This window comes from Streptomyces sp. NPDC058198, assembly GCF_042882605.1.
Taxonomy (GTDB): domain Bacteria; phylum Actinomycetota; class Actinomycetes; order Streptomycetales; family Streptomycetaceae; genus Streptomyces.
In genome coordinates this window covers 1-112943 of sequence record NZ_JBHVVP010000017.1, presented here as the reverse complement: position 1 = coordinate 112943, position 112943 = coordinate 1, and the positions used below count along the sequence as shown (strand labels likewise).

The window sequence follows — 112943 nt, the reverse complement described above, 5'->3', positions numbered from 1 at the left end:
TGAACTTCGACATGATCGGCTCCCCGAACGCCGGTTACTTCGTCTACGACGACGACCCGACGATCGAGCAGACCTTCAAGGACTACTACGCCGGCCTCGGTATCTCGACGGAGATCGAGACCGAGGGCGACGGCCGCTCCGACCACGCCCCGTTCAAGAACGTCGGCATCCCGGTCGGCGGGCTGTTCAGCGGCGCCGACTACATCAAGACCGCGGCGCAGGCCCAGAAGTGGGGCGGCACCTCGGGGCAGGCCTTCGACCGCTGCTACCACTCCTCCTGCGACTCCCTGACGAACATCAACGACACGGCGCTCGACCGCAACAGTGACGCCGTCGCCTACGCGGTCTGGACGCTCTCGGCCGGCTCCACCATCCCCTCGGGTGAGGTCTTCGAGACGCTCACGGATGTCTCCATCCCGGACAACGGCGCCGCCGTCACGTCGTCGCTCACCGTCTCGGGCCGTACGGGCAACGCCCCCACCGCGCTCAAGGTGGGCGTGGACATCAAGCACACCTGGCGCGGTGACCTGGTCGTCGACCTGGTCGCCCCGGACGGGACGGCCTACCGGCTGAAGAACTCGAGCAGCGGCGACTCCGCGGACAATGTGATCGCCACCTACACGGTGAACGCGTCGAGCGAGGTCGCGAACGGCGCCTGGAAGCTGCGGGTCCAGGACGTCGGTGCCCAGGACACGGGCTACATCGACAGCTGGCGGCTCACCTTCTGAGACCGACCCGCTCAGGCCGGTGGCCCGGATCCCCGGATCCCCGGGCCGCCGGTCACCCGGTGGCCGCCGGCCGACCGGCGGCCACCCCGGCTCAGGCCGTGATGTCCTTCGCCGTGAAGCGCGCCCAGGCCGCCGAGCCGAACACCGCGGCGTACAGCGCCTGCAGCCCCAGGTTCTTGACCACGTCGTCCCAGTAGACCGGCTCGCGCAGCAGATCGGCGAACGACATCCAGTAGTGCGTGAAGAGGTACGGCTGGATCGCGTGCAGCTGCGGGATCGTGTCCAGGATCTGCACCGTGATCAGCAGCCCGACCGTCGCCGCCATCGCCGCGATGCCGCTGTTGGTCAGGGTGGAGATGAACAGGCCGAGCGCCGCGAGCCCGATCAGCGAGGCGGCGACGACCAGCGCGATCAGCACGGCCCGCACCAGCCCCTCCCCGAAGGAGATCCGGGTGCCGGAGATCGTGGTGACCTCACCCAGCGGGAAGAGCAGCGCGCCGACGGCGAGCGCCGAGGCCGCCACGGCCAGCGTCGCGGCCAGGCAGAAGGCCAGCGTGGAGGCGTACTTGGCGAGCAGCAGCCGGGTTCGCCCGGCGGGGGCCACCAGCAGATAGCGCAGCGTCCCGCCGCCCGCCTCGCCGGCCACCGAGTCCCCCGCGATGACCCCGACGGCCATCGGGAGGAAGACGGGGAGCGTGGCGGCGAGCGCGGCGAAGACCAGGAACAGTCCGTTGTTGGTGATCTGGGTGAGGAAGGCGGGGCCACCGCCGCCCGGGCGGCCGACCCCACCGCCGTCGCTCGTCTCGATCTTCACGGCGATCCCGATGAGGACGGGTACGGCGGCGAGCACACCCAGCAGGGCCAGCGTGCGCCCGCGCCGGAAGGTGATCGTCAGCTCGGAGCGGAACAGTCCGAGCGTCCACCACAGGCGCGTCTCCCGCGCCCCGGGCCGCTCCGGCGGCGTCCCTGTCGCGTCCAGTACCTCAGCCTGCGACATCGAAGCCCTCCCCGGTCAGCGCGACGAAGGCGTCCTCCAGCGAGGCACGCTCGATGCCGAAGGACCGTACCCGCACGCCTGCCTGTACGAGCGCGGCGTTGAGGTCCGCGAGCTCCACCTCGCCGGCGGGCGGCTCACCGCTCACCCGGTCCTCGGCGACGGTCACCTCGGTGACGCCCAGTTTCTTCAGTACCCGCGCGGCCTCGCCCGGGTCGGGAGTCGTGACCGCCAGTCTCCCCCGGGCTCCGGCCGCCAGATCGGCGACCGATCCCTGGGTGATCAGCCGTCCCTGGGCCATCACGGCGGCATGCGTGCACACCTGCTCGATCTCGTCGAGGAGATGGGAGGAGAGAAAGACGGTCGTGCCGTCCGCCGCCAGCTCCCGCACCAGGGTCCTGATCTCGCGCATGCCCTGCGGGTCGAGACCGTTCGTCGGCTCGTCCAGCACCAGCAGCCGGCGCGGCTGGAGCAGCGCGGCCGCGAGTCCGAGCCGCTGCTTCATCCCGAGCGAGTACGCCTTCGCCCGCTTGCCCCCGGCGGCGGTCAGCCCGACCCGGTCCAGCGCCTCCGCCACCCGGGTGCGGCGGGTGCGGGGATCGGCCGTCGGGTCGGCGGAGTCGTACCGTACGAGATTGTCCCGGCCGGTCAAGTACCCGTACAGCGCGGGACCTTCGATCAGGGTGCCCACCTCCGGGAGCACGGCACGGGCCGCGCGCGGCATGGGCCGTCCGAGGAGGGTGGCCGAGCCTGCGGTCGGGTCGATCAGGCCCATCAGCATCCGGATGGTGGTGGTCTTGCCCGACCCGTTGGGTCCGAGGAAGCCGAACACGCTGCCTTCGGGTACGGCCAGGTCGAGGCGGTCGACGGCGAGCTGTCCGCCGCGGAAGCGCTTGGTGAGCCCGCGTGTCTCGATGACGGCTGTCATCTCGCTCCTCCCTTCGCTCGTGGGCGGTATGCGGTCCTGCGGTCCTGCTGGCTTGCGGTCCTGCTGCCTTGCGGTCGGCGGTGCCCGGCAGGAAGCCGACCGGCCCCGGTCAGCATTCCGCCCCGCCGTACGGAGCGTACGACGGGGCGGGCGTTGCTGCCTTACTTGGCCTGGTTGGCGGCCTTGACCAGAGCGTCCTTCGTCACGGCGCCGACATAGACCCTGCCGTCGTCCGTCATCAGGGCGTTGACCAGGCGGGTCTGGAAGACCGTGCCCGAGCCGAACTTCCCGGTGACCTTGTCGCCCAGCGCGTCCATGAACTTCTGGGCGTCCTGCGGCATCTCGTCCGACGTCGACGGCGCGGACGCGCCGTCCGAGGATCCCAGCACATAGACCGCGTTCCAGCCCTCGCCGATGACCTTCGGCTGGTTGAGTTCGTTGCGGTCCTTGAGCTCCTTCAGGTCCTTGAGGTCCTTGGCGCCCTCGCCGCCCTTGGCGGACTCCCGCGCCGTGTCCTCGTCGGCCTGCGTCACCTTCGCGCCCTTGGGCGGCGTGAAGTCGAACGTCGACGCGGCCGGCCTGGCGAAGTCGACCTTGGTGAAGCCCACGTCGACCACGGCCTTGCCGCCACTGGTCGGCATGAGCGTGAACTTGAGCGGGGTACCGGTCTTCGCGTCGACCGCGACGGTGATCGAGCCGACCGTGGAGCCTGCGGCCTGCTTGGGCTTGATGAGCAGCTGGTACGCGTCGCGCCCGGCGATCCGCGCCGTGCCGTCGACGCTCACCGAGGTCGTGTCGCCCGCGGCCTTCAGTGCCTGCTCGGCGAACTCCTTGGGCGTGGCGGGGACGCCCTTCCCGGCCGGCCGCTCCTTGCCCTGGTGCGAGCCGTCCGCGCCCTTCGGAGAGGCGGCGTGGTAGGCCTCGTTGGAGGCGCTGTCGTACGCCCAGACCTCGCCGGCGTTGTGGATCAGGCTGTACTCGGCAGCGTCGTTCATGATCGACACGCGCTGCTTGTCGGGGCCGTCCGCCGCGACCCGCAGCGTGTGGGTGCCGGCGCCGAGCTCCATCAGCTTCGTGGTCGGGTCCGCCGTGGAACCTCCCTTGCCGTCCTCGGCGCCCTGCGGGGCGAGCGAGCTGCCCATCGCGCCGGTGAGGCCGCCCAGCGACGGGATGCCCAGGTCCGTGGTGATCTTCACCGAGCCCGAGAGCCGCTCGGTGTCCGACGCGGCGATCTTCTCGATGAGCTGCTGCGCGCTGATCTTCGGCAGATCGGGATCACCCGACGCGGCGAGTGCCGGGACGAGTCCGATGGTCGCCGCAGCCACCCCCGCCACCGCGACCGGGACCGCGTAACGCGTGACGCGACGACGCCCCGCGCGGGCCTCCCCGTCCTCCTCGGTGATCTGTGCGCTGTCGTTCGGTGCCATGTGTGCCCTACCTCCGTGGTCGGCGGCCTTCCGTCCGTTGCACTCGTCCACCCCTCGCCGCCATTCTCACCCGAATTGGTCAGGAGTGGTGTTGTCCATCTGACCAAATCGAACTGGCGTAAGCGTCAGACCGCGGAAGCAACTTCCCGTACTGCTCTGGGATGACATACGGACGAGATGCCTCCCCCATCCAGTAGGGGACGCGTGGGGGACCGTCAGCCGGCGCGGTGGACCACCGCGTCGCACAGCTCGACCAGCGCGGACTTCGCGTAGCACTCGGGCAGCGGCGTCAGCGTGGCCCGCGCCGCCTCCGCGTAGTGCACGGTGTCGCGCCGCGCCTGCTCCAGGGCCGGGTGCGCGCGCAGCAGACGCAGCGCCCGCGCGTGCCGGGCGTCGTCCGTCAGATCGCCGTCCAGCAGCTCGACCAGCTCCAGGTCGTCCTGCCTGCCGTGCGCCTCGGCCTGCGCGCGCAGCAGCAGCACCGGCAGCGTCGGGATGCCCTCGCGCAGATCCGTGCCGGGGGTCTTGCCCGACTCGTGGGAGTCGCTGGCGATGTCGAGGACGTCGTCGGCGAGCTGGAAGGCGACGCCGAGCCGCTCTCCGTACTGGGTGAGGATGTCGACGACGGAGTCGTCCGCGCCCGACATCATCGCGCCGAAGCGTCCGGAGACGGCGATCAGCGAGCCCGTCTTGCCGCCGATGACATCGAGGTAGTGGTCGACCGGGTCGCGTCCGTCGCGCGGTCCCGCCGTCTCCAGGATCTGGCCCGTGACCAGCCGTTCGAAGGCTTCCGCCTGGACACGGACGGCCTCGGGGCCCAGGTCGGCCAGGATGTGCGAGGCGCGGGCGAAGAGGAAGTCACCGGTGAGGACGGCGACCGAGTTGCCCCAGCGGGCGTTGGCGCTGTCCACCCCGCGGCGGACCTCCGCCACGTCCATCACGTCGTCGTGGTACAGCGTCGCCAGATGCGTCAGCTCGACGACCACGGCCGACGGGACGACACCGGGCGCGTACGGATCACCGAACTGCGACGCGAGCATCACCAGCAGCGGCCTGAACCGCTTGCCGCCGGCCCGCACCAGATGCTGAGCGGCCTCCGTGATGAAGGGGACCTCGCTCTTGGTGGCGTCGAGCAGACCCGCCTCGACAGCCGCCAACCCGGTCTGGACATCGGCCTCAAGAGCCTGGTCCCGCACGCTCAGCCCGAACGGCCCGACGACGGTCACGAGAGGTACTCCTGTCTGCTGACGCTCACACGCATTGTCGATGTGTCGCTGCCCTCACTCAAGTCAGCGTATCCGGTCGCGTTTCGATCACCATGGGCGCCTTCCCGGCACCGCCGGTATGTTCGGGGTCGCACATACGGCCAAGAGTGGAACTTCTGTCCGAAACAGCGGCCGACGCGGACCCGAACGCAGGGCGTACGGCCGCCAAGGAGTCCATGGGTGCCGAGGGCGGGTCCGGCGCGGCGCGACGCGGGGGCTGGTGGGGCTACCGCCGGTACGATTCCCGAACTCCCCGGCACACCCAGCCCTTTTCGGTCGAAGCGGGCTTTTCACCACTGACGCGGCTGGGCAACAGCGACGTAACGTGTCCTGCATCGATCCGGAAAGCGAGGCAGCACCAATGTCCGAGCAGAGCCCGCTCGAACCGGCCGAGGGCGATCCCTTCGGTCCGCACAACCTGCCGTACGGAGTCTTCTCCACCGCCGACGAGCCGGACCGTCGCCGGCTCGGGGTCCGTATCGGCGATCAGGTGCTCGACGCGGGAGCGGCGGCGCACGCCCTGGGCTCCCCGTACGCGGCGCTGCTGGACCGGCCGAGCCTCAACCCCCTGATGGCGGCGGGTCGCACGGCCTGGCGCGATGTACGCCGCGCCCTCACCGCATGGGTCACCGTCCCCGCGCACCGCGCCGAGATCGAGCCGCTCCTCCACCCGCTGCGCTCGGTCACGCTGCATCTTCCGTACGAGGTCGCGGACTATGTCGACTTCTACGCGAGCGAGCACCACGCCACCAATGTGGGCCGGATCTTCCGCCCGGACGGGGACGCGCTGACCCCCAACTGGAAGCACCTGCCGATCGGTTACCACGGCAGGGCCGGCACGATCGTCGTCTCCGGTACGGACGTGACGCGCCCCTCGGGCCAGCGCAAGGCCCCGTCCGACCCGGCGCCGGTCTTCGGGCCCTCGGTGAAGCTCGACATCGAGGCGGAGGTCGCCTTCGTCGTCGGTACGCCGTCCCGGCAGGGCGCTCCGGTGGAGCTGGCCTCCTTCCGCGACCATGTCTTCGGGCTCTCCCTGCTCAACGACTGGTCGGCGCGTGACATCCAGGCCTGGGAGTACGTGCCGCTCGGCCCGTTCCTCGGGAAGTCCTTCGCCACCTCCGTCTCCGCGTGGGTGACCCCGCTGGAGGCCCTGGACGCGGCCCGGGTGACGCCGCCGGCCCGTACCGCCGAGTTGCTCCCCTATCTGGACGACGCGGACGACGAGGAGCCGGGCGGCTTCGATCTGCGGATCTCCGTCTCCCTCAACGGCCAGGTGATCTCCGAGCCGCCCTTCTCCACCATGTACTGGACGGCGGCCCAGCAGCTGACCCATATGACGGTCAACGGCGCCTCGCTCCGTACGGGAGACCTCTTCGCCTCCGGCACGGTCAGCGGCGCCACCCGCGAGGAGCGCGGCTCCCTCCTCGAACTCACCTGGAACGGCACCGAGCCCATCGAACTCCCCGACGGCAAGCGGACGTTCCTGGAGGACGGCGACGAGGTCACCCTGACGGCCTGGGCCCCGGGCCCCGACGGCACCCGGGTCGGTCTGGGTGAGGTGACGGGCCGGATCGCGCCCCGATGAACCGCCGCCGGGGCGCCGCCCTCCTCATACTCGTCCCGCTCCTCACTCTCGGCGCCTGCGCCGAGAGTGAGGAGCGGAGCCCGGCCGAAATCTACGAGGACGGCTACCTCTTCGGCCGGGACGAGGGCCCGGCCAAACACCTCAGCGGCACCGACATCGACCGCGGCGTCGCAGAGTCCGAGTGTGGCGAGCACGCGGAAACAGACGGCGTGAAGACCAGCCCGATCTGGATGGACGGCTGCACCGACGCCGCCCGCGACCTGGCCGCCAGCCCCCCGGCGCCACCCCCGAAGTAACCCGTCCCGTCAACGTCCCGCCACGCCTTCACACGTCCGCAGGACCTTGATCCCCCATCCGGCGGTGACCGGCCGCTCGTGTCGGGCGGGCGGGCGGGCGGGGGAATGGCAGAGGCCCGGCACCTGGAACGGTGTCGGGCCTCTGGCGGGTGGAACGGGTGGCTAGCGGACGAAGACGCCCGCCTGGTTCGCCAGGTCCAGGAAGTACTGCGGGGCCACGCCCAGGACCAGGGTGACCACGACGCCCACGCCGATCGCCGTCATCGTCAGCGGTGACGGCACCGCGACCGTCGGGCCGTCTGCCTTCGGCTCGCTGAAGAACATCAGCACGATGACCCGGATGTAGAAGAACGCCGCGATGGCCGAGGCGATCACACCGACCACGACCAGCGCTCCCGCGCCGCCCTCCGCCGCCGCCTTGAAGACCGCGAACTTTCCGGAGAAGCCGGAGGTCAGCGGGATACCGGCGAAAGCGAGCAGGAAGACCGCGAAGACCGCGGCCACCAGCGGCGAACGCCGGCCGAGCCCCGCCCACTTGGACAGATGCGTCGCCTCGCCGCCCGCGTCGCGCACCAGCGTGACGACCGCGAACGCGCCGATCGTGACGAAGGAGTACGCCGCCAGGTAGAAGAGGACGGACGAGACACCGTCGGGCGTCGCGGCGATCACACCGGCCAGGATGAAGCCCGCGTGCGCGATCGACGAGTACGCCAGGAGGCGCTTTATGTCCGTCTGGGTGATGGCGACGATCGCGCCGCCCAGCATGGTGATGATGGCGATGGCCCACATCACCGGCCGCCAGTCCCAGCGCAGGCCCGGCAGGACGACGTACAGCAGCCGCAGCAGCGCGCCGAAGGCGGCCACCTTGGTCGCCGCGGCCATGAAGCCGGTGACCGGGGTGGGAGCGCCCTGGTAGACGTCCGGCGTCCACATGTGGAACGGCACGGCGCCGACCTTGAAGAGCAGCCCCATCAGGATCATCGCGCCGCCGATCAGCAGCAGCGCGTCGTTCCCCATGGTGTCGGCGAGCGCCGGACTGACGTTCTGGACGGTGCCGTCGACCACCTCCGCGATGCGCGCGTACGAGACGGAGCCCGCGTACCCGTACATCAGGGCGATCCCGAAGAGCAGGAACGCCGACGAGAAGGAGCCCAGCAGGAAGTACTTCACCGCGGCCTCCTGCGACATCAGCCGCTTGCGGCGGGCGAGGGCGCAGAGGAGGTAGAGCGGGAGCGAGAAGACTTCCAGCGCGATGAAGAGCGTCAGCAGATCGTTGGCCGCCGGGAAGGCCAGCATGCCCGCGATGGCGAACAGCGCCAGCGGGAACACCTCGGTCGTGGTGAACCCGGCCTTGACCGCGGCCTTCTCGCTGTCACTGCCCGGCACGGCCGCGGCCTCCGCGACGAAGGAGTCCGTACGGTTGCCGTGGGTCTCCGGGTCGAGCCGGCGCTCGGCGAAGGTGAACACCGCGACGACCGAGGCCAGCAGGATCGTGCCCTGCAGGAAGAGGGTCGGGCCGTCGATGGCGATGGCGCCCATGGCCGCGATATGCGCCTTGGTCGTGCCGTATCCGCCGGCCGCGAGCGCGATCACCGCCGCGAAGGCGGCGGCCAGGGCGACCACGGAGAGGAAGAGCTGCGCGTGGTACCGCCCCTTGCGGGGGACGAACGCCTCGACCAGGATCCCCAGGACCGCGGCGCCCACCACGATCAGCATGGGGGCCAGCTGGGCGTACTCGATATTCGGGGCCGGGATCTTGTCGATCCCGTCGGCCGCCGTCGTTGTCCACAGGCTGTGGACAGCTGTCGCACTCACGGGGCGGCCTCCACCTCGGGCTTGGGATCGGTCTGCTGTACGTCGGACATCGTGTGCTGCACCGCCGGGTTGACGATCTCGGTCAGCGGCTTCGGATAGACGCCCAGGAAGAGGAGGAGCGCGATCAGCGGGGTGACGACCACCAGCTCCCGGACCCGCAGATCCGGCATGTTCCGGACCTCGGCCTTCACCGGGCCGGTCATCGTGCGCTGGTAGAGCACGAGCACGTACAGCGCGGCGAGCACGATGCCGAGGGTGGCGATGATGCCGACCACCGGATACCTGCTGAACGTGCCGACCAGGACCAGGAATTCACTCACGAACGGGGAGAGCCCCGGCAGCGAGAGCGTGGCGAGACCGCCGATCAGGAACGTACCCGCGAGGACCGGCGCGACCTTCTGCACCCCGCCGTAGTCCGCGATGAGCCGCGAGCCGCGCCGGGTGATCAGGAAGCCGGCCACCAGCATGAGCGCGGCCGTCGAGATCCCGTGGTTGACCATGTAGAGCGTGGCGCCCGACTGGCCCTGGCTGGTCATCGCGAAGATGCCCATGATGATGAAGCCGAAGTGCGAGATCGACGCGTACGCGATCAGGCGCTTGATGTCGCGCTGGCCGACCGCGAGCAGCGCTCCGTAGATGATGCTGATCAAGGCCAGCACCAGGATCACCGGCGTGGCCCACTTGGACGCCTCGGGGAACAGCTGGAGACAGAAGCGCAGCATCGCGAACGTGCCGACCTTGTCGACCACCGCGGTGATCAGTACGGCGACGGGCGCGGTGGCCTCCCCCATGGCGTTGGGGAGCCAGGTGTGCAGCGGCCACAGCGGCGCCTTCACGGCGAACGCGAAGAAGAAGCCGAGGAAGAGCCACCGCTCGGTGCCGGTCGCCATGGTCAGCGTGCCGTCCGCCCGCGCCGCGGCGATCTCGGTGAGCGAGAACGTACCCGTGACGACATGGAGGCCGATGACCGCGGCCAGCATGATCAGGCCGCCGACCAGGTTGTAGAGGAGGAACTTCACGGCCGCGTACGTACGCTGCTTGGCCGCCGCCTCGTCCCCGCCCGCGTGGGCGCGGTCGCCGAAGCCGCCGATGAGGAAGTACATCGGGATGAGCATGGCTTCGAAGAGGATGTAGAAGAGGAAGACGTCGGTGGCCTCGAAGGAGAGGATCACCATCGCCTCGACCATCAGGATCAGCGCGAAGAAGCCCTGGGTCGGCCGCCAGCGGCGGTTCGGGTTCGCGTCCTCCATCGGGTCGGCGTCATGCCAGCCGGCCAGGATCACGAACGGGATCAGCAGCGCGGTCAGCGCCAGCAGCGCCACCCCGATACCGTCCACGCCCAGTTCGTACCGCACGCCGAAGTCCGCGATCCAGGCGTGCGATTCGGTGAGCTGGTAGCGGGCGCCGCCGGGCTCGAAGCGGACCAGCACGAGGGCGGCCAGCACGAGCGTGGCGAGCGAGAAGAGCAGCGCCAGCCACTTGGCGGCGGTGCGCCGGGCGGCCGGGACGGCCGCCGTGACGATCGCGCCGACCGCGGGAAGCACCGCCGTCGCCGTCAGAAGAGGGAACGACATATCCGTCTACACCGCCCTCATCAACAGGGTCGCGGCGATGAGCACTGCCGTACCTCCGAACATCGAGACCGCATAGGTGCGGGCGTAGCCGTTCTGCAGCTTGCGCAGCCGGCCCGAGAGCCCGCCGAACGACGCCGCGGTGCCGTTGACCACTCCGTCGACCAGGGTGTGGTCGACATAGACGAGCGAGCGGGTGAGGTGCTCGCCGCCGCGGACCAGGACCACATGGTTGAAGTCGTCCTGGAGAAGATCGCGGCGGGCGGCGCGGGTGAGCAGCGAGCCGCGCGGGGCGGTCACCGGGACCGGCTTGCGTCCGTACATCACCCAGGCGATGGCGACACCGATCACCAGGACGACCATGGTGGCCGCGGTGACGGTGCCCGCGCTGATCGGCGGGTTGCCGTGCTGGTGTCCGGTGACGGGCTCCAGCCAGTGCAGGAAGCGGTCGCCGATGGAGAAGAACCCGCCGGCGAAGACCGAGCCGAACGCCAGGATGATCATGGGGATCGTCATGGACCGCGGGGACTCGTGCGGATGCGGCGCGTTCCCCTTCTCGTCGGGCTGCCAGCGCTTCTCGCCGAAGAACGTCATCAGCATCACGCGGGTCATGTAGAACGCGGTGATCGCGGCGCCCAGCAGGGTGACGGAGCCGAGGATCCAGCCCTGCGTACCGCCCTTGGCGAAGGCCGCCTCGATGATCAGGTCCTTGGAGAAGAAGCCGGACAGGCCGGGGAAGCCGATGATCGCCAGATAGCCGAGGCCGAAGGTGACGAAGGTGACCGGCATGTACGTCCGCAGGCCGCCGTACTTCCGCATGTCGACCTCGTCGTTCATGCCGTGCATGACCGAACCGGCGCCGAGGAAGAGACCGGCCTTGAAGAAGCCGTGCGTCACCAGGTGCATGATCGCGAAGACATAGCCGATCGGGCCGAGGCCCGCCGCCAGGATCATGTAGCCGATCTGCGACATCGTCGAACCCGCGAGGGCCTTCTTGATGTCGTCCTTCGCGCAACCGACGATCGCACCGAAGAGGAGCGTGACCGCGCCGACCACCACGACCGCCAGCTGGGCGTCCGGGGCGGCGTTGAAGATCACGCCGGAGCGGGTGATCAGATACACGCCCGCGGTCACCATCGTCGCCGCGTGGATCAGGGCCGAGACCGGGGTCGGGCCCTCCATCGCGTCACCGAGCCAGGACTGCAGCGGCACCTGGGCCGACTTGCCGCAGGCGGCCAGCAGCAGCATCAGGCCGATCGCCGTCAGCTTGCCCTCGGTCGCGTCCCCCGCGGCCCCCAGCACCGGCCCGAAGGCGAAGGTACCGAAGGTGGTGAACATCAGCATGATCGCGATCGACAGACCCATGTCGCCGACGCGGTTGACCAGGAAGGCCTTCTTGGCGGCCGTGGCCGCGCTGGGCTTGTGCTGCCAGAACCCGATGAGCAGGAACGAGGCGAGACCGACGCCTTCCCAGCCCACGTACAGCAGCAGGTAGTTGTCGGCCAGGACCAGCAGCAGCATCGCCGCCAGGAACAGGTTCAGATAGCCGAAGAAGCGGCGGCGCCGCTCGTCGTGCTCCATGTACCCGATCGAGTAGATGTGGATCAGGGTGCCCACACCGGTGATCAGCAGGACGAAGGTCATCGACAGCTGGTCGAGCTGGAAGGCGACGTCCGCCTGGAAGCTCTCGACGGGAATCCAGCTGAACAGATGCTGGTGCAGGGAGCGGTCTTCACCGGTCCTGCCGAGCATGTCGCTGAACAGCACCACCGCGATCACGAAGGACGCGGCGGCGAGCAGTGTGCCGAGCCAGTGGCCCGTGCGGTCGAGCCGGCGGCCGCCGCACAGCAGGACTCCAGCTCCCAGTAGGGGCGCCGCGACGAGCAGCGCAATCAAGTTCTCCACGATTCAGCGACCCCTCAGAGCTTCATCAGGCTGGCGTCGTCGACCGAGGCCGAGTGGCGCGAACGGAACAGCGACACGATGATCGCGAGCCCGACCACGACCTCCGCGGCGGCGACGACCATCGTGAAGAAGGCGATGATCTGGCCGTCGAGATTGCCGTGCATCCGGGAGAAGGCGACGAACGCGAGGTTGCAGGCGTTGAGCATCAGCTCGACGCACATGAAGACCACGATCGCGTTCCGCCGGATCAGCACGCCTGCCGCACCGATGGTGAACAGCAGGGAGGCGAGATAGAGGTAGTAGACCGGGTTCACTTGTTGATCTCCTCCTCCTCGCGGCCGAGCCGCTCCGCCGACCGCTGCTCCAGCGCCTTGAGGTCCGCGATGGCCTCGTGCGACACATCGCGGATCTGGCCCCGGTCCTTGAGCGTCTTGTTGACCGTCAGCTCGGACGGGGTGCCGTCGGGCAGCAGCCCGGCGATGTCCACCGCGTTGTGCCGGGCGTAGACACCGGGGGCCGGCAGCGGCGGCAGCTGCGTGCCCTTACGGACGCGCTCCTCGGCCATCTCCCGCTGCGTCTTGGCCCGTTCGGTGCGCTCGCGGTGCGTGAGCAGCATCGCCCCGACGGACGCGGTGATCAGCAGCGCGCCGGTGATCTCGAAGGCGAAGACGTACTTGGTGAAGATGAGAGCGGCCAGTCCCTCGACATTCCCGCCGGCGTTGGCCTGGGCGAGTCCGGTGAAGGAGTTCAGCGAGGCGTGGCCGATCCCGCCGATGAGCAGGACACCGAAGCCGAGCCCGCAGGCTGCGGCCCACCAACGCTGGCCCTTGAGCGTCTCCTTGAGGGAGTCGGCGGCGGTGACACCGACCAGCATGACCACGAAGAGGAACAGCATCATGATCGCGCCGGTGTAGACGATGATCTGGACGACGCCCAGGAAGTACGCCCCGTTGGCCAGGTAGAAGACCGCCAGGACGATCATCGTCGCGGCCAGCGACAGCGCGCTGTGCACGGACTTCTTCATCAGGATCGTGCAGAGCGCGCCGATCACGGCGACCGTGCCGAGGATCCAGAACTGGACGGCCTCGCCGGTCGAGGTGGTGGAGGCGGCGGCGAGCGTGTTCATGCACCGGCCTCCTTGTCGGACGGCGTCTCGCCCTTGCTCACCGCGGTCTGCTGGACCGTGCCGGGAGCGGCCTCGGTGACCAGACCCCGGTAGTAGTCCTGCTCGTCCGTGCCCGGGAAGATCGAGTGCGGCGACTCGACCATGCCTTCCTCGAGCCCGGCGAGCAGCTGCTCCTTCGTATAGATGAGGCTCTCGCGGGAGCTGTCGGCCAGCTCGAAGTCATTGGTCATCGTGAGCGCCCGGGTCGGGCAGGCTTCGATGCACAGTCCGCAGAGGATGCAGCGGGCGTAGTTGATCTGGTAGACGCGGCCGTACCGCTCGCCCGGGGAGTAGCGCTCCTCCTCGGTGTTGTCCGCGCCTTCGACATAGATCGCGTCCGCCGGGCAGGCCCAGGCGCACAACTCGCAGCCGATGCACTTCTCCAGACCGTCCGGATGACGGTTCAGCTGGTGCCGGCCGTGGAAGCGCGGCGCCGTCACCTTCTCCTGTTCCGGGTACTGCTCGGTCAGCCGCTTCTTGAACATGGCCTTGAAGGTCACGCCGAAGCCGGCCACCGGATTCCGGGGGGTACGGGGGGCGTCCCCCTGCGAAGAGTCAGACACCGTCAGCCTCCTTTCCATCACTCTCGGTACCGTCACTCACAGTATTGGCCCCGCCACTGACAATCAGTTCCCGCTCGCGGCGCGGGCGCCTGCGCGGGACGGGCGGCAGCGTCTGCCCCGGCAGCGGTGGCACGGGATAGCCGCCCGCCATCGGGTCGAAGGCAGGAGGCTCCGGCTCGTTCGCCGCCTCGGCCTTCTCCTTCTTGTCGCGGAAGATGTCCGCGATGAAGGAGATCAGCAGGACCGCGATGACCGCCCCGCCGACGTACAGCACGATCGACTGGAAGTCGTAGTTCTCGTTCCGCAGCGCCCGTACGGTCGCCACGAGCATCAGCCAGACCACCGAGACCGGGATCAGGACCTTCCAGCCGAGCTTCATCAGCTGGTCGTAGCGGACGCGCGGCAGCGTGCCGCGCAGCCAGATGAAGAAGAACAGCAGCAGCTGGACCTTGACGACGAACCAGAGCATCGGCCACCAGCCGTGGTTCGCGCCCTCCCAGAAGGTGGAGATCGGCCACGGAGCGCGCCAGCCGCCCAGGAAGAGCGTGGTCGCGACGGCCGAGACGGTGACCATGTTGACGTACTCGGCGAGCATGAACATCGCGAACTTGATCGACGAGTACTCGGTGTTGAAGCCGCCGACCAGGTCGCCCTCGGACTCCGGCATGTCGAAGGGGGCGCGGTTGGTCTCGCCCACCATCGTCACGATGTAGATGATGAAGGAGACCGGCAGCAGGATGATGTACCAGCGGTCCGCCTGCGCCTCGACGATCGCCGACGTCGACATCGACCCGGAGTAGAGGAACACCGAGGCGAACGCGGCGCCCATGGCGATCTCGTACGAGATCATCTGCGCGCACGAGCGCAACCCGCCGAGCAGCGGATACGTCGAACCCGACGACCAGCCCGCGAGGACGATGCCGTAGATCCCGATCGAGGCGACCGCGAGGATGTAGAGCATCGCGATCGGCAGGTCGGTCAGCTGCATCGTGGTGCGCTGGCCGAAGATCGAGACCTCGTTGCCGGCCGGGCCGAACGGGATCACGGCGATGGCCATGAAGGCCGGCACCGCGGCGATGATCGGCGCGAGGACATAGACGACCTTGTCCGCGCGCTTGACGATCAGGTCTTCCTTCAGCATCAGCTTGATGCCGTCGGCGAGCGACTGGAGCATGCCCCAGGGGCCGTGCCGGTTGGGGCCGATGCGCAGCTGCATCCAGGCGACGACCTTGCGCTCCCACACGATGGAGAAGAGCACGGTCACCATCAGGAACGCGAAGCAGAACACCGCCTTGATGAGCACCAGCCACCACGGGTCGCGGCCGAACAGCGACAGGTCCTCGGCCGCGAGAACCGTCTGCGGGGCCGCCGCGAATTGGGCGAAGGCGGTCATGCGCGCACCTCCGGTGCCGGGTTGGCGGGGCCGATACGGACCAGCGTGCCGGGGCGGGAACCGGTGTCGGCGAGGACACCGCCGCCCGTGGAGTTGAGCGGCAGCCAGACGACCCGGTCGGGCATCCGCGTCACCCGCAGCGGGAACGTGACCGTGCCCGCGGGGCCGGTGACGGCCAGTTCGTCGCCGTCCTTGACGCCCGTCTCCGCGGCCGTCGTGGCGGAGAGCCTGGCGACCACGGCGTGCCGGGTACCGGCCAGCGCCTCGTCGCCCTCCTGGAGACGGCCCTGGTCGAGCAGCATCCGGTGGCCGGCGAGAACCGCCTCGCCGTCGCCGGGCCGCGGCACGGGCCTGGACGGCTCCAGCGGTCCGTCGGCCCGGGGGCCTTCCCAGCCGCCGAGCCGGTCCAGCTCGGCGCGTACGGCCCTGAGGTCGGGCAGCGCGAAGTGCACATCCAGCGCGTCGGCCAGCATGTGCAGGACGCGCGCGTCGCTCGGTGCGAGCTGCCGTGTCATCTGCTCCGGCTTCAGCGAAGCCTCGAACAGCCGGGCCCTGCCCTCCCAGTTGAGGAAGGTGCCGGGCTTCTCTGCGACGGCCGCGACCGGGAAGACCACGTCCGCGCGGTCGGTGACCTCGCTGGGCCGCAGCTCCAGCGAGACCAGGAAGCCGACCGCCTCCAGCGCGGCCCGCGCGGCCGCCGGGTCGGGCAGGTCCGCGAGCTCGACGCCCGCGACGACCAGCGCGCCCAGCGCGCCGGTGGCGGCGGCCTCGATGATCTGGCCGGTGTCCCGGCCGTAGGCGTGCGGAAGCTCCCGTACGCCCCAGACCGCCGCGGTCTCCTCACGGGCCCGCGGGTCGGTGGCCGGACGGCCGCCGGGCAGCAGCGACGGGAGCGCGCCCGCCTCGACCGCGCCGCGCTCGCCGGCCCGGCGCGGGATCCACACCAGCCTGGCGCCGGTCGCGGTGGCGGCCCTGGCGGCGGCGGTGAGTCCGCCGGGGACGGCGGCGAGCCGCTCGCCGACGACGATCACGGCGCCCGGCGCGCGCAGCGCCTCGGCGGCCTGCGCGCCGTCCCCGTCCAGCCCGGCGCCGGACGCCAGGGCGTCCAGCCATTCGGTCTCGGTGCCCGGCGCGGCCGGCAGCAGCGTGCCCCCGGCCTTCTCCAGACCACGGGTGGCGTGCGTGGCGAGCGAGAAGGTGCGCTGGCCGTGCTTGCGGTGCGCCTTGCGCAGCCGCAGGAAGACGCCGGGCGCCTCCTCCTCGGACTCGAAGCCCGCGAGCAGGACGGCCGGAGCCTTCTCCAGCGTGGTGTACGTGAGGCCCGTACCATCCAGATCGCGGCCTCGGCCGGCGACATGGGCGGCCAGGAAGTCGGCCTCCTCGGCGCTGTGCACGCGCGCGCGGAAGTCGATGTCGTTCGTGTGGAGGGCGACCCGGGTGAACTTGGCGTACGCGTACGCGTCCTCGACGGTGAGCCGGCCTCCTGCCAGCACACCCGCCCGGCCGCGCGCGGCGCTCAGACCGCGGGCGGCGGCCTCCAGCGCCTCGGGCCAGCTCGCCGGTTCGAGGACACCGTCCGCGTTCCGTACGAGAGGGGTCGTGAACCGGTCGGGCTTCTGCGCGTAACGGAAGCCGAACCGCCCCTTGTCGCAGATCCACTCCTCGTTGACCTCGGGGTCGTCGGCCGCCAGGCGCCGCATGACCTTGCCGCGCCGGTGGTCGGTACGGGTCGCGCAGCCGCCCGCGCAGTGCTCGCAGACGCTCGGCGAGGACACCAGGTCGAACGGGCGGGAGCGGAAGCGGTACGCCGCCGAGGTCAGCGCGCCGACCGGGCAGATCTGGATGGTGTTCCCGGAGAAGTACGACTCGAAGGGGTCACCCTCGCCGGTGCCGACCTGCTGGAGAGCTCCGCGCTCCAGCAGCTCGATCATCGGGTCGCCCGCGACCTGGTTGGAGAACCGGGTGCAGCGGGCACACAGCACGCACCGCTCACGGTCGAGCAGCACCTGGGTGGAGATCGGGACGGGCTTCTCGAACGTCCGCTTCTTGCCCTCGAAGCGGGTGTCCGGCTCGCCGACCTGCATGGCCTGGTTCTGCAGCGGGCACTCGCCGCCCTTGTCGCAGACCGGGCAGTCCAGCGGGTGGTTGATGAGCAGCAGCTCCATCACCCCGCGCTGGGCCTTCTCGGCGACCGGGGAGGTCAGCTGCGACTTGACGACCATGCCGTCGGTGCAGGTGATGGTGCAGGAGGCCATCGGCTTGCGCTGGCCCTCGACCTCGACGATGCACTGGCGGCAGGCGCCGACCGGGTCGAGGAGCGGATGGTCGCAGAAGCGCGGGATCTCGATGCCGAGCAGCTCGGCGGCGCGGATCACCAAGGTCCCCTTGGGGACGGAGATCTCGATGCCGTCGATCGTCAGCGAGACGAGATCTTCGGGCGGGACCGCCGCCTCGCCGCCTCCGGAGGGGGCAGACGTGGTGACTGTCATGCGTTCACCTCCAGGTGCGGGTTCTGGTCTGCCCACGCGGTGGTCTTCGCGGGGTCGAAGGGGCAGCCCTTGCCGTTGATGTGCTGCTCGTACTCCTCGCGGAAGTACTTGAGCGAGGAGAAGATCGGGGCGGCGGCGCCGTCACCGAGCGCGCAGAACGACTTGCCGTTGATGTTGTCGGCGATGTCGTTCAGCTTGTCGAGGTCGGACATCTGTCCCTTGCCGGCCTCGATGTCGCGCAGCAACTGCACCAGCCAGTAGGTGCCTTCGCGGCACGGCGTGCACTTGCCGCAGGACTCATGGGCGTAGAACTCGGTCCAGCGGGTGACGGCCCGTACGACACAGGTGGTCTCGTCGAAGCACTGGAGCGCCTTCGTACCGAGCATCGAGCCGGCTGCGCCCACGCCCTCGTAGTCCAGCGGGACATCGAGGTGCTCGTCGGTGAACATCGGGGTCGAGGAGCCGCCCGGCGTCCAGAACTTGAGCCGGTGGCCCGCCCGGATGCCGCCGCCCATGTCGAGCAGCTGGCGCAGGGTGAGGCCGAGGGGCCCTTCGTACTGGCCGGGGTTGGTGACATGGCCGCTGAGCGAGTACAGCGTGAAGCCCGGGGACTTCTCGGTGCCCATCGACCTGAACCAGTCCTTGCCGCGATGGAGGATCGCGGGAACGGACGCGATGGACTCGACGTTGTTCACCACAGTGGGGCACGCGTAGAGGCCCGCGACCGCCGGGAAGGGGGGACGCAGCCGGGGCTGTCCGCGCCGGCCCTCCAGGGAGTCCAGCAGCGCGGTCTCCTCACCGCAGATGTACGCGCCCGCGCCCGCGTGCACGATGACATCGAGATCGAGTCCGCTGCCCAGGATGTTCTTGCCGAGGTAGCCCGCCGCGTACGCCTCGCGTACCGCTTCGTGCAGCCTGCGCAGTACGGGGACGACCTCGCCGCGGAGATAGATGAACGCGTGCTGCGAGCGGATCGCGTAGCAGGCGATCACGATTCCCTCGATGAGGGAGTGCGGATTGGCGAAGAGGAGAGGGATGTCCTTGCAGGTGCCCGGCTCCGACTCGTCCGCGTTGACGACGAGGTAGTGCGGCTTGCCGTCGCCCTGCGGGATGAACTGCCACTTCATCCCGGTGGGGAAGCCGGCGCCGCCGCGGCCGCGCAGACCCGAGTCCTTGACGTACGCGATCAGGTCGTCCGGCGACATGGCGAGGGCCTTCTTGAGGCCCTCGTACCCGTCGTGCCGCTCGTAGGTGTCCAGGGTCCAGGACTCCGGCTGGTCCCAGAAGGCGGACAGCACGGGCGCGAGGAGCTTCTCGGGGCTGGTCCCGTTCTCGTCGAGCTCGGTGGCCATGGTCATCACTCCCCCTCCTCGGCAGCGGGTCCGGCCGGGTTGGCCGGGTCGGAGGCCGATGTCTGCTGCGGTGCGTCGTGCGAGCTGAGGTGCTGCGAGCCGGGCTGCGGCTCGTCGCGCGGGGCCCCGGAGTCGCGCGGGCGGACCACGCGCGGCTGGGGCTCCTCACCCTTGGCGAGACGCAGGCCGGCCAGCGACGCCGGTCCGGCACCGCCGGTGGCCTCGACGGCGCCGGGGCGCTCGTCGGGGAAGCCGGCGAGGATGCGCGCGGTCTCCTTGTAGGTGCACAGGGGGGCGCCGCGGGTGGGCTCGACGGGGCGGCCTTCGCGCAGATCGTCGACGAGCCGCTTGGCGCTGTCCGGCGTCTGGTTGTCGAAGAACTCCCAGTTGACCATCACCACGGGCGCGAAGTCGCAGGCCGCGTTGCACTCGATGTGTTCGAGCGTGACCTTGCCGTCCTCGGTCGTCTCGTTGTTGCCGACGCCGAGGTGCTCCTTCAGCTCGTCGAAGATGGCGTCGCCGCCCATCACCGCGCAGAGCGTGTTGGTGCAGACACCGACCTGGTAGTCACCGCTCGGCTTGCGGCGGTACATGGAGTAGAAGGTCGCGACGGCCGTGACCTCCGCGGTGGTCAGGTCGAGCTGCTGGGCGCAGAAGGCCATGCCCGTACGGGAGACATAGCCCTCCTCCGACTGCACGAGGTGCAGCAGCGGGAGCAGCGCGGACCGCGACCCGGGGTAGCGGGCGATGATCTCCTTGGCGTCCGCCTCCAGCCTGGCCCGTACATCGGCCGGGTAGTCGGGGGCGGGGAGCTGCGGCATACCCAAGCTGGTCGGGGATGCGGGGGTGGTCCCCCCGGAAGACATGGTGGTCACCGGTCGACGCCTCCCATCACGGGGTCGATGGACGCGACGGCGACGATGACATCGGCGACCTGGCCGCCCTCACACATCGCCGCCATGGACTGGAGATTGGTGAAGGACGGGTCGCGGAAGTGGACCCGGTACGGGCGCGTGCCCCCGTCGGAGACGACATGCGCGCCGAGCTCGCCCTTGGGCGACTCCACGGCGGCGTACGCCTGGCCCGCCGGAACCCGGAAGCCCTCCGTCACCAGCTTGAAGTGATGGATCAGGGCCTCCATGGAGGTGCCCATGATGTTCTTGATGTGGTCGAGCGAGTTGCCGAGGCCGTCCGGGCCGAGCGCGAGCTGCGCGGGCCAGGCGATCTTCTTGTCGGCGACCATCACCGGTCCCGGCTCCAGCCGGTCCAGGCACTGTTCGACGATCCGCAGCGACTGGCGCATCTCCTCGAGACGGATGAGGAAGCGGCCGTACGCGTCGCAGGTGTCGGCGGTCGGTACGTCGAACTCGTACGTCTCGTAGCCGCAGTACGGGTCGCTCCTGCGCAGGTCGTGCGGGAGTCCGGCGGAGCGCAGGATCGGTCCGGTGGCGCCCAGCGCCATACAGCCGGCCAGATCGAGATAGCCGACGTCCTCCATGCGCGCCTTGAAGATGGGGTTGCCGGTGGCGAGCTTGTCGTACTCCGGCAGGTTCTTCCGCAGCGTCTTCAGCAGCTCGCGGATGTGGTCGACGGCGCCCGGGGGGAGATCCTGGGCGAGCCCGCCGGGCCGGATGAACGCGTGGTTCATGCGCAGGCCGGTGATCAGCTCATAGGCATCGAGAATCAGTTCACGATCGCGGAAGCCGTAGATCATGATCGTCGTCGCGCCGAGCTCCATACCGCCGGTGGCGATGCAGACCAGGTGCGAGGAGAGCCGGTTCAGCTCCATCAGCAGGACGCGGATGATGGTGGCCCGGTCCGGGATGGTGTCCTCGATGCCGAGCAGCTTCTCCACGCCCAGGCAGTACGCCGTCTCGTTGAAGAACGACGTCAGGTAGTCCATGCGCGTGACGAAGGTGGTGCCCTGCGTCCAGTTGCGGAATTCGAGGTTCTTCTCGATACCGGTGTGCAGATAGCCGATGCCGCAGCGGGCCTCGGTGACGGTCTCGCCCTCGATCTCCAGGATCAGCCGCAGCACTCCATGGGTGGAGGGGTGCTGAGGACCCATGTTGACGACGATGCGCTCGTCGTCGGCCTTGGCCGCGGACTGGACGACCTCGTCCCAGTCGCCGCCGGTGACGGTGTATACGGTGCCCTCGGTCGTCGCGCGGGGCGTTGCGTGGGGAGCAGACATCAGGAGTACGACCTCCGCTGGTCCGGAGCCGGGATCTGGGCGCCCTTGTACTCGACGGCGATGCCGCCGAGCGGATAGTCCTTGCGCTGCGGGAAGCCCTGCCAGTCGTCCGGCATCATGATCCGGGTCAGGGCGGGGTGGCCATCGAAGATCAGGCCGAAGAAGTCGTACGTCTCGCGCTCGTGCCAGTCGTTGGTCGGGTAGATCGCGACCAGGGACGGCACATGCGGGTCGGCGTCCGGGGCGGACACCTCCAGCCGGATCAGCCGGCCGTGGGTGAGCGAGCGCAGGTGGTACACCGCGTGCAGCTCACGGCCCGTGTCGCCCAGGAAGTGGACGCCCGACACACCGGTACAGAGTTCGAAGCGCAGCGCCGGGTCGTCGCGCAGGGTGCGCGCGACCTGGACGAGATGCTCGCGGGCGATGTGGAAGGTGATCTCGCCACGGTCGACGACCGTCTTCTCGATGGCGTTCTCCGGGACGAGTCCCTGCTCCTCCAGAGCGCCTTCCAGCTCGTCGGCGATCTCGTCGAAGACCCCGTCGGGGCCGCCGTACGGCCGGGCGGAGGCGCCCGGCAGCGTCACGGTCCGTACGAGACCGCCGTAGCCGGAGGTGTCGCCGCCGTTGTTGGCGCCGAACATGCCCTTCCGCACGCCGATGACCTCCCCGGTGTCGTCACGCGGGGAGGGAACGTTATTTCCGGACTCCTGTTCACCAGGTCCGGATCGCTGCTCGTCACTCACCGCAGCAGCCCCTTCATCTCGATCGTCGGGAGCGCCTTGAGGGCCGCCTCCTCCGCCTCACGGGCCGCTTCCTCCGCGTTGACCCCGAGCTTGGAGCTCTGGATCTTCTGGTGGAGCTTGAGGATGGCGTCCATCAGCATCTCGGGGCGCGGCGGGCAGCCGGGCAAATAGATGTCAACAGGGACAATATGATCAACACCCTGCACAATCGCGTAATTGTTGAACATACCGCCCGATGATGCGCAAACCCCCATGGAGATCACCCACTTCGGGTTCGGCATCTGGTCATAGACCTGCCTCAGCACGGGCGCCATCTTCTGGCTCACCCGCCCGGCCACGATCATCAGATCGGCCTGGCGCGGCGAGCCGCGGAAGACCTCCATGCCGAACCGCGCCAGGTCGTACCGCCCGGCGCCGGTCGTCATCATCTCGATGGCGCAGCAGGCGAGGCCGAAGGTGGCGGGGAAGACGGACGACTTCCGCACCCAGCCCGAGGCCTGTTCGACGGTGGTCAGCAGGAAACCGCTCGGCAGCTTCTCTTCGAGTCCCATTGGTGGCCCCTCAGCCCCTTTAGTCCCATTCCAGACCGCCGCGCCGCCACACATACGCGTAGGCGACGAAGACGGTGAGCACGAAGAGCAGCATCTCCACGAGCCCGAAAATCCCCAGAGCGTCGAAAGTGACAGCCCAGGGGTAAAGGAAGACGATCTCGATATCGAAGACGATGAAGAGCATCGCCGTCAGGTAGTACTTGATGGGGAAACGGCCGCCTCCGGCCGGCGTGGGAGTGGGCTCGATGCCGCACTCGTACGCTTCAAGTTTCGCCCGGTTGTACCGCTTTGGACCGATAAGCGTGGCCATGACCACGGAGAAGATCGCAAACCCAGCCCCGAGGGCGCCGAGCACGAGGATGGGTGCGTAGGCATTCACGCCCCTCAGCTCCTTCCAGTCGTCCTTGACCGTTGATCCGCACCGGGCGATTCACTTCACCGCCCCACTGAGGATCGCCGGTCTTTACCGAAGATCGTCTACATGTGAGGCAGTTCACAAGCCCGACTGCCCCGCATCCTATGCCTGTCGGTCTGTGATCTGCGACACGGGGTACGACAACACCTTTGTGATCTCCACCACCGGGCGAAGGATCATGAAGTCGGATGAGCGGTGATCTTCACACGCAAAGCCGTTGACCGATCACCATATGTGACATCCATGTCCATCGCCGCTGGTCGGAGGCTTGCTTCGCTATCAAGCGTTGCACCGTACAGGCAAATTGGCGAGTAGCTGCTTTCGAGTGATAAGGCACCGGGCCTCACCCGCGCGAGGGGGTGCGGGGAATGAGGTGGACACGTGCACGCGTTCACGAGCGACCGGGTGTCGACGTCGCCGGCGCCGGAGGACTGCTCGTAATCGGCCGTGCGCACTCCGCAATCACCCCTCCGGAGGCGCCTCCTTGATCGTCCGGACCGCCGATCAGTGATCACACTGTGACCTGTACCACTCCACTCAACCTCCCCGACAAGCGGGCTTGGCCATGAGTGTGAAGGGGTGGTAAGTGGCGGGCAATCCGGACCTTTCTCGGAAACCCTGTGATCACAGCCGTGATCACCCATGTCCGTTTCGCCCGTTACGGCGTCAATAAAGCCCGACCGTAAGCGGATTAACAGGTTCCGAACGTAACTGTGGCGCAACACACGTTGCTTGACGGGAACCAGGTCCCGCCTGATAGCCGTAGTTCTTATGTCCCACACCGCTCACATACCCAGCCACCGGAAGCCCCGCCGCAGCGCGTCGAGAGTCGCCCTTCGCGCCGGAGTTGCCGGTGGCGTCCTCAGCACCATCGCGGTGGCCGGTGCCGCCGGACCGGCCAACGCCGAACCGGTGACCGAGACCATCGAAATGCCGACGCTCACCTCTGGGCTCGCCGGCAGCATCGCGCAGTCCGCGGACGCCACCCAGCAGGTCGCGTTCACCCTGGAGCTGCGCGCCCAGGAAGACGCCGCCGCCACCAAGGCCGCCGAGATCGCCAAGAAGGCCAAGGCCGAGGCGCAGCGCAAGGCCGAGGCCAAGAAGAAGGCCGAGGAGGCCGCACGCGCCGAGGCAGCCGCCACCGAGCGCGCGTCCCGCTCCGCCGCGCGCACGACGCTCGCCGCGGTCTCCACGAGCTCGGGCTCCGACTCGGGGTCGAGCTCCGCCTCCGCGTCCGCCTCGCAGGCCACCGGCTCCGCTGCCGCCGTCCTGGCGTTCGTCCAGGCCCAGCTCGGCGACGCGTACGTGATGGGCTCCACCGGCCCCAACGCCTGGGACTGCTCCGGGCTCGTCCAGGCGGCGTACCGCCAGATCGGCGTCGACCTCCCCCGCGTCTCGGGCGACCAGTCCACGGCCGGCACCCAGGTCTCCCTGTCGAACCTCCAGCCGGGCGACATCCTCTACTGGGGCGGCGCGGGCAGCGCGTACCACACGGGTATCTACGTGGGCGGCGGAGAGTTCATCGGCGCGCAGAATCCCAGCACCGGCGTGGTGCAGAAGTCCCTGGACTGGGATCCGCCGAGCGGCGCGGTCCGCGTCCTCTGACACGTCGGCGTCCCGCTGTAGCAGCCGTAGATGTAGTACCTGTAGCTGTAGCACCGTACGAATACGGCGAAGGCCCGCACCCCGCTCGGGGGGATGCGGGCCTTCGCCGTACCCGGACACCGGATGACGGGCGGAGCCAACCGCCAGTGGGTAGTAATGACTTGAAGTACATCGCACCAGGGGCGTTCTTCGAGCCCAGGAGGCACCACCCATGAGCATCAAAGGCATCGACGTCTCGTCATACCAGAGCTCTACCTACGGCACGGCCGGCCTCGACTTCGTATTCGTCAAGGCCACCGAAGGGACGTCCTACATCAACCCGCGCATGACCGCGCAGGCCCAGCACGCCCGCGCCGCCGGGCTGGTGGTCGGTTTCTACCACTTTCTCCGCCCTGGTGACATGAAGGCGCAGGCCGCGTACTTCGTCGAGGAGTGCGCCAGCGTCGAGGGCGACCCCCTGTTCGCCGACTGGGAGGACACCGGGGTCTCCTGCGCCGAGAAGGACAGCTTCCTGGCGCAGGTGAAGCGCCTGCGCGGCGCCACCCACCGGGTGGGGCTGTACTGCGGTCAGTACTTCTGGCTGAACCGCGACACCACCAGCGACGCGGGCGACGCCCTGTGGATCGCGGACTACGTGACCGCGGGAAAGCCCCGGATCAAGGCCACGTGGACGTTCCACCAGTACACCGACACTCCCGTCGACACCAACCTCGGCGCGTTCGCCGATCGGGCCGCACTGCGGAAGTGGGCCAACGTCGGCTGAGGGGGGTCCGGCTTGCCCCGACGGTCGTTCAGGCCTTCGGGGCCACCTTCGACAGGCCGTTGATGATGCGGTCCATCGCGTCGCCGCCGGTCGGGTCCGTCAGGTTCGCCAGCATCTTCAGCGTGAACTTCATCAGCAGCGGATGCGTCAGACCGCGCTGCGTCGCGATCTTCATGACCTTCGGGTTGCCGATGAGCTTCACGAACGCGCGGCCCAGCGTGTAGTAGCCGCCGTAGGTGTCCTTGAGGATCTTCGGGTAGTGGTGCAGGGCCAGTTCTCGCTGCGCCGGGGTGGCGCGGGCGTGCGCCTGGACGATGACATCCGCGGCGATCTGGCCCGACTCCATCGCGTACGCGATGCCCTCGCCGTTGAACGGGTTGACCAGGCCGCCCGCGTCACCGACCAGCAGCAGGCCCTTGGTGTAGTGCGGCTGGCGGTTGAACGCCATCGGCAGCGCCGCGCCGCGGATCGGCATCGTCATGTTCTCCGGGGTGTAGCCCCAGTCCTCCGGCATCGAGGCGCACCAGGCCTTGAGCACCTCGCGCCAGTCCAGCTCCTTGTAGGCGGAGGAGGAGTTGAGGATGCCCAGGCCGACGTTGGACGTGCCGTCGCCCATGCCGAAGATCCAGCCGTAGCCGGGCAGCAGCCGGTCCTCGCCGGGGCCGCGCCGGTCCCACAGCTCCAGCCAGGACTCCAGATAGTCGTCGTCGTGGCGGGGCGAGGTGAAGTACGTACGGACCGCCACGCCCATCGGCCGGTCCTCGCGACGGTGCAGCCCCATGGCGAGTGACAGCCGCGTCGAGTTGCCGTCGGCGGCGACGACGAGCGGCGCGTGGAAGGTGACCGGAGTCTTCTCCTCGCCCAGCTTGGCGTGCACGCCCGTGATCCGGCCGGTGCGCTCGTCGGTGATCGGCGCGCCGACATTGCACCGCTCGTGCAGCCGGGCTCCGGCCTTCTGCGCCTGCCTGGCGAGCTGTTCGTCGAAGTCGTCGCGCTTGCGCACCAGTCCGTAGTCCGGGTAGCTGGCGAGATCCGGCCAGTCCAGCTGGAGCCGGACGCCGCCACCGATGATCCGCAGGCCCTTGTTGCGCAGCCAGCCGGCCTCTTCGGAGATGTCGATGCCCATAGACACCAACTGCTTGGTGGCACGCGGCGTGAGACCGTCGCCGCAGACCTTCTCGCGCGGGAACGCCGTCTTCTCCAGCAACAGGACGTCCAGGCCCGCCTTGGCGAGGTAGTACGCGGTCGTCGAGCCGGCCGGGCCCGCTCCCACGACGATCACATCTGCGCGGTTTTCGGAGAGGGGCTCGGTCACAGCGGGTTCTCCCGAAGACTCGAAATTGCGTACCGAACGGCACTGGGCATGTGCAGTCTATGGGTGCGTACTGACACCTCCAGTGAAGGGCCACCTTCGTGAAGAACATGACCGAGCCGCTCCCCGTGGTCCAGCTCCGCGTCCCCACGGATGAGGACGCGCTCGCCTGGCACCGGGCCTTCGACGACCCCGACGTGATGGAGTTCCACGGCGGGGCGTCGGCGGAACTGTCGGTGTACGAGGAGCTGACCGCCCGTCAGCGCAGACACGACGCGGAGCGCGGGTTCTGCCTCTGGACGATGCTGGACGAGAACGACGAGGTCATCGGCTTCACCGGCGCCCAGCCCTGGCCGCACGAGTCGTTCGGTCCGGTCGGCGAGATCGAGATCGGCTGGCGTCTGGGCCGGGCGCACTGGGGACGTGGTTACGCCACGGCCGCCGCGCGGGCCACCCTGGAGCGGGTACGCGCGGCGGGCGTCGGCCGGGTCGTGGCCATGGTCAACTCCCGCAACACGCGCTCGGTCGCGGTGACGCGGCGGCTGGGGATGGAGCTGGTGGAGACGTACACGACGCCGGTGTCCAAGCAGGAGGCGTACTGCTTCCGGCTGGAGCTGTGAGCCGGCGCCGCTGAAGCCACCGGCTCAACCCGTCGGTTCAGCCCGCCGGATCAACCCGTCGGCTCAATCCCTCGGCCGGGTCTTCCGGTTCAGTCCCGTACGCCCCGGTGCAGCGCCACGACCCCGCCCGTCAGATTCCGCCACGCCACCTTGGACCAGCCCGCCCCCTGCAGCCGCGCCGCGAGGGCGGGCTGGTCCGGCCAGGCGCGGATCGACTCGGCGAGATAGACGTACGCGTCGGGGTTGGAGGACACGGCACGCGCGGTCGGCGGCAGCGCCCGCATCAGATACTCCGTGTAGACGGTCCTGAACGGCGCCCACGTCGGATGCGAGAACTCGCAGATCACGACCCGGCCGCCCGGCTTCGTCACGCGGTACAGCTCGCGCAGCGCGAGATCGGTGTCGTGCACATTGCGCAGGCCGAAGGAGATCGTCACCGCGTCGAAGACCTCGTCGGCGAACGGCAGCTTCGTCGCGTCCCCCGTCGTGAACGGCATCCATGGGTGCCGCTTCTTGCCCTCCCGCAGCATGCCCTGGGAGAAGTCGCACGGCACGACGTACGCGCCGGTCGCGGCGAACGGCAGCGAGGAGGTCGCGGTGCCCGCGGCCAGGTCGAGGACCTTCTCCGCCGGGCGCGCGTTCACGGCCTTGGCGACCTCCTTGCGCCACAGCCTGGCCTGGCCCAGCGAGAGCACATCGTTGGTGAGGTCGTAGTTCGCCGCCACGTCGTCGAACATCGAGGCGACTTCGTGCGGCTGCTTGTCCAGGGATGCTCGGGTCACCCGTCCATTCAAGCAGTACGGCTCCGATGTCCCTACGCCCGCCGGTGTACGAGCCGTCCGTCGAGCGCCGTGGCCAGGCAGCGGCCGTCCGCCGCGAAGACCGCGAAGTCCGCGGGCCGGGCGGGAATCAGGGGCCGGGGATGTACGGCGGGCGGCGGCGCCGGATACCAACGGATGCCGGACCGGTCGACGGCCGCGCGGACCGGTGCCCGGTCGAAGGGGCCCGCGATCAGCACCGTGCCCCGTGCGAGCAGCCGCTGCACCCCGCGCCGGGCGCTCGCGCCCCAGCGGGTGTCGGTCATGTCCAGGGCGGCGAGGGCGTCACCGGTCAGCGGCTCGGTGCCGAGGGCGCCGGCCTCGCGCGGGTCGGGCCAGTAGGCGGCCTCCAGCAGGGCCGCGCCGTCGGGTTCGTACCGCCCGGGGGTCAGGACGCCGTCCCACTCCCGGACCCGGGCGCGCTCGCCGTACGCGGCGAACAGCTCCTCGTACGGGCCGACGGCGGCGAGGCTTCTTCCCTCGACGACCACCGCGTGCCCGAGGTCCGGGTCGGCGTCCTCGGTGACCCGTACCCCGAGCGGCCGGTGGATCGTCAGCACGGCGGCGTCAGTTGGCGCTGAGCAGCTTCAGCTCCGGGTGGGCCGTACCGCCCTCGATCGCCGTCGACGAGATGTGCGAGACCACGCGCTCGTCGACCGGGTCGTTCGCCGGGTCGTCGTGCACGACGAGGTGCTCGTACGTCGTGGCGCGCTGCGCCGGGACACGGCCCGCCTTGCGGATCAGGTCGATGATCTCCAGGCGGTTGGAGCGGTGCTTGGCGCCGGCCGAGGACACCACGTTCTCCTCCAGCATGATCGAGCCGAGGTCGTCGGCGCCGTAGTGCAGCGACAGCTGGCCGACCTCCTTGCCCGTGGTCAGCCAGGAACCCTGGATGTGCGCGACGTTGTCGAGGAAGAGGCGCGCGAGCGCGATCAGGCGCAGGTACTCGAAGAGCGTGGCCTGCGTCTGGCCCTTCAGATGGTTGTTCTCGGGCTGGTAGGTGTACGGGATGAACGCGCGGAAGCCGCCCGTCCTGTCCTGTACGTCGCGGATCATCCGCAGGTGCTCGATGCGCTCGGCGTTGGTCTCGCCGGTGCCCATGAGCATCGTGGACGTGGACTCGACACCCAGTCCGTGCGCGGTCTCCATGATCTCCAGCCAGCGCTCGCCGGACTCCTTGAGCGGCGCGATGGCCTTGCGCGGCCGCGCGGGCAGCAGCTCGGCACCCGCGCCCGCGAAGGAGTCGAGACCGGCCGCGTGGATGCGCTGGATCGCCTCCTCGACGGAGACCTTGGAGATCCGGGCCATGTGCTCGACCTCGGAGGCGCCGAGGGAGTGGATGACCAGCTGCGGGAAGTCCTTCTTGATCGCCGCGAAGTGCTGCTCGTAGTACTCGACGCCGTAGTCCGGGTGGTGGCCACCCTGGAACATGATCTGCGTACCGCCGAGCTCGACGGTCTCCGCGCAGCGGCGCAGGATGTCGTCGAGGTCGCGGCTCCAGCCCTTGGCGGTGTCCTTGGGCGCGGCGTAGAAGGCGCAGAACTTGCAGGCCGTCACGCAGACGTTGGTGTAGTTGATGTTCCGCTCGATGATGTACGTCGCGATGTGCTCGGTGCCGGCGTACCGGCGGCGGCGTACGGTATCGGCGGCCGCGCCCAGCGCGTGCAGCGGCGCCCAGCGGTACAGGTCGAGCGCCTCCTCGGGGGTGATGCGCTCACCTGCGGCGGCACGATCAAGGACACCAGTGACATCTACGGACGTAAGGTCGGCCTTCTCGGTCACCGGGGCGGGTCCTTCCCAAGGGGGCTATAACGACCGATCCAGCGTACGCCAGGGATCGCGGCGCACTGCGGGCGCCATCTCCAAGGCCGGGGCTCACTGCCGGGTGAGTGTGCCCGTCGGCGTGCCGGCGGCCTCTTCCCCGGACTCGAAGCGCAGGGTGTCGTCACCGGTGAGCGTGAAGGTCAGTTGGGCCAGACCCCCCGTACATACGCCGGCGGTACCGGGCTTGTCCGGATCGACCCGCTCTTCGATACGCAGCTGAAGCGAGGTACCCGAGACGAGCTTGCCCACGCCGTGGCACTCCGCCTCGACTCCGAGGACGGAGAGGGAACTCGTCGTACGGACCACGTCCTCGCCCTTCGCGCCCTCGCTGAACACGGCGGTGTATTCGCCGTGCGTGACGCCGCTGCGTTCGCTGGTCGGACCCTTCCAGCTGCCGATGAAATCCTTCGGCACGTCGAAGGCCGAGCCCGCGTCGGAGGCCGGCTCCGAGGACGAGGGGCGGGGCGGCCCCTGGCTGGCGGAGTCGTTGGCGCCGTCCGGCACGAGGCTGAGGAGGTACACGCCGCCCACCATCACCGCGGCCAGCGCGCCGGTCACCGCCAGGGCCAGCGTGCAGCTCACCTTGCGGCCACGACGGCCCGCACCACGGACCGCGCCGGTACCGCCCGTGCCTGCCGCGTCGCCCGCGTCGCTCGTTCCGGTGGCCGCGGTGAACGAGACGGCGATCCGGCGGTCGGACACCTCGGACCCGCCGGACGTACGCGGATCAGGGGGCGAATCGAACGGCACCGGCTCCGTCCGTACGGGCGCCACCGCCTCCAGGTCGAGCAGCCGGACCGCCGCCCTGCTGACCTCCTCGACCAGCGCTCCCGGCAGCCAGCCCGCCGTCACCAGCCGGCCGGCCCCGTCGGGGGCGAGCCGGCGCGCGACCTCCCGCGGAGCGGGGCGCGCGGACGGATCCTTGGCGAGGCAGTGCGCGACCAGCTCCCGCAGATCGCCCCGCACGGCGCCCAGTTCGGGCTCCTCGTGCACCACCTTGTAGAGCAGCGCGGCCGAGGAGTCGCCCGGGAAGGGGCTCTCGCCCGACACGGCGTACGCGAGCACCGCGCCCAGCGAGAAGACATCAGCCGCGCCGGTGACGCTCTTGCCGAGGATCTGCTCGGGCGACATATAGCCGGGCGAGCCGACCGAGACTCCGGTCGAGGTGAGTGAGGCGGTGCCGTCCGTGGCCCGGGCTATGCCGAAGTCGATCAGCCGCGGCCCGTCGAGGGCCAGCAGTACGTTCGACGGTTTGACGTCCCGGTGGACGAGCCCGAGGCCGTGCACCGCCTCCAGGGCCTCCGCGAGTCCGGCGCCCAGCGCCCGTACGGAATGCTCGGGCAGCGGCCCGTGCGCCGCGACCGCCTGGGTCAGCGAGGGGCCCGACACATAAGCGGTCGCCACCCACGGAACGGCCGCCTCTGGATCGGCGTCCAGCACCGCCGCCGACCAGCGGTGCCCGGCCGCGCCCGTGCCGACCCGGCGCGCGGCGTCCACCTCGCGCCGGAAGCGGGCCCGGAACTCCTCGTCCGTCGCGAAGTGCGGATGGACGACCTTGACCGCGACCGTACGACCGCCCTCCGACCGGGCGAGATAGACCCTGCCCATCCCGCCCGACCCCAGACGTCCGAGCAGCCGGTAAGGACCTATGACCGTCGGCTCGCCCGCCCCCAGCGGCTGCATGCCCCGTCCCCCTCATAAGTCCCGTGGACCTGTACCCAGCAGACTAGGGCGGGCAGGTCGCACAGGGGGGCTCAGGGCGCGAGCAGTTCGACATTCACATCGGCCGGGAACCCCGTCGTCGGCCCGGTCCTGAGCGCGAACTCCCGGACGCCGGCCAGCTGGTCGGGACCGAAGCGGAAGTCGAGCGTCGTGAAGTAGCGCTCCAGCAGCTCCGCGTCGAAGGACTCCCAGCGCGCCGCCTGCTTCGCCACCTGCGTGACCTCCTCCAGGGAGAGATCGCGGGACGCGAGGAACGCCTCGTGCACCTTCCGTACGACCTCCGGCTCACGCGCCAGATAGTCCTTGCGCGCCGCCCACACCGCGAAGACGAACGGCAGCCCGGTCCACTTTTTCCACATCAGCCCGAGGTCGTGCACCTGGAGGCCGAGCCGGGGCGCGTCGTGCAGCGAGGCACGCAGCGCGGCGTCGCCGATCAGGACGGCCGCCTCCGCCTCCTGCATCATCAGGCCGAGGTCGGGCGGGCAGGTGTAGTAGTCCGGCCGGACCGCGAACTGTTCGCTGAGCAGCAGCTGCGCCAGCCGTACCGAGGTACGGGACGTGGAGCCGAGGGCCACCCGGGCACCGTCCAGCTGATCCAGCGGCACCTGCGACACGATCACGCAGGACATGACGGGTCCGTCGCAGCCGACCGCGAGATCGGGGAATGCGACAAGCTCATCGGCGTTGCGGAGGAATTCGACCAGGGTGATGGGGGCGATATCCAGATCGCCCCGCACCAGCTGTTCACTCAGCTTCTCCGGCGTGTCCTTCGTCAGTTCGAGATCGAGAAGGGTTCCGGTCCTGGCGAGCCCCCAATAAAGGGGAAGGCAGTTCAGGAACTGGATATGGCCGACGCGGGGCCGGCTACGGCTCTGTCCGGCTCCGGCGGGTCCATCGGCGCCGGCGGCTCCGGCCGGTGCGCCGGCTCCGGCGGCCTTGGCCGCGCCCGCTTCTACTGCTTCTGCCGCTGCGTTTTCTACTGGACTGTCCACATCGCGAGGCTAGACCCGCGGCGTGCGGTGGGCAGCCCCGGGGCACGGTTCGTCAGCACGTCAGGACCCCTGTCAAACGTCCGGGTGAAGTGATCTTTCCCTCTATCGCTGTGCACACGCTGCGTGCTAGGCTCGCCGCAAGTTGCAGTTTGGTTTCCCTTGCAGTACAGAGCCTGCGGAGCATGTAACCCGCAGGCTTTTGTAGTTTTCAGACTTCTTTGCAGGTTCTGGAGCAGGGCAACCCTTTGGCCCAAGGAGGGCTTATGGCTACCGGAACCGTCAAGTGGTTCAACGCTGAAAAGGGCTTCGGCTTCATCGCCCAGGACGGCGGCGGCCCGGATGTCTTCGTCCACTACTCCGCGATCAACGCGACCGGCTTCCGCTCCCTCGAGGAGAACCAGGTCGTGAACTTCGACGTCACCCAGGGTCCGAAGGGCCCCCAGGCGGAGAACGTCACCCCGGCCTAGTTGCCCGGTCAGGTGATCGCGAACAACGTGAGTAGCAGTACCCAAGGAGCCCTGTTTCCCCCACTCGGGTGGGGAAAACAGGGCTCCTGCCTCACTTCGGGTACAAGCTCTCGATCTCCGCGGCGAAGTCCTCCGCGATCGACGCCCGCTTCAGCTTCAGGGACGGCGTCAGATGGCCGGCCGCCTCGGTGAAGTCCACCGTCAGGACGCGGAACCGGCGGATGGACTCGGCGCGGGAGACCAGCCGGTTGGCCTCGTCTATCGCGCGCTGGAGCGGTCCGCGCAGATCCTCGTCCTCGACCAGCGCGTCCAGCGGGACGTCCTGCTTGTTCCTCATCTGCCGCCAGTGGGCCAGGCCGTCCTGTTCGAGAGTGATCAGGGCCGTGATGTAGGGACGGTTGTCGCCCAGCACCATGCACTGGCTGATCAGCGGATGCGCGCGCAGCCAGTCCTCCAGGGGGGACGGGATGACGTTCTTGCCGCCCGAAGTGATGATGATGTCCTTCTTGCGGCCGGTGATCGTGAGATAGCCGTCGTCGTCCAGCGCGCCCAGGTCCCCCGTCGCGAACCAGCCGTCCTCGGCCCCCGCCTCCCGTACCGCCTCGCCGCGCTGCGCGTCCCAGTAGCCCGCGAACAGCTGGCCCCCGCGCACCAGCACCTCCCCGTCGTCGGCGATCCGTACCGCCGTGCCCGGCAGCGGCCAGCCCACCGTCCCCAGCCGGGGCTTGAGCGGCGGCGTGACGGTCGACGACGCCGTCGTCTCCGTCATGCCGTACCCCTCGAAGATCTCGATGCCCGCCCCCGCGTAGAACGCGGCGAGCCGGCGCCCCAGCGGGGAGCCGCCGCAGACCGCGTACTTCACCTTGCCGCCGAGGGCGGCGCGGATACGCCGGTAGACCAGCGGGTCGTACAGCGCGCGAGCCGCCCGCAGCCCGAGGGAGGGTCCAGGTCCTGTGCCGTGCTCCGCCGCCTCCACGGCCTGCCCGTACAGCTTCGCGATCTTCGACGCGCGGTCGAAGGACGAGGCGCGGCCCATCTTCTCGGCGGTGGCGCGGCCGGTGTTGTAGACCTTTTCCAGGACGTACGGGATGGCCAGCAGGAACGTCGGCCGGAAGGCCCCCAGGTCCCGGATCAGGTCCTTGGTCTTGATCGAGGGCGCGTGTCCGAGCCGTACCCGCGCGCGCAGACAGCCGATCGCGACCATCCGCCCGAAGACATGCGAGAGCGGCAGGAACAGCAGCGTGGAGGCGGGTTCCTTGCTCACCGACTTGAAGACGGGGTGGAGCAGCTCGATGGCGTTGTCCACCTCCGCGAAGAAGTTCGCGTGGGTGAGGACGCAGCCCTTGGGGCGTCCGGTGGTCCCCGAGGTGTAGATGAGAGTGGCGGCGGACTCCGGGGTGAGGCCGGCGCGGCGCGTGGTGACGGCCTCGTCCGGGAGGTGTGCGCCCGCGCGGCGCAGGATGTCGACGGCGCCCGTGTCGAACGTCCACAGATGGGTGAGGCCGGGCAGCTGCTTGCGTTCCTCGCTGATGAGCCGCGTCTGTGGCAGATCCTCCACGGCGCACGCCACCGCACCCGAGTCCTGGAGGATCCAGCGGGCCTGGAAGGCGGAGGAGGTCGGGTAGATGGGGACGGTGATCAGGCCGGCGGCCCAGGCCGCGAAGTCGAGGAGGGTCCACTCGTAGGTCGTATTGGCCATGATCGCGAGCCGGTCGCCGGGGAGCAGCCCCTCCGCGATCAGCCCTTTGGCGACGGCCCGGACGTCGTCGGCGAACGCGGCGGCCGTCATGTCCTGCCACTGCCCCTCGGCCCCCTTGCGGCTGATGACAGCCTCGTCCGGGGCCTCGCGGGCGTTGTCGAAGGGGATCTCGGCGAGTGAACCGCGCCGGACGGGCGGGACGAGCGGCGGTACGGAGACCTCCCGGACCGTTCCGTCCACCCACACCTTCTCGGGCTCGACCAGCACGAGGGACGGGGCCGGGACATCGGCGGAGGGAACATCGGCGGACGGGGCATCGACGGACATGGCAGCGGACACGGGGTAAAAGCTATGACCGTGCGGCGAATCAGGACAGTGTCCGGACCGCTATCTGCACGTCACCGGCACAGCACCCGCTGACCGTGACCACCTGACCTGCGGACTGCCGCAGACCGGCGCCCCCCGTCGTGAGACCGGGGGGCGCTGCGGTGCGAGGCGGCTGAACGATCAGGCGGCGACGGGTACGTTCGCCCGGGGCTCGGCCTCGCGGCTGTCGAAGTCGTCCACCGGTGAAGCCGAGGCGGAGTTGTACTTGTCGTGGTCGAGGAGGTTCTCCCGCGCCGCGACAATGACCGGCACCAGCGCCTGGCCGGCGACGTTCGTGGCCGTACGCATCATGTCCAGGATCGGGTCGATCGCCATCAGCAGGCCCACGCCCTCCAGCGGGAGGCCCAGCGTGGAGAGGGTCAGGGTCAGCATGACCGTCGCGCCGGTGAGCCCGGCGGTGGCCGCAGAGCCGACGACCGAGACGAAGGCGATCAGCAGGTAGTCCTGGATGCCCAGCTGGACGTCGAAGATCTGCGCGATGAAGATCGCCGCCAGCGCCGGGTAGATCGCGGCGCAGCCGTCCATCTTGGTCGTCGCGCCGAACGGCACGGCGAAGGAGGTGTACTCCTTCGGGACGCCGAGGCGTTCGGTGACCCGCTGGGTGACCGGCATCGTGCCGACCGAGGAGCGGGAGACGAAGGCCAGCTGGATCGCGGGCCAGGCGCCCTTGTAGAACTGGAGCGGGTTGACCTTGGCGACCGTCGCGAGCAGCAGCGGGTAGACGCCGAAGAGGACGAGCGCGCAGCCGATGTAGACGTCTGCGGTGAAGGTCGCGTACTTGCCGATGAGGTCCCAGCCGTAGTCGGCGATGGCGAAGCCGATGAGGCCGATCGTGCCGATCGGGGCGAGCCGGATGACCCACCACAGGGCCTTCTGGAGCAGTTCGAGCACGGCCTCGCTCAGCGTGAGGATCGGCTTGGCCCTCTCACCGAGCTTCAGCGCGGCGATACCGGCGACGGCGGCCATGAAGACGATCTGCAGCACGTTCAGTTCGGTGAACGGCGTGATGACGTCGGTCGGCACGATGCCGGTGAGGAAGTCGATCCAGGAGCCGGAACCCTCGGGGGCCTTGCCGTCCTTCGGGGTGAGGCCGGTGCCCGCGCCCGGGTTGGTGATCAGGCCGATCGCCAGGCCGATGGCGACCGCGATCAGCGACGTGATCATGAACCAGAGCAGGGTACGGGACGCCAGCCGGGCCGCGTTGTTGACCTTGCGCAGGTTGGTGATCGACACCAGGATCGCGAAGAAGACCAGCGGCGCGACGGCCAGCTTCAGCAGCTGGACGAAGATGCTGCCCACCTTGTCGAGCGTGGTGTACAGCCAGCCGATGTCCTGGCTGCGGGCGAGCCAGCCGAGCAGGACGCCGAGGACCAGACCGGCGACGATCTGGGCCCAGAACGGGACCTTGGGTATACGGGAACCGGAAGAGCCGGAGCCGGCCGGCTTCTCGGTCGTGGCGGGCGCGGAGTTCGCGGACACGAACACACTCCAGACGTGACGTATCGGGGGCATACGGGGACAGGGGTGCGGCGCTCGTGCTTCAGAGGAGGCGCCGCTGCATGATGCCGGGTCAGACCACGCGGCAACAGACCGCGGACATACAGCGGCAGAGATCGACATGCAGGCGTGCCACGAGCGGGATGCCCGCATCGTGGCGGGGACGCACTGCTGTCTTCATGGCAATCACGTTAACACTCGGCCTTTGACAGGCTCAAAGCATCGCTTTGGGGAGGAAGGGACGGCGCGGGGCGCGAAAGCCCTGGGAAACACAACACCCCAGCGCCGGAAGGACAGTTCCGGAGCTGGGGTGTCGCAGGGAAGGCAAGGGTGTGAGGAAGCTTACGTGGCGCTTACCGCCCGGAGCAGGGGCTCGGTCACCCGAGGGCGCCGTCCTCCTGGGACCGGTTGGCGTCCAGCTTGGCCTTGGCGCCGTCGACCTTGGTGACGATCTGCGCGGACATCTCGTCGCGCTGCTTGCGCAGCAGTACGAAGCTGAGCGGCGCCGAGATGACGATGGCGAGCAGCAGCACCCAGATGAAGTTGGAGTCGCCGAGCCCCTTGGGCAGCGCGCCGACCTGGACCAGGCCGGCGACGACCAGGAAGCAGCCGGCGAAGATGCCGAGGCGCATCGCGGTGTAGCGGATGGTGGCGCTCGTCTTCGCAGCGGTCACAGCGGGCCTTCTCTCTTCCTGGCGTTCAGGTGTCCTGGCGTGCCCGAACAGTGAAGCACGCCCCGTTCAGTACTGATTAAGGGGGAGCAGCATCGTGATGTCGTCGCGGTCGTCACCCGGGGCGACGCGGATCGCGTCGGGCACGCGCCCGACCTCCTTGTAGCCGCACGAGGCATAGAACCTGTCCACGCCCGTGCCGCCGCGGCAGGTGAGCCGGATCGCCTCGATGCCCTCGAAGCCGCAGGCGGCCTCCGCGGCCGCCGCCATGAGGTCGCGACCGTACCCCTGGCCCTGATGGCCGGGGTGGACCATCACGGTGTAGAGCCAGAGCCAGTGCCGCATCAGCCGGTGGGTGTTGAACGTGAGGAACGCCGTCGCGGCGACGGCGCCCTCCTCGTCGTACCCGACCAGCAGCCGGCAGTGGCCGTCGGCCATGGCCGCGAGGTGCTTGATCACCTCGGGCCGGATGTCGTCGGCCGTCACCGGCGGTACGAATCCGACGGCGCCGTCGGCGTTGGACACGTCCACCCAGAGGGCGACGATGCCGTCGCTCAGGGCGCGGTCCACCGCCGGATCCAGTTCGAATATGAGCGCCACGCCGATCCTCAGACCCGCATCGGCTGCGGGGACTCGCGGCGGCCGGCGTCCGGCCCCGGGTACTCGCGGATGATCTCGTAACGGGTGTTCCGCTCCACGGGCCGGAAGCCCGCGTCGCGGATGAGGTCGAGCAGATCGTCACGGCCGAGCTTGTTGGGCGTGCCGTAGTTGTCCGCGTCGTGCGTGATCTTGTACTCGACGACCGAGCCGTCCATGTCGTCCGCGCCGTGCTGCAGCGCGAGTTGGGCGGTCTGGACGCCGTGCATCACCCAGAACACCTTGACGTGCGGGACGTTGTCGAAGAGCAGCCGGGAGACCGCGAAGGTCTTCAGCGCCTCCGCGCCCGTGGCCATCGTCGTACGGGCCTGAAGGCGGTTACGGATCTTGCCGTCCTTCATGTCCACGAAGTCGTGCTGGTAGCGCAGCGGGATGAAGACCTGGAACCCGCCGGTCTCGTCCTGCAGTTCACGCAGCCGCAGTACGTGGTCGACGCGGTGGCGGGGCTCCTCGATATGCCCGTACAGCATCGTCGCCGGGGTCTTGAGCCCCTTCGCGTGCGCGAGCCGGTGGATGCGCGACCAGTCTTCCCAGTGGGTGTTGTGGTCGACGATGTGCTGCCGGACCTCCCAGTCGAAGATCTCGGCGCCGCCGCCGGTCAGCGATTCCAGACCGGCCTCGATCAGCTCGTCGAGGATCTCGGAGGCCGACAGCCCCGAGATCGTCTCGAAGTGGTGGATCTCGGTGGCGGTGAACGCCTTGAGGGAGACCTGCGGGAGGGCCTCCTTCAGCGCGCTGAGCGAGCGCGGGTAGTAGCGCCACGGCAGCGTCGGGTGGAGGCCGTTGACGATGTGCAGCTCGGTGAGGCTCTCGCCCTCCATCGCCTTGGCGAGGCGGACGGCCTCCTCGATGCGCATCGTGTACGCGTCCTTCTCGCCCGGCTTGCGCTGGAAGGAGCAGTACGCGCAGGACGCGGTGCACACGTTCGTCATATTGAGATGACGGTTGACGTTGAAGTGCACGACGTCGCCGTTCTTGCGCGTCCGCACCTCGTGGGCGAGACCGCCGAGCCAGGCCAGGTCGTCCGACGCGTAGAGGGCGATGCCGTCCTCGCGGGACAGCCGCTCCCCGGCCCGGACCTTTTCCTCCAGCTCGCGCTTGAGCCCCGCGTCCATATCCGGCCGCCTCCCCTACGTCTACCAATCGGGCCTGTCGAGCCTACGCCCCCCGGCGGACGGAACCGACGCGGCCCTCCGGTCCGCCGGCCGCCGGTCCGCCGCCCGGGGAGCGGTCCCGTCACTCCTCGGGCAACTCCCCGACCCGGTCCTCCCACTTGGTGGAGAGCACGATGGTCGTACGGGTCCGGGAGACGCCCTTCGTGCCGCTCAGCCGGCCGATCGTCTTCTCCAGACCGTCCACATCGCTCGCCCGCACCTTGAGCATGTACGAGTCGTCGCCCGCGATGAACCAGCAGTCCTCGATCTCCCCGAGATCGCGCATCCGGCGGGCCACGTCCTCGTGGTCGGCGGCGTCGGAGAGCGAGATGCCGATCAGCGCCGTGACCCCGAGGCCGAGCGAGGCCGAGTCGACCGTGGCGCGGTAGCCGGTGATGACGCCGGCCGCTTCGAGACGGTTGATGCGATCGGTGACGCTGGGCCCCGAGAGCCCGACGAGCCGGCCGAGTTCGGCGTACGAGGCCCTGCCGTTCTCTCTGAGGGCCTGGATGAGCTGCCTATCCACGGCGTCCATAGTCCTGAAGCCTTCCATTATTCAGCGATCTCGCAAGTTTACGTGTAGAATCTAAGGCATGCAGGATTGAAGCCCTGCGAATCTTTCAAACGATCAACGATGATTCATCGACTGTCAGGAGTGGACTTCACCGTGTACACGATCGAGATGGCCTACGCCCATATGCGCTCGCTGCAGGAGCTGGCCAACCGCTCGCGTGCCCACCAGCCGGCCGCCGCACAGCGCGTCGACCAGGCCAACCGACCCACGCGCCGCGCCAAGAAGCGCTGACCGGCGCGTCGGACGGCACGGGTTCCGACCCATCCGTCAGGCCTGTCACCTCTCATCACCGCGAGAGCCCCCCAACTCTCCCTCCCAACGGCGGTACAGCCGGTGCGGCACCCCCGCCGCGTCCAGCACCCGCCCCGCGACGAAGTCCACCAGATCCTGGATGTGCGTCGCCCCCGCGTAGAACGCCGGAGAGGCGGGCAGCACCACGGCGCCCGCCTCGTCCAGCGTCACCAGATGCTTGAGCGTCTGCCCGTTCAGCGGCGTCTCCCGCACCGCGACCACCAGCGGGCGCCGCTCCTTGAGCGTCACGCTCGCCGCCCGTTGCAGCAGATCCTTCGACAGACCGAGCGCGACCCCCGCCACGCACGCCGTGGACGCGGGCACGATCAGCATCCCCTTGACCGGGTACGACCCCGAGGACGGCCCGGCGGCCAGATCGCCGGCGCCCCAGTGCCGTACGTCCGCCGCCCCCTCCCCCGTATCCGCCGCCTCCGCCGTATCTGTCTCTGCCGGCAGGTGCGGGGTGAAGGTGTCCGGCTTGCCGTCCGCGCCCCGCGCCAGCCAGGTACGCAGATCGTCCCGCCAGTACGCGTCACGGAAGGCGATCCCCGTCTCGTCGAGCAGGGTCAGCCGCGACGCCCGGCTGACCACGAGATCGACGCTCTCGCCGGCGTCCAGCAGCCCCCGCAGCACGGCAGCGGCATACGGCGTCCCGGAGGCGCCGGAAACACCGACGACCCAGGGCCGCCGCGGCTGTCGCGGGCTCTGCTGGTCTGCGTACTGTCCGGGCTTCACGCGTCCGAGCCTATCCGGCGGCCCCGGGCAGGAACCGGCGACCGTGCCCCGGACGTTCCCCGCACGGGAGCATGTGGACGGCCACGGCTGCCGCGTATCGCTCCAGCACGTCCATCCAGGTGCTGCCACGGACCGCAGGGGGCTTCGATGTCGTATCCGACCGTCAACCCGACGGCGCAGAGCAGGACCGGCCGGGTGAAGACGGCCGCAGCCGTGATGACCGGCTGGGTCGCGCTGCTCTGGGTGCTGGAAGTGGTCAACACCGCGACCGGCGCACTCGACACCTACGGGCTGAGCCCACGGCGGTTCGGCGAGCTGCGCGATGTCATCCCGATGGCGTTCCTGCACCACGGCTTCGACCATCTCGCGTCCAACACCGTGCCGCTGCTGATCCTCGGATTCCTCGCCGCGCTGAGCGGCGTCCGCCGCTTCGCGGCCGTGGTCCTCACGATCATGGTCGTCGGCGGTCTCGGCGTCTGGCTCACCGCCGCCGACCACTCGATAACGGCGGGCGCCTCGGGCGTCGTCTTCGGCCTGCTGGGCTATCTGCTGGTCCGTGGTTTCGCGAACCGCAGCGCGGTGGACATCGTGGTCGGCCTGCTGGTCCTCGCGGTCTACGGCTCCGCCCTCTGGGGCGTCCTGCCCACCAACCCGGCCATCAGCTGGCAGGGCCATCTGTTCGGACTGATCGGCGGGGTGCTCGCGGCGTTCCTCTTCCGCAGGAAGCGGCCCGCGGCCGCGCTCATACCCTGACCGCGGCGACCCGGCCGATGGTCCCCCGCCCCCGACCGGAGTGTCAGACCGTCAGGCCGCGCACCAGGAGGTCGAGCAGCGCGCACGCGAACAGCGCGATCCCGATGAAGCCGTTCACGCTGAAGAACGCCCGGTTGAGGCGGGACAGATCGTGCGGCTTCACGATCGTGTGCTCGTAGAGGAAGGCCCCCACGACAATCACCAGCCCGGCCCAGAAGAACACCCCGGCGCCGGTGGCCAGCGCGTACCAGACGAGCAGGATCGTGGTCACGACATGGGACGCGCGCGCCCCGTACAGCGCGGCCGGGATGCCGAAGCGGGCCGGCACGGACAGCACCCCCTGCGCGCGGTCCGCCTTGACGTCCTGGCAGGCGAAGATCAGATCGAAGCCGCCGATCCAGATCCCGACGGCGAAGCCCAGGATCACCGCGTCCCAGGACCACTGCCCCGTGACCGCGATCCAGGCACCGACCGGGCCTATGGCCTGGGCGAGGCCGAGGATGGCGTGCGGGAAGTTGGTGAACCTCTTCCCGTACGGATAGACCACCATCGGGATCACCGCGATGGGCGCGAGGGCGAGACAGAGCGGGTTGAGCGCCGCGGCGGCCGCGAGGAAGACGACAACGGCGACCAGCGCGCCCGTCCACGCGGACCGCACCGACACCGCGCCCGTCACCAACTCGCGTCCCGCGGTGCGCGGATTACGGGCGTCGATCTCGCGGTCGATGATGCGGTTGCAGGCCATCGCGAACGTACGCAGCCCGACCATGGCGATCGTGACCAGCAGCAGCCGGACCCAGTGGATGTTCCCGTCGTCCTGGAACATCGCGGTGAGCGCGGCGATATAGGCGAAGGGCAGCGCGAAGACCGAGTGCTCGATCATCACGAGCCGCAGGAAGGCCTTGGTGCGGCCCGGCTGCGGTACTGCTGCGGCGGCGCTGGTCACAGCCCGTACTCCCTCCACCGGCGGTCGACTTTCGCCGCCGTCTCCGGGTCGGACTCGACCATCTCCGGCCAGCCGCCGTCCCGGGTGTACCCCTCCTCGGGGAGCTTCCTCGTCGCGTCGATCCCCGCCTTGCCGCCCCAGAACTGCTGGTAGGAGGAGTGGTCGAGATGGTCGACCGGCCCCTCTACGACGGTGAGGTCGCGCGCGTAGTCGGTGTTGCCCAGCGCCCGCCAGGACACCTCGTGCAGATCGTGGACATCGCAGTCCGCGTCGACGACCACGATCAGCTTGGTCAGCGACATCATGTGCGCGCCCCAGATGGCGTGCATGACCTTCTGCGCGTGCTTCGGGTACTTCTTGTCGATCGAGACGATCGCACAGTTGTGGAAGCCGCCCGACTCCGGCAGGTGGTAGTCCACGATGTCCGGCACGATGATCTTCAGCAGCGGCAGGAAGAACCGTTCCGTCGCCCGTCCCAGCGGTCCGTCCTCCGTCGGCGGCCTGCCGACCACGATCGACTGGAGCAGCGGCCGCTTCCGCATCGTCACGCAGTCGATGGTGAGCGCAGGGAACGGCTCCTGCGGTGTGTAGAAGCCGGTGTGGTCCCCGAACGGGCCCTCGGGGAGCGTCTTCCCCGGCTCCAGCCACCCTTCGATGACGACCTCGGCGTTGGCCGGCACCTGAAGGGGCACGGTCTTGCAGTCGACCATCTCGATCCGCCGGCCCTGTACGAAGCCCGCGAAGAGGTACTCGTCGATGTCGCCGGGCAGCGGCGCGGTGGAGGCGTACGTCACGGCCGGCGGACACCCGAACGCGATGGCGACCGGCAGCCGTTCCCCGCGCTTCGCGGCCACCTGGTAGTGGTTGCGGCTGTCCTTGTGGATCTGCCAGTGCATCCCGATGGTGCGCCGGTCATGGCGCTGGAGCCGGTAGAGCCCGAGATTGCGGACGCCGGTCTCCGGGTGCTTGGTGTGCGTCAGACCGAGGTTGAAGAAGGACCCGCCGTCCTCCGGCCAGGTGAACAGCGCGGGCAGCTGGTCGAGATCCACGTCGTCCCCGGTGAGGACCACCTCCTGGACCGGTGCGTCCTTGATCTTCTTCGGCGGTACGTGCGCCATCGCGCCGAGCTTGCCGAAGGCCTCGCGCATCCCCATGAAGCCCTGCGGCAGCTCGGGCTTGAGCAGACCGCCGATCTTCTCGCTGATCTCGCTGTACGACGTGAGGCCGAGCGCCTTGAGCAGCCGGCGGTCGGTGCCGTACACATTCATGGCCAGCGGCATGGCGGAGCCCCTGACATTCTCGAAGAGCAGCGCGGGCCCGCCGGCCTTGTTCACCCGGTCGACGATCTCCCCGACCTCCAGATACGGGTCGACTTCGGCCTTGATGCGCTTGAGGTCACCCTCGCGCTCCAGCGCCCGGAGGAGTGAGCGGAGATCGTCGTAAGCCATGCGGTCCAGTATCGGCCACTCGCTACCCTGGACTTGTCACGGGGGCCGTTGAACCGGCCTCGATCTCCACATGCAGGGGGACCTCCATGCTTCGGGTGCTGATGATTCTGGTGCCGTTGGCTCTCAGCATCTACGCCTTCATCGACTGCATCACCACCGATGAGAAGGAGATCCGCTATCTCCCCAAGCCCATCTGGGCGATTCTGGTGCTGCTCTTTCCGCTGGTCGGTTCCATCTCCTGGCTGATCGCGGGCCGGGACCGTACGACGGCGGTGCGCCGCGGCGGATGGGTCGCGCCCGACGACAACCCGGACTTCCTCAACTCCCTCAAGGATGACCAGGACAGCAAGGGAACCGGCAGGAAGAGCGACGACGGCAAGGGCGTTCGGGGCGACACGCCCACCGGCACACCGGGTGCCTCGCCTTCCTCCTCGCCCTCCGCCTCGCCGCGCGACGACCAGGAAGCGGCCTCTCATCTGGAGCAGTGGGAAGCGGATCTGCGGCGGCGCGAAGAGGAGATCGAGCGCCGCGAGAAGGGCGGCGACGCCGCGGACGACACCCCTCCGAAGCCCTGAATCCCCGGGGCCGCCGCATGGACCACTCGCCCATGGACCGCTTCCCCTTGGACGCGGCACGGGCACGGGAATGGCTGGCGACCGCCGTCGCCGAGGCGCGGGCCGGGCTGGCCGAGGGCGGGATTCCGATCGGCGCGGCGCTGTACGGCGCGGACGGGACGCTGCTCGGCCGGGGTCACAACCGCCGTGTCCAGGACGGTGATCCGTCCCTGCACGCCGAGACGTCCGCCTTCCGCGCGGCCGGGCGGCAGCGCTCGTACCGGGGTACGACCATGGTGACGACGCTCTCACCGTGCTGGTACTGCAGCGGCCTGGTCAGGCAGTTCGGGATCTCCCGGGTGGTGATCGGCGAGGCGGAGACCTTCCACGGCGGTCACGACTGGCTGGCGGAGCACGGTGTGGAGATCGTGCTGCTCGACGACCCCGAGTGCGCTGCCCTCATGCGGGCCTTCATCGCGGACCGCCCGGAGCTGTGGAACGAGGACATCGGCCAGGACTGACGGAGGCGGGTCTGTACGGCCGCGCGTCACACGCCCGCGTAGGAGTGCTTGCCGTTGACGAAGATGTTCACGCCGTAGTAGTTGAACAGCCAGCAGCCGAAGGCGATCAGCGCCAGATACGCGGCCTTGCGGCCCTTCCAGCCGGCGGTGGCGCGGGCGTGCAGATAGCAGGCGTATGCCACCCAGGTGATGAAGGACCAGACCTCCTTGGGATCCCAGCCCCAGTAGCGGCCCCAGGCGTCGCCCGCCCAGATCGCGCCCGCGATGATCGTGAACGTCCAGAGCGGGAAGACGGCGGCGTTGACGCGGTACGCGAACTTGTCGAGCGTCGCGGACGCGGGGAGCCGCTCCATGACGGAGGTGGCGAAGGAGCCGGGCTCGCGGCCGGCGGTGAGGTTGGACTCGTACCGCTCACGGAAGAGGTACAGCAGCGTGGAGACCGCGCCGACGTAGAAGACCGCGCCGCAGAAGATCGCGGTGGAGACGTGGATCCACAACCAGTACGAGTGAAGGGCGGGAACCAATTGGTCACTGTCGGTGTACAAGACAGTGACAGCGAGCCCGAGATCGAGGAGGACCGTGGTGACGAGCGGCAGCCCCATCCAGCGGACGTTCTTCTTCAGCGCGAGCAGCGTGAGATACACCCCGACGGCCACGGTGGAGAAGGTGATGCTGAATTCGTACATGTTGCCCCACGGCGCCCGCTGCACGGACATCGCGCGGGCGACCACACCGGCCGCCTCGATGGCGAAGGCGAGGACCGTGAGGGACACAGCCACCCGGCCGTACAGATCGCCCTGCGCGTCACCACCGTGCGCGCCGGGGCCGTCCGGGAGGTCGCGCGAGCCGGCCGCGGAGCGGGTGATGATCTTCGGCCGCTCCAGGACGGCCGTGCCGCCGTCCTTCTGGGCGACCTGGACCTTCACCGAACCCGCGGTGGACGCCTCGCCGTCACCGGTGAGGGCCGCCGCGGTCCTGGCGACCTTGCTGCGGCTGCCGAACAGCCACTCGGCGATATGGGCGAAGAAGGCCAGCATGTAGACGGCCATGGACGAATAGATCAGCACATTGCTGGTCTGTGCCAGGCTCTCATTGGTTGCTGCGGCGGCGAGATTCACTTCTCAGCCCCTTCGACAGTCTCTTCTGCGGGATCAGGCGCGGTGGGCGCCTCTGAATTGAGGGTGATGGCCAGATCGGCCAGTTCCTCAGGGAGTTTGGCGGACTCGCTGCGGCCGAGTCCCGCCATCTCGACGACGGTGACGCCGTCGGCGCCCCGCACGGCCCGGACCCAGACCCGGCGCCGCTGGATGAAGAGCGAACCGGCGAGGCCCGCGATGGCGACGATCGCACCGGTGAGGGCCCAGGAGTTACCGGGCTGCTGCGAGATCTGGAAGCTCGCCCACTCCTTGACGTCCTTCTCGAAGGTGATCGAGCCGGCGCCGTCCGGCAGCGTGAGCTTGTCGCCCGGCAGCAGGGTCTTCTTCAGGACATTGCCCTTGGCGTCCTTGAATGCCTTCATCTTGTCGGTGTTCAGCTGGTACACGTTCTGCGGCAGCCCCGAGTCGACGCCCAGACTGCCGTGGTACGCGCCCACATTGAGCACCGGGAAGTCCAGCGCGGGGAACCGCGAGAACATCTGCCCCGAGCCCTTCCCGCCGTAGGTCGGCACGAAGAACGCGGCGAAGCCCAGCTGGTCCCGCTTGCCGTTCTTGTCGCGGTAGCCGTCCATCACCTTGATGGCGCCCGTGGACGAGACGTTGTTGTCGATGGGCAGCAGCGGGACCGCGCCCTTGAAGACCTCCTGGCCGCGGCCGTCCCTGACGGTGACGACAGGGGCGTACCCGTGCGAGATCAGATAGACCTTCGAGCCGTTGACGCTCAGGGGCTTGTTGACCTCGATGGCCGCCTTACGTTCCTTGCCGCCGGCGTCCGTGGTGTAGCGGATGTCGGCCCGGAAAGTGCGGGGGGTGCCCAGCTGCGGCCCGCTGCGCTCGTAGGTCCCGACGAATTCGTCGAGGGTGAAGCTGAAGGGGCCGAGATCGTCCAGGTCGAACAGGGAGCCGGACTTGAAGTCGTCGTACTGCGTGAGGGTGTTGGAGAAGCCGTCGCCCTCGACGATCAGCTTGCCGCCCTCGGACTTGAAGAGCTGTCCGGTGGCGAAGGCCACCAGCATCACGATCAGCGCGATATGGAAGAACAGGTTGCCGGCCTCGCGGAGGTAGCCCTTCTCGGCGGCGACCGCGTCGCCGACGGTATGGGCACGGAAGCGGCGCTTCTTCAGCATCGCGAGCGCCGCCTCGCGGGCGGCCTCGGGCTCGGCCGTGGTGCGCCAGGTGGTGTACACGGGCAGCCGGGTGAGCCGCTTGGGCGCCCCCGGCGGGCGGCCGCGCAGCTGGCCGACGAACTGCCAGGTGCGCGGGACGATACAGCCGATGAGGGAGACGAACAGCAGGATGTAGATCGCGGAGAACCACACCGAGCTGTAGACGTGGAAGAGCTGGAAGGTGTCGTAGATCGGCGCGAGTGTCTGATGCCGGTCCTTGAAGTCCTGCACCTTGAGCTCGTCGACGCCGGCCTGCGGGATCAGCGAACCGGGGATGGAGCCGAGGGAGAGCAGGAAGAGGAGGATCAGCGCGATGCGCATGGAGGTGAGCTGCCGCCAGAACCAGCGGATCCAGCCGACGATCCCGAGGGTGGGGCCGCCGATGGCGGTCTCCTCACGGGGAGCGGTGGAGAGCTGCGCCCCGGCGTCGCCCAGCTCCCGGGCGTCGCGGGCGTCCCGCGTCTCGGAGGCGTCCCGGGTCTCGGAGGCGTCCCCGGTCTCGGGGGCGGCTCCGTCGGCCGCGGCTGCCTCCGCCGTGCCGCCGGTCTCTGTCTCGTTCGTGGAAGCCCTGCTCATGGACGCCTTGCTCATGGAACTAGATCCCCACCGTGAAGCCGTTGGACCACGACTGCATCTCCTGCACGATGCCGTCCCACGCGCCGGTCAGCAGCAGCAGACCGGTCGCGATCATCATGCCGCCGCCGATCCGCATCACCCAGACGTAATGGCGCTTGACCCAGCCGAAGGCACCCAGCGTCTTGCGGAAGGCCACCGCCGCGAGCACGAACGGCACGCCGAGGCCGAGGCAGTACGCGACGGTCAGTATGGCCCCTCGGCCGGCGCTCGCCTGTTCGAACGCGAGTCCGTTCACGGCGGAGATGGTCGGACCGAGACACGGCGTCCAGCCGATTCCGAAGAGCGCGCCCAGGACAGGGGCGCCCGCGAGGCCGGTCACCGGACGCTTGTGGAGGCGGAACTCACGCTGGGTGAGCCAGGGCATCTTCCCCATGAAGAACACCCCCATGAGGATCATCAGTACGCCGAGCACCTTGGAGAGGGTCTCCCGGTACTCCTGGAGCGTCGAGCCGAAGTAGCCGAAGAGCGCCCCGCCCGAGACGAAGACCGCGGTGAAGCCGATCACGAACAGCGTGGCACCGACGGCCATCCGGCCCCGTCTGGCCTCGGCGAGATCGGTGCCGGTGACGCCGGTCACGTACGAGAGATAGCCGGGCACGAGCGGCAGTACGCAGGGGGAGAAGAAGGAGACCAGCCCGCCCAGCAGCGCGATCGGCAGCGCGAGCAGCAGCGCTCCACTGCGGACCGTCTCCTCGATGCCGGGGGTCGCGGCGAGAACCTGCACGGGATCACTTCTCCGCGATCAGCGGGTCGATCATCGTGCGCAGGGCCTCCGCGTCGAGCGCCTTCAGCGCGCGGGCCGCGATCTTCCCGTCCCGGTCGAGCACGATCGTGGAGGGGACGGCCTGCGGATTGAGAGTGCCCTTGGGGAAACCGCTGACGATGAGCTTGCCCACCGGGTCGTACAGACTCGGGAAGCTGACAGCGAAGTCCTTCTCGAACGCGAGCGCGTTGCCCTTGTTCCCGTCCCGGGTGTTGATCCCGACGAACGCCACGCCCTTGGACTCGGTCTCCTTGGCGACCTTCACCAGGTGCGGCACCTCGGCGCGGCAGGGCCCGCACCACGAGCCCCAGACGTTCAGCACGACGATCTTGCCCTTGAGGTCACCGATCGCGAGCTTCTCGCCGTCGAGGGTCTGCCCCGCGATCTCGTTCACCGGCTTGCGGTCGGCCTTCGCGACGGTGGAGATGCCACCGGTGTTCGTCACGAAGTTGGTGTCCCCACCGCCGCCCGATGTGCCACCGCCGGTGCACGCCGAGAGCGCCAGCCCCGCCGCGACGACCGTGACCGGCAGAACGGCGCGGAGTCGGCGGTCCGAGCGGCGTCGGGAAGAGCGGCCTGAGTTCATGTGAAAAGTTTCGCATGGGCGTTTCGGGGATCTTGCGCACCCCCCTCGATGCCCGGATAGCCCCTTGTCAGGCCGCCTTAAAGAAAGCGTTCCAACCGCCGGCCGGGGACTGTCCGACCTCCAGGGTACGGAGCTTGGCGAGTACGGCGGGGTCCTGGACATCGAGCCAGTCGGTGAACTGGCGGAACGACACCAGCCGTACGTCTTTCTTGGCCGCCATGCCCTTCAGCGCTTCCTCGACGGCGTCCATATAAATCCCGCCGTTCCACTGCTCGAAGTGATTTCCGATGAAGAACGGCGCGCGATTCGATTCGTATGCCCGATGAAAACCGGCGAGATAAGCGCCGGTGGCCTGCTTACGCCAGCCGGGATAACGCGAGGGAATTCCCCTGGTCGAATTCTGTGACTGATTGGCGAGCATGTTGTAGTCCATGGAGAGGACTTCGAAGGTGTGCCCGGGGAAGGGGACGCCCTGGAGCGGAAGATTCCAGATGCCCTGCAGCTTGTCCGGCCACTTCTGGGTGCCGCCGGGGGAACTGGCGTCATAGCGCCAGCCGAGCTTCCTCGCGGTCGGCAGCAGCTTGTCCTGGCCGAGCAGGCAGGGCGTACGGCCGCCGATCAGTTCCTTGCGGTAGTCGAAGGGCAGCGGATCGAGGTCGGTCCAGCCGCTGTTCGTACGCCACTCGGTGACGAAGGACACAGCCTGGTCGATCTCGTCGCGCCACTGCTCCGGGGTCCAGTGGTCCACCGAGCCGGAGCCGCCGCAGAAGTGCCCGTTGAAGTGCGTGCCGATCTCATGGCCGTCCAGCCATGCCTGACGGACGTTCTTGAGGGTTTCCTTGATGTGGTCGTCGGTGAGGTAGCCGATGTCGGAAGCACCGACGCGATTGTTCGGCGGCCGGTAGAGCGTTTTCTTCGATTCGGGCAGCAGATAGACGCCGGAGAGAAAGAACGTCATCGCCGCGCCATGGTCCCTGGCGACGTCGAGGAAGCGCGGAAAGAGGCCGTTGCCGACCTCGCCCGCACCGTCCCAGGAGAAGACCACGAACTGCGGCGGGGTCTGGCCGGGTTCGAGCGGGACGGGCGGGGGCGGCTGGTGCGGCTGTTTTCCTGTGTCGGAGGTGGAACCGTCCCCGATGAGCCGGACCTCTTTGCCTGTGGGACGGGCACTGCCCGTCGCGCCTTCGCCGTTACCTCCGCCCTTGCCGACCTCCGACCGGTGTGGCCCGCCCTGTCCGGTGGTGCCGCAGCCCGCGATTCCCATCACGGCCGCGGCCCCAATTCCGGCTCCGAGCAGACCCCTTCGGCTGATGTGCCGCATACAGTTCCCATCTGCGCTCGCTCGTCCGCCTGCCGCTCATACGAGTCTTACAAGCGGCAACAGGTGGGATGACGTGCCGAACACACAGGTTCCAGGAATTGTCATATCTTTACTTCTGTAACGGCAGATGTGACAGAACCCGTCAACGCGGCCTGAGCCCAGGGGTGTTCAGGCGCCGAATGCCTTGGCTCCGCCCTTCACCGGCTTGGCACCGGCGAGGAGATGAGCGGGGACGAGATCGCGGGCCGGCTCGGAGTAGCCGACGGAGACGATCTTGTCGCCCTGATAGGTGAAGCTGGTCAGCGACGCGAGCGTGCACTGCCGCCGGCGCGGATCGTGCCAGAGCCTGCGCCGTTCGACGAAGCTCCGCACGATCCAGATCGGCAGCTGATGGCTGACGCAGACCGCCTCATGACCACGGGCCGCGTCGCGCGCGGCGCTCAGGGCGCCCATCATCCGTACGACCTGGTCGATGTACGGCTCACCCCAGGACGGCCGGAAGGGGTTGGTGAGGTGCTTCCAGTTGGCGGGCTTGCGCAGCGCGCCGTCGCCGACCCCGAAGTTCTTGCCCTCGAAGATGTTCGCGGCCTCGATCAGCCGGTCGTCGGTGTCGAGGGTCAGACCGTGGGTCTTGGCGAGAGGGGCCGCGGTCTCCTGGGCGCGCTCCAGCGGAGAGGCGACGACGTGAGTGATGTCACGGTCCGCGAGATGCTCGGCGACGCGGTCGGCCATCTGCCGGCCCAGCTCGGAGAGGTGGTACCCGGGGCGGCGGCCGTAGAGGACACCGTCGGGGTTGTCGACCTCGCCGTGGCGCATGAGGTGGACGACGGTCAGTTCGCTCTGGTCGCTCATGCGGCGCTCTCCGTGTCGGGATCCGTGTCGGGGTCCGTGCCGGGATCAGTGTCTGGGTCCGTGGCTTCGGCAGCGGCGCGGGCGGCCGCCGGCAGTGCGGCGGCGATCCGCTCGATCGCGCGCTCGTCGTGGGCGGTGGAGACGAACCAGGACTCGAAGGACGACGGCGGCAGATACACCCCGTCGGCGAGCATCGAGTGGAAGAACGCGGTGAAGCGGAAGGACTGCTGCTTCTTGGCGCCCGCGTAGTCGCGGACCTCGTCGGCCGTGAAGAAGACGGAGAACATATTGCTCGCCGCCTGGACGCGGTGAGCGACGCCCTCCTTGCTGAGCGCCTCGGTCACCAGCCCCTGGATCTGCCGCGAGACGGCGTCGATCTTCTCGTACGCGGCGTCGTCGAGCAGCCGCAGCTGCGCGAGGCCCGCGGCGGTGGCGACCGGGTTCCCGGAGAGCGTGCCGGCCTGGTAGACGGGCCCCGCCGGGGCGAGCCGGCCCATGATGTCGGCACGGCCGCCGAACGCGGCGGCCGGGAAGCCGCCTCCCATGACCTTGCCGAAGGTCATCAGGTCGGGCGCGACGCCGTCGATGCCGTACCAGCCGGCCTTCGACGTACGGAAGCCGGTCATCACCTCGTCGGAGATGAACAGCGCGCCGTCGGCGGCGCAGATCTCCTTGAGCCCGGCGTTGAAGCCGTCCCCCGGCGGTACGACGCCCATGTTGCCCGGCGACGCCTCGGTGATCACACACGCGATCTCGCCGGGGTGCGCGGCGAAGGCCTGCCGTACGGCGTCCAGATCGTTGTACGGCAGGACGATCGTGTCGCCGGCCTGCGCGCCGGTGACGCCCGGGGTGTCCGGCAGCCCGAAGGTCGCGACGCCGGAGCCGGCCGCGGCGAGCAGAGCGTCGACATGACCGTGGTAGCAGCCGGCGAACTTCACGACCTTCGCGCGCCCGGTAAATCCACGGGCGAGCCGGATCGCGGACATGGTCGCCTCGGTGCCGGACGACACGAGCCGTACCTGCTCGACGGGGGCGATCCTGGCCACGATCTCCTCGGCGAGCGCGACCTCGCCCTCACCCGGCGTACCGAAGGACGTACCGCGGGCGACCGCCGCCTGGACCGCTTCGATGACATCCGGGTGGGAATGACCGAGAATCATCGGCCCCCAAGAACATACGAGGTCGACATATTCGCGACCGTCCGCATCGATGAGGTATGGACCGTTACCGGACACCATGAACCGGGGCGTACCGCCCACCGCGTGGAAGGCACGGACAGGAGAGTTCACGCCGCCGGGCGTCACGAGGGCCGCGCGGTCGAAAAGCGTCTGCGAAACTGGGGCGTCATAGGGGAAGCTCACGGAATCCATGGTGTCAGAGCCTCGGACGTTCTTGCGGACAGGTGTTTCACCGCACGTTCGTGGGGGAGGTCACTGTCACGATGATCGGGTTGCGCGGCCGTGGCTGCGAGTGGTCGGGTGGAGATATGCATCGCGGTGGCGGACTGGGCGAGGGGACCGATGACCTCGGTCCCGAGCCTGCCCGGCGGGGGAAGCACCGGAGACACGAGGCCCGGGAGCAGCCCACGGGGAGCAGGAGTGGTGGCCGGGTGGGGGTGACGTACAAATACTTCGGCGCGCCCGACGGCGCCACAGCCGCGCGCGTCCCCATATCCATGCGCCCGGAGGAGCTGGGCGGCGACGAGCTGGGCATGGGCGGCATGTTCACCAAGATCAAGCCCGAGACGATAGCCGCGATGGTCCTCACGGGCATACAGGGCATGCCCCTGTACAAGGTCCCCCCGCTGGAACTGGTCGTCCTCCACCCCGACTACGCGGTGGTCAAACTCCCCATGACGGTCGTCGACCCCCTGCGCGACGTGGGCGAGGAATCGGTCGGCGCGGCGGCCTTCATATGGTCGACGGTCCCGGACCGCGGCGGCCCGCGCGACGCGTTCAACGTCTACCAACTGCTCCACGAGTGGCAGGACTTCAGCCACCGCCTGCACGACGCCGGCCACCAGCCGTACTGCCTGGTCTGGCCCTGACCGAGCTGCTGCTCCTGCTGCTGCTCTCGCTGCTCCTGGCACGAGTTCCCGCTGCTCGACCGCGCCACCGCAGGCCTCAGTGTGTGGTTAGCTTGCTCTCATCGGGGGGTCGGTGGCCCGTCAGGGATCTGACGCGGAAGGCGTGGACCAGCTCGGCCGCACCGAGGACGACCAGCCACACGCCGGAGACCAGGGTGAGGACGGCGAGCGAACCGAATGGGGACACGATCAGCACGACGCCCGCCACGATGGTGAGGGCGCCGAAGAAGAGCTGCCAGCCGCGGGCAGGCAGCCCCTCGGTCGAGACCGCCACGGTCACCAACATGATCCCGCGCAACAGCCAGCCGAATCCGATCCACAGGGCCAGCAGCAGCAAGGACTCGGCCTCCCCGCGGAAGCAGATCAGCCCGAGCAACACGCTCAGCGCCCCGGTGATGAAGTGCAGCGCCCGCATACCGCCCGGCACGTGTGAGCCGAAGGCGGCGGCCAGTTGCAGGATGCCGCTGGCCAAGAGGTAGATACCGAACAGGACGCCAACCACCAGCAGCGTCTCCCCCGGCCAGGCGAGGACGAAGACACCCAGCGCAATCGCGGCGATCCCGGCGGCGAGGAGGACCTTCCAGGCGGACTGGCCGAGGGCGCCGAGGGCACCGCCCGGTACTTCGCCGGCGTGAAGGGTCATGACACACCCCGCCTTTCGCGGACAGGCCCGGAGACGTACGGATGCGACCATCCTCCGCCGCAACGGACACCCCCGCACGGCAAGAGCCGCCAAGGCGGCGCGAGTGCCCGACCGACCGGGCACTCGGCCTCCGCCTCCTCGGCCGCCGCCCTGAAGTGAGCAGTGCGCGTAGTGGCCACGTCCGGAGGGGGACGAACGCAGGTGCCCCGGGCCCTCGGTCGAATAGGGCAACCATCCGGCAACGCCGCCGTTCGAGTGACGCACCGAGCGGCCGACGGCGGATCGCCGACCACCTGGCGTGAGTGAGTCGACCGCGCGGGCGACATCCGCTACGCGAACACGGCCGGACCGTTTCCCAGGCCCAGGTCGGCGTGACGATCCACACGCGGCACGCAAGCCGCGCAGCCGGCGCCACCTCCGTATCTTCTGGGGGACCGACCGACAAGCGACTCATGGGGGTGCCGCGCCCCGGCATTGCGCGTCGCCACCAACTGCCCCGCAAGAAAAACCCACCGAGGGCATTGGCGGTGACAACCCGTCAGAAGGCCAGCCTTCGTTACCCCTGCGAAAGCCGCAGGTCGTAGAGAGCACTCCCCGCGCAGGCGGGGGTGGTCCGTTCCCCAGCCTCCGCTTCTCGGTCAGCGCCTTGTGGTCCCCGCGCAGGTGGGGGGCTTGCTTCGTCGCGGGGGGAGTGGGTGGGAGTGGACGGTGCGCGCGGTCTGGGGTGGGTGGATGCCGTTAGGACAGGGTCTTGGCTACCACGGATGCTGCTTCCGCGATCAGTTTGTTGTCGTAGTCGGCGTCCTCTTTGGTGCGGTTCGACATGATCGCCAGCACGATGGGGGCGGTGTCGGGGGGCCAGAGCACGGCGATGTCGTTGCGGGCGCCGTAGGTGCTGCCGGTTCCTGTTTTGTCGCCGACCAGCCAGTCCTTGGGTGTGCCGGCCCTGATGAGTTCGGCTCCGGTGGTGTTGGTGCGCAGCCACTGTGTGAGCTGTGCGCGTTCGGCCTTGCCGAGTACGTCTCCGAGGACGAACGTGCGTAGGTCCTTGGCCAGGGCGCGGGGCGTGCTCGTGTCGCGGGTGTCGCCTGGGGTCCATCGGCTCAGTTCGGGCTCGCGGCGCTCCATTTGGGTGGTGTCGTCGCCGATCTCTTCGAGTACGGCGTCGAGGCCCTTGGGGCCGCCGAGCGCGTCGAACAGCAGGTTGGCCGCGGTGTTGTCGCTGAAGCGGACGGCGGCGTCACACAGCTCGCTCAGGGTCATTCCGGTCTCTACGTGCTTTTCGGTTACGGGAGAGTGGGCGATCAGATCGTTCCTGGAGTATTTGATCACCTGGTCCATCCCGCTCAGGGAGTACGTGCGCAGCACCGCGCCGGCGGCCAGTGCCTTGAACGTGGAGGCGTAGGCAAATCGCTCGCCGTCGTTGTAGGCCACCTCGCGCCCGGTGCCGGTGTCGATGGCGTAGACGCCCAGCCGGGCGTCGAACCTGCGTTCAAGTTCCTTGAACTCGCGGGCGAACGGCTTCGCCGCCGCGGCGGACGGAGACGACGACGGGGCCGGGGCCGGGGAACCGGCCTGGCCGCAGGCCGCGAGTGGGACGAGGGCGAGCGTGGCAAGTCCGCCGAGAGCGGCGCGCCGGGCACGGGTGTACGGCATGGGTCCAAACCTCCGGGGCGCCCCGCACGCAGGGCGTATGAGGGGATGGGGTGACACCGCCCCATCCCGGTGCGTGGTCATGAGTGCCGGGAGGACCACCCTCGCCTTCGGGCGACGATGCGGTCCAATGCGCTCATGCGCCGCTTCATGCCGATCCGGCATAGAGGCATAGAGTCGGGCCGTGGATCTGGTGGGAGCGTGTCGCGCGTTTGTCAGCGTCAGCGAGCACGGCAGTTTCACCGTCGGAGCGGCCGCTGCCCGGATGTCGCAGTCGGTGGCCAGCCGTCGCGTCGCCGCCCTGGAGGAACGCCTCGGCGAGCAGTTGATCGAGCGCACATCGCGGCGGGTCGTCCTCACCCCCTTCGGCCGGGACATGCTGCCGGTGGCCAGACAGCTCGTACAGGCGGCCGATGTGCTGCTGCACGAGGCGGAAGTCGCCCAGCGCAAGCCGTGGCGGCTCGCGGTGCCCGCCATCTGTTCCACGGCCGGTCTCGCCCGGCTCGTCGCCGAGGCACGCGGGCACGGTGTCACCCTCGATCTCCGCCTCGCCGCGCCGGCGCAGCGCACCGAGCTCCTCCACGCGCAGCAGGTGCGTGCCGCCTTGCTCGCGGCGCCGCCGAACGAGGCGACGTGGTCCGTGCCGCTCGGGCTCGCCGGTGCCCAGGATCCCGGCATGAGGCGCGTCCACCTCGAAACGCTGCGGATCGGACGAGCCTCCCCCGGCCCGGCCCGCCGTATCTGGATCCAGCCGGAAGATGACGTGCCGCACATCCGCGACCCGCTGACGCGCCTGCGCGACGCGGTGGGCCTGCGGCCCGCGCAGCTCGCCGCGGCCGACCTGACGACCGCCGCGGCGGAAGTCCTCTGCACCCGCGACCTGCTGCTGTGCTCCCCCGCACAGGCCGAGGAACTCGCCCTGAACTGGCGGCCCATCGGTGAGATCACGCTCAGCCGCGGGTTCGCCCTCGCCGCCTCCGCAGACGGCAATCCACAGCACATCGAGACCCGCCTGGGCGACGCCATCGCCCGCTGCCTCGGTACGGACGCCCAAGCGGACGCCCAAGCAAGCACCCAAGCAGGCGCCCAAGCCAAAGCCAACGAAAACGCGGGAGGCGCGGCCGCGTGAACGCCGAGATACTGCTCCGTGACATGCGCCGGCAGCTGCGCGACGGCGGCCTGCACGGGTGCCTGCTCGTACGCGATCTGCACACGGGAGAAGAGCTGGGGATCGAGCCGGACACCCAGCTGCCCGCCGCCTCCCTGGTCAAGGTCCCCCTCGCGCTGGCGACAGCGGAGCGCATCCGACGGGGCGAGCTCGACGGAGCGACGATGCTCGACGTGCGACCCGGGCGGATCACCACGCCCGGCCCCACCGGGCTGAGCCGGTTCCGCCACCCCGCCCGGCTCGCCATCGACGACCTGCTCTACTTGAGCACCTGCGTGAGTGACGGAACGGCCGCCGACGCGCTGTTCGACCTGACCCCGCCCGCCCAGGTCGCCGGTATCCTCCACGAACTCGGCCTCCGCGGCATCACCGTCCGGCACACCATGCGCGAGCTGTCCGACACCCCCGTGGAACGCTTCGACGCCGCACAGGCCCATCTCGCCCACGCCCTCGCCATCGACGCCGGCACCAGCGGCGGCGGACATCGGGTGCCTCAGCTCGACACCACCCGCGCCAACACCGGCAGCGCGCGCTCCTACGTCGAGCTGCTCCAGGCCCTGTGGACACCGTCGACGGTCCACCCCGAAGTGGCCGCGCGCGTGCGCGGCCTCATGACCCACCACCTGCTCCGGCACCGGCTCGCCCCGGACTTCAGCTCGGACGCCACCACCTGGTCCTCCAAGACCGGCACCCTCCTGAACCTCCGCCACGAAATCGGTGTCGTCGAGCACTCCGACGGTCAGGCCTTCGCCATCGCCGTCCTGACCGAGTCACTCGTTCCGGCCAGTACCCAGCCCGGCGCGGACGCCCTCATGTCGCAGGTCGCCCGGGGACTCCGTGACCACCTTCGGCAGCTTTAGAGCGCGTCCAGCACATCCCTACGGGCCCGGCCCCCGGCGTCAGCCTTCGCCCTCCAGGTCGCCTTCCGTCTCCAGGAACACCTTGCGCAGCGCGTCCAGCACCGCCGGATCCGGCTTGGCCCACATGCCGCGGGACTCCGCCTCCAGGAGGCGTTCCGCGATGCCGTGCAGGGCCCAGGGGTTGGCCTGCTGGAGGAACTCGCGGTTCTCCGGGTCCAGGACGTAGGTCTCCGTGAGCTTGTCGTACATCCAGTCGGCGACCACACCCGTCGTCGCGTCGTAGCCGAAGAGGTAGTCGACCGTCGCGGCCAGTTCGAAGGCGCCCTTGTAGCCGTGGCGGCGCATGGCCTCGATCCAGCGGGGGTTGACCACGCGGGCGCGGAAGACCCGGGACGTCTCCTCGACCAGCGTCCGCGTGCGGACCGTCTCCGGGCGGGTGGAGTCGCCGATGTAGGCCTCGGGAGCCGTGCCCTTGAGGGCGCGGACCGTGGCGACCATGCCGCCGTGGTACTGGAAGTAGTCGTCGGAGTCCGCGATGTCGTGCTCGCGGGTGTCGGTGTTCTTGGCGGCGACCGCGATGCGCTTGTACGCGGTCTCCATCTCGTCCCTGGCCGGCCGGCCGTCGAGTTCACGGCCGTACGCGTAGCCGCCCCACACCGTGTACACCTCGGCGAGGTCGGCGTCCGTACGCCAGTCGCGGCTGTCGATGAGCTGGAGGATTCCGGCGCCGTACGTCCCCGGACGGGAGCCGAAGATACGGGTGGTGGCGCGGCGTTCGTCGCCGTGCGCCGCCAGGTCGTCCTGCGTGTGCGCGCGGACGAAGTTGGCGTCGGCGGGCTCGTCCAGCGAGGCGGCGAGACGGACCGCGTCGTCCAGCAGGCCGATCGCGTGCGGGAAGGCGTCACGGAAGAAACCGCTGATGCGGAGGGTGACATCGATACGGGGACGGCCCAGCTCGTCGAGCGCGACGGGCTCCAGGCCGGTGACCCGGCGCGAGGCGTCGTCCCAGACGGGCCGGATGCCCAGCAGGGCGAGGGCTTCCGCGATGTCGTCGCCCGAGGTGCGCATCGCGCTCGTACCCCACAGGGAGAGACCGACCGAGGTCGGCCAGTCGCCGTTGTCGGTGCGGTAGCGCTCCAGGAGGGAGTCGGCGAGCGCCTGGCCGGTCTCCCAGGCGAGCCGGGACGGGACGGCCTTGGGGTCGACGGAGTAGAAGTTACGGCCGGTCGGCAGGACGTTGACCAGGCCGCGCAGCGGCGATCCCGACGGGCCCGCCGGGACGAACCCGCCGTTGAGTGCGAGGACGGCGTGGTCGATCTCGTCCGTCGTGGCGGCGAGACGCGGGACGACCTCGCGGGCCGCGAAGCCGAGGATGTCGGCGACGGCCCGCGCATGGCCGGCCGCCACACCCGGCACGGCGGCCGGATCCCAGTCCGCGTCCTCCATCGCCTGCACCAGCGCCCGGGCCTGCTCCTCGGCCTCGTCGGCGGTGGTACGGGTGGCGGCCGACTCGTCGAGCCCCAGGGCTTCGCGCAGGCCGGGGAGGGAGGTCGTACCGCCCCAGATCTGGCGGGCGCGCAGGATGGCCAGGACCAGGTTGACGCGCGCGTCCCCGGTCGGCGCACCGCCGAGGATGTGCAGTCCGTCGCGGATCTGCGCGTCCTTGACCTCGCACAGCCAGCCGTCGACGTGCAGCAGGAAGTCGTCGAACCCGTCGTCGTCCGGGCGGTCTTCGAGACCGAGGTCGTGGTCGAGCTTCGCCGCCTGGATCAGCGTCCAGATCTGGGCGCGGATCGCGGGCAGCTTCGCCGGGTCCATGGACGAGATCGCCGCGTACTCGTCGAGCAGCTGTTCGAGACGCGCGATGTCGCCGTACGACTCGGCGCGCGCCATCGGCGGTACGAGATGGTCCACGAGCGTGGCGTGCACGCGCCGTTTGGCCTGCGTGCCCTCGCCCGGGTCGTTGACGAGGAAGGGATAGACCAGCGGCAGATCGCCGAGCGCCGCGTCGGGGGCGCACGCGGCGGAAAGACCCGCGTTCTTGCCGGGCAGCCACTCCAGATTGCCGTGCTTGCCGAGGTGGATCATGGCGTCGGCGCCGAAGCCGCCGTCCTCGCGGCCGGCCTGGATCCAGCGGTACGCGGCCAAGTAGTGGTGCGAGGGCGGCAGATCGGGATCGTGGTAGATCGCGATCGGGTTCTCGCCGAAGCCACGCGGCGGCTGGATCAGGATCAGCAGATTGCCACGGCGCAGGGCCGCGAGGACGATGTCGCCTTCCGGATTACGGCTCCGGTCCACGAACATCTCGCCGGGCGGCGGCCCCCAGTGCCGCTCCACCGACTCCCTCAGGGCGGCGGGCAGTTGGGCGTACCACCGGCGGTAGTCGGCGGCGGGGATACGGACCGGATTGCGGGCCAGCTGCTCCTCGGTCAGCCACTCCTGGTCATGGCCGCCGGCCTCGATCAGCGCGTAGATCAGCTCGTCGCCGTCGCCGGACTCCAGGCCCGGGACCTCTTCCGTACCGAAGTCGTAGCCCTCGGTACGGAGCCGGCGCAGCAGGGCGACGGCGCTGGCCGGGGTGTCCAGACCGACGGCGTTGCCGATCCGGGAGTGCTTGGTCGGGTACGCGGACAGCACCAGCGCGAGGCGCTTCTCCGGGTTCGGGATATGGCGCAGACGGGCGTGCCGTACGGCGATCCCGGCGACGCGCGCGGCCCGCTCGGGGTCGGCGACGTACGCCGGAAGACCGTCCTCGTCGATCTCCTTGAAGGAGAACGGGACGGTGATGAGCCGGCCGTCGAACTCCGGCACGGCGACCTGCCCCGCGGCGTCCAGCGGCGACAGACCTTCGTCGCTCTCCTCCCAGGCGCTGCGCGATCCGGTCAGGCACAGGGCCTGGAGAATCGGTACGCCGAGGGCGGCGAGGGCGCCCGCGTCCCAGGACTCGTCGTCGCCGCCCGCCGAGGCCTCGGCGGGCCTGGTGCCGCCCGCGGCGAGCACGGTGGTCACGAGGGCGTCGGCGGCGCGCAGCGCGTCGAGCAGCTCGGGCTCGGGGGCGCGCAGGGAGGCCACGTACAGCGGCAGGGCCCGGCCGCCGGCCCTCTCGATCGCGGAGCACAGGTCGTCGACGAAGGCGGTGTTGCCGCTCATGTGATGGGCGCGGTAGTAGAGCACCGCGATCAGCGGGCCGCCGCCCGCCAACGGGCGGGGGGCGCGTAGGAGCGGTCCCCAGGTGGGCGCGGCGGCGGGCGGCTCGAAGCCGTGGCCGGTCAGCAGGACGGTGTCGGAGAGGAACCGCGCAAGCTGCTCCAGGTTGGCGGGACCGCCGTGGGCGAGATAGGCGTGCGCCTCGGCGGCGATGCCGATGGGGACCGTGGAGGCTTCCATCAGCTGGGCGTCGGGGGCCTGTTCGCCGGTGAGGACCACCAGGGGGCGGTCGGCGGCGAGGAGCTGGTCGATTCCGTCCTGCCAGGCGCGCAGCCCGCCGAGGAGACGTACGACGACGAGGTCGGCGCCCTCCAGCAGCGCGGGCAGCTCGTCGAGCGCGAGCCGGGCGGGGTTGGCGAACCGGTACGGGACCGGGCCGCCCGCCGCACGGGCGCTGAGCAGATCGGTGTCGGACGTCGACAGGAGCAGGATCATGCGGCGTCTCGCCTTCCTCGGGGTCCGCGCCCCGGGCGGTAGGAAGACGGCGGGAGTTCCTGGCTCACCCGGCTGCTGCCGGGCTCACAGTGGCGGGACCGCGCCGGATTCTCACCGGGCTTCCTCCCCTGACGCCGTCTATGGCGGTGACGGGCCTGAAGACCCGTCGTCTGCATAGTAAGTGCTGCAGGTCACGGCGGGGAGGGCGCCTGGGCGAACGGCCGGACGGGGCCGGGGTGAACAGCCGGGCGGGGGCCGGGTGAACAGCTGGGCGGAGGCCGGGCGAACAGCGCGAGAACGGCCGGGCGGAGGCTGAACGGAGGCCGGAGCCGACGGCCGGGCGGCGGCCGGAACGGGCGGGGAGGGCGTCGGAGTACGTGGGTATGCTCGCCGCCATGCCGCCTACCTCGCCAACACCCGTGAACCGGGACGAAGCTCCCGTCCGGGAGCGCGGTGACGCCTGCCCAGGAGCGCTCCGGCTGCATGCCGCCGACGACGGCCGGCTGGCACGACTGCGGCTGCCCGCCGGTCTCCTGACGCACCGTCAGGCGGAGGCGCTGGCGACGGCGGCCGAGCGGCTGGGCGACGGCCGGCTGGACATCACCTCGCGGGGCAACGTCCAGCTGCGGGGGCTGGGCGAGAGCTGCGGCGGGGAGCTGGCGGAGCTGCTGTACGAGGCCGGCCTGCTGCCCTCGGAACGGCACGAGCGGGTACGGAACGTGATCGCTTCGCCCCTGTCGGGACTGGACGGAATCCCCCGCGCGGACGTGCGGTTGTGGGCCCGGGAACTGGACGCGCTGCTGTGCGCGAGCGAGGCCGCGACGGCTCTCTCGGGGCGGTTTCTGTTCGCGCTGGACGACGGCCGCGGTGATGTGGCCGCCCTGGGCGCGGATGTGACGTTGCTCGCACAGTCGGACGGAACAGCGGTGTTGCATACCGGGGCGAACGGGTCAGGACTGCGGGTCTCCGCGGGCGACGCCCCGCGCGCCGCTCTGTTGGCGGCGGAGACCTTCCTCACGGTGGCGGCGGCGAGCGGCTCGGGCGCCTGGCGGGTACGGGAGTTGCCCGCGGGCCATGGGCTGGACGCGGCGGTGACCACGGGGCTGGCGACGGCCGGGATCGCGACGGAGCCGGTGGCCGAGTACGGGGCGGAGTACGCGACGGAGCCCGGGGCGGCGTACGGGGCGGAGCCCGGGGCCGAGTACCGCGCCGAGTACGGGGCGGACGTGGCGCGGCCGGAAGCCGGGCCGCCCGTCCCGGGGCCGGTCCACTCCCCCGACGGGACCGTGGCGCTGTCCGTGTACGCCCCGCTGGGACGGCTGAGCGTCGCGCAATGGCGGCTGCTGCTGTCGGCAGGCGAGCGCGGGACGAACGACCGCACCCTGCGGGTGACCCCCTGGCGCGGAGTGATCGTGCCGGGCCTGGACCCGGCCACGGCCCACGACCTCCTGGACCGCCTCCGCACCGCCGGACTGATCACGGACCCCCACTCCCCCTGGCACAACGTCGGCGCCTGCACCGGCCGGCCCGGGTGCGCGAAGGCACTCACGGATGTACGGGCGGACGCGGCCGAAGCCGTAACGGCCGCCCGCCCCGGTGACCTGCCCGCCACCGGCCCCGGCGGACCGCCCGCCACCGGCCCTGGTGACCTGCCCGCCACCAACCCCGGTGACCTGCCCGTCTACTGGTCGGGCTGCGCCCGCCGCTGCGGCCATCCACAGGGCAGCTGGGTGGATGTCGTCGCGACCGGCGAGGGCGGCTACGACATCTCGGTGCGGGGACATCTCCTCAGGGCCACCACAGGACCAGAACTCGCCGAAGCGGTCGCGACGGCCCGGAAACCCACGACGGCACGCACCACCCCAGTGACGAGATGAGCGAGACCACAGTGTCCACAGTGTTCGACTACGAGAAGGACGGCGCGGCCATATACCGCCAGTCCTTCGCCATGATCCGCGCCGAGGCGGACCTCGCCGGGCTGCCCGCCGACGTCTCCCAGGTCGCGGTGCGGATGATCCACGCCTGCGGCATGGTCGACCTGGTGCGCGACCTCGCCTTCACGCCCGCCGTGGTGGCAAGCGCCCGCGAGGCCCTGCGCGCGGGCGCACCGATCCTGTGCGATGTCGCCATGGTCGCCAGCGGTGTCACCCGTAAGCGGCTGCCGGCGGACAACGACGTCGTATGCACCCTGTCCGACCCCGCGGTCCCCGCACTCGCCGCCGAGATGGGGACGACGCGCAGCGCCGCCGCCCTGGAGTTGTGGCGGGACCGGATGGGGGGCGCGGTGGTGGCCGTCGGCAACGCCCCGACCGCGCTCTTCCGGCTGCTGGAGATGATCGAGGACGGCGCCCCGCGCCCGGCGGCCGTCATCGGTGTGCCGGTCGGTTTCGTCGGCGCCGCCGAGTCCAAGGACGCGCTCGCCGGCCACCCCGCCGGGCTTGAGCACCTGGTCGTACGCGGACGGCGGGGCGGCAGCGCCATCGCGGCGGCGGCCATCAACGCCATAGCGAGCGAGGAAGAGTGAGCGAGAACAGCACCACGGCCGGGCCTTCGACCGGCCGGCTGTACGGAGTCGGGCTCGGCCCGGGTGACCCGTCGTTGATGACCGTACGGGCCGTGCGGGTCATCGCCGAGGCGGATGTGATCGCATATCACAGCGCCCGGCACGGCCGGTCCATCGCGCGTTCCATCGCCGCGGAGCATCTGCGTGCCGACCATATCGAGGAGCCCCTGGTCTACCCGGTCACCACCGGGACCACCGACCACCCCGGCGGGTACCAGGGCGCGATGGAGGAGTTCTACGCCGAGTCGGCGGCCCGGCTCGCCGTCCATCTGGACGCCGGACGCACGGTCGCCGTGATCGCCGAGGGCGACCCGCTGTTCTACGGCTCGTACATGCACATGCACAAGCGGCTGGCCGGCCGCTATCCGACCGAGGTCATCCCCGGCGTCACGTCGGTGAGCGCCGCCGCGGCCCGGCTCGGCACCCCTCTCGTCGAGGGCGAGGAGGTGCTGACGATCCTCCCGGGCACCCTGCCGGAGGAGGAGCTGACGGCCCGCCTGGCCTCGGCGGACTCGGCCGTTGTCATGAAGCTCGGCCGGACCTTCCCCACCGTACGGCGGGCGATCGAGCGGGCGGGGCGGCTGGCGGACGCGCGGTACGTCGAACGGGCCACGATGAGCGGCGAGCGCACCGGCGCGCTGGCCGATGTCGATCCGGACTCCGTGCCGTACTTCTCGGTCGCTGTCCTGCCGAGCCGGATCGGCGCGGTGCCCGTGCCGGTGCCCGGAGACGCGGGTGCGCCGAGTAACTCAGGTGAGACCAACAAGACCGGCCAGGTGGTGGTCGTCGGCACCGGCCCGGCCGGACCTCTGTGGCTCACGCCCGAGACGCGCGGCGAACTGGCCGCCGCCGAGGATCTCGTCGGCTACACCACCTATCTGGACCGCGTGCCGGTCCGCCCCGGCCAGCTCCGGCACGGCTCCGACAACAAGGTGGAGTCGGAGCGCGCGGAGTTCGCCCTCGACCTGGCACGGCGGGGACGGCGCGTGGCCGTGGTCTCGGGCGGCGACCCCGGCGTCTTCGCGATGGCCACGGCGGTCCTGGAGGTGGCGTCGCGGGCGCCGTACGAGGACGTCCCCGTACGGGTACTGCCGGGCGTGACCGCCGCCAACGCGGCGGCGGCCCTCGCCGGCGCCCCGCTCGGCCACGACTACGCCGTGCTCTCGCTGTCCGACCGGCTCAAGCCCTGGGAAGTCATCGCCGAACGCCTGCACGCGGCAGCCGCGGCGGATCTGGTGCTCGCGCTCTACAACCCCGGTTCCCGCAGCCGTACGTGGCAGGTCGGCAAGGCCCGCGAACTGCTGCTGGAACACCGCGCTCCGGACACTCCGGTCGTCCTCGGGCGCGATGTGGGCGGGGCGGAGCAGAGCGTACGGATCGTGCGGCTGGCCGACCTCGATTCGGCGCAGGTCGACATGCGGACGATCCTGCTGGTCGGGTCCTCGCAGACGGTGACCGTACGGCGGGGAGACGGGCGGCAGATCGTCTGGACGCCGCGCCGCTATCCGGAAAAGCCGCTTGCGGAGAGCCCGTCCCCGGAGAACTCTCCGAAAGCGGCGAACTGACGCAGCCAGTCCGCCACCTCGTCGGGGGTGCCCGCCACAGGCACCCCCTCCGGCACCGGAGGCCGGCGGACGACGACCACGGGGAGACCGGCCTCGCGGGCGGCGGTGAGCTTGGCCGCGGTGGCCGCGCCGCCGCTGTCCTTGGTCACCACGACGTCGATGCGGTGGCTGCGGATGATCTCCCGCTCCCCGTCGAGGGTGAACGGCCCCCGGTCCAGCAGCACTTCCGTCCTGGCCGGGTACGGCGGCTCCGGGGCGTCCACGGACCGTACGAGGAACCACAGGTCATCGAGGTGAGCGAAGGTGGCGAGCCCCATCCGCCCCGTGGTGAGGAAGACCCTGCCCGCGAGCGGGGGCAGCGCCCGGGCCGCCTCCTCCAGCGAGCCGACCGGACGCCAGTCGTCGCCCGCGGCGGGCACCCAGGAGGGCCGGCGCAGCGCCAGCAGGGGAACATGGGCGTCGGCGGCCGCCCGGGCCGCATTCCGACTGATCGTCGCGGCGAAGGGATGAGTGGCGTCGATGAGCGCGTCCACGCGGTGCTCGCGCAGCCAGCGCCCCAGCCCTTCCGCACCGCCGAACCCGCCGATCCGCACCTCGCCGGGCGGCAGCACCGGGCGTGCGACGCGGCCGGCGAGGGACGTGGTGACGCGGATGTGCCGGACGAAACGGAGAGGGCCGTGCAGATTCTCGGCGAGACGACGGCTCTCGGTGGTCCCACCAAGGATGAGCACATGGAACGGTTCACTCATCGGCGGCGGGTCTCTCCATGTCTGAGGGCGTGACGGGCGGGCGCAGCGCCCAACTCAAGCACACGGGCCTGCGGCCCGGCTGGACGACGGGTGCGTGCGCGACGGCCGCGACAACGGCCGCGTACACGGCGCTGCTGACCGGCGATTTTCCCGACCCGGTGACGATCACGCTTCCCAGGGGGCAGACCCCGGCGTTCGCCCTGGCGACGGAGGAACTGTCCCGGTCCCTGGCCATGGCGGGAATCGTCAAGGACGCGGGCGACGACCCGGACGTCACCCACGGCGCCCTGGTCCGCGCGACGGTACGGCTGCTGCCGCCCGGCTCCGGGGTGATCTTCCGGGCCGGCGCCGGCGTGGGTACGGTCACCCGCCCCGGCCTCCCCCTGGACGTCGGCGAACCGGCCATCAACCCGGTCCCGCGTCGGTTGATGCGGTCCCATGTGGCGGAGGTCGCGGCCCGCTACGGCGGCTCGGGCGACGTCGAGATAACCGTCTCGGTCGACCACGGCGAGGAAATCGCCCGCTCCACGTGGAACCCGAGGCTGGGCATCCTGGGCGGCCTGTCCATCCTCGGTACGACGGGCATCGTCGTTCCCTACTCCTGCTCGGCCTGGATCGACTCCATCAGACGGGGCGTGGACGTGGCCCGTGCGGCGGGCCGTACGCATGTCGCGGGCTGCACGGGCTCCACGTCCGAGAAGACGGTGCTCGCGACGTACGACCTCCCCGAGGACGCCCTCCTGGACATGGGCGACTTCGCGGGCGCGGTACTGAAGTACATCCGCCGCCACCCGGTCGACCGCCTGACGATCTGCGGCGGCTTCGCGAAGCTGTCCAAACTGGCGGCGGGCCACCTGGACCTCCACTCGGCCCGCTCCCAGGTGGACAAGCGCTTCCTGGCGGACCTGGCGGCGGGCGCGGGCGCGAACGCGAAGTTGGCGACGGAGGTGACCCAGGCCAACACCGGCCTGGCCGCGCTCCAGCTGTGCCAGGCCCAGGGCATCCGGCTGGGCGACGCGGTCGCGACGAGAGCACGCGACGAAGCGCTGACGGTACTGCGCGGGGCGCCGGTGGAGGTGGACGTGATCTGCATCGACAGAGCGGGCACGGTAGTGGGCCGCAGCGAGCCCTTGTAGGAAGCGGGACTCGGCGGTGGGTCAGTCGCTGAGCCGGATCAGATCGGTTCGTAACCGTTCACTTCTCGCCGCCGACCAGACCAGGCAGCGGGGCGAGCCTTCTACCGGTCTCGGCATCGGAAAGGCGCTGCTCGCGACCGGGACGGCTGTCGAACATCGCCTCCATCCACCACTTCCGTAGGACGGCGCTGATGTGGTCGCCATCTCCGGCTTGACCGATTTCCGCACAGAAAGCCGCGCGCTTGGTGGCACCGAGTGCGTTGGAGACGGCGTCGATGCTCTGGGGGATTGGGCGGACCCTTGGATCCGGGCCTTGGTGTCCGGGTTGGGCGGTCACGGTGTTCTCCTCGACAGCAGCGAAGAGCCCCGTCACTCCGACGGGAGAGGGTGACGGGGCTCCGGTGGCGCGTTGTGCTTCAGGCGGCGGGAAAACCACCGTCGTTGACGGCGGTGACGAACGTGGACCAGCCCGCGGTCGCGAACATCAGGGACGGGCCGCTCGGGTCCTTGCTGTCCCGTACGGGGACGATCCCGGAAGCGGCAGCGACCTTCGGCGCCCACTCCACGCAACTGCCGCCGTCCGCATTGCTGTACGTGGACTTGACCCACTGCGCGAGGGAGAGGTCCAGGGTGGTGCTCATATGGGAAGCGCCTCCATCGTGGATCGGATGAATGCCGCCGTATCGCGCGGCGACAGGGCGTAGGCCCTCATCAGATCGTAATCCCGCCGTCGGGTCCTGACACTCTCCGCATCTTCCAGCAGGGTGCCCGTTGTGAGCCCTTCTTCGTAGGCCACGGGGTGCCCACTGTCCAGTGTCAGCAACTCCAGCGCACCACCGCCCAGTAGGGCGTGCTCACCGTGCTCGAAAGGCAAGAGCTGAACAGTGGTCGTGGGGGTATCCGCAAGGTCGACCAGGCGCGCCAGTTGAGCCCGCATGACGACGGGCCCGCCGACGGACCGTCGTATGACCGCCTCGTCAAGAACGATGGAGACGTCCGACGCGGAGGGGCCCACCAGGAGCACTTGCCGACTCAGTCGGGCGGTCACCTTCTCCTCGATCTCGTCCGCCGTAGCCCTCGGGTTGCCGACACGGAAGAGCGCGCGAGCGTAATCCTCGGTCTGAACGAGCCCGGGCACGATCTGCCCCGCGTAGTGGTCGATGATCCGAGCCCGCGCCTCCAGCTCCATGCGCCGCCGGTACTTGTCCGGGTGGATCTCCTTGCGCGCGAGACCGTACAGCTCTTCGAAAATGCCGTCCGTGCCGAACGCCGCGTCCAGTTGGGCAGGGAGTTCCCGGGGCGGCATGTACTCCGCGGTCTCGATCCGGGACAGATGGCTCTTGCTGACGAGCACCACGCCCGCCAGGCCCTCAAGGGTTAAGCCCGCCCTCTCACGGAAATTCCGCATCTTGGCGCCGAACAGATCTCGGGCGGACCTGTCGGGTGTGAGTTCGCGTGCGGGCCGTGCCATGCGGGCACCCCATTTCTCCCAGATTTGCGGTCGGGACCGAAACGGCTTCCGAGCGTACGCCGGACGGCGGCACCATGTGAGCAACTAGTCACAGAGAGCACGCAAAAAGGCGAAAGGCAGAACGCAATGACGAGAAGTGAAGCGCGGAGGTTCCTGTCCCGGCTGTCGGAGGCGTTCGGTGTGGACGGTGTCCTCATCGTCCACAAGACCGAGGTGGAGGAGGGCGCGGACCTCGCTCCCGGCTCCGCGCTGAAGTGGCCCAAGTGCGAGTGCGGGCACCCGAAGTGCCCCGACTACGAATCCGCCGGCTCACCCTCCGAGAAGCTCAGCGCGGAGGTTGCGGAACGGAACAAGCGAAGCAGCAGGGGCGGCGTCTGAGGTGTGGGACCGCGAAGGGCGCGGCAGGGCACGCCCGTCAACAGCTGTGCGGGCGTTCCCTTTCGGCCGAGTACAGGTGGCTGTCGCGGAACTGCTCCGCGCCCAGCGTCCGGCCCACCATGATGACCGCCGTCCGCACCACACCCGCCGCCTTCATCTGTCCGGCGATGTCGTCGAGCGTGCCGCGCAGCACCAGTTCGTCCGGGCGGCTGGCCATCGCGACCACCGCGGCCGGGCAGTCCGCCCCGTAGTGCGGCAGCAGTTCGTCCACCACCCGGTCCACATACCGCGCGGCCAGGTGCAGCACCAGCAGCGCGCCGCTGCGCCCGAGAGTCGCCAGGTCCTCGCCGTCCGGCATCGGCGTGGCCCGCTGGGCGATCCGGGTCAGGATGACGGTCTGGCCCACCGTCGGCACCGTCAGCTCGCGCTTCAGCGCCGCGGCCGCCGCCGCGAACGCCGGTACCCCCGGCACCACTTCGTACGGCACACCCGCCGCGTCCAGCCGCCGCATCTGCTCCGCGACCGCGCTGAAGACCGATGGATCGCCGGAGTGCAGCCGGGCCACGTCATGGCCCTCCTCGTGGGCCCGGACGACTTCCGCCGTAATCCCGTCCAGGTCCATCTGCGCGGTGTCGATCAGGCGCGCGTCCGAAGGGCATTCGGCCAGCAGCTCGCGCGGCACCAGACTGCCCGCGTACAGGCACACCTGACACGCGGCCAGTCGGCGCGCGCCCCGCACCGTGATCAGATCGGCGGCGCCGGGCCCGGCGCCGATGAAGTACACCGTCATCGTTCTTCTTCTCCTGAGGGTTCCGCCGGGAGGTCGTGCAAAGTGGCTCAAGGGGCTCAAGGGGCTTTCGTGACGGCCCATTGGGTGACCGGCATGGCCTGCCGCCAGCCGGTGAATCCGCCCACCGGCACGGCGTGCGCGACGGCCAGCCGCACCAGTTCCCCGCCGAGGCGGCGGTACCAGTCGGCCAGCAGCGCCTCGGACTCCAGCGTCACCGTGTTCGCGACCAGCCGGCCGCCCGCCGGCAGCGCGTCCCAGCAGGCCGCCAGCAGCCCGGGGGCGGTCAGGCCACCGCCGATGAACACCGCGTCGGGCACCGGCAGTCCCGCCAGCGCGTCGGGGGCTCCGCCGGTGACGACGCGCAGCCCCGGGACACCGAGCGCCCGCGCGTTGCGGCCGATGCGCTCGGCGCGCGCCGGATCACGCTCGACCGACACCGCCCGGCAGGACCGGTGCGTACGCATCCACTCGACGGCGATCGAACCCGACCCGCCTCCGACGTCCCAGAGCAGTTCCCCCGGCGCCGGGGCCAGCGCGCCCAGCGTGGCGGCGCGCACATGGCGTTTGGTCAGCTGGCCGTCGTGTTCGTACGCGGCGTCCGGCAGACCTGGTACGACTCCGATGCGCAACGCGTCCGGCGCGCGACGGCACTCCACCGCCACGACGTTCAGCGGATCGCCTGCGGGCTCGGCCCAGTCCTGGGCCAAGGCTTCGATATGCCGTTCCCCGCCCGCGCCGAGGTGTTCCCGGCCGAGCTGTTCAAGGACGTGCATACGGCTCGGCCCGTACCCCCGCTCGCACAGCAGCGCCGCCACCTCTGCGGGCGTCGCCGCGCCCGCGCTGAGCACCAGGACCCGGCGGCCGTCGTGCAGGGCGGCGGCCAGCCGTTCGGCAGGACGGCCGACGAGCGTGACGACCTCCGTGTCCTCCACCGGCCAGCCGAGCCGCGCGCAGGCGTACGACACCGACGACGGATGCGGCAGCACCCGCAACGCCCCGGCCCCCACCACCTCGGCGAGGGCCCGCCCGATCCCGTAGAACATCGGATCCCCACTGGCCACCACACAGACCCGGCGCCCGGCGTGGGCCGCGAGCAGCCCGGGAACGGCGGGCCGCAGCGGCGACGGCCACGGCACGCGCTCCCCCGCGCACTCGTCCTCCGGGAGAAGATCCAACTGCCGGGGCCCGCCGATGAGCACCTCGGCATCGCGGAAGGCCTGCCGCGCGCCTTCGGAAAGCCCCGCCCATCCGTCCGCGCCGATCCCGGCGACGGTCACCGGCGGCGCGGGGGGCGCGGCAGACGCGGGAGATGCGGGGGGCGGAAAGCTCACTGCCGTATTCCTCTGGGCTGGGAGAAGACCGAATTCGAAACTGTACGGGCCCCACTTCGGCCGCGCCCCCGACGGGGCAGGAGATGCGGGTGATCCACACCTATGGAACCTTGAATGGAACGCAAGGACCGGGGCCGACGAATACGTGGTCGACGGCCAGGTTTCTCACCCAGGGAGCGACCCATGGCCAAGCAGAGGCTCGCCACCGGATGGACGGTATTCGCCGCGGTCCTGATGATTTTCGGCGGCGCCATGACCATCCTCGCGGGCATTTCCGCCATCGCCAAGGACGATATCTTCCTCACGACGCGGAGCTATATCTTCTCGTTCGATCTCGTCGGCTGGGGATGGGTCCATCTGATCCTGGGCCTCATCATTTTCCTCGCGGGCTGCGCCCTGTTCAAAGGAGCGGTCTGGGCGCGCGTCGTCGGTGTCATCCTGGCGGGTCTCGGCGCGCTGTCGAATTTCCTGTGGATTCCGCGCTATCCGCTCTGGGCCCTCACGCTCCTCGCCATCGACGTCTTCATCATCTGGGCGCTGTGCGCGGGTGACCGACGTCGTACGGAGAGGTGAGCCAGGGCGCCCGGCGTCAGGAACGCCGGGCGCCCACCTGGTGTCAACGATGGCCGGCCGGACAGGGCCCCCGGTGTCAGCCGGGTGTCCCGACCGGCGAGGAGGCGCTCCCCGCGGCCGCCGCTGTGGCGCTGCGAGGATGGAGCACCCGCTCCGCCAGCGCCCCGAAGATCAGCCCGAAGGCCGTCCACAGCAGCGCCTGTACGCCGAGCGACGCGAGACGGAACTCCCAGAGCAGAGCCGCCGGGAAGGTTTCCCGAACGGCATCGGTGTTGGCGGGCAGGACGAGACAGGCCACTGCCACGACGACGACGTAACCGGCGCCGGCGACGGCCGACGCGTTCCAGTTGCCCAGCCGCGGGGCCAGCCGTCTCCCCGCGATGACGGCGATGACCGCCAGCAACACGCTGAGCAGGATCATCAGGAAGAACAGCGTGGTGCGTCGGCCGATGGTGTCCGGGTTGCCCACCGCGGGCGGGGTCGCCGGATACTTCAGGAACGGCACCAGATAGACGGTGATGAAGGCGGCTCCGGCGATCAGGGCCGCCGTCGCCCTCGGGCCGAACCGGCCGATCCGGCCCAGGGAGACGGAGAAGACCAGCGAGGCGATTCCGCCCAGGGCCACTCCGTACACCAGGACACCGGTGGCCAGTCCGAACGTCGACTGGACCGGCCTGCTGACCAGTTCCTCTTCCTCGTCCGCGGCCGCTGCTTCGCCGGCCGATGAACCGGCCGATGAACCGGCCGGCGCCGCTGCGCCGTGCTCGTGCGCCGGCGCGGACTGGGTCTCCTCCAGCGCGATGGAGTCCCGTACGGAGGGCTCACCCACCACATAGGCCAGCGCGAAGGCGAAGAGTCCGGCGACGACGCCCGCGATCATGCCGCGGACCAGGAGAGTTCTGACGGTGGAGGCATGCATGTGCGTGATCTCCGTCAGTGGTCAGTGGCAGGGGAAGCCGAGCAGATGACGGCCGTCGTGCACCCACTCGTGCACCCCCGCACCGGAGAAGACCGACGTCGCGCCCTGCTCGGCGCCGACGAAGTACAACAGCACGAGCATCAGGGTGCCCACGAACACGGCCCACGGCAGAACCGCGCGCAGAGGAAGAGGGGTCACCGGGGCGGTGGTGGGCGAAACGACCGGGGGCGCAATGGACTGAGCCATGGCACAACCTCCTTGGGGAACTCGCGTCCCATTCAGTGGAGCTCGCACGACGGCCATCGGGTCTGACTCACCGGGCCCCTGCTGCGCTGTACGCAGCCGGCACCCGGCATACAGTGGCGCGACCGTGCCGGACTCTCACCGGACTTCCGTCCCGCCGTCGTGATATCGACGTGAAGGTACCGCGAACCGACAGGCGGGCCAAGAGGCCCTCTCCCCCGTCGTTCGCGGGTGGACGGCGGCTGCCGCGGAGCGCCGAGCACCGTACGGGCTCCGGGAGTTGGCCCCGCGTCGGGCGGGCCGGCCGGGAGCGAGGACAGCCGAGGAGAACCGTATGACCACCCGGGTGATGTTCATCTCACCGGCCATCAGCACCTCCTTGCGCGCAGCGCGCTTCGGCGAAGGCGCGGGCGATCAGGACGAGTTGGACGCCATCGGGCTGCGGCAGGCCGAGGCCGTACGCGAGACCTTCCCCCGCGCCGCCGCGCTGTACGTCTCTCCCTCGCGGCGCTGCCTGCGGACCGCCGAGGTGCTCGGCCTGGACGCGGAGCCGCTGCCCGGCCTCGCGCCGTGCGCGATGGGCCGCTGGCAGGGCAGGACCCTCGACGAGGTGGCCGCGGCGGAGCCGCAGGCGGTGGCCGCCTGGCTGTCGGACCCGGCGTCCTCCCCGCACGGCGGAGAGTCCCTGCTCGCCCTGCACACCCGCGTCGGCCACTGGCTCGACACCCTGACCGCGGAGGGCCCGGAAGGCGCGGACAGGGCGGACGGGGCGGACAGGAAGGCCCCGGACGACTCCCGGGGGCGCGTCATCGCCGTGGCGGAACCCGACCTCATCCGCGCCGCCGTGGTCCACTCCCTCGGCGCGACCCCGCAGGCGTTCTGGAGGATCGACGTACGCCCGCTGACCGTCACCGAACTCAGCGGGCGCGACGGCCGCTGGAATCTGCTCAGCGGCCGCCCCCTGCACAGCGTCGCGCCCTGAAAGCCCCGTACATCACTCCACGTAACGAAACGTGACGGTTGCGGCGGCCGCGTCGGCGGGAGCGCTACGGAGCGTCATCGAACGTCATGAGAAATAAGTGCCAAACAGCACTCGCCTTCCGGAGGCAGGCAGTGTAGATGTGGGTGTATGGCCCGACATATGGGCCGATCCTGGGCTCGGGTGCGTTCCGCTCGCGTGTTCTCCGGTCGGCGTCCACCGAGTCGGCGGCGTGAGCACCCACGTACGGCACCCAGGTGGCGCGGACGGTTCGACCGCGAAGCCCTGCGGAAGCCGTCGTCGGAGTGGCGCCGCCGATCCTGGCTGAACGTGCACAGCGTCGCCGGGCAGGTATTCATCCTGCAGCTGGTGATCGTGGTGCTGCTCGTCGCGGCCTCACTCACCTCGCTTCTCCTGCTGTCCCGGCACTACTCCACGACGGAGGCGCGCAACCGCTCGCTCGCCGTCGCCACGACGTTCGCGAACTCGCCGGGGATGGTGGAGGCACTGCACGCCCCCAACCCGACCGCCGTGCTCCAGCCGCGGGCCGAGGTGGTCCGCCAGAGCTCCGGGATGGACTTCGTCGTCGTCCTGACCACGAAGGGCATCCGCCTCACCCACCCCAACCCCGACCGCATCGGGCAGCACTTCGTCGGCACCATCGCGCCGGCGCTGGAGGGGCACAGCGTCACCGAGACCTACCCGGGGACGCTCGGCCCTTCGATACGGGCGGTAACCCCCATCAACGACGCGCAGGGGAAGGTCGTCGGTCTGGTCTCCGCCGGGATCACGGTCAAGAAGGTGAGCGGCCTCGCCAACAACGAGCTGCCGATCCCCATCGGCGCCGCGGCCGCCTCGCTGGCCCTGGCCATGGGCGGAACGGGGCTGGTGAGCAGACGGCTGCGGCGCCAGACCCACGGTCTGGACCCCATCGAGATGACGCGCATGTACGAGCATCACGACGCGGTCCTGCACTCCGTACGGGAAGGGGTGATCATCGTCGGCGGCGACGGCCGGCTGATGCTCGCCAACGACGAGGCACGCCGTCTTCTCGACCTGCCCCCGCATCCGGAGGGCCGGCCCATCACCGACCTCGGCCTGGACCCTCATGTGGCCGAACTGCTGGCTTCGGGGCGCGTCGCCACCGACGAGGTGATGGTGACAGGGAAGCGACTGCTCGCGGTGAACAACCGGCTCACGGACCGTAATGGCGGACCGCCCGGCAGCGTGGCCACGCTCCGGGACTCCACCGAGCTCCGCGCGCTCACCGGCAGCGCGGAAGCGGCACAGGAGCGCCTGAAGCTGCTGTACGACGCCGGCGTGGAGATCGGCACCACCCTCGACGTGGACCGGACCGCCGAGGAGCTGGCCCGGGTGGCGGTCCCGCGCTTCGCCGACTTCGTCACGGTGGATCTCGCGGAGCCCGTCCTGCGCGGCGAGGAGCCGTCGAGGCTGAGCGGCTCCGAGATGCGCCGTACGGCCGTGCTCGGCATCCGCGACGACCACCCCTTCTACCCGGTGGGCAAGCTGTTCTCGTTCATCTCGTCCTCGCCGCAGGCGCGGAGCCTGGAGAACGGGCAGGGAGTCGTCGAACCCGATCTCAGCCAGGCGGACGGATGGCAGTCCCAGGCCCCGAACTGGACGGGCAAGGTCGTCGACTACGGCATCCACTCGCTCGTCACCGCTCCGCTGAGCGCGCGGGGCGTCCCTCTGGGCATGGTCAATTTCTGGCGTTCCGAGAAGCCGGAGCCCTTCGAGGAGGACGACGTCTCCCTCGCCGAGGACCTGGCCTCCCACGCGGCGGTGTGCATCGACAACGCCCGGCGCTACACGCGCGAGCACAGCATGGCGGTGACGCTGCAGCGCAGCCTGCTGCCCCGGGTGCTGCCGGAGCAGAACGCCCTCGATGTCGCCTACCGGTATCTGCCGGCGGAGTCGGGGGTCGGCGGCGACTGGTTCGACATCATCCCGCTGCCAGGCGCCCGGGTGGCGCTGGTCGTGGGGGATGTCGTCGGTCACGGTCTGCACGCGGCCGCGACGATGGGGCGGCTGCGTACGGCGGTCCACAACTTCTCCACGCTGGACCTGCCGCCCGACGAGATCCTCTCGCACCTGGACGAGCTGATCGCCAGCATCGACCAGGACGAGACCATCGGGAACGCCGGCGGCAACGGTTCGCTGGTCACGGGAGCCACCTGCCTGTACGCGATCTACGACCCGGTGACCCGGCGCTGCTCCATGGCGCGCGCCGGCCATCCGCCGCCCGCGCTGGTCCGGCCCGACGGGAGTGTCGAGTTCCTCGATCTGCCGGCCGGGACGCCGCTGGGGCTGGGCGGGCTGCCGTACGAGACGGCCGAGGTGTGGCTGCCGGAGGGCAGCGACCTCGTGCTGTACACCGACGGGCTCATCGAGGACCGCAGCCGGGAGATCGACGAGGGACTCGAGCTGCTGCGGGGTGCGCTGGCCCATCAGAACCGGACCCCTGAGCAGATCTGTACGGCGGTGCTCGACGCGCTGCTGCAGACCCGCCAGAGCGACGACATCGCGCTGATCGTCGCCCGTACCCGCGTGCTGCGTCCCGATCAGATCGCGGAGTGGGAGGTGCCCGCCCACCCCTCGGAGGTCGCCCATGTGCGCGCTTCCGTGGTCCAGCGGCTGGAGGAGTGGGGTCTCGCCGAGGCGGCGTTCACCACGGAGCTCATCCTCAGCGAACTGATCACGAACGCCATGCGCTACGCCACCGGGCCGATCCGGGTACGGCTGCTCCACGACCGCACCCTGATCTGCGAGGTCTCCGACTCCAGCAGCACGTCGCCCCATCTCCGGTACGCGGCGGCGACGGACGAGGGCGGCCGTGGTCTGTTCCTCGTCGCGCAGTTCACCGAACGCTGGGGCACCCGCTACACCCCCGACGGCAAGGTCATCTGGGCCGAGCAGCCGCTGCCCTGAGGCCGTCGGGCCCCCTTCCGGCCCCGCGCACGCCCCGGCCGCGCTGCCCCCGGGCCCGCCGCCCGGGGCGTGCGCTACGGACGGGTCCAGTGCGGATCGCGGCCCGTCGCGGCCAGCAGCACGTCGAACGGGCTCGCGTCCTCCGCCACCGGTACGGGCTCCCCGAACATCCCCATCGAGCGCGCCGTCGGCGCCAGCGCCGCGAACTCCTCCCCGAGCATCGCGACGAGCGCCGCATCCGGCTCGTACGGCTGCCCCGTCGCACGCGCCAGATCCCACCCGTGCACGGTCAGGTCGCCGAGGACCATCGCGCCCACGGTCCTGGACGGCAGCCCCATGGCCCCCGAGGTGCCTTCCTCGGCGCCCGGCGCGTCCCAGGCCTTGATGAGCCGTAGGGTCTCGTCGGCGAACCGGTCACGCCACTCTCCCGTCAGATGCTCGGGGGCGGCGCCGAAGTCGGCGTCCTTCTTGGCGGCCAGCGCCTGGAAGTTCACGACCACCTGGAAGAGATGGTCGGCCAGGGCGTGTACGTCGTACTCACTGCACGGGGTCGGCGCGGTGAGCTGGTCGTCGGTGAGGGCGCGGATGACGGTGACGGCATGGTCGGCCGCCACCTCCAACAGTGTGCTGATCTTGTCGCTCATGTTCTGACCGTATGAACCGACGGCGCGGCGCGTCTTGAACAAACGCGACATAGGATCCGGGGCATGGCAGGTCCACGGCGTGACACCCGGGGCATCGTCGACGCCCCCGAGCTTTTCGCGCGGGTACGCTTCCGCCGCCGCGAGCCGGCCCCGGACCTGCGGCCGTATCTGGAGCACTACTGGCTGATCGACTGGGATCTGGCGCAGCCGTACGCCTCCCATGTGGTGCCGCATCCCTCGGTGAACGTGGTCTTCCAGCGGTTCGGCGACGGGCCGGGCAGCGCGACCTTCGCGGAGGTCGCGGGCATCGGTCTCGACCTCTTCACACAGAAGCTGGAGGGGCGCGGCCGGGTGTGCGGGGTGCAGTTCAGACCGGGCGGCTTCCGGCCGTTCGCGCCGCGGTGGCCCGTATCGCGGTGGACGGGGCGGCGGGTGCCGCTCGGCGAGGTCATGCCGACGACGGACGCGGACCTCGCGGCGGTGCTCGGCCCGGCCGAGGCCGAGGAGGACGCGCGGGTGGCCGCGCTCGACGCGTATCTGCTGCGCGCCGGCCCGCGGCCGGATCCGCAGGCGGAGCATGCCATGGCCCTGGCCGACCGGATCAGGACGGACCGCACGATCCGGCGCGTGACGCGGCTCGCCGAGGCGGAAGGGGTCTCGGCGCGCTCGCTGCAACGGCTGTTCGCCACGTATGTGGGGGTGGGGCCGAAGTGGGTCATCCTGCGCTACCGCATTCATGAGGCGCTGGAGCGCGCGGAAGGGGGCTCCGAGGGCTCGGCGGAGCCCGGCGCGGAGGTCGACTGGGCGCAGCTGGCCGCCGATCTCGGCTACAGCGATCAGGCACATCTCGTACGGGCCTTCACGGCGACGGTAGGGGTACCCCCGACGGCGTACGCCCGCCCCGGTCCCTAGGTCCTATACGGGTCACGGACGGTCGCCCGTAGCACCGGTCCGGGCCGGATGTCAGACCCCCGTCCTACAGTGCGTGACATGGAGATCAACGCACCGCGGGTAGGACTCGAACCATGGTCGGAGAGCGATCTCGATCTGCTGCGCGCGGCGAACGCCCCGGAGCTGATGAACCATCTCGGCGGCCCCGAGACCGAAGAACAGCTGCTCAAGCGGCACAGACGGTACGTGGACCTGAGCGCCGACCGGACGGGCAAGGGCAGGATGTTCCGGGTCGTGCTGCTGCCGGACGGCGAGGCTGTCGGCACGATCGGGTTCTGGGAGCAGACCTGGCAGGGGCAGCAGGTGTACGAGACGGGCTGGGCGGTGCTCGCCGCGTTCCAGGGGCGGGGCATCGCGGCGGCTGCGACCGCGGCCGTCGTGGAGCGGGCGCGGGCCGAGAAGAAGCACCGCTATCTGCACGCCTTCCCGTCCGTCTCCAATCCCCCGTCGAACGCGCTCTGCCGCAGGGCGGGGTTCTCGCTCCAGGACGAATGCGAGGTCGAGTACCCGCCGGGCCACGTGATGCACTGCAACGACTGGCGACTGGAGCTCACCTGACGGGCGGCACCCTCAGCCGACGGTGGCGGCGAACCGGCCTCAGTCGACGGTGGCGGCGAACGGGCCTCCGGCGCCGAAGACCGCCTCGGCGAAGCGTTCGCCGATGCGGCGGTGGCCGGCCGTGTCCGGGTGGAGGCCGTCAGGCAGCGGCAGCTCGGCGTAGTCCGCCTCGCCGTACAGCGCACGGCCGTCGAGGTAGTGCAGGTTCGGATCGTCGGCAGCCCGCCGGGCGGTGATGCGGGCGAGCTCGTCCCGGATGACGTTCAGCGTCAGCCGCCCGGGCTCCGACGGATCGCCCAGCGCCCGGAACCGCAGCCTCCCGCCGTCGAACTCGGGTGCGATCGGGCCCGGGGTGTCCTCCTGGAAGGGGCACAGGATCGGGGAGACCACCAGCAGCGGCGTATCGGGGTGCCCCTCGCGGATGGTGTCGAGGAAGCCGTGGACCGCCGGGCCGAACGCGCGCAGCCGCATCAGATCGGTGTTGACCAGGTTGATACCGATCTTGACGCTGATCAGGTCCGCGGGGGCGTCCCGCAGGGCGCGCGCGGTGAACGGGTCGAGCAGGGCGTTGCCGCCCAGGCCCAGGTTGGTCAGCTCCACACCGCCGAGGGCGGCGACCAGCGCGGGCCAGATCTCGGTGGGGCCGTCGGCGTTGGAGCCGTGGCTGATCGAACTGCCGTGGTGCAGCCACACCCTGCGGCCGCTCTCCGGCGCGGCCTCGACCGGGGCGTCGGTGCGCAGGGCTATCAGCTCGGTGATCTCCGTGTGCGGCAGCCAGATCTCGATGTCCTTCTCACCGGCGGGCAGGCCGGCGAACCGGGCGGTGCCGGGCGGCCCGGGGCTGATCTCGGCGGACTGGGTGGCCAGGTCGACGGTGAGGACGTTGCCGCCGGCCACGCTGGTGCGGCCGGCCCGGCGACCGTCGACGAGCAGGTCGTACAGCCCGTCCGGCCGGGGCGGGGCGCCGGGGTAGACGGTCTTGGTGGGGAGCACGTCCAGCTCGACGACGCGGGCGCGGGTGCGGAAGGCCAGCCGCACTCCGGAGGGCTGGGTCTCGACCCTCTCCAGGTAGGCGTCGGGGAACTGACCGCGGGCCCGGGCGGGCAGCCGATGCGGCAGCACGCCCCGCGCGGTGCGTTCCACCTCCAGAGCCCCGCGCAGCAGGCGGGCGTCGACGGGGGTGGTGATCCACCCGCTCGCGCCGGCCGGCATGCGGTCGCCGGGGGCATCATCAGAGACGTCGCCGGAGGCATCGTCAGAGACGTTGTCAGGGGCGTCGCCGGGCGGGAGGCTCATGATCGCAGCCTGCCAAGGGGATCCCCGATCCGCATCTGGATTTTCCGCCCGCGCACGGGGCTCACGCCTCGGTGATCCTGGCCACGAAGGCATCCAGATTGCCCGACATCCGCGCGAGGCGCTCGTCCAGGGTCAGGGACTCCTCGTACCGCCCGGAACGCAGCTTCGGCTGCCGCTTGCCCCGCACATACAGGGGGCAGGCGAGGTCCGCGCAGACATAGATGCCGACCGTGTTGCCCTCGCGGCCCCGGGCGCCCGCCAACGGAGCGGCCAGCAAGGTGACCCCGGAGGAAGCGTGACCCGTCAGACAGATCTGGCACAGACTCGACTTCATCGCACTGGTGCGGCCCACGGAGGGCACCCGCAGAGATATCCCCAGCGGCCCCTGCGCCCCGGACAGCACGAGATGTGCCCGCAGCGGCGCCCCCGGATCCACCCACCCCAAGAAGTCCAGGTCCCCCCAGGGCAGTTCGGCGAAGTCGAGCGGCAGCCGCAGCCGCGCCGCCTCGCCCTTGGTGCAGTTCACGAAGGATGAGCGGATCTGTTTCTCGGTGAGTGGTTCCACGGGCATCGACCCTATGCCCGCCCCGATCGGCCCGCATCGCAATATCCGCGTGATCCTCCAGGTCGCGGCCGACGCCACCACGCCCGGAAAGCCCTGGCTCCTTCGCCACGTCCAATGACATCCTGACGAGGTGAACGGACCCGAGATCCAGATCGATTTCGCCCCTGAGCTGCGCCTCTTCGTCGCGGCCGAACGGCGTCAGGGGCGTACGGCCCTCCTCACCGACGGCTCGTCCACGCTCGGCCATGCCGTCGAATCCCTCGGCGTCCCGCTCACCGAAGTCGGTCCGCTGCTGGTCGACGGCCGCGACGTGCCCGTCTCCCACATCCCCGCCGCGGGCGAATCCGTGGAGGTGCGGGCCGTGGAGCGGCCGCAGCGGGTGCCGGGAGCGCCCCTGCGCTTTCTGCTCGACGTGCACCTCGGCACGCTCGCGCGGCGACTGCGGCTGCTGGGCATCGACGCGGCGTACGAGAACGAGGACCTCGGAGATCCCGCGCTGGCCACCCTCTCCGCGGCGGAGCGCCGGGTGATGCTGTCCCGCGACCGGGGACTGCTGCGGCGGCGCGAGATCTGGGCGGGGGCGTACATCTACAGCGACCGCCCCGACGACCAGCTCCGGGACGTACTGGAACGCTTCGCGCCCGCCCTCGCGCCATGGACCCGCTGCACCGCCTGCAACGGCGAGCTGGGCCCGGCCGACAAGGAGTCCGTCCAGGAGCAGCTGAAGGACGGCACGCAGCGTTCGTACGACGTCTTCGCGCAGTGCACGGCGTGCGGGCGGGTGTACTGGCGGGGCGCGCACCACGCACGGCTGGCGGCGATCGTCGAAGACGCCGTACGCGAATTCGGCGCCGCCGCGGCGTAGCCACCACCGACGGAGGCCGAACGGCGACGGGGTCAGCAGCCGGCTCAGAAGGCGTACGGATCCCCCGTGTCGGGCGTCAGCACCCGGTGCTGATGGTTCTCGGGATTACGGTCGCTCGCGCCGCCGTTCCACGCGGTGTCGATCCGTACGACCACCTCGGCGGGGCTGCCGGCCGTCCTGAGGTCGAGAGTGATCTCACGGCCCCGCCCGTCCGCCCGGAGCTGCCCCGTACGGCACAGCACCGTCCGGTCGCCGCCCCAGAGGCAGTCGGCGGGCAGCGCCTGGCCGCGCGCCAGAGGGGCCGAGAAGTCCAGCCGTACGGTCGCGTCCGTCAGCCCGGACGGGCCGTGATTCTCGGGCCGGAGCCGGACCGCCAGCTGCCCGCTCCACAGCGACGCGTGCCCGTGGTGCGCCACATCGGCCTCCGGCGCGACGGCCCGGTCCGCACCGATAACGCCATCGGCACCCTCGGCGCCGGCGGCTCCGGCACCCGCGCTCATCACCACCGCCGTGGTGGCGGACACCCCCACCAGCAGCGCTTTGCTCATCACACCCATAGCCGGAAGATATCGATCATCACACCGCAATCCCGACCACCCGTCGGCCCGACGCGCCTCTGATCACCCACATGGCAGGCTTTCCCCATGCTCGTGCTCCGCTCCGCCGCCCTCTTCCTCGTCGCCGCGCTTTTCGAGATCGGCGGCGCCTGGCTCGTCTGGCAGGGGGTACGCGGCGACGGCACCGGCGGCGGACGCGGCTGGATCTGGATCGGCGCCGGGGTCATCGCCCTCGGCGCCTACGGCTTTGTCGCCACGCTCCAGCCGGACGGCGAGTTCGGCCGCATCCTCGCCGCGTACGGCGGGGTCTTCGTCGCCGGCTCGATCGTCTGGGGCATGGTCGCCGACGGCTACCGCCCGGACCGCTGGGACGTCACGGGAGCGCTGGTCTGCCTGGCCGGTATGGCGCTGATCATGTACGCACCGCGCGGCCACTGACCCGCCGGGGCCGTGATCCGAACACCTATCCTGGTCTGACATCGATCACACGCGCGAGGAGTACGTCATGACCGCCGCGGGGAACCCCATCGCCGTCATCACCGGAGCGAGCAGCGGCATCGGCGCCGCCACCGCCCGACAGCTCGCCGCCGCCGGCTACCACGTCGTCGTCACCGCCCGCCGCAAGGACCGTATCGAGGCGCTCGCCGCGGAGCTCACCGCCGCCGGCCACCGCGCCACCGCCTACGCCCTCGATGTCACCGACCGCCCGGCCGTCGACGCCTTCGCCACCGAGCTCGGCGGCTTCCCCTCCGTGGACGTCCTGGTCAACAACGCCGGCGGCGCCCTGGGCGCCGACCCGGTCGCGACCGGCGACCCCGCCGACTGGCGTCAGATGTACGAGACGAACGTCCTCGGCACGCTCAACCTCACCCAGGCCCTGCTTCCGGCCCTCACCGCGAGCGGCGACGGCACGGTCGTCATCATCTCCTCCACCGCCGGCCTCGCCACCTACGAGGGCGGCGCGGGCTACGTCGCCGCCAAGCACGGCGCCCACGTCCTCGCCGAGACCCTCCGCCTGGAAATCGTCGGCACCCCGGTCCGGGTGATCGAGGTCGCCCCCGGCATGGTCAAGACGGAGGAGTTCGCGACCACCCGCTTCAACGGCGACACCGAGAAGGCCGCGAAGGTCTACGCGGGCGTGGCCGAGCCCCTCACCGCCGACGATGTGGCCGACACCATCACCTGGGCGGTCACCCGCCCCAGCCACGTCAACATCGACCTCCTGGTAATCCGCCCCCGCGCCCAGGCCTCCAACTCCAAGGTCCACCGAGAGCTGTGACGCGCCGAAAGGCCGGCCCCAGGCGGAAAGCCTGGGGCCGGCCGGCCCCCGTTGCATCGAGGCGCGCTGTCCCCGTGCGCCTCAGCCCTTTACGCAGATGGCCTGCTTCAGCTTCTCCACCACCTCGACCAGGTCCCGCTGCTGGTCGATGACCTGCTCGATCGGCTTGTACGCGGCCGGGATCTCGTCCACGACGCCGGAGTCCTTGCGGCACTCCACACCCCGTGTCTGCTCCTCCAGGTCCCGCGTCGAGAACTGCCGCTTCGCCGCGCTGCGGCTCAGGCGACGGCCGGCGCCGTGCGAGGCCGAGTTGAAGGCGGCGGTGTTTCCGAGACCCTTGACGATGTATGTGCCGGTGGCCATCGAGCCGGGGATGATCCCGTAGTCACCGGAGCCCGCACGGATCGCGCCCTTACGCGTGACCAGCAGGTCCATGCCGTCGTACCGTTCCTCGGCGACATAGTTGTGATGGCAGCTGATTTCCTGCTCGAAAGTGACCCGGGCCTTCTTGAACTCCTTCCGGATCACATCCTTGAGCAGCCCCATCATGATCGCGCGGTTGTGCTTCGCGTATTCCTGCGCCCAGAAGAGGTCATTGCGGTAGGCCGCCATCTGCGGCGTGTCCGAGACGAAGACGGCCAGGTCACGGTCGACCAGCCCCTGGTTGTGCGACAGCTTCTGTGCCACACCGATGTGGTGCTCGGCCAGTTCCTTGCCGATGTTCCGGGAGCCGGAGTGGAGCGTGAGCCATACCGATCCCTTGGAATCGAGACTCACTTCAATGTGGTGATTTCCGGATCCGAGCGTTCCCATCTGCTTCGTGGCACGCCCCTGACGGAATTTGACCGAATCGGCCACTCCGTCGAACCGCCCCCAGAAGTCGTCCCACCCCGCCGTCGGGAAGCCGTGCAGCCGGCCCGGGTCCACCGGGTCGTCGTGCATTCCGCGGCCCACCGGGATGGCCTGTTCGATCTTGGAGCGCAGGCGGGACAGATCGCCCGGCAGATGGTTCGCCGTCAGGGAGGTCTTCACCGCGGACATTCCGCAGCCGATGTCCACCCCCACCGCCGCCGGACAGACCGCGCCGTGCATCGCGATCACCGAGCCGACCGTCGCGCCCTTGCCGTAGTGCACGTCCGGCATCACGGCGAGGCCCTTGATCCAGGGCAGGGTGGCGACATTGCGCAACTGCTGCATCGCGCCGTCGTCGACCGACGCGGGGTCCGCCCACATACGGATCGGGACCTTCGCCCCGGGCAGCTCTACATACGACATTGTTCCTCAATTCCCCCGAAAAGTCTGATAGCGCAAAAACCGGAGCCAGGGCGGTCAAAGGAGACAGCCGACCAGCGTCGACGGCGTTGCGTGCGATAGACATTGTGTCCATCGACCGCCATCGGGCGGCAAACGGTTTTCGCGTGGCACCCCGCGCGGAACCCCGTACAGAAGGGAGCCCGGGACCGTGCAGCCAAAGGCGCGAAGGGCGTACGTACCCGGCCTGGCGGCGCTCCTCGTGGCGGTCGTCGCCGGCTGCTCGGCCGGCAGCGACGGCGACAGCTCCGCCACCGACGCCAAGCCCGGCAGCCCCACCCCGTCCGCGGCGCCGCCCGGCAAGTACCGCACGCTCAACGAGCCCTGCGGCTCCGTGCCGCGCGCGACGCTCAAGGAGCTGCTGCCCGGGGCCGCCTCGCTCCCCGAGGACCAGCAGGAGAAGGTGTACGGGGGCACGGCCTCGGTCACGTACGACACCGACCGCCGCGTCGGCTGCAGCTGGAAGGCCGATTCCGCCGCCGCCTCGCACCAGCTGGTGATCGACCTCGAACGCGTGGTGTCGTACGACCCGGCCGTGAGCGACGACGACCGGGCGCAGGATGTGTACGCGAAGAAGGAGAGCGTCGCGGCGCTGCCGTCGCCCGACGACCCCCGCGACGAGAAGGCGTCACAGCCGCCGAGCGGCCCGCCCCCCGCGTCGGGGACGGAGGCGGAGACAGAGACGGACTCGGGCAAAACGACGCAGACCGGACCCGGTCCCGACTCCGGTCCCGATTCCGATGCCGCCGGCGAGTCGACCACCCCCTCCACGTCCCCGTCCGACACCGTGCCGGCCGAGGGACTTGAGCCCCGCCGGCTGGACGGCCTCGGCGACGCCGCCTTCCTGGACGACGTCCTCGCCCGGTCGGGGTCGGCCGCTCAGCACCGCACCGTGAGCGTGGTGTTCCGCACATCGAATGTGATCGTGACCGTCCGGTACACCGAGCAGGCCGCCCATCCCGCCGAGATCCCCGACAGCCAAGAACTGCAGGACAGGGCACGGGGGCTGGCCCGGAAGCTCGTCGAGCAGCTCAACGAATAGCTGTCTCCGATCGCGCCGCGGATCCTCCGCCGACGGAGGACGGAGTCCGGTTCCCGGGCCCGCGGACCCGGCTCGGCGGTTACCGTGGCCGATCGGACCGTACGACCAATGACTGAAGGAACCATGCGCCGATCAGCCTCGCGACTCACCCGCATACTCGCCTGCGCAGCCGTTCCGGTGATGCTCGTCGCCGCCGGCTGCTCGTCCGATTCCGACAGTGACGCGGACGGCTCCGCCTCGCCGAGCGCCAAGCCGTCCGCCTCCGTCGCGCCCGCCAAGTACAGCGAGCTTCCCGACGCGTGCAAGACGATCGGCCGCAAGACGATCGACTCGCTCGTCCCGAAGGCGAAGGTCAAGGGTGGTACGTCCGGAAAGTCCAGTGATGTCGCCAGTCGCGGCAGTTGCTCCTGGAACGGCCTTGACGACAAGGGCGTCAAGGGCTCGCAGTATCGCTGGCTCGTGGTCTCGCTCGTGCGGTACGACTCCGATGTGAGCCTCGGCAGCGGCGCGAAGCGCGCCGGCGCGTTCTACGCGAAGCAGGTGGCCGACGCGCAGGCCACGGAGGGCGCGAAGGACGTGAAGTCGGCCCCGTCGAGCGGTATCGGCGACCAGGCGACGACGGTGACGTACAGCCTGAAGAAGACGGACGAGGAGTTCTCGTACGCCACGGTCGTGGCCCGTACGGAGAACGCGGTCGTCACGCTCACCTACAACGGCGCGGGTTACGCGGGCGCGAAGTCCCCGAGCATCGCCGATATGACGAAGGACGCGGCGACGGCGGCCAAGGAGGCGGTGGCGGCGGTCGCCGGCGGCTCCGGGGAGGCGCCGGCCGCCAAGGAGAGCTCAAAGGCTTCGTAGCCGCAGGCGCAGGCGCGGGCGAAGTCGGGGGCCTAATCGCGGGCCCGGTCGGGGGCCGTTTTCTCCGCTTTTCCGTGGGGCCGGGCCCTTCCCGCCGGGCCGGGCCCGGCTCCCCGCGCCACGCCCCGCGCACACATGTGCCAGGCTGTGCCCGCCAGATGTCGGGTCGTCGCGTACCGGTTGTCACGTACCTGACGTCGAATACGGGGTCGAACACGGTTCGGATACGGGTCGAATACGGGAGGGGTCGCGGGTGGCCGCGATGCAGCTCACACGCACGCACCGGATACTCATCGGGGTCGTGGTCGCCGGAGCGGTGGTCATCGCCGCGATCGGTTTCGCGGGGTCGTACGCCGCCGTTCGCGAACTCGCGGAGGAGAAGGGCTTCGGGAAGTTCTCGCTGGTCTTCCCGATCGGTATCGACGCGGGGATCTGCGTCCTGCTCGCGCTCGACCTCCTGCTGACCTGGATCCGTATCCCCTTCCCGCTGCTGCGCCAGTCGGCATGGATTCTGACGACCGCCACCATCGCCTTCAACGGCGCGGCCGCCTGGCCCGACCCGCTGGGCGTCGGGATGCACGCGGTGATCCCGCTCCTCTTCATCGTCTCCGTCGAGGCCGCGCGCCACGCGGTCGGCCGGATCGCGGACATCACCGCCGACAAGCACATGGAAGGTGTACGGCTCACCCGCTGGCTGCTCTCGCCGATCCCCACGTTCAAGCTGTGGCGCCGGATGAAGCTGTGGGAGCTGCGTTCGTACGAGCAGGTCATCAAGCTCGAACAGGACCGGCTCATCTACCAGTCGCGCCTCCAGGCCCGGTTCGGCCGCAACTGGCGCCGTAAGGCGCCCGTCGAGTCGCTGATGCCGCTGCGGCTCGCGAAGTACGGCGTACCGCTCGCGAACACCGCTCCCGCGGGTCTGGCCGCCGCCGGTATCGACCCGGCGCTGCTGCCGCCCGCGCCGGCGCCGGCCGAACTGCCCAAGGGCCAGGGCGAGATACCGGCGCAGGCGCAGCCGCAGCTCCCGGACCGGGCCCCGGCCCATGCCGAGACTCGGTCCGAGACCCAGGCAGAGACCCGGCCCGAAGCCCCGGTCCAAGCTCCGGTCCAGGCCCACCTCCAGGCACCGGCTCCGGCCCAGGCCCCGCTCCACGCGCAGATACCGGCCCAGCGCGCCGGCGAACAGACCCAGGCCGCCCACCCGGCGCAGGCCGCTCCCTCCGGACAGGGCCCTGGACAGTACCCAGGACAGGCCGCCGGACAGGCTCCCGGACAGGGGCAGGACGAGTGGCAGCAGGCGGCTCCCGCGCCGCAGTCGAGCCCGTGGTTCGCGGCCCCGCCGGTGGCGGAGGGGGCGTACGAGGGCGCGTACAACCCGACGTACATCGAGGGCCTGGAGCCCACGCCGGTGATGATCCCCTCGGGCCCCGGCCGCAGCCGCCCGCTCGGTGGCGTGCCCGGTCAGCGTGCGGAGGGGCCGTACCCGGGCATGGAGCAGGCACCGCAGCAGCAGTACGCGGGCCCCGGCCCCGACGGCCAGCTGCCGCCGGAGGCCGACCTCGACGACCTGCCCGCCGACGATCAGCCCGAGGAACTGCCCGTCCCCGGCCTGCCCGACGGCGTCACCCGCGAGGAGGCGTACCTCAACGCCTTCCGGAAGTACGTCAGTGAGCGCGGCGACTTCCCCAATAGCCGCCAGTTCGGGCTGTACTTGATGGACCTGTACGGCGTCACGGGGCGCACCGGCGGTCCGCTGACCGAGAGTTCGCTCCGGCCCTATCTGAAGGACTTCCGCTACCGCTACCAGTCGGATCTGGACGCCGAGCACATCGCGTAACCCCGTCGGACACCTCGCCCGATCACCTCGCCCGACCCCAGTCACGCGTACGGCGGAGGGCCCCCACCCGGCTGAACGGATGAGGGCCCTCCGAAGACCCGCGGATCAGGCGCCGAGCAGCTTCCTCACCCGGTCCGCCCCCACCGCCAGCAGCAGCGTGGGCAGCCGCGGTCCGGTGTCGCGGCCGACCAGCAGCTGGTAGAGCACCGCGAAGAAGGACCGCTGCGCGATCTTCAGCTCGGGGGTCGGCTTGGCGTCCGGCGCCAGGCCCGCCATCGTCTTCGGCACGCCGTACACAAGCGTCGTCAGCCCGTCCAGCGACCAGTGGCTGTCCAGACCCGCCAGCAGCAGCCGGAGCGACTCCCGCCCCTGCTCGTCCAGCGAGTCCAGCAGCTCGTGGTCCGGCTCGGCGCGCACGATCGTGCGGGCCTCCGCCGGCACCTGGCTGGTGATCCAGTTCTCCGCCCGGTCGAGCCGCGGCCGCACCTCGTCCAGCGAGGTCAGCGGACGGTCCGGGTCCAGCTCGCTCAGGATCCGCAGCGTCTGCTCCTCGGCACCGGCCGTGATGTCCACGACCGAGGCCAGCGTGCGGTACGGCAGCGGGCGCGGCGTACGCGGCAGCTCACCGGCCGCCGTGCCCGTGGCGCGGGCGTACGCGGCGGCGTCGGCCGGCAGTACGGTGCCGTCGGCGACCTTGCGCTCCAGCGCGTCCCACTCGTCGTACAGCCGCTGGATCTCCTGGTCGAAGGCGATCTTGAACGACTGGTTGGGCCTGCGCCGCGCGTACAGCCAGCGCAGCAGCGGCGCCTCCATGATCTTCAGCGCGTCGGCCGGGGTCGGCACCCCGCCCTTGCTCGACGACATCTTCGCCATCCCGGAGATCCCCACGAAGGCGTACATCGGGCCGATCGGCTGCACACCGTCGAAGACCTCGCGCACGATCTGCCCGCCGACGACGAACGACGACCCGGGCGAGGAGTGGTCGACGCCGGAGGGCTCGAAAATCACGCCTTCGTACGCCCAGCGCATCGGCCAGTCGACCTTCCAGACCAGCTTGCCGCGGTTGAACTCGTTCAGCAGCACCGTCTCGGTGAAGCCGCACTCCGCGCAGGTGTACGTCAGCTCGGTCGTCTCGTCGTCGTACGCGGTGACGGTGGTCAGGTCCTTGCCGCAGCCGCCGCAGTAGGGCTTGTACGGGAAGTAGCCCGCGGAGCCGCCGCCGTCGTCCTCGGCGGCCGCGCCCGAGCCCTCCGCGGCCTCCAGCTCGGCTTCCTCGACCTTCTTCTGGCCCTGCTTCTGGCCCTGCTTCTGCCCCGCGCCCGTCGCGCCCGTCGCGCCTGCCGCTGCGGACTTGTCCTTGTCCTTCGTCCGGTAGCGGTCGAGGATCGCGTCGATGTCCGCGCGGTGCTTCATCGCGTGCAGGATCTGCTCGCGGTACACCCCCGAGGTGTACTGCTCGGTCTGGCTGATGCCGTCGTACTCGACGCCCAGCTCGGCCAGCGACTCCGTCATCGCCGCCTTGAAGTGCTCGGCCCAGTTCGGATACGCCGATCCGGCCGGGGCCGGCACCGAGGTGAGCGGCTTGCCGATGTGCTCGGCCCAGGAAGTGTCCGTGCCAGGGACGCCCGCCGGCACCTTGCGGTACCGGTCGTAGTCGTCCCAGGAGATCAGATGCCGGACTTCGTACCCACGCCTGCGGATCTCGTCCGCGACCAGGTGCGGGGTCATGACCTCGCGCAGATTCCCCAGGTGGATCGGGCCGGAGGGGGAAAGCCCTGACGCGACGACGACCACAGGGGGACCGGCGGCCGCGTGTTTCGTGCCAGACGCACGTCGCTCCGACTCGGCGATGACATCGTCCGCGAAACGGGAGACCCAGTCGGTCTCGGTGCTCTGAGCCACGATCGGCACGTCCTTCTTTCTCGTACGCCGGACAGCTGCGCCGGACAAGTGCGCCGGACACGACGGGCGAGGACCGGCGACAGCCATTCTCCCAGGTCCCTCCGACAGAGCGAAAACGGATTGAAACCCCATGGGATACTGGGGAGGAATCCCCGCACCCGACAGGAACGGCACCAGCCCATGGCCTCGGTCACTTCCCTCGCTTCGACCGTCGATCAGCGCATCGCGGACGCCCTCTCGGCAGCCCTGCCGGAGGCCGGTCCCGCGGACCCGCTGCTGCGACGTAGCGACCGGGCCGATTTCCAGGCCAACGGCATCCTGGCGCTCGCGAAGAAGCTCAAGGGCAACCCGCGCGAGCTGGCGACGCGGGTCGTCTCGTCCCTGCCCGCCCATGATGTGATCAAGGACATCGAGGTCTCAGGACCCGGCTTCCTCAACATCACCGTCACGGACCGGGCGATCATCGAGACCCTCGCGGCCCGCGCGGCGGACGGCCGGCTCGGTGTTCCGCACGCGGAGCGGACGGGCACGACCGTCATCGACTACGCGCAGCCGAACGTGGCCAAGGAGATGCACGTCGGGCATCTGCGGTCCGCCGTGATCGGCGCCGCGATGGTCGAGATCCTGGAGTTCATGGGCGAGAAGGTGATCCGGCGCCATCACATCGGCGACTGGGGCACCCAGTTCGGCATGCTCATCCAGTATCTGATCGAGCATCCGCACGAGCTGGACCACACGGGCGAGGGCGAGGGCGGCGCGGAGGTCTCCGGCGAGGAGGCCATGTCGAACCTCAACCGCCTCTACAAGGCGTCACGCGCGGTCTTCGACTCCGACGAGGAGTTCAAGACGCGGTCCCGCGACCGGGTGGTGGCCCTTCAGGCCGGCGACGAACAGACTCTTGCCCTGTGGCAGCGGTTCGTTGACGAGTCGAAGATCTACTTCTACTCGGTCTTCGACAAGCTGGACATGGAGATCCACGACCCCGACATCGTGGGCGAGTCCGGCTACAACGACATGCTCGAGGAGACCTGCCGCATCCTGGAGGAGACGGGCGTCGCCGTCCGCTCCGAGGGCGCGCTCTGTGTCTTCTTCGACGACGTGAAGGGCCCCGACGGCAACCCCGTACCGCTGATCGTCAAGAAGACCAACGGCGGCTACGGCTACGCGGCCACGGACCTCTCCGCGATCCGGGACCGGGTGCGGAACCTCGACGCCACGACCCTGCTGTACGTGGTCGACGCCCGCCAGTCGCTGCACTTCAAGATGGTCTTCGAGACCGCCCGCAGGGCTGGCTGGCTGAACGACGAGGTGAAGGCCGTCCAGCTGGCGTTCGGCACGGTGCTCGGCAAGGACGGCAAGCCGTTCAAGACCCGTGAGGGCGAGACCGTACGGCTGGTGGACCTGCTGGACGAGGCGGTCGAGCGCGCGACGGCGGTTGTACGGGAAAAGGCCGAGAAGGCGGGGCTCGGCGAGCAGGAGATCATCGAGAACGGGCAGTACGTCGGTATCGGCGCCGTGAAGTACGCGGACCTGTCGACGTCGGCGGTACGGGACTACAAGTTCGACCTGGACCAGATGGTCTCGCTGACCGGCGACACGTCGGTCTACCTCCAGTACGCGTACGCCCGTAACCGGTCCATCCTGCGCAAGGCGGGGGACGCCACGCCCGTCGCGCACCCGGAGCTGGAACTGGCCCCGGCCGAGCGGGCGCTCGGTCTGCACGTGGACCAGTTCGGCGAGGTGCTCGGGGAGGTCGCGTCCTCGTACGAGCCGCACAAGCTGGCGGCGTACCTCTACCAGCTGGCGTCGCTCTACGCGACCTTCTTCGAACAGTGCCCGGTGCTGAAGGCCGAGACGCCCGCGCAGGTCGAGAACCGTCTCTTCCTGTGCGACATCACGGCCCGCACGCTCCAGCAGGGCCTGGCGCTGCTCGGTATCCGGGCCCCCGAGCGGCTCTGACCGGCCGGTCTCCGACCCGCCGGCCTCTCCGACCCGGCGGCCCCTCTGGCTCAACGGCTCGGCTTCAACCGGACAGTCAGCCGGTGGCGGCCGTCTGCCACTCGGTGCCGCCCGGCGGATAGTCGTACGCGGGGCGGCCCCGGGATCCGCTCGTACGGAAGGGCTTGCCCCGGTCGTCCACGCGGAGCGTGCCGGACCGGTCGCCGCTGGACCACTCCAGCTCCAGATACCAGCTGACGTCGCGCGCCATGGAGCGCGCGTGGATGTACAGGACCTCCGGGTCCTGCTCGCTCACCTTGTACGGGAAGTCCCGCTGCCCGGACCGCGGTACGGAACTGGGCCGCCCCGCGTCCAGGTCGACGTCGAAGGACTTGGTGGAGACGTTGCCGCCGCAGCCGACGCCCATGGCGTAGTCGGTCCAGGCGAGCGGGGCGCCGCTCCTGACGATGTGTACGCGCAGGGCCTGCAGGACGACCGTGTCGCTGCCGGTGCCCTGCGCGGTGAGTTCGATGAACTGGCCACCGCTCGCCACCCCGCCGAGCGCGCCGACCCAGCTGGACGCGTCCTGCTCGGTGGGCGGCGGGGGGACCTGCGTCGCGGGGCGGTTGATGAGGTAGTGCTGACTGCACGGGTCTTCCCAGGCGTACGGCCGGGTGGACACCACCACCGGTACCGCGCCGCCCGCCGCGCCCCCGCCCGAGGTATGGCCGGCGGAGGGCGCCCGGCTCGCGCCGCTGGAGGCCGGCGGGCTGACGCTGCCTGAGGGGGAGACGGAGGGCGAGGCGGACGGTGATTCCTCGCCCCGCGCGCCGGAGGGCGGTGTGCTCTCCCCGGCGTCCTTGCCCGGAGGGTTGGACACCACCGCGGCGACGGAGTCGTCCTTGGAGGCGAGGGCGGCCCGGCTGCCGATGGCGATGGCGGGGACGGCGACGGCGACGACCGCCACGGCGGCCAGGACGAGACGCAGGCGTTTGGCACGCGGGGCGGTGGACTCCGCGACGGCAGGCTCCTCAACAGCGGGCATCTCAACCGCAGGCGCCACGGCGGGCTCCTCGACGGCGGGCACCTCAACCGCAGGCTCCACGGCGGGCACCGGCTCAGGCTCGGCGGACTCCGCCGACCTCCCTCGCCTTCTCGCCTCATCCGCCAGGATCCACCGCCGGTGCAGCGCGACAAGCTCCTCGGCCGTCGCCCCGCACAGCCGCCCGAGCCGCTCGACGGGTGCGAACTCAGCCGGTACGGCGTCCCCGTTGCAGTAACGGTGCAGCGTGGACGTACTCACATGGAGCTTCCCCGCGAGAACGCCGTAGCTCCGTCCCGAGCGGTCCTTCAGCTCCCTGAGCACTGCCGCGAAAGCCTCGGCCTCGGTCGTCGCCACCCGCTGTCCCCCTCCTCGTACGTCCCAGGAACGCGTTCCAGGCACACGGTATCCCCGCAGGTCAGAGTGTGCGCAGGCGTTCCAGCTTCCCTCATTGTCCCCTGCTGATTGCGGCCTCTTCCGGCCGCCCCACACAGTGAGTGCAGCACAGACCGCACCGCACATCGAAACGGGGAGACACCCTCATGCGCATCATCCGTAACCGTGCCGCCGCAGCCGCCGCCACCGCCCTCGTGGCCACCCTCGCCCTCACCGCCTGCTCCGGCGGCGGCGTTACGAGGGACGCGGATTCAGCGACCGCCCCCGCGGCCTCGGTCACACCCCCCGAGCAGCAGGCCCCCGCCCAGCAGTCGAGCAGCAAGCAGACCCAGGAGCAGAGCCAGAGCCAGAGCCGGAAGCCGGACACGAGCAACACCGGGACCGACAAGGGCGGCAAGGGCGGCACTGGCGGGAAGGGCGGCAGCACGCAGTGGATCCCCTGCACCGGAGACACCACGAAGGTCACCGTCACGAAGGTGAGCCGGCCCATCAACCACCTGCTGCTGACCGCCACCAACACCGGCAACAGGAACTGTGACGCCTACGCGGCGCCGCTCCTCCGTTTCGACGAGGCGCAGGCCGCCACCCAGGTCATCGACGCCAGCCGGCCGCAGGCCGTGGTCACCCTCGCGCCCGGTGAGTCCGCCTACGCCTCGATCTTGCTGTCCGGCGAGGGCGACGGCGCCCACGGCTACACCGCCACGAACCTGACCGTCTTCTTCGACAGCCGCGACGGCCAGGGATCGGTCGGCTCCGGCACCCACATCAAGCTCCCGGCGGGCACTTACACGGACGACGACGCGGCCGTCAGCTACTGGCAGTACGAGATGAACGACGCGCTCACCTGGTGACCCGGCACAGCGGCGCGGCTCGGCTGAATCCTTCCAGCCGAGCCGCGCCGTCCGAACAGATCAGAGCTGATCAGATCGGAGCTGATCAGAGCTTCTCCGCGGCCTCCGTCGCCCAGTACGTGAGGATCACGCTCGCGCCCGCGCGCTTGATGCCGGTCAGGGTCTCCAGGATCGCCGCGTCGCGATCGATCCAGCCCTTCTCCGCCGCGGCCTCGACCATCGCGTACTCGCCGGAGATCTGGTACGCCGCGACCGGCACGTCCACCTCGTCCGCGATACGCGCGAGGATGTCCAGGTACGGCAGCGCCGGCTTGACCATCACCAGGTCGGCGCCCTCTTCGAGGTCGAGCGCCAGCTCCCGCAGGGACTCCCGCACATTGGCCGGGTCCTGCTGGTAGGTCTTGCGGTCGCCCCTCAGCGAGGAGCCCACGGCCTCCCGGAAGGGACCGTAGAACGCCGACGCGTACTTCGCCGTGTACGCGAGGATCGACACGTCCTCTTTGCCGATCGTGTCCAGCGCGTCGCGGACGACCGCGACCTGGCCGTCCATCATGCCGCTCGGGCCCACCACATGGACGCCCGCGTCGGCCTGGACCTGGGCCATCTCGGCGTACCGCTCCAGCGTGGCGTCGTTGTCCACCCGGCCGTCGGCGTCCAGCACACCGCAGTGGCCGTGGTCGGTGAACTCGTCCAGGCAGAGGTCGGACATGACGAGCAGCTCGTCACCGACCTCCGCCTTCACCGCGCGGATCGCGGTCTGCAGAATCCCGTCCGGGTCCGTGCCAGCCGTCCCCGTCGCGTCCTTCTTGGCCGCCTCGGGGACACCGAAGAGCATGATCCCGGAGACACCGGCCGCGACCGCCTCCGCCGCCGCCTTGCGCAGGGTGTCCAGCGTGTGCTGGACGACCCCGGGCATGGTGGAGATCGGGACGGGCCGGCTGATCCCCTCCCGTACGAAGGCCGGGAGGATCAGATCCGCCGGGTGCAGCCGGGTCTCGGCGACCATCCGCCGCATCACCGGATTGACCCGCAGCCGCCGGGGCCGCGAACCAGGGAAAGAACCGTGCGAACTCACGTACGCCTCCTGCGCGATCCGGGCCGGCGCTCGCTCGGCCTGGTGACGTGTTCACCCGCCTCGACGGCCGCGGCCCGGCGCGCGGCGCCGAACGCGGCGAGCGCCTCGGCCAGCTTGTGGACCGACGGCTCGGGCGAGAGGACGTCGACGCGCAGACCGTGCTCCTCGGCGGTCTTCGCCGTCGCGGGGCCGATACACGCGATCACCGTCACGTTGTGCGGCTTGCCCGCGATACCGACCAGGTTCCGCACGGTCGACGACGAAGTGAAGAGTACGGCGTCGAAGCCGCCGCCCTTGATGGCTTCGCGGGTTTCGGCCGGTGGCGGCGAGGCGCGCACGGTGCGGTACGCCGTGACGTCGTCGACCTCCCAGCCCAGCTCGATCAGACCCGCCACCAGCGTCTCCGTGGCGATGTCGGCACGCGGCAGGAACACCCGGTCGATCGGGTCGAACACCGGGTCGTACGGCGGCCAGTCCTCCAGCAGCCCGGCCGCGGACTGCTCACCGGACGGCACCAGGTCGGGCTTCACACCGAAGTCGACCAGGGCTGCGGCCGTCTGCTCGCCCACCGCGGCGACCTTGATCCCCGCGAAGGCACGGGCGTCGAGCCCGTACTCCTCGAACTTCTCCCGCACCGCCTTCACCGCGTTGACCGAGGTGAAGGCGATCCACTCGTAGCGGCCGGTCACCAGGCCCTTGACCGCGCGCTCCATCTGCTGGGGCGTGCGGGGCGGCTCGACCGCGATGGTCGGGACCTCGTGCGGGACCGCGCCGTACGACCTGAGCTGGTCGGAGAGCGAAGCTGACTGCTCCTTGGTGCGCGGGACGAGGACCTTCCAGCCGAACATCGGCTTGGACTCGAACCACGACAGCTGGTCGCGCCGGGCGGACGCGCTGCGCTCACCGACCACGGCTATGACGGGCTGGTGTCCCTCCGGGGAGGGCAGCACCTTGGCCTGCTTGAGCGTCTGCGCGATGGTGCCGAGGGTGGCGGTCCAGGTGCGCTGACGCGTCGTCGTACCGGCGACGGTGACGATCATCGGGGTGTCCGGCTTGCGGCCGGCCGCGACCAGCTCACCCGCGGCGCCGGCGACCGACTCCAGGGTGGTGGAGACGACTACCGTGCCGTCGCTCGCGCCGACCTCGGACCAGCAGCGCTCGCTGGCGGTCCTGGCGTCCACGAGACGTACGTCCGTGCCCTGCGCGTCGCGCAGCGGCACCCCGGCGTACGCCGGGACACCGACCGCGGCGGCGATGCCGGGGACGACCTCGAAGGGGATGCCGGCGGTGGCGCAGGCGAGCATCTCGGTGCCCGCGTCGCCGTCGAGCCCGGGGTCTCCCGAGACCGCACGGACCACCCGCTTGCCGCCCCGCGCGGCCTCCATGACAAGATTGGCCGCATCCCTGATCGCTGGGATTCCGGCGGCTGTTGACGCATCGTCAACAACCGTCAGTGCAGGCGTGCTCACACCCGCCCTGGCATGGCTGCGTACAACATCGAGCACATCCGGCTCGGCAATCAGTACATCCGCTCCCGCGAGCGCCTCGACGGCGCGGAGTGTCAGCAGACCCGGATCTCCGGGTCCGGCACCGAGGAAGGTGACGTGCCCCGATGCGGAGTAGGCCGGACGGTCAGAGGTGGTGGGGCTCAAAGTGCTCGCTCCCCCATAAGACCGGCCGCACCCTTGGCGAGCATCTCGGACGCGAGTTCGCGACCGAGCGCGATGGCGTCGCCGAGCGACGTGGGTACGGGACCGGTGGTGGACAGCTGCACCAGCGTCGAGCCGTCGGTCGTGCCGACGACGCCGCGCAGGCGCATTTCGTTGACAACCTGTCCGTCGGCCAGCAGGTCGGCCAGCGCACCCACAGGTGCGCTACAGCCGGCCTCCAGGGCGGCGAGCAGGGATCGCTCGGCGGTCACGGCGGCCCGGGTGTCCGGGTCGTCGAGCTCGGCGAGCACTGCGGCGAGGTCCACGTTGACCGCGGCGCACTCGACTGCGAGAGCCCCCTGGCCGGGGGCGGGCAGAACCATGTCGACCGACAGGAAGTCGGTCACCTCACCGATCCTGCCGATGCGGTGAAGGCCGGCGGCGGCGAGCACGACGGCGTCGAGCTCCCCGCTGCGGACATATCCGATCCGGGTGTCGATGTTCCCCCGGATCGGGACGGTCTCAATGGTGAGGCCGTGGCTGCGGGCGTACGCGTTCAGCTGCGCCATCCGGCGCGGCGACCCCGTACCGACGCGGGCGCCCCTGGGCAGCCGCTCGAAGGTCAGCCCGTCGCGCGCGATCACGACGTCGCGCGGGTCCTCGCGGCGCGGCACGGCCGCCATCGTCAGATCGTCGGGCTGGGTCGTCGGCAGGTCCTTCAGCGAGTGCACGGCGAAGTCGACCTCACCGGCCAGCAACGCGTCACGCAGCGCGGTGACGAAGACGCCCGTACCGCCGATCTTCGCGAGGTCCTCGCGGGAGGTGTCGCCGTACGTGGTGATCTCCACGAGCTCCACCGGCCGCCCGGTCAGCTCGCGCACCGCCTGCGCCACCTGCCCGGACTGGGCCATGGCGAGTGTGCTGCGTCTGGTTCCGAGCCTCAGTGCCTTCTCGGTCATACTCGCCCTCTGCCTACACCATCGGTGTCATTCAGGTCGGCCCGGCTGACGGCGGCGACCGTCTGCGGGTCGAGGTCGAAGAGTTCTCGCAGCGCGTCCGCGTATCCGGCGCCGCCGGGCTCGCTGGCGAGCTGCTTGACCCGCACGGTGGGCGCGTGCAGGAGCTTGTCGACGACACGGCGCACGGTCCTGGTGACCTCGGCGCGCTGCTTGTCGTCCAGGCCGGGGAGCCGGCCTTCGAGCCGCGCGACCTCGCTGCTCACCACGTCGGCGGCCATGGCGCGCAGCGCGACCACGGTCGGCGTGATGTGCGCGGCGCGCTGGGCGGCGCCGAAGGCGGCCACCTCGTCGCAGACGAGGGTGCGCACCTGGTCGACGTCGGCGGCCATCGGCGCGTCGGCGGAGGCCTCGGCCAGCGACTCGATGTCCACGAACCTGACCCCGCCGAGGCGGTGCACGGCGACGTCGATGTCACGGGGCATGGCGAGGTCCAGCAGCGCCTGCTGACCCGTACGGCCGTACAGCGCGGCCTCGACGGCGTCGGCGGTCAGCACCAGACCGGTCGCGCCCGTACAGGAGACGACCACATCGGCACGTGTCAGCTCGTCGCCTATGGAGCCCATGTCCACGGCGCGCGCGCTCACGCCGGTGGATCCGGACTCGTCGAGGATCTGTACGAGCCGGTCGGCGCGCGCGGCCGTGCGGTTGGCGATCACGATTTCGTCGACCCCGGCCCGCGCGAGCGTCGCGGCGGCCAGCGAGGACATCGAGCCCGCGCCGATCACCAGGGCGCGCTTGCCCTTGGCCCAGGCCTCCACGGCGTCACCGGCGGCGAGCTGCTCCAGGCCGAAGGTGACGAGCGACTGCCCGGCCCGGTCGATACCGGTCTCGCTGTGGGCCCGCTTGCCGACCCGCAGCGCCTGCTGGAACAGATCGTTGAGCAGCCGGCCCGCGGTGTGCAGCTCCTGCCCCAGCGCCAGCGCGTCCTTGATCTGCCCGAGGATCTGGCCCTCGCCGACGACCATCGAGTCCAGTCCGCAGGCCACCGAGAAGAGGTGGTGGACGGCCCGGTCCTCGTAGTGCACATAGAAATAGGGAGTGAGCTCTTCCAGGCCGACCCCGCTGTGCTGGGCGAGCAGCGTGGACAGCTCGGCGACACCGGCGTGGAACTTGTCGACGTCGGCGTACAGCTCGATGCGGTTGCAGGTGGCGAGGACGGCGGCCTCGGTCGCGGGCTCCGCGGCGAGCGCGTCCTGCAACAGCTTGACCTGCGCGTCGGTGGGCAGCGACGCACGCTCCAGCACGCTCACCGGCGCGCTGCGGTGGCTCAGTCCGACGACCAGAAGACTCATGCCGGCATCACCGCGGGGACGTCCCCGTCAGGTCCCTTCCGGCTCGCGGCGGCGGCACCGTCCGCCGCGCTCTCCACGGTCCTGTCACGCTCGGCGGCCGACAGGGCCGCCTCCGCGGCAGCTCCCTCGCCGGCCTTGCGCTGCTCGTGGAAGGCGAGGATCTGCAGCTCGATGGAGAGGTCGACCTTGCGTACGTCCACACCGTCAGGCACGGAGAGCACGGTCGGCGCGAAGTTGAGGATCGAGGTCACACCGGCGGCGACCAGCCGCTCGCAGACCTGCTGGGCGGCGCCCGCAGGGGTCGCGATGACCCCGATCGAGACGCCGTTGTCACTGATGATCTTCTCCAGCTCGTCCGCGTGCTGCACCGGCATCCCGGCGACCGGCTTGCCGGCCATCGCGGGATCGGCGTCTATCAGCGCGGCGACCCGGAAGCCGCGGGACGCGAAGCCGCCGTAGTTGGCGAGTGCGGCGCCGAGGTTACCGATACCGACGATCACGACCGGCCAGTCCTGGGTCAGCCCCAGCTCGCGGGAGATCTGGTAGACGAGGTACTCGACGTCATAGCCCACACCCCTGGTTCCGTAGGAACCGAGGTAGGAGAAGTCCTTCCGCAGCTTCGCGGAATTGACCCCGGCCGCGGTCGCGAGTTCTTCGGACGAGACGGTGGGTACGGAGCGCTCGGAGAGAGCGGTCAGCGCCCGCAGATACAGCGGGAGCCTGGCGACGGTGGCCTCGGGGATTCCTCGGCTACGGGTCGCCGGTCGGTGAGTTCGGCCAGTTGCCACGGTGCTCCTGCGGGATGAGCGGGGCTGCAGGCGGCCGTATGTACCAGGACCGCCCCGTCGAATGCAGGCTATGTCTTTGTGAACGCGTGCACAAAGATTGTGTCCGTTTTGTCCGCGCAAAGTGACCGGGGTCACGCGTCCGGATCTCATGACTCCGGAACCAGCGACCCGATCAGCCCGTTGCACACACGAAGGGGGCAAAACGGAACACACTCCTCACGAATACGCCCCCGAGACCGCTCCCCGCGGACCCTCCGGGACCGGTCCCCGGACCTGCGGCGGCGGCCGTTCGCGCACCGCGTCGCGATCCGGACGGCGCCCCTCGGAGAGACCCGGCGAAGCGCCCACGATGGTAACCGCCTTTCCGGTCAGATCCCCAGTTCACGACGGAGCCGATCCGCGTCCACCCGCCAGAAGGTGTGCTGCTCGCCGTCGACCAGCACCACCGGAATCTGCTCCCAGTACGCGCGGTGCAGCGCTTCGTCCTGAGTGATGTCCTTTTCCTCCCAGGACGCACCGGTCTCCGCGCACACCGCCTCGACCACCGCACGGGCGTCGTCACAGAGATGACACCCCGGCTTCGAGACGAGCGTCACCATCCGCTCGCCGGCCTTCTTCTTCGTCGTACGCCGCAACAGAGGACTCATGGATCCCATTCTCCGCCCGGACGGCTCCCGGAGCGGCCGGTCGTCCACAGGCACGCCGTGATCAAGGGATGAAGGGATTAACAGACCGGTCGCGGAGAGTTCACCCCGCGGCTCCCCGGCCCGTAAGGAAGTACCGAACGAACTGGCTATGCTCACGATATGGCCGCACTGGGATGGCTCACCCCCCGCAAGCGCTCCGCTACCGCCCGGAGCGTGCTCGCGGGCGAGGCCGCAGCCGAGGCAGGACTGAAGTCCACGCAGGAGTCGCAGCAGACCGCTGCCGCCGCGGGCAAAGCCGCCGAGGTGCCCGACTTCCCCGTCTTCGGGGACGTCCGCGCCGCCGCCTTCTTCGATCTCGACAACACCGTGATGCAGGGCGCCGCGATCTTCCACTTCGGCCGCGGCCTGTACAAGCGGAAGTTCTTCCAGCGCCGCGAGCTCGCCCGGTTCGCCTGGCAGCAGACCTGGTTCAGGCTGGCCGGGGTCGAGGACCCCGAGCACATGCAGGACGCCCGCGACAGCGCCCTGTCCATCGTCAAGGGCCACCGCGTCTCCGAGCTGATGTCCATCGGCGAGGAGATCTACGACGAGTACATGGCCGACCGCATCTGGCCCGGCACCCGCGCCCTGGCCCAGGCCCACCTGGACGCCGGCCAGCAGGTCTGGCTGGTCACCGCCGCGCCCGTCGAGACCGCGACGATCATCGCCCGCCGGCTCGGCCTGACCGGCGCCCTCGGCACCGTCGCCGAGTCCGTCGACGGCGTCTACACCGGCAAGCTCGTCGGCGAGCCGCTGCACGGCCCCGCGAAGGCCGAGGCCGTCCGGGCCCTGGCCGCGGCCGAGGACTTCGACCTGGACCGCTGCGCGGCGTACAGCGACTCGCACAACGACATCCCGATGCTCTCGCTCGTCGGACATCCGTACGCCATCAATCCGGACGCCAAGCTCCGCAAGCACGCGCGCCGGCTGGACTGGCGGCTGCGCGACTACCGGACCGGCCGCAAGGCGGCCAAGGTCGGCATCCCGGCGGCGGCCGGAGTGGGCGCCATCGCGGGTGGCACGGCGGCCGCGGTCGCCCTGCACCGCCGCCGCCGATAGGCGCGTCGCACGACCCCGTAGCACCGCCCGATCACGGCCCCCGCGGCACAGCCCGCGCGGGGCCGTACGCGTCCCCGCTCCCCGTCACTCAGGCACAACCCATCACGTGAGCAAGCAGATCTTGACGGGATCCGATCAATAAGCGGTCACGATGTGCTGCTTGATGTGCCTCCAAGGCGTCACAGAAGCGACCTAATCGATGATTTGAGCAACTGGGTGTAGCACTGCCTGTACGAAGCGTTATTCTCCTCAGACGCATACCGGACCCCACACGTCGCCACGACGAGTGAACGGTCCCGCACTGCACGTGATGGAAGCTCTGCCTCTGGGAGTCCCGTGTACCCACACGTCGGGGTTGACGCCTCGGGCCTGGCTACGCTGCGCGCAACGGTCCTCGACCGCTTGCGCGGCTTCGTCCCCACCGCGTACGCCGTCCCCGCCTTCGCCGCACCGGCCCCTGCCGTGAGCGGCCCTATCGGACCTTGTTATGCCCTGGCGACAGGCGGTGCGGCGGTCGGCAGACGGGGAAGCCGAAGCAGCGCCGCCGCCTCGACCACCGCTCGCCGGCCCACCGCCGACAGCGACAGCGCCCGCATGATGGAACTCGTCGAGCGTGCCCAGGCCGGTGAGGCCGAGGCCTTCGGCCGGCTGTACGACCAGTACAGCGACACCGTCTACCGCTACATCTACTACCGCGTGGGTGGAAAGGCGACCGCGGAGGACCTCACCAGCGAGACGTTCCTGCGCGCCCTGCGCCGGATCTCCACCTTCACCTGGCAAGGGCGCGACTTCGGCGCCTGGCTGGTCACCATCGCCCGAAATCTGGTCGCGGACCACTTCAAGTCGAGCCGTTTCCGCCTGGAAGTGACCACAGGCGAAATGCTCGACGCCAACGAGGTCGAGCGCAGCCCGGAGGACTCCGTCCTGGAGTCCCTTTCGAACGCGGCACTGCTGGAAGCCGTACGGAAGCTCAATCCCCAGCAGCAGGAGTGCGTCACACTGCGCTTCCTGCAGGGCCTCTCGGTCGCGGAGACGGCCCGGGTCATGAGCAAGAACGAAGGAGCGATCAAGACCTTGCAGTACCGAGCCGTACGCACGCTGGCCCGGCTGCTCCCGGAAGACGCCCGCTGACCACGACCGTCTCCCCCTGCTGCCGCCCGCCTCCGCCCCCCACTCCGCCCGCCCCCACCCCGGACTCAACTCACAGTCGGTGACGCCTCGATGACGCACTGGTCCGATCATCTTTCGCGCGTAACCCAAGTGCCGCGACGCTCGTTGTGCGTGATGCAGGCTCCCTGCGGTCACGCCATGCCCGCAGCCACTCACTCAATCGTGTGGATGCGCTCAAGGCGTGCAACCTTCCGGACCCCCAGGGGAGTCGATCGTCATGACGAGAGGAGGTGCCGCCAGTGATCGCGAACGTTTCGGCACACCGGCGGGCGAACGCCTTCGCCCAGGCCCTGGAAGACCAGACGGTCCGGGGCGCGGCGGCCGAACAGCCCGCCGATTCGGCCGGACAACCGGCCGAACAGGGGCGGCTGTTGGCCCTGGCGAGTGGTCTCGGTGAGCTACCGAAACCCACGCTGGACCCCGAGGTCAAAGTGGTGCAACGAGCACAGCTCGTGGCAGCCATGGAGACCATGCTGCTGGAGGGCACAGCGTCCGGAGGTGCGTCCTCGGGCCTTACGGTGCCCGAGCAGCGGACGTCCGGCCGGGGAGCCCACCGGGCATCCCGGCTCCGGAAATTCCGCCCCAGATCCCGCTGGTCCAAAGGCCTCGCGGCCGGCGGACTCACGGTCGGGGTGGCCGCCGGCGCATTCGGCGGAGTGGCGGCTGCCAGTTCCGACGCGCTGCCGGGTGATTCGCTGTACGGGCTGAAGCGCGGCATGGAGGACATCAAGCTCGACCTGGCGGACGACGAGTCCGACCGCGGCGAGCTGTACCTCGACCACGCCTCGACCCGCCTCGGTGAAGCCCGCCGGCTGATGGAGCGCGACCGTTCCGGGCAGCTCGACCATGAATCCATGGCCGAGATCCGGCGCACTCTGGGCGGAATGAAACACGACGCCACCGAAGGCCACCGTCTGCTCCACCAGGCATACGAACGGGACGGCTCGCTGGGCCCGATCGCCACGCTGTCGTCGTTCTCCGCTTCGCACCGCCAGGCGTGGAACGGGCTCCGCGAGCGGCTGCCCGTCCAGCTGACAGACGTCGGCGACGAGGTCAGCTCGGTGTTCGACGCCATAGACGAAGAGGTCGCTCCGCTGCAGTCGCTGCTGCCGCGCGCCCCGGAGACCCGGCGGGACTCCCGCCACCCCGGCTCGACCCAGGACTCCGACGGAGCCGGCCATCCGGGCGGTCCCTCCTCCTCACCGAGTGGGAGCGCGGGCGGGTCGCACAGCGGCGACCATCCGCACCCGTCGGGCCAGGACTCGGACGGCTCGTTCCAGGACGGTCTGCTCGGCGGGAACAGCGGCGGACTGCTCGACCCGCCGCGCAACAGCGCCACACCCTCGCCGTCCGAGCACAGGGACGGCTCCGACCGCCCGGGTCCTGACGTCACGATCCCGCCGCTGCTGCCGGATCTGCTGCCGGGCCTCGGCATCGACGCCGACGACGCGAACTAGCAAGCTGCTGGGCACGCCTGTACGCGCGTGAGGCGCGGCGCTCCCCGAGAGGAGTACCGCGCCTCACGTATGCCTGAAACCGCATGCCGGAAACCGCATGCCTGAAGCCGGTGGCCTCAGAAGAACACGGACCGCCGGTCCACCAGCAGCTTGTACAACGTGTGCTGGATCTGCTCCCGCACCTGATCCGTCAGATTGAACATCAGCATCGGGTCCTCCGCCGCCTCCGGCGGATAGCCGTCCGTCGGAATCGGCTCACCGAACTGGATCGTCCACTTCGTCGGCAGCGGCAGCGCCCCCAACGGCCCCAGCCAGGGGAACGTCGGCGTGATCGGGAAGTACGGAATGCCCAGCAGCCGCGCCAGCGTCCGCGCGTTGCCGATCATCGGGTAGATCTCCTCCGCCCCCACGATCGAGCACGGCACGATCGGCACCCCGGCCCGCAGAGCCGTCGAGACGAACCCGCCCCGGCCGAAGCGCTGAAGCTTGTAGCGGTCGCCGAACGGCTTGCCGATGCCCTTGAAGCCCTCCGGCATCACCCCGACGACCTCACCGCGCTGCAACAGCCGTTCCGCGTCCTCCGCGCACGCCAGGGTGTGCCCGGCCTTCCGTGCCAGCTCGTTGACCACGGGCAGATGGAAGACCAGATCGGCGGCCAGCAACCGCAGATGCCGGTCCGCCGGGTGATTGTCATGGACGGCGACCTGCATCATCAGCCCGTCCAGCGGCAGCGTGCCGGAGTGATTGGCCACCACGAGCGCCCCGCCGTCCGACGGGATGTTCTCGATGCCCTTCACCTCGACCCGGAAGTATTTCTCGTAGAGCGGCCGGATCAGCGACATCAGGACCTGGTCGGTGAGTTCCTTGTCGTACCCGAACTCGTCGACCTCGTACTCACCGGTGACCCGCCGGCGCAGGAACGCCAGCCCGCCCGCGAGCCGCCGCTCCCAGCCGCTCACGCCGCCGCCCTGCTCATGGACCGCCTCGCCGTCCTCGGCGGCGGCCTCCGCCCCGGCACCCGGCTCCCGCTCCTCGGCGGCCGGCTCTTCGGCCGGGTGGTCCATCGCCGGGCCCTCCGCCGGCAGGCTCTCCGCCGGCCCCGGCGGTACGGAATCCGCTACGGAATCCGGCACAGAATCCGGTACGGGCGTCAGCGAACCCTGCTTGCGCCCCTGCCCGGGAGGCTGCGCCGGGCCCTGCGCCCGCCCGTGGGCACGCTTCGCGGCACCGTCCTTGGCCTGCTTGGGCCGGCCGGCGGCGGAACCACGCCTCGACCTCGGTTCATCACCGAAGGGGATGACCTTGGCATCGGCCATGTCAGATGCGCTCCTTGCTGACGAAGGTGGACAGCCGTTCGACCGTACGGGCCACAGCCTCGGGCGGCAGCAGCCCGGTGCCCCGGCCGCGCGCGAAGTCCGCGAAGGCCTCCGCGGTCGTGTACGTGGGCACGAATCCCAGTGTCTCGCGCATCTGGTCCGTACTGACGACCCGGCCGTGGGTGAGCAGCCTGATCTGCTCCGGCGAGAAGTCCGACATCCCGACCGTCCGCAGCGCCGACCCGACCCAGGTCACGGCCGGCAGCGGGACAGGCACCGTGGGCCGCCCCAGCCGCCGTGAGCACTGCGAGAGCAGCAGCACACCGTCACCGGCGATATTGAAGGTCCCGCTGTTGAGCGTCCCGCGCCGCGGCTCGTCCGAGGCGATCCGCAGCACATCGATGACATCGTCCTCATGCACGAACTGCAGCCGCGGGTCATAGCCGAAAACCGTCGGCAGAACGGGCAGCGAAAGATATTCGGCGAGCGGGGAATCCGCCCCGTGCCCCAGGATGTTCGCGAAGCGCAGCACGCAGACCGCCACATCCGGCCTGCGGCGCGCGAAGCCGCGTACGTACCCCTCGACCTCCACCGCGTCCTTGGCGTAGCCACCGCTCGGCAGCGACTTGGGCGGCGTCGTCTCGGTGAAGACCGCCGGATCGCGGGGCGCGGAGCCGTACACGCTCGTCGTGGACTTGACCACCAGCCGCTTGACCGTCGGCGACTTCTGGCACGCGCCGAGCAGCTGCATCGTGCCGATGACGTTGGTCTCCTTGACCGAGGCACGGTTGCCGGCCCCCAGCGGAGTACCCGTCACATCCATATGGACGACGGTGTCGACGCCGTGCTCGGCCAGGACTCTCGCTATGGCGGGCTGACGGATGTCGGCCTGGACGAATTCGGCGCCGCCCAGATGGTGCCCGGGAGGGACCGCGTCCACGGCGATCACCCGGTCCACCTCGGAGTCGCGTTGCACGCGCCGTACGAAACGTCCTCCGAGCTGCCGGGCCGCTCCGGTCACGAGCACGACCTTGCCCACGATCAGCGCCTTCCCTAGATCCGGTGGGTCTCACCCACGGGTTCCACCCGCGGGTCTGCCCACGCGTCACCGTAGCGGGTCGGTATTGCACCGCGATGACCACGCGACGCGCTTGACCGCTCTTTGGCCGAACTCTTGATCCGGACAAACACCGCGGCCCCTCCACCGTGTCGGTGGAGGGGCCGCGAATGCACGAACAGCTGCCGCTTACTTCTTGTTGCGACGCTGAACGCGGGTGCGCTTGAGCAGCTTGCGGTGCTTCTTCTTGGCCATCCGCTTGCGCCGCTTCTTGATAACAGAGCCCACGACTACCCTCGCTCACTTCTCTTCACTCGGTGCGGGGCGTCTGGGCCCACACGACCTACGTCGGCCTAGCCTACCCGTCGCCGAGTGAGGGACGTAATCCGGAGGCAACCCCTAGGCCGACTCCACCCCCACAAAGGACTCGCGGAGATACTCGTGAACCGCTTGCTCCGGAACCCGGAAGGACCTGCCCACCCGGATCGCCGGCAGATGACCACTGTGCACCAAGCGGTACACGGTCATCTTCGACACTCGCATCACCGAGGCGACTTCCGCCACGGTAAGGAACTTGACCTCATTGAGAGGCCTCTCGCTGCCAGCAGCCATGACCCACCTGTACCTTCCGCACACGACGGCCACCGGCTTCCCCTCCGGTAACTCTTCGTCGCTGTGCGCTCACACCCCAGACTAGGGGCGGGTGATACGAGTGGGGAAGAGGAGTAGCCTACGGCGGCCTACTGTGACAGACACGCTTGATTGAGTACATAGCGAGTAATCGGCCAGTAGTAATCGGACCGCACGGCGTCATCAAGCGGAACGGCCACGGAGACTCGCCCCTCGGCCTCCCCCACGAACAGCGCGGGATCGTCCGTATCGGCCAGGCCGATCGCCTCAATGCCGAGCTGACCTGCCCCGCAGACCCAGCCGTGGTCCCCCACGACCAGCTCGGGCAGCGGCCCGCCGGCCTCCGCGACACCGTCCAGCGCGACCCGAACCGGCAGCGGCGAATGGGTGTGCGCCCCGGTCTCACGCCGGGCACTGCGCTCCCCGGGCTCCCGTACGAGCGCGACCCCCCGTACGTAGTCGAGATGGTACGTACGTACCCCGAACCGGGTCGTTATGTCGATACATCGCCCCTGCGCCGGGGTGAGGACGAGACAGCCCGCCGCCGACAAAGCGTCTGCCAGCGCCGCGTAGAACCCGAGCAGCCGATGCGGATGCCCCGTACCGAACAGCACCGTGGCCCCGCGCCCCGCGGCCTCGCCCAGCCGCTCGGCGAAAGCGTCCAGCGCGCACAGCGTCCGCTCCGGATCGATCACATCAGGGCCCGTCACATGACCGGGATCGCCGGAAACCCCGCACTTGTCGGCCATGAGCCTGAGCAAGTCCTGCTCACCCCATGCCCATTCCGGATCGAGTCCGAGCGTCACGCGGGGATCGCGCGCGGCGAAAAGACGATAGCTGCGCAGACTCTCCTCCCGCGACGTGGCCACGGGACCGGCCAGCCTGGCCGCCAGCAAATGTGCCCGCAGGGCTCCGGTGCTCAACACCCTGCTGATGCTGCCGCGTCCGCCACCGGTCCGGGCCGGAACCCGGGATACACCGCACAGTTGGCGTAACGGACGACGGGCGCGGAGAGCTCGTCACGGGGGCAGGTTCTAGGCCAGCAGCCCCCGCAGCGGGAACGCCGCTCTGCGTGTCGCCAGGATCGCCTGGTCCAGCCGGTCCGCCGGATCGTAACCGGCCTCCCACGGCTGCCAGCCCGGCGTCCGCCCGTCCGTCATCCGCCCCGGCCCCAACTGCCGCGTCCGCGCGTACACCTCGTCCCGCCAGGACGCCGGCACCGCCGACTCGGGGTCGACCGGCGCGTGCGCCGCGATCCCCACCAGATGGGTCCAGGACCGCGGCACCACATCCACCACCGCGTAACCGCCCCCGCCGAGCGCGACCCACCGCCCGCCGTCGACGTACTCGTGCGCCAGATCGTGACAGGACGCCTGCACCGCGCGCTGCGCGTCGAGCGACACCGCGAGATGCGCCAGCGGATCCTCGAAATGCGTATCCGCGCCGTGCTGCGTCACCAGCGCCTGTGGCCGGAAGTCCGCCAGCAGCTCGGGCACCACCGCGTGGAACGCCCGCAGCCAGCCCTCGTCGCCCGTACCGGCCGGCAGCGCCACATTCACCGCACTGCCCTCACCCGCACCGGCGCCCGTCTCCTCCGGCCAGCCGGTCTGCGGGAACAGCGTCCGCGGATGCTCGTGCAGCGAGACCGTCAGCACCCGCGGATCCTCCCAGAACGCGGCCTGGACGCCGTCCCCGTGATGCACATCCACATCGATGTACGCGACGCGCTCCGCCCCCAGCTCCAGCAGCCGCGCGACCGCCAGGGCCGCGTCGTTGTAGACGCAGAACCCGGAGGCGGCCCCCGGCATCGCGTGGTGCAGTCCGCCCGCGAAGTTGACGGCATGCGCGGCCTCGCCGCGCCACACCGCCTCGGCCGCGCCCACCGACTGCCCGGCGATCAGCGCCGACGCCTCATGCATCCCCGCGAAGGCCGGATCGTCCATCGTGCCGAGGCCGTACGACCCGTCGGCGGAGCGCGGGTCCAGCGAGACCCGCCGTACCGCGTCCACATAGTCCTGGTGGTGGACGAGCCGCAGCGTCGAATCCCCGGCGGGCGGCGCGGCCACCACATCGACCGCTCTGTCGAGTCCGTACGCCCGCACCAACCCCATGGTCAGCGCCAGCCGTACCGGGTCCATCGGATGCTCGGGCCCGAAGTTGTATCCCGTTACTGCGTCATCCCACATCAACCGTGCGCGGCCGCTCATGCGTGCCACCGTATCGGTCCTGCTCCGCCCCGAACGAGCGGGCGTACACCAGTGTCACCAGGACCATCGCCATCGGTACGAGCATCGCGCCCCGATAGCTCCACACCTCCCCGACCACCCCCACCAACGGCGATCCCACAAGAAAGCCCACGTAGTTGCAGACATTGAGCCGGGCCACCGCCGCGTCACCGGCGGCCCGCCCGTGACGCTCGAAAGCGCGCCGTCCGGCCGCCGCGAACGTCTGCGGCACGATCACACACAACCCGAGCCCAAGCAGCGTGAACCCCAGGATCCCCGTCCAGGCCCCCGGAGCCACCGCGACCACCGCGAACCCCAGGCCGGCCAGCACAGCCCCGCCCCGCACCACGGCCACGGGCCCGAACCGCCGTACGGCCAGATCCCCGACGACCCGCCCCAACAGCGTGGTAACCATGTAGGCGTTGTACGGAACGGTCGCCAACTCCTCAGAGCTACCAAGCACATCCTGAAGGTACTTGGCGCTCCAGTTCGACACGGTTGAGTCACCGACGTAAGCGAAGGCCATGACGAGGAAGAAAGGCAGCAGAAGCGAGAACGCCACAGGTGCACGCCCCTTGCCACCAGAACCGCCGATGCCACCAGAACCGCCGTCGTCATCACCATCCGCGGCGTCCACGTACCAACGGCTCCCGATCAACGCGGCGGGCAGCAGCACCGCCACCACCGGCAGATACGACACGAACAGCGACAGATCCCAGTGCGCGCCCACCCACGCCAGCGACGCCCCGACGATCCCGCCTAGGCTGACCGAAGCGTGAAAGCCGATCATGATGCTCCGCCCGTAAGCCCGTTGAAGGCTCACGCCGAGCATGTTCATCGACGCTTCCAGCGCACCCACGGCAAGCCCGAGCACTCCCAACGCGACGGCTACCTGCCACAGCTCGTCACCGGATCCGACCCCGAGAAGCGCCAGCAGGACGACGGGCTGAGCCCAGCGAACCACCGTGCTCGGCCGGACCCGTTTGATCAGCCTCTCGGAGGCGACACTGCCGACACCCGCGAGGATCGGCACGGCGGCGAGAAAGGCGGGGAGGAGACCGTCGGATATCCCGTACTGGTCCTGGATGGCCGGAATACGCGTCACGAGCAGCGCGAAGGTCAACCCCTGGACGAGGAAGCTCCACGCGAGAGAGACCCGACCGTGCCGCAACTGTGCATCTGTCATGGCGGACAGAGTAGGACGCTCCGCTACCCGTGGGTAGACTGATCAGGCAACAGATCGGCCAAGCAGTCCCGGCAGCTCCGCCATCCTGGCGAAGTACCCGTTGGCACCGGTCAGTTTCCCGGCGGACGTCATCGCCGTGAACGCGTACACATCCATGCCCGCGGCCCTGGCGGCCGCGACCCCGAGGGGACTGTCCTCCACCACGGCACAGCGCTCGGGAGCCACCCCCATCCGTTCGGCGGCATGGAGGAAGAGATCCGGCGCCGGCTTACCGCACCCCACGTCCTGCGCGCTGAAGATGATGCTGTCGTCGAACCACCGGTCCAGCCCGGTCTTGCGATGCCCGACCCGGATGCGCTCATGGCTCCCGGACGAGGCGACGCAGTACGGCACTCCCTCGGCGGCCAGCTTCCCCAGCAGCTCGACAACCCCGTCGACCGGCTCCAACTCCCGCTCGAAGGCGGCGAAGACACGCGCGTGCAGTGTGTCGTCGAAGTCCGCGGGGAGGAGACGGCCGGTGCGCTCCTTCACCAGATCGTGGACGCGATGCACGGCGGCGCCCATGTAGTCGCGCAGGGAATCCTCGTAGGAGGTGGGATGACCCAGCTCGGTGAGATAGCCGGCCAAGATGGTGTTGGAGAGAGGCTCGCTGTCGACGAGCACACCGTCATTGTCGAAGATGATCAGTTCGTAGCGCATGCCTCGACCCTAAACGGGTCCGGGGAAATGGGTGGTGAACGCAGAAATGCCCCGCACCATACGGTGCGGGGCATTCCCACAAAGGTTGTTCGGCGGCGTCCTACTCTCCCACAGGGTCCCCCCTGCAGTACCATCGGCGCTGTGAGGCTTAGCTTCCGGGTTCGGAATGTAACCG

The 112943-nt window shown here is 70.0% G+C and carries 107 protein-coding genes, 1 rRNA gene and 2 riboswitches (1 of these 110 running past the window's edge); of the genes, 35 read left to right on the top strand and 73 right to left on the bottom strand.

Going from position 1 to position 112943, the window contains the following annotated elements; translation table 11 throughout:
* Positions 1 to 728 carry the 3' portion of a M28 family metallopeptidase gene (locus ACFVWW_RS32380; RefSeq protein WP_384337743.1) on the top strand. Its footprint begins 646 nt before the window's first position, so 728 of the gene's 1374 nt are visible here — the last part of the coding sequence; the start codon falls outside the window, past its left edge; it ends in the stop codon at positions 726 to 728.
* 91 nt (positions 729 to 819) lie between these two features.
* Here the strand turns inward: ACFVWW_RS32380 and ACFVWW_RS32375 are convergent, their stop codons facing one another.
* The 4 genes from ACFVWW_RS32375 to ACFVWW_RS32360 form a co-directional block, all read right to left on the bottom strand.
* Positions 820 to 1725: an ABC transporter permease gene (locus tag ACFVWW_RS32375; RefSeq protein ID WP_384335148.1), complete on the bottom strand. Its 906-nt coding sequence runs from the start codon at positions 1723 to 1725 to the stop codon at positions 820 to 822.
* Positions 1712 to 2650, bottom strand: a complete 939-nt coding sequence (locus tag ACFVWW_RS32370) for an ATP-binding cassette domain-containing protein (RefSeq protein ID WP_384185803.1) — start codon at positions 2648 to 2650, stop codon at positions 1712 to 1714. The genes ACFVWW_RS32375 and ACFVWW_RS32370 overlap by 14 nt, the downstream gene beginning before the upstream one ends.
* Before the next feature lie 161 nt (positions 2651 to 2811).
* Complete coding sequence (locus ACFVWW_RS32365) at positions 2812 to 4077, bottom strand: outer membrane lipoprotein carrier protein LolA (RefSeq protein WP_386879224.1); 1266 nt, start codon at positions 4075 to 4077, stop codon at positions 2812 to 2814.
* 215 nt (positions 4078 to 4292) lie between these two features.
* Entirely contained in the window at positions 4293 to 5303 is a 1011-nt protein-coding gene (locus ACFVWW_RS32360; protein WP_384185808.1) for a polyprenyl synthetase family protein, read from the bottom strand.
* 400 nt (positions 5304 to 5703) lie between these two features.
* On the opposite strand from ACFVWW_RS32360, the gene fahA reads away from it, so the two are divergent.
* Together fahA and ACFVWW_RS32350 are read left to right on the top strand one after the other, a co-directional pair.
* Entirely contained in the window at positions 5704 to 6927 is a 1224-nt protein-coding gene (gene fahA / locus ACFVWW_RS32355) for a fumarylacetoacetase (RefSeq protein WP_386879225.1), read from the top strand.
* Positions 6924 to 7223, top strand: coding sequence for a hypothetical protein (locus ACFVWW_RS32350; protein WP_386879226.1), 300 nt, complete (start codon positions 6924 to 6926; stop codon positions 7221 to 7223). The genes fahA and ACFVWW_RS32350 overlap by 4 nt, the downstream gene beginning before the upstream one ends.
* A 162-nt stretch (positions 7224 to 7385) precedes the next feature.
* Here ACFVWW_RS32350 and nuoN read toward each other — a convergent pair whose 3' ends face one another.
* From nuoN to ACFVWW_RS32280, 14 genes are read right to left on the bottom strand one after another with little or no spacing between them, the layout of a single operon-like run.
* Entirely contained in the window at positions 7386 to 9038 is a 1653-nt protein-coding gene (gene nuoN, locus ACFVWW_RS32345; protein WP_384185817.1) for an NADH-quinone oxidoreductase subunit NuoN, read from the bottom strand.
* Positions 9035 to 10612, bottom strand: a complete 1578-nt coding sequence (locus ACFVWW_RS32340; RefSeq protein ID WP_384185820.1) for an NADH-quinone oxidoreductase subunit M — start codon at positions 10610 to 10612, stop codon at positions 9035 to 9037. Before ACFVWW_RS32340 ends, nuoN begins: the two co-directional genes overlap by 4 nt.
* A 6-nt stretch (positions 10613 to 10618) precedes the next feature.
* On the bottom strand, positions 10619 to 12514 hold the full coding sequence (gene nuoL, locus ACFVWW_RS32335) for an NADH-quinone oxidoreductase subunit L (RefSeq protein WP_384185823.1): 1896 nt from the start codon (positions 12512 to 12514) through the stop codon (positions 10619 to 10621).
* A 14-nt stretch (positions 12515 to 12528) separates the two neighbouring features.
* The gene (gene nuoK, locus ACFVWW_RS32330; RefSeq protein WP_365638577.1) at positions 12529 to 12828 is read right to left on the bottom strand and encodes an NADH-quinone oxidoreductase subunit NuoK; all 300 of its coding nucleotides are present in this window, start codon (positions 12826 to 12828) and stop codon (positions 12529 to 12531) included.
* Positions 12825 to 13640, bottom strand: a complete 816-nt coding sequence (locus ACFVWW_RS32325) for an NADH-quinone oxidoreductase subunit J (protein WP_384185826.1) — start codon at positions 13638 to 13640, stop codon at positions 12825 to 12827. The genes nuoK and ACFVWW_RS32325 overlap by 4 nt, the downstream gene beginning before the upstream one ends.
* Entirely contained in the window at positions 13637 to 14260 is a 624-nt protein-coding gene (gene nuoI / locus ACFVWW_RS32320; protein ID WP_384185829.1) for an NADH-quinone oxidoreductase subunit NuoI, read from the bottom strand. Before nuoI ends, ACFVWW_RS32325 begins: the two co-directional genes overlap by 4 nt.
* Positions 14235 to 15635, bottom strand: coding sequence for an NADH-quinone oxidoreductase subunit NuoH (gene nuoH, locus ACFVWW_RS32315; protein WP_384185832.1), 1401 nt, complete (start codon positions 15633 to 15635; stop codon positions 14235 to 14237). The genes nuoI and nuoH overlap by 26 nt, the downstream gene beginning before the upstream one ends.
* The gene (locus ACFVWW_RS32310) at positions 15632 to 18124 is read right to left on the bottom strand and encodes an NADH-quinone oxidoreductase subunit G (protein WP_384185835.1); all 2493 of its coding nucleotides are present in this window, start codon (positions 18122 to 18124) and stop codon (positions 15632 to 15634) included. Before ACFVWW_RS32310 ends, nuoH begins: the two co-directional genes overlap by 4 nt.
* Complete coding sequence (gene nuoF, locus ACFVWW_RS32305) at positions 18121 to 19482, bottom strand: NADH-quinone oxidoreductase subunit NuoF (RefSeq protein WP_384185838.1); 1362 nt, start codon at positions 19480 to 19482, stop codon at positions 18121 to 18123. The genes ACFVWW_RS32310 and nuoF overlap by 4 nt, the downstream gene beginning before the upstream one ends.
* Positions 19482 to 20297 carry an NADH-quinone oxidoreductase subunit NuoE gene (nuoE, locus tag ACFVWW_RS32300; RefSeq protein ID WP_384185840.1) on the bottom strand — a complete coding sequence of 272 codons (816 nt, stop codon included), beginning with the start codon at positions 20295 to 20297 and terminating at the stop codon, positions 19482 to 19484. The genes nuoF and nuoE overlap by 1 nt, the downstream gene beginning before the upstream one ends.
* A gap of 50 nt (positions 20298 to 20347) precedes the next feature.
* On the bottom strand, positions 20348 to 21670 hold the full coding sequence (locus tag ACFVWW_RS32295) for an NADH-quinone oxidoreductase subunit D (RefSeq protein WP_384185843.1): 1323 nt from the start codon (positions 21668 to 21670) through the stop codon (positions 20348 to 20350).
* Positions 21670 to 22413, bottom strand: coding sequence for an NADH-quinone oxidoreductase subunit C (locus tag ACFVWW_RS32290; RefSeq protein WP_384185846.1), 744 nt, complete (start codon positions 22411 to 22413; stop codon positions 21670 to 21672). The genes ACFVWW_RS32295 and ACFVWW_RS32290 overlap by 1 nt, the downstream gene beginning before the upstream one ends.
* A complete protein-coding gene (locus tag ACFVWW_RS32285; protein ID WP_046505025.1) occupies positions 22410 to 22964 on the bottom strand; it encodes an NADH-quinone oxidoreductase subunit B family protein in 555 nt (184 codons plus the stop codon). Before ACFVWW_RS32285 ends, ACFVWW_RS32290 begins: the two co-directional genes overlap by 4 nt.
* Before the next feature lie 19 nt (positions 22965 to 22983).
* On the bottom strand, positions 22984 to 23343 hold the full coding sequence (locus ACFVWW_RS32280) for an NADH-quinone oxidoreductase subunit A (protein WP_003992243.1): 360 nt from the start codon (positions 23341 to 23343) through the stop codon (positions 22984 to 22986).
* Positions 23344 to 24150: 807 nt separating this feature from the next.
* On the opposite strand from ACFVWW_RS32280, the gene ACFVWW_RS32275 reads away from it, so the two are divergent.
* A complete protein-coding gene (locus ACFVWW_RS32275; protein WP_386879227.1) occupies positions 24151 to 24984 on the top strand; it encodes a C40 family peptidase in 834 nt (277 codons plus the stop codon).
* Positions 24985 to 25195: 211 nt separating this feature from the next.
* Complete coding sequence (locus ACFVWW_RS32270) at positions 25196 to 25747, top strand: glycoside hydrolase family 25 protein (protein WP_384185853.1); 552 nt, start codon at positions 25196 to 25198, stop codon at positions 25745 to 25747.
* 28 nt (positions 25748 to 25775) lie between these two features.
* Here the strand turns inward: ACFVWW_RS32270 and ACFVWW_RS32265 are convergent, their stop codons facing one another.
* Positions 25776 to 27062 (bottom strand): geranylgeranyl reductase family protein, encoded by a 1287-nt coding sequence (locus tag ACFVWW_RS32265; protein WP_384185856.1) that lies wholly within the window; start codon positions 27060 to 27062, stop codon positions 25776 to 25778.
* Positions 27063 to 27169: 107 nt separating this feature from the next.
* Between ACFVWW_RS32265 and ACFVWW_RS32260 the strand changes: the two genes are divergently transcribed.
* Complete coding sequence (locus tag ACFVWW_RS32260) at positions 27170 to 27679, top strand: GNAT family N-acetyltransferase (RefSeq protein ID WP_386879228.1); 510 nt, start codon at positions 27170 to 27172, stop codon at positions 27677 to 27679.
* 89 nt (positions 27680 to 27768) lie between these two features.
* On the opposite strand, the gene ACFVWW_RS32255 is transcribed toward ACFVWW_RS32260, so the two are convergent.
* The 5 genes from ACFVWW_RS32255 to ACFVWW_RS32235 all read right to left on the bottom strand — a co-directional run bounded on the left by ACFVWW_RS32255 (position 27769) and on the right by ACFVWW_RS32235 (position 32888).
* Positions 27769 to 28461, bottom strand: a complete 693-nt coding sequence (locus tag ACFVWW_RS32255) for a demethylmenaquinone methyltransferase (RefSeq protein ID WP_384185859.1) — start codon at positions 28459 to 28461, stop codon at positions 27769 to 27771.
* Positions 28462 to 28493: 32 nt separating this feature from the next.
* A complete protein-coding gene (locus ACFVWW_RS32250) occupies positions 28494 to 29057 on the bottom strand; it encodes a hypothetical protein (protein ID WP_386879229.1) in 564 nt (187 codons plus the stop codon).
* A 7-nt stretch (positions 29058 to 29064) separates the two neighbouring features.
* The gene (mqnC, locus tag ACFVWW_RS32245) at positions 29065 to 30279 is read right to left on the bottom strand and encodes a cyclic dehypoxanthinyl futalosine synthase (protein ID WP_384335127.1); all 1215 of its coding nucleotides are present in this window, start codon (positions 30277 to 30279) and stop codon (positions 29065 to 29067) included.
* A gap of 93 nt (positions 30280 to 30372) precedes the next feature.
* On the bottom strand, positions 30373 to 32004 hold the full coding sequence (locus ACFVWW_RS32240) for a serine/threonine-protein kinase (protein WP_386879230.1): 1632 nt from the start codon (positions 32002 to 32004) through the stop codon (positions 30373 to 30375).
* 71 nt (positions 32005 to 32075) lie between these two features.
* Positions 32076 to 32888: a menaquinone biosynthetic enzyme MqnA/MqnD family protein gene (locus ACFVWW_RS32235; protein ID WP_384186017.1), complete on the bottom strand. Its 813-nt coding sequence runs from the start codon at positions 32886 to 32888 to the stop codon at positions 32076 to 32078.
* A gap of 410 nt (positions 32889 to 33298) precedes the next feature.
* On the opposite strand from ACFVWW_RS32235, the gene ACFVWW_RS32230 reads away from it, so the two are divergent.
* Positions 33299 to 33502, top strand: coding sequence for a cold-shock protein (locus tag ACFVWW_RS32230; protein ID WP_017948713.1), 204 nt, complete (start codon positions 33299 to 33301; stop codon positions 33500 to 33502).
* A 91-nt stretch (positions 33503 to 33593) separates the two neighbouring features.
* On the opposite strand, the gene ACFVWW_RS32225 is transcribed toward ACFVWW_RS32230, so the two are convergent.
* The 6 genes from ACFVWW_RS32225 to ACFVWW_RS32200 form a co-directional block, all read right to left on the bottom strand.
* Positions 33594 to 35528: an AMP-dependent synthetase/ligase gene (locus ACFVWW_RS32225; protein WP_386879259.1), complete on the bottom strand. Its 1935-nt coding sequence runs from the start codon at positions 35526 to 35528 to the stop codon at positions 33594 to 33596.
* Between the two features lie 180 nt (positions 35529 to 35708).
* Positions 35709 to 37067: a dicarboxylate/amino acid:cation symporter gene (locus tag ACFVWW_RS32220; RefSeq protein ID WP_384185870.1), complete on the bottom strand. Its 1359-nt coding sequence runs from the start codon at positions 37065 to 37067 to the stop codon at positions 35709 to 35711.
* 395 nt (positions 37068 to 37462) lie between these two features.
* Entirely contained in the window at positions 37463 to 37759 is a 297-nt protein-coding gene (locus ACFVWW_RS32215; RefSeq protein ID WP_384185872.1) for a DUF4229 domain-containing protein, read from the bottom strand.
* Between the two features lie 66 nt (positions 37760 to 37825).
* Complete coding sequence (locus tag ACFVWW_RS32210; RefSeq protein WP_384185875.1) at positions 37826 to 38356, bottom strand: GNAT family N-acetyltransferase; 531 nt, start codon at positions 38354 to 38356, stop codon at positions 37826 to 37828.
* Between the two features lie 8 nt (positions 38357 to 38364).
* Positions 38365 to 39528 carry an aminofutalosine synthase MqnE gene (gene mqnE / locus ACFVWW_RS32205; RefSeq protein WP_384185877.1) on the bottom strand — a complete coding sequence of 388 codons (1164 nt, stop codon included), beginning with the start codon at positions 39526 to 39528 and terminating at the stop codon, positions 38365 to 38367.
* Positions 39529 to 39649: 121 nt separating this feature from the next.
* Positions 39650 to 40102 (bottom strand): Lrp/AsnC family transcriptional regulator, encoded by a 453-nt coding sequence (locus tag ACFVWW_RS32200; RefSeq protein WP_384185880.1) that lies wholly within the window; start codon positions 40100 to 40102, stop codon positions 39650 to 39652.
* A gap of 99 nt (positions 40103 to 40201) precedes the next feature.
* Between ACFVWW_RS32200 and ACFVWW_RS32195 the strand changes: the two genes are divergently transcribed.
* Positions 40202 to 40372 (top strand): hypothetical protein, encoded by a 171-nt coding sequence (locus ACFVWW_RS32195; protein WP_384186028.1) that lies wholly within the window; start codon positions 40202 to 40204, stop codon positions 40370 to 40372.
* A gap of 45 nt (positions 40373 to 40417) precedes the next feature.
* Here ACFVWW_RS32195 and ACFVWW_RS32190 read toward each other — a convergent pair whose 3' ends face one another.
* Positions 40418 to 41167 carry a UbiX family flavin prenyltransferase gene (locus ACFVWW_RS32190; RefSeq protein WP_384185883.1) on the bottom strand — a complete coding sequence of 250 codons (750 nt, stop codon included), beginning with the start codon at positions 41165 to 41167 and terminating at the stop codon, positions 40418 to 40420.
* A 147-nt stretch (positions 41168 to 41314) separates the two neighbouring features.
* Here ACFVWW_RS32190 and ACFVWW_RS32185 point away from each other — a divergent pair, with 147 nt between their 5' ends.
* Complete coding sequence (locus tag ACFVWW_RS32185) at positions 41315 to 41920, top strand: rhomboid family intramembrane serine protease (protein WP_384185886.1); 606 nt, start codon at positions 41315 to 41317, stop codon at positions 41918 to 41920.
* A gap of 43 nt (positions 41921 to 41963) precedes the next feature.
* Here the strand turns inward: ACFVWW_RS32185 and mqnP are convergent, their stop codons facing one another.
* Positions 41964 to 42866, bottom strand: a complete 903-nt coding sequence (mqnP, locus tag ACFVWW_RS32180; RefSeq protein ID WP_384335116.1) for a menaquinone biosynthesis prenyltransferase MqnP — start codon at positions 42864 to 42866, stop codon at positions 41964 to 41966.
* Positions 42863 to 44314, bottom strand: a complete 1452-nt coding sequence (locus ACFVWW_RS32175; protein ID WP_384185891.1) for a menaquinone biosynthesis decarboxylase — start codon at positions 44312 to 44314, stop codon at positions 42863 to 42865. The genes mqnP and ACFVWW_RS32175 overlap by 4 nt, the downstream gene beginning before the upstream one ends.
* 86 nt (positions 44315 to 44400) lie before the next feature.
* Here ACFVWW_RS32175 and ACFVWW_RS32170 point away from each other — a divergent pair, with 86 nt between their 5' ends.
* Together ACFVWW_RS32170 and ACFVWW_RS32165 are read left to right on the top strand one after the other, a co-directional pair.
* Positions 44401 to 44889, top strand: coding sequence for a PLD nuclease N-terminal domain-containing protein (locus ACFVWW_RS32170; RefSeq protein ID WP_384185894.1), 489 nt, complete (start codon positions 44401 to 44403; stop codon positions 44887 to 44889).
* Positions 44890 to 44906: 17 nt separating this feature from the next.
* A complete protein-coding gene (locus ACFVWW_RS32165; RefSeq protein WP_389680352.1) occupies positions 44907 to 45389 on the top strand; it encodes a nucleoside deaminase in 483 nt (160 codons plus the stop codon).
* A 26-nt stretch (positions 45390 to 45415) separates the two neighbouring features.
* On the opposite strand, the gene ccsB is transcribed toward ACFVWW_RS32165, so the two are convergent.
* The 7 genes from ccsB to hemL form a co-directional block, all read right to left on the bottom strand.
* Positions 45416 to 46507: a c-type cytochrome biogenesis protein CcsB gene (gene ccsB / locus ACFVWW_RS32160; protein ID WP_384185899.1), complete on the bottom strand. Its 1092-nt coding sequence runs from the start codon at positions 46505 to 46507 to the stop codon at positions 45416 to 45418.
* The gene (locus ACFVWW_RS32155) at positions 46504 to 48303 is read right to left on the bottom strand and encodes a cytochrome c biogenesis protein ResB (protein WP_386879232.1); all 1800 of its coding nucleotides are present in this window, start codon (positions 48301 to 48303) and stop codon (positions 46504 to 46506) included. The genes ccsB and ACFVWW_RS32155 overlap by 4 nt, the downstream gene beginning before the upstream one ends.
* Before the next feature lie 4 nt (positions 48304 to 48307).
* Positions 48308 to 49072, bottom strand: coding sequence for a cytochrome c biogenesis CcdA family protein (locus ACFVWW_RS32150; protein WP_384185904.1), 765 nt, complete (start codon positions 49070 to 49072; stop codon positions 48308 to 48310).
* 4 nt (positions 49073 to 49076) lie between these two features.
* Positions 49077 to 49697, bottom strand: coding sequence for a TlpA family protein disulfide reductase (locus tag ACFVWW_RS32145; RefSeq protein ID WP_384185906.1), 621 nt, complete (start codon positions 49695 to 49697; stop codon positions 49077 to 49079).
* Positions 49698 to 49764: 67 nt separating this feature from the next.
* Positions 49765 to 51018 carry a hypothetical protein gene (locus tag ACFVWW_RS32140; RefSeq protein ID WP_386879233.1) on the bottom strand — a complete coding sequence of 418 codons (1254 nt, stop codon included), beginning with the start codon at positions 51016 to 51018 and terminating at the stop codon, positions 49765 to 49767.
* Between the two features lie 168 nt (positions 51019 to 51186).
* Positions 51187 to 51870, bottom strand: a complete 684-nt coding sequence (locus ACFVWW_RS32135; RefSeq protein WP_384185910.1) for a histidine phosphatase family protein — start codon at positions 51868 to 51870, stop codon at positions 51187 to 51189.
* Complete coding sequence (gene hemL, locus ACFVWW_RS32130) at positions 51867 to 53240, bottom strand: glutamate-1-semialdehyde 2,1-aminomutase (protein WP_386879234.1); 1374 nt, start codon at positions 53238 to 53240, stop codon at positions 51867 to 51869. Before hemL ends, ACFVWW_RS32135 begins: the two co-directional genes overlap by 4 nt.
* A gap of 116 nt (positions 53241 to 53356) precedes the next feature.
* Here hemL and ACFVWW_RS32125 point away from each other — a divergent pair, with 116 nt between their 5' ends.
* On the top strand, positions 53357 to 53917 hold the full coding sequence (locus ACFVWW_RS32125; protein ID WP_384185913.1) for a hypothetical protein: 561 nt from the start codon (positions 53357 to 53359) through the stop codon (positions 53915 to 53917).
* A 76-nt stretch (positions 53918 to 53993) separates the two neighbouring features.
* Here the strand turns inward: ACFVWW_RS32125 and ACFVWW_RS32120 are convergent, their stop codons facing one another.
* Positions 53994 to 54599: an HdeD family acid-resistance protein gene (locus ACFVWW_RS32120; RefSeq protein ID WP_386879235.1), complete on the bottom strand. Its 606-nt coding sequence runs from the start codon at positions 54597 to 54599 to the stop codon at positions 53994 to 53996.
* Between the two features lie 738 nt (positions 54600 to 55337).
* Positions 55338 to 56255, bottom strand: coding sequence for a class A beta-lactamase (bla, locus tag ACFVWW_RS32115; RefSeq protein ID WP_386879236.1), 918 nt, complete (start codon positions 56253 to 56255; stop codon positions 55338 to 55340).
* A 181-nt stretch (positions 56256 to 56436) separates the two neighbouring features.
* Here bla and ACFVWW_RS32110 point away from each other — a divergent pair, with 181 nt between their 5' ends.
* Positions 56437 to 57381 carry a LysR family transcriptional regulator gene (locus tag ACFVWW_RS32110; protein WP_386879237.1) on the top strand — a complete coding sequence of 315 codons (945 nt, stop codon included), beginning with the start codon at positions 56437 to 56439 and terminating at the stop codon, positions 57379 to 57381.
* Positions 57378 to 58280 carry a serine hydrolase gene (locus ACFVWW_RS32105; RefSeq protein ID WP_386879238.1) on the top strand — a complete coding sequence of 301 codons (903 nt, stop codon included), beginning with the start codon at positions 57378 to 57380 and terminating at the stop codon, positions 58278 to 58280. The genes ACFVWW_RS32110 and ACFVWW_RS32105 overlap by 4 nt, the downstream gene beginning before the upstream one ends.
* Before the next feature lie 39 nt (positions 58281 to 58319).
* Here the strand turns inward: ACFVWW_RS32105 and cobN are convergent, their stop codons facing one another.
* Positions 58320 to 61922, bottom strand: coding sequence for a cobaltochelatase subunit CobN (cobN, locus tag ACFVWW_RS32100; RefSeq protein ID WP_386879239.1), 3603 nt, complete (start codon positions 61920 to 61922; stop codon positions 58320 to 58322).
* Between the two features lie 33 nt (positions 61923 to 61955).
* Positions 61956 to 62105: riboswitch (cobalamin riboswitch) on the bottom strand.
* A gap of 212 nt (positions 62106 to 62317) precedes the next feature.
* On the opposite strand from cobN, the gene cobG reads away from it, so the two are divergent.
* The 3 genes from cobG to ACFVWW_RS32085 all read left to right on the top strand — a co-directional run bounded on the left by cobG (position 62318) and on the right by ACFVWW_RS32085 (position 66050).
* Positions 62318 to 63799, top strand: a complete 1482-nt coding sequence (gene cobG / locus ACFVWW_RS32095) for a precorrin-3B synthase (protein ID WP_386879240.1) — start codon at positions 62318 to 62320, stop codon at positions 63797 to 63799.
* Positions 63800 to 63819: 20 nt separating this feature from the next.
* Entirely contained in the window at positions 63820 to 64446 is a 627-nt protein-coding gene (locus tag ACFVWW_RS32090) for a precorrin-8X methylmutase (RefSeq protein ID WP_384335151.1), read from the top strand.
* Positions 64447 to 64523: 77 nt separating this feature from the next.
* Positions 64524 to 66050 carry a precorrin-2 C(20)-methyltransferase gene (locus tag ACFVWW_RS32085; RefSeq protein WP_386879260.1) on the top strand — a complete coding sequence of 509 codons (1527 nt, stop codon included), beginning with the start codon at positions 64524 to 64526 and terminating at the stop codon, positions 66048 to 66050.
* On the opposite strand, the gene ACFVWW_RS32080 is transcribed toward ACFVWW_RS32085, so the two are convergent.
* A complete protein-coding gene (locus ACFVWW_RS32080; RefSeq protein WP_386879241.1) occupies positions 65987 to 66799 on the bottom strand; it encodes a cobalt-precorrin-6A reductase in 813 nt (270 codons plus the stop codon). The genes ACFVWW_RS32085 and ACFVWW_RS32080 overlap by 64 nt on opposite strands.
* Positions 66800 to 66816: 17 nt before the next feature.
* Here ACFVWW_RS32080 and ACFVWW_RS32075 point away from each other — a divergent pair, with 17 nt between their 5' ends.
* A complete protein-coding gene (locus tag ACFVWW_RS32075) occupies positions 66817 to 67935 on the top strand; it encodes a cobalt-precorrin-5B (C(1))-methyltransferase (protein ID WP_386879242.1) in 1119 nt (372 codons plus the stop codon).
* Positions 67936 to 67993: 58 nt separating this feature from the next.
* Here the strand turns inward: ACFVWW_RS32075 and ACFVWW_RS32070 are convergent, their stop codons facing one another.
* From ACFVWW_RS32070 to ACFVWW_RS32060, 3 genes are all read right to left on the bottom strand, one after another.
* Complete coding sequence (locus ACFVWW_RS32070; RefSeq protein WP_386879243.1) at positions 67994 to 68272, bottom strand: hypothetical protein; 279 nt, start codon at positions 68270 to 68272, stop codon at positions 67994 to 67996.
* 79 nt (positions 68273 to 68351) lie between these two features.
* Positions 68352 to 68576, bottom strand: coding sequence for a DUF397 domain-containing protein (locus ACFVWW_RS32065; protein WP_384335054.1), 225 nt, complete (start codon positions 68574 to 68576; stop codon positions 68352 to 68354).
* Positions 68573 to 69406 carry a Scr1 family TA system antitoxin-like transcriptional regulator gene (locus ACFVWW_RS32060; protein ID WP_384335051.1) on the bottom strand — a complete coding sequence of 278 codons (834 nt, stop codon included), beginning with the start codon at positions 69404 to 69406 and terminating at the stop codon, positions 68573 to 68575. The genes ACFVWW_RS32065 and ACFVWW_RS32060 overlap by 4 nt, the downstream gene beginning before the upstream one ends.
* Positions 69407 to 69532: 126 nt before the next feature.
* Between ACFVWW_RS32060 and ACFVWW_RS32055 the strand changes: the two genes are divergently transcribed.
* Positions 69533 to 69784: a hypothetical protein gene (locus tag ACFVWW_RS32055; protein WP_384335049.1), complete on the top strand. Its 252-nt coding sequence runs from the start codon at positions 69533 to 69535 to the stop codon at positions 69782 to 69784.
* A gap of 37 nt (positions 69785 to 69821) precedes the next feature.
* Here ACFVWW_RS32055 and cobM read toward each other — a convergent pair whose 3' ends face one another.
* Positions 69822 to 70574, bottom strand: coding sequence for a precorrin-4 C(11)-methyltransferase (cobM, locus tag ACFVWW_RS32050; RefSeq protein WP_384185950.1), 753 nt, complete (start codon positions 70572 to 70574; stop codon positions 69822 to 69824).
* A 56-nt stretch (positions 70575 to 70630) separates the two neighbouring features.
* A complete protein-coding gene (gene cbiE / locus ACFVWW_RS32045) occupies positions 70631 to 71905 on the bottom strand; it encodes a precorrin-6y C5,15-methyltransferase (decarboxylating) subunit CbiE (RefSeq protein ID WP_386879244.1) in 1275 nt (424 codons plus the stop codon).
* Positions 71906 to 72088: 183 nt separating this feature from the next.
* Between cbiE and ACFVWW_RS32040 the strand changes: the two genes are divergently transcribed.
* Positions 72089 to 72478 carry a hypothetical protein gene (locus tag ACFVWW_RS32040; protein WP_384185954.1) on the top strand — a complete coding sequence of 130 codons (390 nt, stop codon included), beginning with the start codon at positions 72089 to 72091 and terminating at the stop codon, positions 72476 to 72478.
* A 76-nt stretch (positions 72479 to 72554) separates the two neighbouring features.
* Here ACFVWW_RS32040 and ACFVWW_RS32035 read toward each other — a convergent pair whose 3' ends face one another.
* Complete coding sequence (locus ACFVWW_RS32035) at positions 72555 to 73397, bottom strand: CbtA family protein (RefSeq protein ID WP_384185956.1); 843 nt, start codon at positions 73395 to 73397, stop codon at positions 72555 to 72557.
* Between the two features lie 21 nt (positions 73398 to 73418).
* Positions 73419 to 73643 (bottom strand): CbtB domain-containing protein, encoded by a 225-nt coding sequence (locus ACFVWW_RS32030; protein WP_384185959.1) that lies wholly within the window; start codon positions 73641 to 73643, stop codon positions 73419 to 73421.
* Between the two features lie 60 nt (positions 73644 to 73703).
* Positions 73704 to 73791, bottom strand: a riboswitch (cobalamin riboswitch).
* 183 nt (positions 73792 to 73974) lie between these two features.
* Between ACFVWW_RS32030 and ACFVWW_RS32025 the strand changes: the two genes are divergently transcribed.
* Complete coding sequence (locus tag ACFVWW_RS32025) at positions 73975 to 74622, top strand: histidine phosphatase family protein (protein WP_386879245.1); 648 nt, start codon at positions 73975 to 73977, stop codon at positions 74620 to 74622.
* A gap of 159 nt (positions 74623 to 74781) precedes the next feature.
* Positions 74782 to 77568 carry a SpoIIE family protein phosphatase gene (locus tag ACFVWW_RS32020; protein ID WP_386879246.1) on the top strand — a complete coding sequence of 929 codons (2787 nt, stop codon included), beginning with the start codon at positions 74782 to 74784 and terminating at the stop codon, positions 77566 to 77568.
* A gap of 74 nt (positions 77569 to 77642) precedes the next feature.
* Here ACFVWW_RS32020 and ACFVWW_RS32015 read toward each other — a convergent pair whose 3' ends face one another.
* Positions 77643 to 78212: a TIGR03086 family metal-binding protein gene (locus ACFVWW_RS32015; protein WP_384335031.1), complete on the bottom strand. Its 570-nt coding sequence runs from the start codon at positions 78210 to 78212 to the stop codon at positions 77643 to 77645.
* A 63-nt stretch (positions 78213 to 78275) separates the two neighbouring features.
* Between ACFVWW_RS32015 and ACFVWW_RS32010 the strand changes: the two genes are divergently transcribed.
* Entirely contained in the window at positions 78276 to 79124 is an 849-nt protein-coding gene (locus ACFVWW_RS32010) for a DUF6597 domain-containing transcriptional factor (protein ID WP_384185970.1), read from the top strand.
* A 78-nt stretch (positions 79125 to 79202) separates the two neighbouring features.
* Complete coding sequence (locus tag ACFVWW_RS32005) at positions 79203 to 79721, top strand: GNAT family N-acetyltransferase (protein WP_384185973.1); 519 nt, start codon at positions 79203 to 79205, stop codon at positions 79719 to 79721.
* 39 nt (positions 79722 to 79760) lie between these two features.
* Here the strand turns inward: ACFVWW_RS32005 and ACFVWW_RS32000 are convergent, their stop codons facing one another.
* On the bottom strand, positions 79761 to 80933 hold the full coding sequence (locus tag ACFVWW_RS32000; RefSeq protein ID WP_386879261.1) for a GDSL-type esterase/lipase family protein: 1173 nt from the start codon (positions 80931 to 80933) through the stop codon (positions 79761 to 79763).
* A 145-nt stretch (positions 80934 to 81078) separates the two neighbouring features.
* Positions 81079 to 81582 (bottom strand): FBP domain-containing protein, encoded by a 504-nt coding sequence (locus tag ACFVWW_RS31995; protein ID WP_384185979.1) that lies wholly within the window; start codon positions 81580 to 81582, stop codon positions 81079 to 81081.
* Positions 81583 to 81712: 130 nt separating this feature from the next.
* Between ACFVWW_RS31995 and ACFVWW_RS31990 the strand changes: the two genes are divergently transcribed.
* Positions 81713 to 82447: a Mut7-C RNAse domain-containing protein gene (locus ACFVWW_RS31990; RefSeq protein WP_386879247.1), complete on the top strand. Its 735-nt coding sequence runs from the start codon at positions 81713 to 81715 to the stop codon at positions 82445 to 82447.
* Positions 82448 to 82491: 44 nt separating this feature from the next.
* Here ACFVWW_RS31990 and ACFVWW_RS31985 read toward each other — a convergent pair whose 3' ends face one another.
* Positions 82492 to 83004 (bottom strand): hypothetical protein, encoded by a 513-nt coding sequence (locus tag ACFVWW_RS31985; protein WP_386879248.1) that lies wholly within the window; start codon positions 83002 to 83004, stop codon positions 82492 to 82494.
* Positions 83005 to 83091: 87 nt separating this feature from the next.
* Here ACFVWW_RS31985 and ACFVWW_RS31980 point away from each other — a divergent pair, with 87 nt between their 5' ends.
* On the top strand, positions 83092 to 83442 hold the full coding sequence (locus ACFVWW_RS31980; protein ID WP_384185987.1) for a YnfA family protein: 351 nt from the start codon (positions 83092 to 83094) through the stop codon (positions 83440 to 83442).
* A 67-nt stretch (positions 83443 to 83509) separates the two neighbouring features.
* The gene (locus tag ACFVWW_RS31975) at positions 83510 to 84283 is read left to right on the top strand and encodes an SDR family NAD(P)-dependent oxidoreductase (protein ID WP_384185990.1); all 774 of its coding nucleotides are present in this window, start codon (positions 83510 to 83512) and stop codon (positions 84281 to 84283) included.
* Between the two features lie 81 nt (positions 84284 to 84364).
* On the opposite strand, the gene ACFVWW_RS31970 is transcribed toward ACFVWW_RS31975, so the two are convergent.
* Positions 84365 to 85558, bottom strand: a complete 1194-nt coding sequence (locus ACFVWW_RS31970) for an RtcB family protein (protein WP_384185993.1) — start codon at positions 85556 to 85558, stop codon at positions 84365 to 84367.
* A gap of 187 nt (positions 85559 to 85745) precedes the next feature.
* Between ACFVWW_RS31970 and ACFVWW_RS31965 the strand changes: the two genes are divergently transcribed.
* The 3 genes from ACFVWW_RS31965 to ACFVWW_RS31955 all read left to right on the top strand — a co-directional run bounded on the left by ACFVWW_RS31965 (position 85746) and on the right by ACFVWW_RS31955 (position 89331).
* Complete coding sequence (locus tag ACFVWW_RS31965) at positions 85746 to 86636, top strand: DUF3558 domain-containing protein (RefSeq protein WP_384335017.1); 891 nt, start codon at positions 85746 to 85748, stop codon at positions 86634 to 86636.
* 123 nt (positions 86637 to 86759) lie between these two features.
* Complete coding sequence (locus ACFVWW_RS31960; RefSeq protein ID WP_386879249.1) at positions 86760 to 87494, top strand: DUF3558 domain-containing protein; 735 nt, start codon at positions 86760 to 86762, stop codon at positions 87492 to 87494.
* Positions 87495 to 87747: 253 nt separating this feature from the next.
* Positions 87748 to 89331 carry a DUF2637 domain-containing protein gene (locus ACFVWW_RS31955; protein ID WP_386879250.1) on the top strand — a complete coding sequence of 528 codons (1584 nt, stop codon included), beginning with the start codon at positions 87748 to 87750 and terminating at the stop codon, positions 89329 to 89331.
* A 105-nt stretch (positions 89332 to 89436) separates the two neighbouring features.
* On the opposite strand, the gene lysS is transcribed toward ACFVWW_RS31955, so the two are convergent.
* Positions 89437 to 91242, bottom strand: a complete 1806-nt coding sequence (lysS, locus tag ACFVWW_RS31950) for a lysine--tRNA ligase (RefSeq protein WP_386879251.1) — start codon at positions 91240 to 91242, stop codon at positions 89437 to 89439.
* A gap of 171 nt (positions 91243 to 91413) precedes the next feature.
* Between lysS and argS the strand changes: the two genes are divergently transcribed.
* A complete protein-coding gene (argS, locus tag ACFVWW_RS31945; RefSeq protein WP_384335005.1) occupies positions 91414 to 93192 on the top strand; it encodes an arginine--tRNA ligase in 1779 nt (592 codons plus the stop codon).
* Positions 93193 to 93268: 76 nt separating this feature from the next.
* On the opposite strand, the gene ACFVWW_RS31940 is transcribed toward argS, so the two are convergent.
* Entirely contained in the window at positions 93269 to 94570 is a 1302-nt protein-coding gene (locus ACFVWW_RS31940) for a helix-turn-helix domain-containing protein (RefSeq protein WP_386879252.1), read from the bottom strand.
* A 185-nt stretch (positions 94571 to 94755) separates the two neighbouring features.
* On the opposite strand from ACFVWW_RS31940, the gene ACFVWW_RS31935 reads away from it, so the two are divergent.
* Positions 94756 to 95460: a DUF4232 domain-containing protein gene (locus ACFVWW_RS31935; protein WP_384186010.1), complete on the top strand. Its 705-nt coding sequence runs from the start codon at positions 94756 to 94758 to the stop codon at positions 95458 to 95460.
* Positions 95461 to 95545: 85 nt separating this feature from the next.
* On the opposite strand, the gene hemB is transcribed toward ACFVWW_RS31935, so the two are convergent.
* From hemB to ACFVWW_RS31905, 6 genes are all read right to left on the bottom strand, one after another.
* Positions 95546 to 96535 carry a porphobilinogen synthase gene (gene hemB / locus ACFVWW_RS31930; protein WP_386879253.1) on the bottom strand — a complete coding sequence of 330 codons (990 nt, stop codon included), beginning with the start codon at positions 96533 to 96535 and terminating at the stop codon, positions 95546 to 95548.
* Positions 96532 to 98187 carry a uroporphyrinogen-III synthase gene (locus tag ACFVWW_RS31925; RefSeq protein WP_384193176.1) on the bottom strand — a complete coding sequence of 552 codons (1656 nt, stop codon included), beginning with the start codon at positions 98185 to 98187 and terminating at the stop codon, positions 96532 to 96534. Before ACFVWW_RS31925 ends, hemB begins: the two co-directional genes overlap by 4 nt.
* Positions 98184 to 99143: a hydroxymethylbilane synthase gene (hemC, locus tag ACFVWW_RS31920; RefSeq protein WP_384193179.1), complete on the bottom strand. Its 960-nt coding sequence runs from the start codon at positions 99141 to 99143 to the stop codon at positions 98184 to 98186. Before hemC ends, ACFVWW_RS31925 begins: the two co-directional genes overlap by 4 nt.
* Positions 99140 to 100495: a glutamyl-tRNA reductase gene (locus ACFVWW_RS31915; protein ID WP_386879254.1), complete on the bottom strand. Its 1356-nt coding sequence runs from the start codon at positions 100493 to 100495 to the stop codon at positions 99140 to 99142. The genes hemC and ACFVWW_RS31915 overlap by 4 nt, the downstream gene beginning before the upstream one ends.
* Entirely contained in the window at positions 100492 to 101283 is a 792-nt protein-coding gene (locus ACFVWW_RS31910; protein WP_384193185.1) for a redox-sensing transcriptional repressor Rex, read from the bottom strand. The genes ACFVWW_RS31915 and ACFVWW_RS31910 overlap by 4 nt, the downstream gene beginning before the upstream one ends.
* 368 nt (positions 101284 to 101651) lie before the next feature.
* On the bottom strand, positions 101652 to 101930 hold the full coding sequence (locus tag ACFVWW_RS31905; protein WP_384334991.1) for a glutaredoxin family protein: 279 nt from the start codon (positions 101928 to 101930) through the stop codon (positions 101652 to 101654).
* A gap of 159 nt (positions 101931 to 102089) precedes the next feature.
* Between ACFVWW_RS31905 and ACFVWW_RS31900 the strand changes: the two genes are divergently transcribed.
* The 3 genes from ACFVWW_RS31900 to ACFVWW_RS31890 all read left to right on the top strand — a co-directional run bounded on the left by ACFVWW_RS31900 (position 102090) and on the right by ACFVWW_RS31890 (position 105655).
* Entirely contained in the window at positions 102090 to 103028 is a 939-nt protein-coding gene (locus tag ACFVWW_RS31900; RefSeq protein ID WP_384193191.1) for an HAD family hydrolase, read from the top strand.
* Between the two features lie 336 nt (positions 103029 to 103364).
* The gene (locus ACFVWW_RS31895; protein ID WP_384193194.1) at positions 103365 to 104159 is read left to right on the top strand and encodes an ECF subfamily RNA polymerase sigma factor, BldN family; all 795 of its coding nucleotides are present in this window, start codon (positions 103365 to 103367) and stop codon (positions 104157 to 104159) included.
* A 278-nt stretch (positions 104160 to 104437) separates the two neighbouring features.
* Positions 104438 to 105655: a DUF5667 domain-containing protein gene (locus ACFVWW_RS31890; RefSeq protein ID WP_386879255.1), complete on the top strand. Its 1218-nt coding sequence runs from the start codon at positions 104438 to 104440 to the stop codon at positions 105653 to 105655.
* A gap of 116 nt (positions 105656 to 105771) precedes the next feature.
* On the opposite strand, the gene ACFVWW_RS31885 is transcribed toward ACFVWW_RS31890, so the two are convergent.
* The 9 genes from ACFVWW_RS31885 to rrf form a co-directional block, all read right to left on the bottom strand.
* Positions 105772 to 106971: a lysophospholipid acyltransferase family protein gene (locus ACFVWW_RS31885; RefSeq protein WP_384193199.1), complete on the bottom strand. Its 1200-nt coding sequence runs from the start codon at positions 106969 to 106971 to the stop codon at positions 105772 to 105774.
* 1 nt (position 106972) lies between these two features.
* Positions 106973 to 108010, bottom strand: a complete 1038-nt coding sequence (locus ACFVWW_RS31880) for an NAD-dependent epimerase/dehydratase family protein (protein ID WP_386879256.1) — start codon at positions 108008 to 108010, stop codon at positions 106973 to 106975.
* Between the two features lie 207 nt (positions 108011 to 108217).
* On the bottom strand, positions 108218 to 108316 hold the full coding sequence (locus ACFVWW_RS31875; RefSeq protein ID WP_003948845.1) for a 30S ribosomal protein bS22: 99 nt from the start codon (positions 108314 to 108316) through the stop codon (positions 108218 to 108220).
* Positions 108317 to 108427: 111 nt separating this feature from the next.
* A complete protein-coding gene (locus tag ACFVWW_RS31870; protein WP_014046653.1) occupies positions 108428 to 108640 on the bottom strand; it encodes a helix-turn-helix domain-containing protein in 213 nt (70 codons plus the stop codon).
* A 128-nt stretch (positions 108641 to 108768) separates the two neighbouring features.
* Positions 108769 to 109584 (bottom strand): phosphatase, encoded by an 816-nt coding sequence (locus ACFVWW_RS31865; RefSeq protein ID WP_384193205.1) that lies wholly within the window; start codon positions 109582 to 109584, stop codon positions 108769 to 108771.
* Positions 109585 to 109692: 108 nt separating this feature from the next.
* Positions 109693 to 110865 carry an acetoin utilization protein AcuC gene (locus ACFVWW_RS31860; protein WP_384193208.1) on the bottom strand — a complete coding sequence of 391 codons (1173 nt, stop codon included), beginning with the start codon at positions 110863 to 110865 and terminating at the stop codon, positions 109693 to 109695.
* Positions 110834 to 112069 carry an MFS transporter gene (locus ACFVWW_RS31855; protein WP_386879257.1) on the bottom strand — a complete coding sequence of 412 codons (1236 nt, stop codon included), beginning with the start codon at positions 112067 to 112069 and terminating at the stop codon, positions 110834 to 110836. The genes ACFVWW_RS31860 and ACFVWW_RS31855 overlap by 32 nt, the downstream gene beginning before the upstream one ends.
* 42 nt (positions 112070 to 112111) lie before the next feature.
* Positions 112112 to 112768 carry an HAD family hydrolase gene (locus ACFVWW_RS31850; RefSeq protein WP_386879258.1) on the bottom strand — a complete coding sequence of 219 codons (657 nt, stop codon included), beginning with the start codon at positions 112766 to 112768 and terminating at the stop codon, positions 112112 to 112114.
* An 87-nt stretch (positions 112769 to 112855) separates the two neighbouring features.
* Positions 112856 to 112943: ribosomal RNA gene (gene rrf / locus ACFVWW_RS31845) — 5S ribosomal RNA — on the bottom strand; the annotation flags it as partial.

Bases quoted from the DNA above. Each gene is read 5' to 3' on its own strand.
- ACFVWW_RS32240 (WP_386879230.1), bottom strand. From the start codon at position 32,004: ATGCAGCCGCTGGGGGCGGGCGAGCCGACGGTCATAGGTCCTTACCGG.
- cobN (WP_386879239.1), bottom strand. From the start codon at position 61,922: ATGATCCTGCTCCTGTCGACGTCCGACACCGATCTGCTCAGCGCCCGT.
- ACFVWW_RS32145 (WP_384185906.1), bottom strand. From the start codon at position 49,697: ATGAACTCAGGCCGCTCTTCCCGACGCCGCTCGGACCGCCGACTCCGC.
- hemL (WP_386879234.1), bottom strand. From the start codon at position 53,240: ATGGATTCCGTGAGCTTCCCCTATGACGCCCCAGTTTCGCAGACGCTT.
- ACFVWW_RS32170 (WP_384185894.1), top strand. From the start codon at position 44,401: ATGCTTCGGGTGCTGATGATTCTGGTGCCGTTGGCTCTCAGCATCTAC.
- hemC (WP_384193179.1), bottom strand. From the start codon at position 99,143: ATGACCGAGAAGGCACTGAGGCTCGGAACCAGACGCAGCACACTCGCC.
- ACFVWW_RS31850 (WP_386879258.1), bottom strand. From the start codon at position 112,768: ATGCGCTACGAACTGATCATCTTCGACAATGACGGTGTGCTCGTCGAC.
- ACFVWW_RS31900 (WP_384193191.1), top strand. From the start codon at position 102,090: ATGGCCGCACTGGGATGGCTCACCCCCCGCAAGCGCTCCGCTACCGCC.
- nuoE (WP_384185840.1), bottom strand. From the start codon at position 20,297: ATGCCGCAGCTCCCCGCCCCCGACTACCCGGCCGATGTACGGGCCAGG.
- ACFVWW_RS32140 (WP_386879233.1), bottom strand. From the start codon at position 51,018: ATGCGGCACATCAGCCGAAGGGGTCTGCTCGGAGCCGGAATTGGGGCC.
- fahA (WP_386879225.1), top strand. From the start codon at position 5,704: ATGTCCGAGCAGAGCCCGCTCGAACCGGCCGAGGGCGATCCCTTCGGT.
- ACFVWW_RS32325 (WP_384185826.1), bottom strand. From the start codon at position 13,640: ATGAACACGCTCGCCGCCGCCTCCACCACCTCGACCGGCGAGGCCGTC.
- ACFVWW_RS31885 (WP_384193199.1), bottom strand. From the start codon at position 106,971: ATGGCCGATGCCAAGGTCATCCCCTTCGGTGATGAACCGAGGTCGAGG.
- ACFVWW_RS32270 (WP_384185853.1), top strand. From the start codon at position 25,196: ATGAGCATCAAAGGCATCGACGTCTCGTCATACCAGAGCTCTACCTAC.
- ACFVWW_RS32175 (WP_384185891.1), bottom strand. From the start codon at position 44,314: ATGGCTTACGACGATCTCCGCTCACTCCTCCGGGCGCTGGAGCGCGAG.
- ACFVWW_RS31860 (WP_384193208.1), bottom strand. From the start codon at position 110,865: ATGAGCGGCCGCGCACGGTTGATGTGGGATGACGCAGTAACGGGATAC.
- ACFVWW_RS32155 (WP_386879232.1), bottom strand. From the start codon at position 48,303: ATGAGCAAGGCGTCCATGAGCAGGGCTTCCACGAACGAGACAGAGACC.
- ACFVWW_RS32005 (WP_384185973.1), top strand. From the start codon at position 79,203: ATGGAGATCAACGCACCGCGGGTAGGACTCGAACCATGGTCGGAGAGC.
- ACFVWW_RS32085 (WP_386879260.1), top strand. From the start codon at position 64,524: ATGACCGTACGGGCCGTGCGGGTCATCGCCGAGGCGGATGTGATCGCA.
- ACFVWW_RS31985 (WP_386879248.1), bottom strand. From the start codon at position 83,004: ATGGGTGTGATGAGCAAAGCGCTGCTGGTGGGGGTGTCCGCCACCACG.
- ACFVWW_RS32295 (WP_384185843.1), bottom strand. From the start codon at position 21,670: ATGTCTGCTCCCCACGCAACGCCCCGCGCGACGACCGAGGGCACCGTA.
- ACFVWW_RS32135 (WP_384185910.1), bottom strand. From the start codon at position 51,870: ATGAGCGACCAGAGCGAACTGACCGTCGTCCACCTCATGCGCCACGGC.
- cobG (WP_386879240.1), top strand. From the start codon at position 62,318: ATGCCGCCTACCTCGCCAACACCCGTGAACCGGGACGAAGCTCCCGTC.
- ACFVWW_RS32370 (WP_384185803.1), bottom strand. From the start codon at position 2,650: ATGACAGCCGTCATCGAGACACGCGGGCTCACCAAGCGCTTCCGCGGC.
- ACFVWW_RS32060 (WP_384335051.1), bottom strand. From the start codon at position 69,406: ATGGCACGGCCCGCACGCGAACTCACACCCGACAGGTCCGCCCGAGAT.
- ACFVWW_RS32075 (WP_386879242.1), top strand. From the start codon at position 66,817: ATGTCTGAGGGCGTGACGGGCGGGCGCAGCGCCCAACTCAAGCACACG.
- ACFVWW_RS32015 (WP_384335031.1), bottom strand. From the start codon at position 78,212: ATGAGCGACAAGATCAGCACACTGTTGGAGGTGGCGGCCGACCATGCC.
- ACFVWW_RS32340 (WP_384185820.1), bottom strand. From the start codon at position 10,612: ATGTCGTTCCCTCTTCTGACGGCGACGGCGGTGCTTCCCGCGGTCGGC.
- ACFVWW_RS32080 (WP_386879241.1), bottom strand. From the start codon at position 66,799: ATGAGTGAACCGTTCCATGTGCTCATCCTTGGTGGGACCACCGAGAGC.
- ACFVWW_RS32285 (WP_046505025.1), bottom strand. From the start codon at position 22,964: ATGGGACTCGAAGAGAAGCTGCCGAGCGGTTTCCTGCTGACCACCGTC.
- argS (WP_384335005.1), top strand. From the start codon at position 91,414: ATGGCCTCGGTCACTTCCCTCGCTTCGACCGTCGATCAGCGCATCGCG.
- ACFVWW_RS31935 (WP_384186010.1), top strand. From the start codon at position 94,756: ATGCGCATCATCCGTAACCGTGCCGCCGCAGCCGCCGCCACCGCCCTC.
- ACFVWW_RS32000 (WP_386879261.1), bottom strand. From the start codon at position 80,933: ATGCCGGCCGGCGCGAGCGGGTGGATCACCACCCCCGTCGACGCCCGC.
- ACFVWW_RS32195 (WP_384186028.1), top strand. From the start codon at position 40,202: ATGATTCATCGACTGTCAGGAGTGGACTTCACCGTGTACACGATCGAG.
- ACFVWW_RS32225 (WP_386879259.1), bottom strand. From the start codon at position 35,528: ATGTCCGTCGATGCCCCGTCCGCCGATGTTCCCTCCGCCGATGTCCCG.
- ACFVWW_RS32040 (WP_384185954.1), top strand. From the start codon at position 72,089: ATGGCCAAGCAGAGGCTCGCCACCGGATGGACGGTATTCGCCGCGGTC.
- ACFVWW_RS32035 (WP_384185956.1), bottom strand. From the start codon at position 73,397: ATGCATGCCTCCACCGTCAGAACTCTCCTGGTCCGCGGCATGATCGCG.
- ACFVWW_RS31870 (WP_014046653.1), bottom strand. From the start codon at position 108,640: ATGGCTGCTGGCAGCGAGAGGCCTCTCAATGAGGTCAAGTTCCTTACC.
- ACFVWW_RS32350 (WP_386879226.1), top strand. From the start codon at position 6,924: ATGAACCGCCGCCGGGGCGCCGCCCTCCTCATACTCGTCCCGCTCCTC.
- ACFVWW_RS32375 (WP_384335148.1), bottom strand. From the start codon at position 1,725: ATGTCGCAGGCTGAGGTACTGGACGCGACAGGGACGCCGCCGGAGCGG.
- ACFVWW_RS32025 (WP_386879245.1), top strand. From the start codon at position 73,975: ATGACCACCCGGGTGATGTTCATCTCACCGGCCATCAGCACCTCCTTG.
- ACFVWW_RS32065 (WP_384335054.1), bottom strand. From the start codon at position 68,576: ATGAGCACCACCCTGGACCTCTCCCTCGCGCAGTGGGTCAAGTCCACG.
- ACFVWW_RS32230 (WP_017948713.1), top strand. From the start codon at position 33,299: ATGGCTACCGGAACCGTCAAGTGGTTCAACGCTGAAAAGGGCTTCGGC.
- ACFVWW_RS32365 (WP_386879224.1), bottom strand. From the start codon at position 4,077: ATGGCACCGAACGACAGCGCACAGATCACCGAGGAGGACGGGGAGGCC.
- ACFVWW_RS32020 (WP_386879246.1), top strand. From the start codon at position 74,782: ATGGGCCGATCCTGGGCTCGGGTGCGTTCCGCTCGCGTGTTCTCCGGT.
- bla (WP_386879236.1), bottom strand. From the start codon at position 56,255: ATGCCGTACACCCGTGCCCGGCGCGCCGCTCTCGGCGGACTTGCCACG.
- nuoH (WP_384185832.1), bottom strand. From the start codon at position 15,635: ATGACCGCCTTCGCCCAATTCGCGGCGGCCCCGCAGACGGTTCTCGCG.
- ACFVWW_RS32200 (WP_384185880.1), bottom strand. From the start codon at position 40,102: ATGGACGCCGTGGATAGGCAGCTCATCCAGGCCCTCAGAGAGAACGGC.
- ACFVWW_RS31960 (WP_386879249.1), top strand. From the start codon at position 86,760: ATGCGCCGATCAGCCTCGCGACTCACCCGCATACTCGCCTGCGCAGCC.
- ACFVWW_RS32275 (WP_386879227.1), top strand. From the start codon at position 24,151: ATGTCCCACACCGCTCACATACCCAGCCACCGGAAGCCCCGCCGCAGC.
- ACFVWW_RS31855 (WP_386879257.1), bottom strand. From the start codon at position 112,069: ATGACAGATGCACAGTTGCGGCACGGTCGGGTCTCTCTCGCGTGGAGC.
- nuoI (WP_384185829.1), bottom strand. From the start codon at position 14,260: ATGGAAAGGAGGCTGACGGTGTCTGACTCTTCGCAGGGGGACGCCCCC.
- ACFVWW_RS32010 (WP_384185970.1), top strand. From the start codon at position 78,276: ATGGCAGGTCCACGGCGTGACACCCGGGGCATCGTCGACGCCCCCGAG.
- ACFVWW_RS31905 (WP_384334991.1), bottom strand. From the start codon at position 101,930: ATGAGTCCTCTGTTGCGGCGTACGACGAAGAAGAAGGCCGGCGAGCGG.
- ACFVWW_RS32120 (WP_386879235.1), bottom strand. From the start codon at position 54,599: ATGACCCTTCACGCCGGCGAAGTACCGGGCGGTGCCCTCGGCGCCCTC.
- ACFVWW_RS32125 (WP_384185913.1), top strand. From the start codon at position 53,357: ATGCATCGCGGTGGCGGACTGGGCGAGGGGACCGATGACCTCGGTCCC.
- ACFVWW_RS31975 (WP_384185990.1), top strand. From the start codon at position 83,510: ATGACCGCCGCGGGGAACCCCATCGCCGTCATCACCGGAGCGAGCAGC.
- ACFVWW_RS32185 (WP_384185886.1), top strand. From the start codon at position 41,315: ATGTCGTATCCGACCGTCAACCCGACGGCGCAGAGCAGGACCGGCCGG.
- cobM (WP_384185950.1), bottom strand. From the start codon at position 70,574: ATGACGGTGTACTTCATCGGCGCCGGGCCCGGCGCCGCCGATCTGATC.
- ACFVWW_RS32055 (WP_384335049.1), top strand. From the start codon at position 69,533: ATGACGAGAAGTGAAGCGCGGAGGTTCCTGTCCCGGCTGTCGGAGGCG.
- ACFVWW_RS31970 (WP_384185993.1), bottom strand. From the start codon at position 85,558: ATGTCGTATGTAGAGCTGCCCGGGGCGAAGGTCCCGATCCGTATGTGG.
- ACFVWW_RS31915 (WP_386879254.1), bottom strand. From the start codon at position 100,495: ATGAGTCTTCTGGTCGTCGGACTGAGCCACCGCAGCGCGCCGGTGAGC.
- ACFVWW_RS32030 (WP_384185959.1), bottom strand. From the start codon at position 73,643: ATGGCTCAGTCCATTGCGCCCCCGGTCGTTTCGCCCACCACCGCCCCG.
- mqnE (WP_384185877.1), bottom strand. From the start codon at position 39,528: ATGGACGCGGGGCTCAAGCGCGAGCTGGAGGAAAAGGTCCGGGCCGGG.
- ACFVWW_RS32260 (WP_386879228.1), top strand. From the start codon at position 27,170: ATGACCGAGCCGCTCCCCGTGGTCCAGCTCCGCGTCCCCACGGATGAG.
- ACFVWW_RS31980 (WP_384185987.1), top strand. From the start codon at position 83,092: ATGCTCGTGCTCCGCTCCGCCGCCCTCTTCCTCGTCGCCGCGCTTTTC.
- ACFVWW_RS32165 (WP_389680352.1), top strand. From the start codon at position 44,907: ATGGACCACTCGCCCATGGACCGCTTCCCCTTGGACGCGGCACGGGCA.
- nuoF (WP_384185838.1), bottom strand. From the start codon at position 19,482: ATGACCATGGCCACCGAGCTCGACGAGAACGGGACCAGCCCCGAGAAG.
- ACFVWW_RS32310 (WP_384185835.1), bottom strand. From the start codon at position 18,124: ATGACAGTCACCACGTCTGCCCCCTCCGGAGGCGGCGAGGCGGCGGTC.